This window comes from Fusibacter bizertensis, from assembly GCF_029914245.1.
Lineage (GTDB): Bacteria > Bacillota > Clostridia > Peptostreptococcales > Acidaminobacteraceae > Fusibacter_C > Fusibacter_C bizertensis.
Map to the genome: position 1 here is coordinate 1 of NZ_JARYZI010000010.1, position 115,343 is coordinate 115,343.

Sequence of the window (115,343 nt, forward strand, 5' to 3'; positions counted from 1 at the left end):
TGCTTTGTCAACACTTTTTTTAATTTCTTTTTTCATGTTAACCGCTCGCGTTAGGCGACTTGATAATAATACACTATATGACACCCTATCGTCAACCCTTTAATTCACCTTTTTTTGTTAACTAATTGTAATATTGATAATATCATATACTTTCTATTTATATGAGGTAATTTCTATTATATAATGTACTATATAAAATAACATTAAGCTTATTATTATGTCTATATTATTTTCTATTACTATTAAATAGTAATATCAATTTTTATTCTTATTAAGTTGAGGACGTAATGGATTTATAAGTTATATTGTAACTAGAATTTGGAGGATTTTTATGAAACGGGTATTTTCTGGGGTTCAGCCTACTGGCCAGATACATCTAGGTAATTATATTACAATGAAAAATTTTGTAAAACAACAAAACGATAAAGACTGTCTATACTGTGTTGTAGATATGCATTCCATCACTCTACCTCAAGATCCTGAAAAGCTTAAAAAAAGTACAATTGAATTGGCAGCTCTTTATATGGCGATTGGACTTGATCCTAAAAAAGTTACATTATTCATTCAGTCACAAGTTCCTGCACATGCAGAACTTGCGTGGATTTTAAACTGCTTCTCTTATATGGGCGAGCTCAGTAGAATGACTCAATTTAAAGATAAATCTGCTGGAAAAGACATCGTGACAACAGGTCTCTTCACTTATCCAGTTCTTATGGCTGCGGATATACTCTTATATGATACTAACTTTGTACCAGTAGGAAATGATCAGAAACAACATTTAGAGTTAGCTAGAGATATAGCTCAGAGGTTTAACAATCGATTTGGGGAAACTTTTGTAGTCCCTGAACCAATGATTGCTAAAGTTGAAGAAGGGGCTAGAATCATGGCTTTAGATGATCCAACTTTAAAGATGAGTAAAAGTAATCCTAACGAACATTCTAAAATTACTTTATTAGATTCACCTTCTCTAATTAAAAAATCAATTATGCGTGCCACTACAGATAGTGACATGTTGATTAAATATGACTTAACGAACAAACCTGGTGTAAGTAACTTACTCACCATATATTCTCAATTTTCAGGTTTAAGTATTGCAGAATTAGAGGCTAAATATGAAGGTCTAGGCTATGGTGCTTTAAAGAAAGACTTAGTTGTTGTTGTCAATGATGAAATACTTAAGGTACAAAATGAATTCAATAGAATTATTGATAGCGGCGAAGTTTATGAAGTTCTAAGAGAAGGTCGAGAGCGTGCTCAAGAAATTTCTAATTCAGTACTTAATCGTGTCAAAGATAAAGTTGGATTCATAACGTATTAAATGTATATATACCGAGTATTATAAAAAAGCCATAAATTCAATGTATAAGCAACATTGAATTTATGGCTTTAATTTGTACTAGCTTATTGTTTATCTTGAAGACAAAGCTTGTTTAGGTCTTCAATCAATTCGATAATTTCATCCTCGTGTTTTGGTTTACTAAAATAATAACCCTGAACATAATCAACTTTCATATTTTCACTTCTTTCAAGATATACCAAATCTTCAATACCTTCCGCAATAACACTAATATTAATTTTATGCGCAAAATCAACCACTGATTCAAGTAAGTTATAGACATGCTCATTAGACATTGAATCTTTCATAATTGCCTTGTCAATTTTTATGTTGTTAATTGGTAATCTAATTAAGTTTTTAAATGATGAATAACCAGTTCCAAAATCATCAAGAGATATACCTATCTTCTGATTTCTTAAATAAAAAAGCTTAGCTATAACATTTTCGTTCGATTCTAATGTAATACTTTCTGTTATTTCTAACAAAATGGACTCGTGAGCTAACTCATAGCGATCTATGATTGAAAGTACACGATTGACAAAATTGTCTTCCATTAATTGAATTACTGAAATATTCACAGACATAGTCATATTACAAGACAACTGTTTGTTTAAATTAGAGATAAATTGGCAAGCTTTTTCTAAAACGATAAGACCTATTTCATTGATTAAACCTGTCTTTTCTGTCAATGGTATAAACTGATCTGGCATTATAAACCCAAGTGCTTTTGAGTTCCATCTAATTAAGGCTTCAAAACCTTTAATATTCCTATTTTTAATACTCATTATTGGTTGATAGTAAACTTCAAACTCATCCAAATCAATCGCAGTACGCAAGTAATTTTCAAAATTCATCTCATTAATTGCATTTTGTTTAATGTTGTTATCAAAAAAATAATAACTCTTTTTAAGAACTCTTCTTGCATGATACATAGCAATATCAGCATTTTGTATCAGTTGTTCAATTTCACAACCATCTTTAGGGAAAATCGTTATTCCGATACTTGCAGTTATTTTAAGAATACTCGTATTAATAATAAATGGGGTTTCTACAGCTTTACATATTGTTGTAACACATTGTTTAATCTGATCTTTCTCATCAATTCCATCTAGTAAAATTATAAATTCATTTCCACTATACCTTGCAACTATTGATTTATCATAATTTTTAACTACATCTGAGAGTCTTTCAGAAAACTGCCTCAGAATTTCATCTCCAAAACTATGACCATGAATATCATTGATATACTTAAAATTATCTATATCAAGTAAAAGCAAAGCACCATTCATTCCACTTTCAAAATAATCTTTATAATTTTCTTCAAAATATGCGCGATTGTGCAATTTAGTTAATGTATCTCTATAAGCCATATTTTGTATTTTTAATTCATATTGCTTTCTTGAAGTGATATTTTGATGTGACCCAGACATACTTACAAAAACACCATTTTTATATTTTGATATTCCAACAGCTTCAATCCAAATGTATGTTCCAGACTTAGTTAAAATTCTATATTCAATTCTATAATTATCAATTTTTCCATCTTTATATAGTTTAAGTTTATTTTCTACTAATTGTCGTTCCTCAGGATGAATTAAGTTAAACCAAGATTTCAATGTTGACTTACTAATATCTATATCGAAATTATCATACCAAGATGGAGTTAGGTAATTGATAGAGCCATCTTTATCAATATCCCACAAGCCTTCCTCTGATGCTTCAAAAATTGACTTATACCGTTGCTCACTTTCTTCTATAAAGATTTTATTTTCATAGAGTAAATCATATTGCTCTTGAAGCGTTTCTTCAGAAGCATATAATTCTTCATACAAAGCTTGCATTTCTATATTTTTTTCATTTATGCTACTCATCATAGAGTTAAAACCATTCACTAATACAGCAACTTCAAAGTCATTTGATTCAGCTTCACATTGTAGATCGAAATTTCCATCTTCAACTTTTTCCATAGTTCCGACAATGGATAATATTGGATTAACAATTTTATCTGAGTACTTAACGGCAATCCTTTCAGCAAATACAACCACCATAATCGTAATAAATGTAATTAGGAAAAACATAAACAACATCGACTCTAAAATTTCTTTTTGACTAATTGCACCAATAATGACGATATCCATACCATCAATCTTTTGACTGATATAAAGATAATTTGAATCATGACTTTCTTTGTTTTCAAGTATTTGTGAAAATGACACAGAACTGATATTTGTCTCATCCCAATTTTTAGCAAGTAAATCAGCATCTTTCGAAGCCAAAATATTACCAGATCCACTCACTATTGTAATAAACCCATTATTTCCAATTTTTTCGCTTTTTACTATATTTGTAATTTCAGACAATAAAATATCCACACCAATAACCATATTGTCATTAACTCTTTTAGAAGCTGTAATTGTAAATTCACCAGTACCATGATCTACATATGGTTCAGTCCAGTTTATTTTTTCAGGTTCTTCTATCGAATTAACGTACCATGGTCTAATGCGTGGATCATAATCCTTTGCTACATATCGCTTAGGAAACAAAAAGAAATCTCCATTTGAGTTTCCAATAAACAAAGTGTTTGCACTACTAATGTTTTTAATGAAAATCTCTAGAGATTTATTAATTAAGGATTCATCTTTTATATTAATTTGCGAATTTAAAAAACTATCATATGATGATAGTGCATTTTCTGAATCTTTGAATGTGGTTTCCAATATTAAATTTGTTAAATTTATAACACCCGCAGCTTCATGACTATACTTTTCGCTTATTTGAGTGTAAGTGAAAATATAAAATAAAACGCCTGAAATTAATGCAAAGGAAATTATGATCCGTGTGATTAGTTTTCTAATTTTATTTTGTATGCCATTTTTTTCAAACATCAATTCACCAAATTAAATATCATTTAATTTTATTAACTCTTTTCGGAATTTCTTGATAATTTTTTTCTCCATTCTTGAAACTGTCATTTGAGACACATTTAATTCATCAGCAACTTGAATTTGAGTTTTATTTTCAAAAAATCGGTCATTAACAATTTTTATCTCAACTTCATTCAATTTTTTAAGGCACATATTAATAAAATCTCGATTTTCAATAATATCGAAATATTTATCATCTCTGCCTATAATGTCTTGAAGTTGGATATCTTTATCATCACCAGATGCATCATACGTTAAATCTAAAGATTTTGGTGTATAAACTTGAGACGCTTCCATTGCTTCAATAACCTCTTCTTCAGTTACATTAAGATATAGCGCAATGTCACTAACTTTTGGAATACGTTGTAAATCTTGCTGTAATTTCGCTTTAGCCAAGTTTATTTTTTTAGATAATTCCTGTATACGTCTAGGAACTCTTACTGCCCATCCTTTATCTCTGAAATATTTCTTGATTTCACCAATAATTGTTGGTGTAGCAAAACTCGAGAACTCAAAACCTCTATCAACATCAAATCTTTCAATCGCATAGATCAATCCAAGTGACGCAACTTGATAGATATCCTCATAATCAATACCCTTATTGATATACTTTTTTGCCAAAATTTCAGTAATATACATGTGACGCTTGATCAGTTCATTTCTAATGGCAATATCCCTATTATTTTTATATAGATTAAAAAGGTCTTTAGTACCAAGTGATAGAAATTCATTGTTTAAAGAACCTTCATCTTTTATGATTATTTGCTTTTTTTTCATGAACATCAGCCCCTAACCGAAGAAGAACATTTATTCAACGATCTTACTCATTATAATTTTTGTACCTTGACCTTCGCTTGTTTCAATCTCTACACTATCCATTAATGATTTTATTATAAAAAGACCTAGTCCACTCTCTTGTAATTCTTCAGCCTCAGGTTTTTTGTATTTTTCAATACTGAATCCTTTACCATGATCAATAACTTCAATCGTTAAATTATCGCTAAGCTTAATAAATTCAAGTTTATATGTTTCATCAGAACCAGAGTGTAAAATAGCATTGTTACATGCTTCGCCAACAGCCAATTTAATATCTTCAATTGTTTCGATATCAAACCCCATTTGATTGGCAACGAAAGATGCCGTCAACCGTGCAACACTTACGTATTCAGGTTTACTGGGCAATGACATATTAATTGATTCCCTCATTTCTTATTCCACCTTTACAATTAATTACGAATCGAAAAAATTCTATCTAGCCCAGTTAATGTAAATATTTTTAAAATACTAGGCTTTAGCTTTTCAAAATGAACCGTGTTATTATTGATTTTTACATTTTTATAGAAACTAATTAATACGCCTAATCCAGTACTGTCAATATATTCAAGATTTTCACATTTGAATACAAAATCCGATTGTCTTTTGTCATTTAGTTGAATCAATTCATCTTTAAGTGCAGCTTTAGAATTGATATCTACTTCGCCGATTAGTTCAACTTCCCAGCTTTTTTCTGACTCATTATAATTGGTATTTAATCTTAAAGACATTAAATAATCCCCCTTTTAATTGTTCCAAATAAAGATGAAACAGCTATACTTGAAAACATTATACACTAAAACTTGATAATAATTTATAAAATTTGGAAAATTGAATTGTCGATTTCTCAAGAATTCAATTTTCCAACTACAAATTAACTATGATAAAAATAGATTTAGTTGTCTTCAGAATCAGATTCATTAGAATCAATTTCTTCTAAATTTTTAATTTTTTCTAGATCTTCAACTTCTTCAATTTCTTCAACTTCTACTATTGCTTCTGAAGAAGTATTTTCAACCACTGTGATCTCATCATCTTCATCATCATGTTCTTCTAATTTTGCAAGTGATACCAATTTAGTATTTTCATCAACTCTCATTACCCTTACACCAGAAGTAATTCTTCCTGTAACTGAAATATCAGCTACCTTAATTCTGATCAACACACCACTGTCATTGATAATCATTAAATCATCAGAATCTTCTACTACCAGTGCACCAATTAAGTTTCCGGTTTTACTGTTGAGGTTATAAGTAATTATTCCTTTTCCACCTCTTGTTTGCTGTCTATATTCTTTAAGTAGCGTTCTCTTACCATAACCAAACTCAGATACAACCAATAACTTAGCATGATCTTTAACAACTTCCATATCTATAACATAATCTGCGCCAGTTAAGTTAATAGCTCTCACGCCGGTAGCAGTTCTTCCCATTGCTCTTACATCATTTTCATGGAATCTTATAGATTTACCTTTAGTTGTTATCACAATTAAGTCGTTATCACCTGTTGTTCTCTTAACTGAAATTAATTGATCATTTTCTTTAAGATTAATGGCAATCAAACCTGATTTTCTTGAAGTGTCAAATTGACTAACTGCTGTTTTCTTAATAACACCATATTTTGTACATAAAGTTAAATAACCTTCTTCAAAGTTTTTAACTGGTACAACAGCATTAACTTTTTCTTCACTTTCAAGTGGTAAAAGATTAATAATTGCTGTTCCTTTAGAAATTCTCGATCCATCAGGAATCATATATGCTTTTAAACGATATACCTTCCCAAAATTAGTAAAGAATAACAGATAATCGTGTGTAGAAGTTGTATAGATCTCTTTAACAAAATCTTCTTCTCTAGTTGAAAGACCTGTTTTACCTCTTCCACCTCTTTTTTGTGACACATACTCACCTGTTGAAACTCTTTTTATATAACCTGCATGTGTTAAAGTAATAATAACTTCATCTTCATCAATTAAGTCTTCATAGTCAATTTCATCAGGATTAATACTAATTTCTGTTCTTCTTTCATCACCATAAGCTTTTTTAATTCTGAGTAAATCTTCTTTGATTATATCTAAAAGTAGCTGTTCATTCGCTAAAAGTTCATTGAGATAATCGATAAGTTTTAATAGTTCACTGTACTCATTCTCAATTTTCTCTCTTTCAAGACCTTGTAATCTTCTAAGCCTCATATCAACAATTGCTTTAGCTTGAATTTCAGATAAATCAAATTTTTCAATCAACTTAAGTTCAGCATTACTGTAAGAACTTCTGATAATCCTTATAATCTCATCAATATTATCAATTGCAATTCTAAGTCCTTCCAAAATATGTGCTCTATCTTTGGCTTTTTTCAAATCATAAATAACACGTCTTCTCTCAACAACCTTTTGATGTTCAAGATAAGCATCTAACATTTCTTTGATGTTCATGACTTTTGGTTCACCATCATGTAAAGCTAACATAATGATACTATACGAAATTTGAAGTTGGCTATTTTTATAAAGTTGATTGATCATGATATTAGGATTAATATCTTTTCTAAGTTCTATAACGATACGTATACCATTTCTGTTACTTTCATCTCTTAAATCTGTAATACCTTCAATTCTCTTGTTTTTAACAAGTTCTGCAATTCCTTCAATCATTTTAGACTTATTGACTTGATATGGAATTTCAGTAATGATAATGCGACTTTTCCCATTTTTCATTTCTTCTATTTCAGATTTTGATCTTAGAATAACACGTCCACGACCTGTTCTATATGCTCTTTTTATCCCTTCAACGCCCATAATTTCAGCACCAGTTGGAAAATCTGGTCCCTTAACACATTCCATAATGTCATAAACATCAGACTCTGGATCATCAATCAATTTAATTACACCATCTATGATTTCACCTAAATTATGAGGTGGAATAGATGTTGCCATACCAACTGCGATACCGTTAGAGCCGTTGATGAGAAGATTTGGAAATCTACTTGGTAATACAACTGGTTCTTTTTCAGATTCATCAAAGTTAGGTGTAAAATCTACAGTCTCTTTGTCAATGTCTCTTAATAATTCTCCAGATAATCTTGCCATTCTTGCTTCAGTATAACGCATTGCTGCAGCGCCATCTCCATCGATAGAACCAAAGTTTCCATGACCATCAATAAGAGGATATCTCATGGAAAAATCTTGTGCAAATCTTACCAAAGCACCATAGATAGAAGAGTCCCCATGTGGATGGTATTTACCCATTACTTCACCGACAATACGTGCCGACTTTCTATGTTGCTTATCATGCGTAAAATTAAGCTCACTCATTGCATATAATATTCTTCTATGAACAGGCTTAAGTCCATCTCTAACATCAGGAAGCGCCCTTGATACGATTACACTCATCGCATAGTCCATATAAGATTTTTTCATTTCGTCCATAACATCAACTAATAAAATAGTTTGATTGCTATTTATCGTTTCATTGATATCATCTGAAGAATCTTCATATGATGTTTCAACTATTTCGTCATCAAAATCTTTTTGATCATCACTCAAAATTAATTCCTCCTAACCAATATCAATATTTTTAACATATTTTGCATTTTGTTCTATAAATAATCGTCTTGGCTCTACTTTTTCACCCATAAGCGTTGAAAATACAAGATCAGCTTCTATAGCATCATCTACAGTTACATTCATAATTGTTCTAACTGAAGGATCCATAGTGGTTGTCCAAAGTTGTTCAGCATTCATTTCACCAAGACCTTTGTATCTTTGAATAGTAATCCCTTGTCGACCAATATCGTTTAAAAGATTATTCATTTCTTTCTCAGAGTAGATATAATAAATACTCTTTCCCTTTTTAACTTTATAAAGAGGAGGTATAGCAACATATATATGACCTTGTTCTATTAAAGGTCTCATAAATCTAAAGAAGAATGTTAAGAGCAATGTTCTAATATGTGCACCATCTACGTCTGCATCGGTCATGATAAAAATCTTATCATAACGTAATTTTGTGATATCAAATTCATCACCAATTCCACATCCAAATGCAGTAATCATCGCTCTAATCTCTGTAGAACTAAAAATTCTAGCAAAATTCGCTTTCTCTGTATTGAGAATTTTTCCACGAAGAGGTAATATTGCTTGAATGTTTCTATCTCTACCTAATTTTGCTGAACCACCAGCGGAGTCCCCTTCGACAATGTATATTTCACATTTCGATGGATCTCTTTCTGAACAGTCTGCAAGTTTACCAGGTAAGGTTAGGCCATCTAGAGCACCTTTTCTTCTTGTAAGTTCTCTTGCTTTTCTTGCAGCTTCTCTTGCTTTTGCTGAAGTCAAACATTTATCTATAATTACTTTTGCTTGTAAAGGATTTTCTTCTAAATAACGTTCTAACATCTGAGATGCAGCTGATTCAACAACACCTCTAATTTCGCTATTGCCTAGTTTTGTTTTTGTTTGCCCTTCAAATTGTGGCTCTTCAAGTTTAACTGAAACAATTGCCGTCATACCTTCTCTAACATCTTCACCTGTTAGATTTTCATCTTTTTCTTTGATGATGCCTTTTTTTCTACCGTAATCATTGATCATACGCGTAACAGCAGCTCTAAAACCAATTAAGTGTGTTCCACCTTCATGCGTATTAATATTATTTGCAAAAGCAAATATATTTTCTGAATAACTATCGGTATATTGAAAAGCTATTTCAACGGTATTTGTTTCGTTAATTTGTTCTGTATAAACTACATCATCATGGATTGAATTTCTATTCACATTGAGGTATTCAACAAATTCTTTTATACCACCTTCATAAAAAAAGCGCACACTTTTCTTAGTCTCAGTACGATTATCTGTGATAATAATTTCTATTCCTTTATTGAGAAAAGCAAGCTCTCTTATGCGTGATTCTAAGAGTGTAAAATCGAATTCTAATGTCTCAAATATCAAATGATCTGCTTTAAAAGTTGTTTTTGTACCAGTGATACTATCATTATCTAAAGTTCCAATAACGTGAAGTGGATTTACAGTAAGTCCTCTTTCAAATCCTATTAGATGAATATGACCATCTCTTTTTACTTCAACTTCAAATTTTTCAGAAAGGGCATTTACAACTGATGCACCAACACCATGAAGACCACCGGATACTTTGTATCCTCCTCCACCAAACTTTCCGCCTGCGTGAAGAACTGTATGAATAACTTCAACTGCTGGTATCCCCATCTTATGATGCATATCAATTGGCATGCCTCTACCATCATCTTCAACGACAATGATATTGTCTGGTTCAATATTGACAGTGATTTTTTTGCAGTATCCAGCTAATGCTTCATCGATACTGTTATCGACTATTTCATATACCAGATGATGAAGCCCTCTAGCGCTTGTCGATCCAATGTACATACCTGGACGTTTTCTTACCGCTTCAAGACCTTCCAAGACTTGTATCTGATCAGCATTATATGCTTGATTTGACATTTCTAACCTCCTAATGGCTTAGAACATTTCCATTTTTTATTTTAATTATCTTAGACGCATTAATATAATCATCTAGTAGATTTTTAACATCTGTTGTCGTGATAATTGCTTGTACATTTTTAAGTGTATAAATCAAATCTTTTTGCCTATTAATATCCAGTTCACTCATAACATCATCAAGTAATAAAATTGGATACTCACCAACGTCATTTTTAATTATTTCAATTTCCGATAGTTTTAATGATAGTGCAGCAGTTCTTTGCTGACCTTGAGAACCAAAAGATTTTATACTTATGCCGTTAATAGAAATTTCCATATCATCACGATGTGGACCTACTGATGTAAACCCTCTTTTGATATCCATTTCTATGTTTTTATTAAGCATTAAAATTAAGTCACTCTTTATTGTATCATAATTTTCCAATTTCTTCACTGCTGTAATATATTGAATATTAAGTTGTTCTTTTTGATCCGTTACACCAGCATGAATTTTATTACTAATGACATTTAGGTCATCAATAAATTTTTTACGTCTTAAAATGATCTTGGCACCCTTATCAGCGAGTTGTTCATTCCAAATATCTATAGTTTCTTTTAGGTCTGGTTTATATATTAATCGCTTTAATAACTCATTTCTTTGCATCAAGATTTTATTGTACTCAATAATGTCAGAGCAATAGATATGACTAATATGGGATAACTCCCTATTAATAAATTTTCTTCTCTCCACAGGACTTTCTTTAATGAGCTTCAAATCATCTGGATAAAACAAAATTATATTTATAGTGCCAAGTAGTTCAGAAATTCTAGTGATGTTTACGCCATTGATCAAAAACTCCTTTTTTGACTTTTCATTTATTCTGAATTCAATTGTTTCAACACGACCATTATCCCTTTGCACTTCAATTTTTACATTTGCAAAGGGTTTATCAAAATTAACTAATTCACTATCTTTTGATGTTCTAAAAGATTTTCCAAAACCGGATACATAAACTGCTTCGAGCAAATTAGTTTTACCTTGTGCATTATCACCGATAATAATATTTAGATTCTTATCAAAATTAAGCTTTATATTTTCATAATTTCGATAGTTCTTCACCATAATGGATTTAATATACAATTTTGTATCAACCTTTTTTTATGATTTTAAGCTTGAATTTTTCAACATCGCCATCATCTGTAGGTAAATTAATCTCCACCATATCATCATGCGTTATTTTTTTACCACGCTGCGTACATACTTTGCCATTTACTAAAACGTATTCTTCTGCAATTATGAGTTTGGCAAATCCACCTGAATCAGCTATTTCAGCGAATTTTAACAATTGATCTAATTTTATATATTCAGACTCAATAAATACTTTTTTCATCTAATTATCCTCAGTTTCTATTTTGATATTCTACAAGGCAATACCAAATATATATAATTTTCGTTATCAGTAGGTCTGATAATACATGGACTTACATTATTAACAAATTCTAATCTAATATCTTCACTATCAACGATTTTAAGCGCATCAATCAGATACTTAGGATTAAAGCCAATTTCAAGGTCTTGACCCTCTAGTTTAATATGAACTTTCTCTATTGAACTTCCCATTTCAGAATTAGATGTAATTTTGATTATATCATCTTTAACTTCAAGTTTAATAGCAACATTTTTATTTTCTCTTGCCATTAGGAAGGATCTATCAATTGCAGTTAAAAACTGATCCGTTTCTGTAATTGCGATGGACTTATATTCACTCGGTAGAATTTGATTATAGTTTATAAACTCACCAGCAAGTAATCTTGAGTATACTTTAAGACCTGGAATTGTAAATAAAACCTGTTTTTCATCGAATGATATTCTTAGATCACCTTTGTTTTCACTTTGAGATAAAAGTTTATTGATTTCATTTAAAGTTCTACCAGGAACAACTGCTTTTTTGTTTAAATCTGTTTTTACAATTGCTTTCTTAATTGCCATTCTAAATCCGTCAATTGCAACCATATTAAATTTGCCATTTTCAATCTCAAGAAGAGCACCAGTTAAAATAGGTCTAGACTCATCTTGAGAAATTGCAAAACTTGTTTGTCTAATCATATTTGCAAATAGTTCTTTATCAATTAAAAATGAATTACTATCATCAATTACAGGTAGTTCTGGATATTCATTACCTGGTAATCCAACTATTTTAAAATTTGATTCTCCGCAAGTAATATCAACTACATGATTGTCACCAATTTCAAAAGTAATTTCTTCATTCGGTAATTTTCTAATTAATTCTGAGAATAATCTAGCGGGAATAACAATCGAACCTTCAGTTAAAGTTTCAGAAGTTATAGAAGTTTCAATACTTAAATTCAGGTCGTTACCAATAATTTTTAAAGTACCTTCTGTTGCTTCAAAATAAATACCAGAAAGTATAGGTAAAGTTGTTTTACTTGAAACGGCTTTAGAGACCATATTTATTGCAGCGGATAATTGATTTTGTTGGCATTTGAAATTCATACTGAAGCCTCCTTTTTTTTATGTGTTATATAAAACAAAAACATATAAACAATTATAGTAATAGTAGTAGGCGCTGTTGATTTGTGGAAAGGTAGGTGAAACCTTTGAAATCAAAGATAATTCTATTAAATTTATCTGTTGATTAAATGCGCCAGTTGATCCTAGTTATACACAGTTGATAACTTTAGGTTATTTCAGAAGTTATCAACAGATGCTTTTTACACATACTAACACTACTCGCCTTTTATTTCTTTAATAATGCCATCAATTTTATTTTTAAGATCATAATCAGATAGCATCTCAGTACTTATCTTTTCACAAGCATGAATAACTGTTGTATGATCGCGTCCACCAAACTCTTCACCAATCTTAGGAAGTGATAAATCTGTTAGTTCTCTTGCTATATACATTGCTATTTGTCTAGGATACGCAATTTGTCTTGTTCTTTTCTTAGATTCAAAATCTTCAATTTTCATATTGAAATATTCAGCAACAGTAGACTTAATGAAATCTACATCTATCTTTCTAGCTCTCGTTGTTGAGAATATATCTTTTAGTGCTTCATTAACTAGAGAAATATCAACTTCACGTTTTGTAAGTGTTGAATAAGCAACAACTCTATTTAGTGCACCTTCAAGTTCTCGAATATTAGATTTAATCTTAGAAGCTATAAATTCAAAGACTTCTCCAGGGATGTCAATTCGATCTCTTTCAGATTTCTTCTTTAATATAGCAATTCTAGTTTCATAATCAGGTGGTTGGATATCTGTGATAAGTCCCCACTCAAATCTTGATCGGAGTCGATCTTCTAATGTTGGAATCTCTTTAGGTGGTCGATCTGAAGATACAATGATCTGTTTGTTTTCTTCATATAATGCATTAAATGTATGGAAGAACTCTTCTTGTGTTCTCTCTTTTCCAGCAATAAACTGGATATCATCGACAAGTAAAACGTCTACGGTTCTATACTTATTTCTAAACTCTTCATTTTTATCATCTTTAATAGAGTTAATGAGTTCGTTTGTGAATTTTTCACTGGATACATAATATACTTTGGCATTTTTATTTTGAGATAAAATATAATGGCCAATCGCATGCATTAAGTGGGTTTTTCCAAGCCCAACGCCTCCGTATATAAAAAGTGGATTATAGGATTTTGCTGGTGACTCTGCAACTGCAAGAGATGCAGCATGAGCAAATCTATTACTATTGCCAACGACAAATTCATTGAAAACATATCTTGGGTTTAAATTTGTAGTTTCAAACAGTTCCGAATGGTCTTTTTCTTTAACTTTCTTGAGTTCAAGTGTATTCTCTTCAGGTATTATATATTTTATGATGAAATCCTGATTTGTAACGTATTTAATAGTATTGGTAATTAAATCGTTATATCTGTTTTCTAATATATTTCTGTTGAGATTACCAGAAGTTTGAAGAATAAGCGTATTTCCTTCAATGGCAATTGGAACGACATTCTCGATCCAGGTACTGAAGCTGAGTGGCATGAGCTCATTCTTCATGTTGATTCTTGCCTCTTCCCAAATTTCTAACAATCTGTTGTCCATGTGTTATCCTCCTAATAAAGCTTGTTTATCCACAAAATCTGGGATAAATTGTTGATAAAAATAATGTTGAAAATAAGATTAAAGTTGTATTTTAAAGTGAATGAATTTGTGGATAAAAAATGATTTTTTAGAGTTATCAACAGAAAACTGCCCATTTTATCAACACTATACACAGTGAAATTATCAAAAAGTCAAAAAAAAAATGACAAACAATCAACAAATTCTAGTTATCCACAATTTTGTTTCGCCAAAAATTTAATACTGTGAGTACAAATCATTTTAACAAATTTCAAGTTGTTTTTCAAACTTATCCACAAAAAACTTCAAATATAATTTTTGTGGATAAGTTTATAAGCATTAGAATTTTAATTTTTTTGTGGATTAAGCAAATAAATTATACACAATTCTGTTGATAGATTGTGCATAACTACTAGATGTTACTTTTAACCTTTTTTCCACAACTATATATAGTGTTATACAAACGTTTATAATGTAACAAATCTCTTTGTCCTTTAAACTTGACAGAGCAGGGGCTACACGTTATAATGTTTTAGCAGACTTATGAAAAAAAATATGTTTATATATATGTATATGTAACGTGAGTAAGGAGGTGTCTTAAATGAAAAGAACATATCAACCTAAGAAAAGACAAAGAAAAGTTGAGCATGGATTCCGTAAAAGAATGAAAACAAGTGCGGGTAGAAATGTAATCAAAGCAAGAAGAAGAAGAGGTAGAAAGAAATTATCTGCTTAATGGATTAAAAGACCGCAGTCAGTGGTCTTTTTTTGTAATTAATGCTGTGGAGGCACGATGACTTTTGAAAGCTTAAAAAAACCTTCAGAATTTTCTAAAGTCTATAAACGTGGAAAATCATTCGCTGATAAGAATATTGTTGTGTATTATATGCCAAATCACTTGAATATAACACGCATAGGTTTTTCAATTAGCAAAAAAGTAGGCAATAGCGTGGTTAGAAATCGCACTAGGCGATTAATTAGAGAATCATTTAGAACAACCTTTGAGGGATTTGATGGCTATGATTTGATCTTTGTGGCGAGAGTGAGATCAAACCAAGCTGATTATCACGAAATAAAGAGATCATTAAAGTATATCTTTAAAAGAATTAATATTTCGTGAATCAAGAAAGTGTACGCACAAGATGAAAACCATTTTAATTTTGATGATTAGATTTTACAGAAAATTTATTTCACCATTATTGGGTAGCAACTGTAGGTTCCATCCTACGTGTTCTCAATATTCTTTGGAGGCGATTGAAAAGTATGGTGCCCTAAAAGGCGTACGTTTAAGTGTTAAACGTATAGTAAAATGCCATCCATTTCATCCTGGTGGATATGACCCATTAGAATAGGTTTAGGAGGGTAATGAGTTGAATATTTTTGCACAAATTTTTGGATATTTACTTGGGTTAATCTATGGAGTAGTTAACGACTATGGAATCGCTATCATACTATTTACATTGATAACTAAGTCTTTATTGATGCCATTTACTATTAAACAGTTACGTTCGCAAAAAGCGATGGCTGCTATTCAACCTAAAATGAAAGAAATACAAGAAAAATATAAAGATAATAAAGAAAAGCAAAATCAAATGCTTGTTGAATTATATAAGGAACATAAGTACAATCCTTTAAGTGGATGTTTGCCATTGCTTATTCAATTTCCAATTATCATTGGACTTTTTACTGCGATGAGACAACCTGGTGAATACGTATTTGTAAATAATCCTGAATTGTTAGCTAAAGCTACTGAGCAAACTTTTTTATGGATTGGAAATCTTTCAGTACCGGATTTGATGAGTAATATTTTTTCATCTGGTCCAGTATGGTTTTTAGCATTACCTGGATTGATGCCTATTATTTCTTCAGCACTCACCTATTTCCAAATGTCGAGTATGAATTCTGCAACTGGTGGTACTGATGCGGTTAACAATCAAATGAAGATTATGCAAATTATTTTCCCAGTGATGATCTTATTCTGGGGTAAAACAATGTCTGCAGGTTTAATCCTTTATTGGACAGTAGGTAGTATATTCCAAATTGTTCAACAGTATATTATGAAACGACCAGCTAAGGGGGATGTTAATTAATGAAATTTGTTGAGAAGTCTGGGAAAAGTGTAGAAGAAGCGTTACGACTTGCTCTAATTGAACTTGAAGCGAGTAGAGAACAAGTTGATATTGAAGTATTGGAAGAAGGCGCAAAAGGCTTTTTAGGAATCGGAGCAAAAGATTCTCGTATAAGAGTTACAAAACGCAATAATGTAATAGATACTGCTAGAAATTTCTTGAGTAGTATTTTAAAAGAAATGAAAATAAACACTGAGTTAGAGTTTGAACAAGTTGGTGAAGTTCTTAATATCAATATGATTGGTGAAGATATGGCTATCTTAATTGGTAAAAGAGGACAAACACTTGATTCTTTACAATACTTAGTAAGTTTAGTAGTCAATAAAGAAAGAGATGAATATCTTCGAGTTGTTCTAGATACTGAGAATTATCGTGCTAAGCGTAAAGAAACTTTAGAATCATTAGCCGAAAAGCTTGCTTCAAAAGTTAAGAAATCTAGAAAAAATGTAATACTTGAACCTATGAATCCATATGAAAGAAGGATTATTCATTCTGCATTACAAAACAATCCAAATGTTAGTACAAAATCTGAGGGTGATGAACCTTACAGAAAAGTAGTTATCTATTTTGATTACAAAAAAAATAAAACTAACTAACTCTAATAACCCAGTTTTGTAACTGGGTTATATTTTAATTTATCAGGAGATTATTATGATAACAGATACTATTGTTGCTATATCTACTCCAATTGGCGAAGGTGCAATTGGTATAGTAAGAATGAGTGGACCAGACGCATTTGATATAGTGCATACCATCTTTAAATCAGCTACTTCAAAAAAAACGATAAACAGAGAACTCGTTTATGGTCACATCTATAGTAATGATCAAATTGTAGATGAAGTTATGGTTGCCAAAATGCAGAGTCCACACACTTATACAAAAGAAGATATTGTTGAAATCAATTGCCACGGCGGTATATTACCACTAAAAGAAATTCTTAGTTTATGTTTAAAAAATGGAGCTAGATTAGCTGAACGCGGTGAGTTTACTCAGAGAGCTTTTTTAAATGGTCGTATTGATTTAACTCAAGCAGAGTCTGTTATGGATTTGATTAGTGCAAAGACAAAAAAAGGTTTTGATCTTGCGATTAATCAATTAGAGGGTTTTTTATCTAACAAAATAAAATCTATTCGCAATCAATTGATAGTAACAATGGGTCAGATTGAAGTGAGTATTGATTATCCTGAAGAAGATATAGAAGAAATTACTTATAATGAAATTAGAAACCAGCTAGAAAGTGTATTAAATAGTATCGATGAATTATTAAAAAATGCGCAAAACGGAAAAATTATCAGAGACGGGTTAAAAACTGCTATAATTGGTAAACCTAATGTTGGTAAATCTAGTCTAATGAATGCATTACTTAAAGATTCACGTGCCATTGTTACTGAAATAGCAGGAACAACAAGAGATGTTATAGAAGAGTTTATGAATATTGGTGGCATACCAATAAAGTTAATAGATACTGCAGGTATAAGAGAAACAGAAGATCTTGTAGAAAAAATTGGCGTTGAGAGATCTAAAGGTGTTTTCAATGAAGCTGATTTAGTTATTTTTATGTTAAATGCTTCAGAGTTAATTTCAAAAGAAGATTTGTTATTGATGGAACTTGTCAAAGATAGGCATGCCATTGTGATTATTAATAAGACTGATTTAGAAATTAAATTAGATGAAAATCTAATTTCTGAACATTTAAAAGATAAAATCATAATAAAGACATCGCTAGAGTTGGAGCAAGGTATAGATTTAGTTGAACAAGCAATTCAACAAATGGTTTTTGGTAATAATATCGATATGAGTTCGACTGAAATGGTTAGTAATTCAAGGCATATATCATTACTTGAAAATTCGCGTGACAATATTTGTGATGCAATTGGTGCTATAAATAACAGGATGCCTTATGATTTTGTGGAAGTTGATATTAAAGAAGGTATCATTAATTTAGGGAAAATTACTGGTGAATCAGTTGAAAAAGATTTATTAACAAATATTTTTAGTAATTTTTGTCTTGGAAAATAAGGAGTAAAAAATGGTAAGAACATATGATGCAGGACATTATGATTGTATCGTTGTAGGTGCAGGTCATGCTGGATGTGAAGCAGCACTTGCAAGTGCTAGAATGGGTGTTAAAACGTTGATTCTTTCAATCAATCTTGATTCAATAGCTATGATGCCATGTAATCCTTCTATAGGTGGAACTGGAAAAGGTCATCTTGTTAAAGAAATAGATGCTCTTGGTGGTGAAATGGGACTTAATATTGATCGTTCTTTTTTACAAAGTAAAATGCTCAATAGTAGCAAAGGACCTGCAGTTCATTCTTTACGTGCTCAAGCAGATAAAAATCAGTACCATAAAGAAATGAAAAAAGTAATGGAAAACACTGATAATTTATATATTAAGCAAGCCGAAGTAAAAGAACTTGTAATTGAAGATGGATGTGCTTCAGGAGTAATTACGCAAACAGGCGCAAAATTCACTTCAAAAGTAGTTATTTTAGCTACAGGCACTTACTTAGGAAGCAAAATTTTCATTGGTGATGCTGTTATAAGTAGTGGACCAAATGGTTTATCAGCTTCTTATGATTTAGTGGATAGTCTCGTAAAAAATAATATGGAGCTTAGACGATTTAAGACTGGTACACCTGCTAGAATTGATGCGCGTACTCTTGATTATGATCAAATGCAAATTCAATGGGGCGATAAAGAATATGAAATGTTTTCATTTATGAATGATCATATTGAACTTGATGAATTACCTTGTTGGTTAACCTATACAAATAAGTCAACTCATGAAGTGATATTAAATAATCTTGATAAATCTGGACTTTTTACTGGTACTATTGAAGGCACTGGACCACGTTATTGTCCATCAATAGAAACTAAACTCATAAGATTTACTGATAAAGAAAGGCATCAACTTTTTATTGAACCTGAAGGTCGTGACACAAATGAAATGTACGTTCAAGGTATGTCAACAAGTATGTCTGAAGACGTTCAATTAGCTTTTATGCGTACAATTCCTGGTCTTGGAAGATGTGAAATTATGAGACCAGCTTACGCCATTGAATATGATTGTATTAATCCCCTTGACCTTAAATTGACGTTGGAATTTAAAGAGACTAATAATCTTTTTTCAGCTGGACAATTTAATGGTACTTCCGGATATGAAGAGGCTGCGGCTCAAGGTTTGATTGCAGGTATAAATGCAGCTCTTAAAGTTAAGGGGAAAGAACCTTTTATACTTGATCGATCAGAAGCATATATTGGTGTGTTAATTGATGATCTTGTGACTAAAGGAACAGATGAACCTTATAGAATGATGACTTCAAGATCAGAATATCGTCTTTTACTTAGACAGGATAACGCTGATCTTAGATTAACTGAAAAAAGTTATAATATTGGGTTAGTAACAGAGGAAAGATACGCTAGATTTAAAAATAAGATGGAACATATTGAACAGGAAATGAAAAGAGTTTCAACTGTTACTTTAAAAGCTGATTTACTCAATCCTATACTTAAGGATTTAGGTATACCAGAAGTAAGTCAAGGGATGAAAATGATCGATATGTTAAAAAGACCTGAAATTTATTATAATAATTTGGAATCTATTGATACAACTCGTCCTGAAAATCTTTCTACTGATGTAATTAAGCAAGTTGAAGTCACTTTAAAATATGAAGGCTATATTAAAAAGCAGCTACTTCAAGTAGAAAAATTTAAGGCATTGGAAGAGAAGGTTATTCCGAGTGATATTGATTTTTTTGTAATTGATAGTTTAAGACTTGAAGCTAGGCAAAAACTGGATGCGATTAGACCACTAAATATAGGACAAGCTTCTCGTATTTCAGGTGTTTCACCTGCTGATGTATCTGTTTTACTTGTTTATCTTGAACAATATAGAAGGCGGTCGAAAAAATGATGAATTACTTTGATGATTTAGGAATACAAGTTGATGACATAAAGAGCAGACAATTTGAAATTTTTTATAAATTATTAATTGAAGAAAATGAGAAATATAATTTAACGGCTATTACTGAGCGTAAGGATGTTTATATTAAACACTTTTTAGATTCAATACTAGTAGAAAAACTAGATTTTGAGTTTAATGGTAAAAAAGTAATTGATATTGGGACAGGTGCTGGTTTTCCCGCAATTCCGCTTAAAATTATGAATCCACAGATGAGAATAACTGGGCTTGATGCATTAAATAAGAGAATTGGATTTATAAAGATGGTTCAAAAGGAGTTGTCATTAAAAGACATTGAATTGATTCATGGTAGAGCTGAGGATTTTGGTCAAATGACTAAATACCGTGAGCAATATGATTTTGCAGTTTCAAGAGCGGTTGCGGAGTTAAGACTTTTACTTGAGCTTGTAATGCCTTTTGTCAATGTGGGAGGCTATTTTATAGCTTACAAAAGTTTAAAAACAAAGACAGAACTTGAGGATGCGACTCATGCATTAAATGAGATGAAATCTAAGTTGATCGATATTGTTGAATTCAAGTTACCCGAAGATTTCGGAACAAGAGACATGATGATTATTCAAAAAATGGGAAAAATTAACAATAAATACCCTAGAAAACCTGGGATTCCAAAAAAATCACCTTTATAACATATTTTTCTAGAACTCTGTTTAAACAGAGTTCTTTTTTTATATCTATTATTTTATAGTTGATTTGTAGTATAATAGAAATAGTAAGCTATCAAGGAGGATTTATGGGTAAATCAATGGCAATATTTAATCAAAAAGGTGGTGTTGGCAAGACTACTACTGCTGTTAATTTTTCAGCTGCACTTGCAGAAAAAGGAAAACGTGTTTTATTAGTCGATAATGATCCTCAAGGAAATTTATCAAGTGGTGTCGGTATTGTTAAATCAGAATTAGAAAATACAATTTATCAGGTATTAATTAATGAAGTAGATATTATAGATTGTATAATCCCCACTCAATTCGAAAACTTAGATATTGTACCTGGAAGTGTAGATTTGGCTGGTGCTGAAATTGAACTTATTGATTTTCCTAATAGAGAGTTTTTATTAAAATCACAGCTTGCCAAAGTTAAAGATAATTATGACTATATAATTATAGATTGCCCACCTTCACTTGGCCTTTTAACAATTAATGCTCTCGTTGCAGTAGATAGTGTAATTATTCCAATTCAATGTGAGTATTATGCACTTGAAGGCGTTAGCCAACTAGTAAATACTTTTAATCTTGTTAAGAAGAGTATTAATCCTGATCTTGTTATTCAAGGTGTACTTTTAAGTATGTTTGATGGTAGAACAAACTTATCTATACAAGTTGTTGATGAAGTAAAAAAACATTTTCGACATTTAGTTTATGCTACTATCGTACCTAGAAATATTCGACTAGCGGAAGCACCTAGTTTTGGATTACCAATAATACATTATGATCGAAAATCTAGAGGTGCTGAAGCATATCTTGATTTAGCCGATGAATTTTTAAGTTTAGAAGAGGAGTAAATGATGTCAGTTAAAAAGAGTGGTCTTGGAAGAGGACTTGGCGCATTAATTAATAACGAGTCGATGGAGGCTTTTGAAAATAAGGTTAACGATCATGGTGAATTGATTCATGAAATTGATATCAATTTGATTATGCCAAATAAAAACCAGCCTAGGAAAAATTTTGATCATGAAAAGATAATTTCACTTTCTGAGTCTATAGAAGATCATGGTCTTATGCAACCTATTGTACTTAAGAGTAAAGGTGGACTATATGAGATTATTGCTGGTGAAAGAAGATGGAGAGCTTGTAAGCATTTAGGACTTAAAAAGGTCCCATCGATTATTAAAGATGTTGATGAATCAACTATAGCACAGCTTGCTCTTATTGAAAATTTGCAACGTGAAGATCTTAATGCAATTGAAGAAGCTATGGCATATAGCCGTTTAATTGATGAATATCAGATAACTCAAGAGAAGATGAGTAAAATTGCTGGAAAATCACGTGTTTATATAACTAATACAATGCGGTTATTGAAACTTGATGATTATATTCAGGCTGCAATAGCAGAAAAAGTTATAACTAGTGGACATGGTCGTGCTTTATTGGGCCTTGATAATGAAAAAAAGAGACGTAAAGCTTATGATTTAGTTTTAGCGGATGAATTAAGTGTTAGGGCAACAGAGGAACTTATTAAAAATTATGATAAACATTTCAAATCGGTAGAAAGCAAAGCAAAACCTATTAGAGATGCTGAATTAGTATCTATTGAAGAAGATCTTTCTGTTTATGTAGGAACTAAAGTATCTATAAAAGAAAAAAATGGTAGGGGAAAAATTGTAATAGATTTTTATAATGAAGAAGATCTTTCACGAATATTAGACCTAATTAAATAGACTTATTAAAATATGTTTCACGTGAAACATATTTTTTTTATAGAAAATATAACTATTTCTTGTAGTGTAAAATTGTATATGCGTATTTAAATTGTATAAGTAAAGAAATGAGCGAAAAAATGGATCTTTAAAAAAAATGAATATAATGGTGAATAACGTTTCACGTGAAACAATAGAAAAAGTCAAAATACCTCCAAATTTGAGCTGTATTTAAAATTAAGAGGTTATAATAGTATTGTACAAGAGAATCAAGAAGTGTTTATAGAATTAAAGAGCAAAAAAAAAACTCTGAAAGGATTGATATCAAAGTGTTTGAAAATATAAAATAGTACAAGGTACAATGAAGAATCTATGATAGAATATAATAGAACAAAGATAAATCTAAAATGGAATTTGATATAAGAAATTCATTAAAATTATGCCATTAAGATAGTAAAATTAATTAAGAAACAAAGTAATCGAAGTAAATCAAATTTTTACTATGATAAGAATATTTCAATAATATAAGATTATAATAATTATAATAGGACATGATAATAGAGATAAATATATGAGTAGAGTAATTATATGCAATTAAAAAAACTACTTACAGTGCTAATTAGGGTACATATTATTAGTGGTTAAAAATGAATAGCATGTAAAGTCTTAGATATGAATATATAAATTGGGAGCACAAAATGATAATTGAAAATGAATTAGAGAAGATTAGAAATATAAGAAAACTAATATTTATTATTAATCCTGTTGCAGGAAATGGAAAAACAATTGAAATTTTACCTGAGATTAAATCGAAATTTGATAAACTAATTGATAAAATTATGTACAAAATTGTAGTGTCTAAATGTGAAGGTGATATTACTGAACTCGCATTAACTCACTATAGAGAGGGATACAGAGAATTTGTTGCTGTTGGTGGTGACGGAACGCTATCAGAGTTGATTAACGCATTTCAATTTCCAATTAAAGATATACCCAGCATAGGAATTATTCCAATGGGGACTGGAAATGACTTTGTTAAAAACACAGACAATAATAGTAATATTGAAAATATCCTTGAAACAATTGCAAAAGATAGTAAAATCCTTATTGACATAGGAAGGGTAAATAATTTCAATTTTATAAACAATTGTTCTTTTGGTATTGATGGACCAATTATTGAAGATACTAATAAATACAAAAATATTTTACCAGGCAAATCAGCATACTTAGTAAGTACTTTAAAAGCAGGGATGCAATTTAAAGCTAGTCATGTAGAAGTAGTTGCTGATCATCAAGTTTATAAAGGAAAGATGATTTTAATTGCAGTAGGAAATGGAAAGTACTTTGGAGGAGGAATGAAGATTTGTCCTGATGCAGAATTAGATGATGGTCTATTAGAATTATGTATGGTAACAAACGTCTCTAAGTTAAAGTTCATAAAAGAAATTTCGAAAATATATTCTGGTAGACTAAATGAGCTTAAAGAGGTAATATATGTAAAATCAAAAGAAATAGAAATAAAGGTATCAGATCATCAATACTGGATTAATGCTGATGGCAATTTAGTTGGAAAAACGCCAGCAATAATTAAGATAAATCCAAAATGCGTGTACTATTTCGCGTAAAATGGAAAAATATGTAATTAATATAGGGCCAAGATTCAATTTAAATTTGCTTTTAATATTATCTGCTTTTAGGCTTATAAAATTGAATTGAAGACAAATATGGAGATAATTTCAACTGATATATTGAAAAGGAAACTGAGAGGTAATTAATGATAGATATTTCTGTAAAGGAAGCTAAAAAGACATATGTTGAGACTGGAAGATTAAATAGAAATATTATTGATAAGGAAGTTGCAATTTCATGGTATAAATGTAAGCTACAAAACATGCAACCAAGTGATAAGTTTAAAATTTATAATGAAGATGTGAAAAATCCTTTTGATTCAAAATTTTTAAATTATGTTGATTCAATCGTGAGTGATCATTATCAATATGTAATAGCTAATAAGAGTTTGCAAGTTTGTGCTAAAAGAATAGAAGATCAGCAGCTTTCAAAAATTCAAAGTATAGATGATTTAACGATAGGAACAAATGGTGGGTATATTTCACAGAAAAATCATTCGATTCATCAAGTTTATTACGAAGAACATTATTTAGAGATATTGACCAAGTACTGTACTTGTGGAATTAATTTAGCTGATGAAACCAAAACATATGGAACTTTGATGCTTATTTCGTCAGTTAAAATAGATGAATATGAAACTTTTAAACTCAACGATCAGCTTGCAAAGTATTATAATAAAGAAGAATATGATGTTATTAATGATAGAAAGATTGAGAATACAAGTAATAAAGTCAACATAAATGATGTACTTGCTTTTCCTGAAAATTATTTAGAAGAGTTTGTAATAAAACTTGGTAAGATTACTAAAATGGGTATTCCAATTGTAATCAGGGGTGATAAAGGAACTGGAAAGACTACTTTAGCATCTTATTTATTGCTAAATACAAGTGGTTCAAAGTATACAGTCACACTATCAAACGCTAATAAAAGAATATGCTCACAACTAATTGAAAATGCATTGTTTCATAATGATACAGTCTTAATTGAGAATGTTGAATATATATCTGAAGATGCAATTCAGTTGTTAACAGTTTACACAGATAGTATTTTAAACAAAAAATCTCATGAAAAATACAGTAATTACAAATGTTTTGGGCTTATTCTGACAACTGTTAACACTAAACAATCAGACCGTGATATTCCGTTACAAAGTCGTTTGTTAAGTAAGTTGTTAGGTAAGTTTGCAATGTCTACTGTAAACTTAGTTAACAGTACTGTTTTTGCAAGTGATTATAGTGAAATAGTCGATAAGATTAGCAAGAGATATCCATATGAAATGACATCTAACTTTAGAAATCAAGTCAAAGTTGATTTAGAAACGAAAAACTTCAAAGATTCTATTACAAATATTGAAATTTCAATGAATAACGTAAAAAATATAGAGTCAAAAGCTTTAATATTTCATGTAAATGATTCAAAAGAGATTCCTAAAACACTGCAAGAAGTTGAGTTTGAACATATTGAAAAAGTATATCAAATGATGGAGAAGAATATAGCAGCAACTGCAGATGTACTGGAAATAGGTAGAACAACATTATACAGAAAGCTAGAAAAAATGAAAGTGTATCAAAATGAAACAAAATAATATTAATTGACCAATTTAAATACTGTTCATTATGAAACAAGAAATGAAACGTTTCATTCTGGTACACTTCTCCTAAGTACCAGAATGTAACAGCTCATTTTTTTTTATATAATAATCTGAGAATTATATGTACAAAGCTATATAAAAATAAGTTCACTATATATATTCAAAATTAAAAAAACATAAAAATAGCTAATAACAAGGGTTTTAAAGTGTAATTGTAAACATATACAATAAAGAAAAGAACTCAATAATCATACTGTAAAGTATACAGTTTTTATTTTAAAACATTGTAAATGCTAATTTTTGTCTATCAAAAATTCTAAAATCACTTTAATATAAAATAATAAAAATAACATTTGAATTATAAAAGTTTATTATGTAGAATTAATAATATAGTTCAAATCCAGTTATAATGCGTTTAAAGTAATTTACAGTTAATTTACTGTAAACAGTTAGGGGTGATATGGTGTATAAAGTAAGTGATGTTGCAGAACTTATTGGAGTAGAAAAAACAGAAATATTTGAAAAGATGATAACTCATAAGGCACTGCTTGATCCAAATATCTCCAAAGTAGATGGTGTTACTTATTTTGACGATCGGGGATTTGAAATATTAAAAACTTTGTTTTCAAAAGTGAATGATGAAACTGTTATTGAAAAAAGTGAAATTAAACCGATTAAATCTGTTTCTAAATTTGAAAAAGAAAGAGATATTTTATACGATAAAGTTGATATCTTGAAGAATGAACTATTTAACTTAGATTCAGAATTGGAACTAAAAGATGAAATGATCTTAAAATATCAAGATAAGCTAATTGAGGATATTGAACATATAAATCGATTACAGTATATGTTGATGAAGAAATATGAGAAAGCTGTGGAGTAATGCTATGTATCGAGTGATTGAAGTGGCAAGAATGCTTGGTGTCAGTAAAGTGACCATTTATAAGAAGGTCAATAAAAACAAAAAAATATTGAAAAACCATATTCACACACGTAGTAACATTACTTATATAGATGATGTTGGTGTGGATATTATTAAGGACACTATCGAGATTAATTCAAGTAATATCTATAGTGGTAGCAACGATGTCGATGAACTGAAAAAAGAGTACTTAGACGATATGTCAGAAACTATTGATTTTCTAAGTTCTCAAATACAGATTAAAAAGAAACAAATTCAAAAAAAAGATGAAATTATTGAGGCTTATAAAAGCATATTAAAAAGTAACAGAGGTAAGTTACAATATTTAGACAGCAAAATAAATCAAGTTAATTAGGAGGATTATACCGTGGTACCTAAAAAGTCAATTTTCGAAAGAATGGGATTAATTGAACACAGTCAAAAAGATGAAGATGAAGTAAATTTAGAAGATACATCTGATGAACTGAATTTAGATCATGTTCCTGAGCCAGAGTATGTACCTGATTTAACACACATGGATATGGAAAAGGCATCTCAAGATTTTCATGGAAATGAAAGTTTCACGAAAGACTTAAACATAGACACAAGTCATGATGGCGTTCAAAAAGTTAATGTTGAGGATATTCCTAAAAACATAAGTGACAAACTTGATTTAATTATTGGCGCATACGAAAAAAACAAAATGCTAACAATTGATGAAATCTACAGAAATGCTCATTTAGAATCAGAAGTAAAGAAGACAATATTTATGACTGACATCTATTTAAAAGCAATACCAGAGAATTTACCAATTGATATTAAACGTGAAACTGTACTTAATATAATGAACGTTTCAAATATAAGTTTAGATGAATTGTTAAATGATGCTTATAAGAGAATTGATTCATTAAATACAGTACTAGAAGAAACTGTAACAACTACACAAGATGTATTTAATAGAAATGAAGCAACTATTCGAGAGCTTGAGAAAAGAATTGAAGATTTACGTGAGATTAACAAGAATCGTAAAAAGTTCCAAGAAGATCAAAATACTATGATTGAGTATGAAATTCAAAAGATTATTAATCTTGTTGAGTTTGTTAAACCGAAGAAGTAAGTATGAGCGAATACAGACTCACCAACAGGGGAAAGTTTGTATTGGGACTATTCATACTCGCACTGGTCGTTGTCATAGTCTATTCAGGTAGTTACATTTTTAATTACTTAAATAAAGATGATTCTTTAGTAGTAATAGAGGAAACTACTTCTAGTGATGAGACAAATGAATTCACAAATACAAGCAATCAAGAAACCAATGAAACTACAGGAGCTAACGAAACTACAGAAGCTACAGAAATTGAAACTGCAGAAGCAACGGATTTAATCGAATCAACTGAATCAACTGAATCAACAGATTCTACAGATCCAACAACTGAAGATAAAAATAATTCGATTTATACTGTTAATGATTTAGAAGATTTAAAGTTGTTTAAAATTATATTTTATTTCAATGAAGATGATTCTGAGATATTATTAGATCAAGAAGATTTAGACTCCATTAAGTCAATGATTGGGCAGTATAAAGATGAAAAAATTGCTATTGTAGGTTATACCAATGGATACCCCAAATTTGAAAGTAATGATGAAGATTTCTCTTTAAGTCTAGAGAGAGCAAAGTTCATTAGAAATTCAATTTTGCAAATGGGTATTGATAAAAACCTTATAAATGTGTATAATTACGGTTCTGAGAGTCCATTATACTTAGATTTTGGCAATCAAGAAAAAAATAACCGAGTTGAGGTATATTTTGAGGACCATTATATTTTAGGGAGCAAGTCAAAATAACAAACAAGCACTCGTAGCTCAGTGGATAGAGCAATCGCCTCCTAAGCGATAGGTCGGACGTTCAAGTCGTCTCGGGTGCGCCAAAGCACCTATTAAACCCTACATGACTGTAGGGTTTTGTTTTATAAAGAGGTTAGAAATGAATTCAATGAGCAAAAAAAATATGAAGAACAGTAAAGCCAGTGATCTAATTGACGAGAAAGTGATGAAGTTTCATGAAAAAATGATGTCTGCAGCCATAGAAGAAGCAAAGAAAGCTGAGATAATGGGGGAAGTACCCATTGGAGCTGTCATAGTTAAAAACGGAATAATAATCGGTCGAGGACATAATAACAGAGAATCTAGTGAGTCTTCACTTGGACATGCTGAAATAAATGCCATACGGGAAGCTTGTTTGAAAATGGGGTCTTGGCGATTGACAGGGTGTGATATATATGTTACAATTGAACCCTGTCCGATGTGCGCTGGCGCAATCTATCAGTCGCGAATAAGGACAATTTTTTATGGGGCAAATGATTTTAAAGCTGGTGCTTGTGGCTCACTTTTTAACTTATTTGAACAAAAAGGACTAAACCATTATTGTAACCTTGTTCCTGGTATTCTTAAAGAAGAAGGAAGCGTAATTATAACTGAATTTTTTAGGAAAAAGCGATAAATGGAGAGATGTCCGAGTTGGCTAAGGGGCACGCCTGGAAAGCGTGTAAGGCTGTCATGGCCCCGCGGGTTCGAGTCCCGCTCTCTCCGCCAAACAAAGATATGCCGTGCTAGATGGGGTGTTAGCGGTTCCTTGTAACCTGCAATCCGCTGTAGCAGGGTCGATGCTCAGTCTGAGGGTACCTTTTGTAGAGTCTGCGCAGATTAAGTGATGTTGATAATTGGGTCTTACGCAATAGATACTTGTGAACCCCGTCAGGTCCGGAAGGAAGCAGCGGTAAGCTTGACCATCTATGTGCCGTAGGGTCGCCTAGTTTGAGTTAACTGATCTGTTAACGTCTGTAATATCTATTCGAAGCTGAGTGCACGGCGTAATTAAAAAATCATCTCCAGTTAAATGGCGATGATTTTTTATTTTTTGAATATAATGCAGTTTAATGTTTTCTTTCATTTTAGACGATTTTCTAATATAATTTAAGTTAAGTTGAATAAAACAAATCAAAGCGGTTCTAATTTATCAAAACAAATAATAAGTTAGGGAGGTAGAAAAATTGAAGCTTTCACAATTTGAAAAAAAAATACTAAAATCAATCCTTCTATTCTCCTTTTCATCCATAGTACTTTCAAACTTAGCACTTTATATTATTATATCCAATACAACACTAGCTATTAATTCACAACACATTAAAACAATCATTACTGTTGTGCTAGCTCTTTTTCTTTTGCTAGCAATTAGCTCATATTGGATGATGAAGATAATAAGAAGAGATAAGGCGTCAATGTATAGTCTGCTCGGCGTTGATTCGAGTGACGTTACAATCACTGAGTTTGACGAATTAAACAACATTTATCTAGAAAAGTTAAAAAGCATTAATCTCTTAAATCAAAAGTATAATGAACAAAAAGAGGCACTAAGAAAACTACATACTGCTGTGAGCCGTGCTCAATATAATTACAAAGAGATGAATAATGAACTAAACGCAAAAAAAAATGAGCTTGAGGGATTAAAAGAATTTTTTAAAAAGGCTTCTGAGAAGTTTGCATCAATGATTTGGATAACAGATTATCAAGGTAATATAATATACACCAACGACTTAACAAATAAAAATTTAGACGGCAAGAAAGAAGACCTATCTACAATATTTGATATTTTAGATATTAGTACTGTCCAGTTTGATCTGTTTAGAAAGAGAAATTTTCAAAGTATGCTTTTTCATTTTGTTGGCGGTAAAAAAGCAAATGGCAGGAACTTAAGGATATTTGATAAGGAGAGCATTAAATATATCCTGTTTTTATCAGCAACTTCAAATCAAGAATCGATTATGAATAGAACGTATCTGAAGAAAAGTAGAGATCTTCATTTTATTAATGAAATAAGTAAAATAATCAGTGGTCAGATCACGATAGATACAACACTTCAAGATGCTATTGAAAAAATTGCATTTTTAGGGAATTATAATTCTTGCAGTATTCGACTTATTAATGAAAGTGATGAACTTGAATTAAAAGCAGTAAGTGGTTACAGTAAGGAATTTGTAATGAGAAATCATGTTCCAGTAGCTAATTCGCATATAGGTTATGCATTTAATGAAAATAAAATCGTTATTCTAAATACACTTGAAGATATGTTGTTTGAAGATAGTCATATCAAGAATGTAATTTTGAACAACAGAAAAGTCGCATACATTCCACTTACAAACTATAATAAAAACTTAGGAGTTATGGCTATTGTAAGTGATTATAACTTTGATTCAGAGAGCATCATCTTATTAGAGTCAATTTCAATCAATGTCACAATAGCACTAGAAAAAATCCTCTTGTATGATCGTCTTAAATCAAATTATTTTAAAACAGTCGAAGCATTTGTAACAGCAACTGATATAAAATCTGAACGCTTTAATGGACATTCTAGGCGAGTTGCATTAATCTGTAAAATGATTGCCGAAAAATTGTATTTAAACTCTGGAGAAGTTGATGAAATATACATGGCTGGCTTACTACATGATGTTGGTAAATTGTCTTTTTCGGACAACTCTTTAGATTATTATTTTGACATTGATCAACACGGTAGTATTGGACGTAAAATGGTTGAACGAGTTGGACTAAAAAAAGATATATTAGATGGTATTGAATATCACCATCTGAATTTTGATTTATCAAATTCTAAAAATACGAATGTAAATGAGCAACCATATTATGCTCAGATAATTAGAATTGCGAATGATTTTGATTTGTATATGAACTATGATACAACGAATATAAACCTTCCCAATTTTATAGAAGATATGAAACCTTTAGTAGGGAGTGTATACTCATCTCAATTTATGAGAATTATGCAAGATATACTGGTGAATAATAAAGAAAAACTATATAAAATATATCAAAACGAGGTTATAGATGAAAAACAGTTACTATAATAAAATTAAATGGTTATTGTTGCTCTTTATATATTTACCAGTAGTAGTCTTTAGTATAGGTCTAATCGCCATACTAGCGTCAACTGAAGAATTATTTAAGCAATGGTTTTTTATAGTTCCTTTATTACTTATAGAAACGTTGATTGCATATTTGGTTTTTAGAAAAAAAGAGGGATTGTTTAAAGATGAAATTTTATCAATAGAGACACTTGACGTTTTGAAGTTAGAAGACGCCACGCTCATAGAAAAAATTGAGAGCCTAAGTCGAGCACAAGTTCAGTTAAACCAATTATTATTCAATATTGCTTCCCAACATCAAGTCGCAGTACATGATATAGGGTATTTTAACGATCTTACTTTTAGCGATGAAGAGAAAGTGAAAATACTAGAACATGAAATAAAGGTGCAAGAAAAAATAGATCATTCATTAATTGATTTAACTTCTCAATTCGTTTTACAATTGAATAAAGATGGAAAAGTAATGAAAATGAACCGAGCATTTTCAATGCGATTGGGTTATCAAGAATCTGAAATAATTGGTGTGGATATTAGTGAATTGCTTAAAAGAGAGCAAGATGAAGAAATGAACCCCATTGCAGGTAGTGTAGAAAATCAAATTGAATCTCAAAATATAATATGGATGGAAAAATTAAGAAGAGCAACAGATGAACCTCTGTTTATCAACATGAAAATGAAAGCAACGAACCCCTATGCAAGTGAACACATAAGCATGGTCTCTAACAAACTGGACGATGGTACTTTGCTTTGTATTGGTAAGCCTATTAATGACGAAATCGCTTTGCAAAGTAATATATTGCGTAAAAATAGGGAACTTGAGTATATTAACCAAATTAATGCCTCTCTTATTAGTAATTGGAATATTGAAGCGCTACTTGATAATATTATACAAAGAATTGATTATCTCTTTAACACAACAGTTGGTGGTATTTATGTCTTGGATAGTCAAAAGAAATGGAATTTAAATTCATTTGGATCTAAAGAATTGACAGAAAATGAGATACTTGAATTAAATTTAGATCGTTTTTTCACAAAAGAACTACTTAGTAAAGCAGATATTGAAGTAATTCCAGTTAAAGAAAAGCTTTTTAATTTTTTAATTTTAGCGCCTTTGGAAGTTGATAATGAAGTCATAGCAATACTAGTCCTTGCAATGGAACAAGAGATGAATAGCAATGATATAAGTATATTGAAAATGTTTAAGAATCAAGCATCAATGGTAATTCAAAGAGCCATAATCTATGATCAACTTAGAAAACAGTATTTTGGAACCATTGAAGCACTTGTCAATGTAATAGAAGCTAAAGATAAATATACAGAAGGTCATTCCCGACGTGTCTCTAGATTTTCGGTTGAAATTGCAAAAGAAATCGGCTATAGTAATGAAGAAGTTGAAAATATTGAAATCGCAGGATTGTTACACGATATTGGCAAAATTGGAATAGAACAAAACATACTTGCCAAACGAGGCAAGCTAACGGAAGAAGAGTATGAAGTTATTAAAGAACATCCATCGAAAGGTATACAGATTCTTGAAGCGATCAGTTTTGATGAAAAGATAAGAGAAGGAATACTCTATCATCATTTGAGATATGACTTGAAAGGTTATCCAAAAGCAGAACTGAAAGAATTACCGATTTATGCGTCAATAATTGGAATTGCAGATGCTTTTGATGCTATCACATCAGCAAGATCCTATTCACAGGCTAGAACCAAAGAAGAAGCCCTAAAAGAAGTAATTAAATACAAAGGCAGTCAATTTGAACCGAGAATGGTAGATGTTCTGCAAAAAATAATTGAAGAAAATCCACAAAAAATTCAAGATATTATCAATGATATCGAAGTTGTTCATTTAGATTTATAAGGAGACAATATGTCATATCAAGCACTATATAGACAATGGAGACCACAAGATTTTGATGAAATTATCGGACAAAATCATATAACAATTCCATTAAAGAATCAAATCATGTCAGATAGCTATGGACACGCCTATATATTTTCTGGTACACGCGGTACAGGAAAAACATCAACAGCAAAGATATTTGCCAGAGCTGTTAATTGTTTAAACAATACGGATGGAAACCCTTGTAATAAATGCTCTAACTGCTTAAGTATATTAGAAGATCAATTTATTGATGTCGTAGAAATGGATGCTGCATCTAATAATAGTGTTGATGACATAAGAGAGTTAAGAGAGCATATCAAATTTGCACCATCAAAAGGAAAATATAAAGTATATATTATTGATGAAGTTCACATGCTTTCACAAGGGGCATTTAATGCTTTACTTAAGACGCTAGAAGAACCGCCAGAATATGTCCTGTTTATATTGGCAACAACAGAACTTCACAAAATTCCTGCGACAATATTGTCAAGATGCCAAAGGTTTGATTTTAAAAGAGTGTCCTATGAAGAAATACTAAATAGACTTGAAAAAATTTGCCATAAGCTTGAGATTGAATATGAGATAGAAGCACTAAAATTAATTATACAGAAAAGTGATGGTGCTGTAAGAGATACTTTGAGTAGTTTAGATCAATGCTTAAGTATTTGTGAAAAAAAACTTACAGTAGCAGATGTAGTAGAGATTTTAGGCGTTGTTGAAAAAACACAGATTTTGACATTGGTACAGTTTCTTGAGACCAATCAAGCTTCTGAAGTGTTGTTAACCATTGACAACATATTAAAACAAGGCAAAGATCTAAATCAATTTGTAAGTGCTATGATAGAAGTGTATAGAGATATACTAATTTTAAGTATGGTAAAAGAAAATCATGCGCTGTTAATTGATGCCTCAACTGAGTATATTGAAAGCTTAAGAGATATATCTGTTAACTTAACATCTAAACATCTTTCAAGAGCACTTGATGAGTTGATTGAACTTTCAAAGGCTTTAAAGTACGCTCAAAATAAAAGAACTCTTTTTGAAGCTACTCTCATTAGATTGATGTACCCAGAAATAGAAACATCAATAGATAATTTGTTAGAGCGAATAGAGCGATTAGAAGCAAAATTAAGTCATGGTTTTACACCTAGTAAAGTAACTACACAGACTTCACAATCTATACAAAACAACATCAATCATCAATCGGTCGATCAAACACCAAGTTCTCAAACTAAGGAAAGCTCACCAATTGAAAGCTTTATTGAATTCACAGAAAGTGATATCAATCTAGGTGATATAGTCAATCAATGGGATAATTTTATTAATACAGCATCTTCAGAAAAAAAAGGTCTCATGCCAATGCTTCGAGGTGCATTTCCAGAGAATTTCAACGGTTCAAAATGTACTGTTAGTGTTTCACAAGAGAACAAGATGTTTTTATCAATACTCAACAATACAACTAATGTTGAATATCTAAGTAGTGTAATAAGTAAGCTCGTAAAAAAAATGATAACATTGGAATTTGAAGCTTCTGAAGTAAGTGAAGATTCTATCGATAAAGAGGAAAGAATTAAAAATTTCTTTAAGGATTTTAATAATGTCCTTGAAATAAAATAACAACATTATTAGAGGAGGCTAACTATGGCTAAAGGTAAAGGACCTATGATTCCTGGTAATATGAACAATATGATGAAACAAATTCAAAAAATGCAAAAAGACATGACAGAAGCTCAAGAAAAGCTAGAAACTGAGAATTTTGAGGCTACAGCTGGTGGTGGAGCGATTAAAGCTATTGTTAATGGCAAAAAGGAACTTGTGAGTATTGAGTTAAAACCTGAGATTGTTGATCCAGATGATATTGAGATGTTGCAAGATTTAATAATTGTTGCTGTTAACGAAGCGCTTAAAACAGCTGACGAAAAAATGAATAACACAATGAGCAAATATACAAACGGCATGAGCATGCCGGGATTATTCTAGGAGATAAACATGTCAAAATTTATACCTTCCATTAGTCGCTTGATTGACGAGTTTGCAAGGCTACCTGGAGTTGGGAAAAAAAGTGCACAAAGACTAGCATTTCATATTATCAATATGGATCAAAGTCAAGCTGTTGCATTTGCTGAAGCCATTCTTGATGTCAAGAGAAAGGTTAAGTATTGTGAGAAATGTTTTAACATTACTGATCAAGATATATGTGATATCTGTACTGATAATAAGAGAGATACACATCTTATCTGTGTGGTAGAGACACCAAGAGATTTAATAGCCATTGAAAATACCAAAGAGTTTCATGGTTATTATCATGTTCTTCATGGGGCTATATCACCAATGGAAGGTATCGGGCCTAACGACATCAAAATAAAAGAACTAATTATAAGGCTACAAAATGATGAAACTAGTGAAATCATCATTGCTACAAATCCATCTATAGAAGGTGAAGCGACAGCAATGTATATTTCCAAACTGTTAAAAGGCACTGATATCTCAGTTACAAGATTAGCACATGGCATACCAGTTGGTGGTGATCTTGAATATGCAGATGAAGTTACTTTAGCAAAAGCAATTGAAGGAAGAAGAACTTTGTAACTGAATAATTCATTAATTTTTAGCACTTGCTAATCAAAGGATTAGCAAGTGCTTTTTTTTATATTTCAAATAATTTATTTACAAAATATGGTAATTGTGTTATAGTATTTACATTATTTACCAAAGGAGTTTGCCTTGAAAGTTTTTATTTTTATTAATACAGAAGAGAATAACTTTACCGACTATATTGATATGGTAAGTGAATATATTTTATTTACTAATAAAGCTGAACTGGATCATCACTATAATGCCTGTGAATATCCGATATTGATTCTGCTGTCTCAACCTAGTATACAGGTCGAAACGATGATGAATAGCTTTAATTGGCATTTTATTCTAAGTCACAAAGGCATACGGAACAATAGTGATTGCTTAAGTATAGGTGCTTATTTTGAGACAATTGATGAGTTTTCCATTGTATTTGAACTAGCAACAAAGAAGCAGTGGCTGGCTATAAAGCAAGAGTATATTAAGACCTTAGGTAAACTCAGTGATGAAGATCTGGTATATCTTCATCGAATGACTGGAGAAGCAATTGATTTGAGTAAGGGATTTAAAAACATAAAAAAAGTATTGAACCCCCAAAAAAATCAGAGGATAGAAATGTCTGGTACATTAACTGTCGTTAATTCACCGGAAACTGCTTTAATGCTAGCTGATGAACTCTCTATACTATCAAAAGGCTCTGTAATAATGGTGGATGGAAATTTATTAATGCCATGCTTAGATGAGAAAATAGGAATTAAAAAAATTCAAACGAATATAAAAAGTCATATTACAGGGATAGATAATACGGGTTTAAACATAGCACTAGATACAATTGCCAAGGGATTAAACCTATCGGAATATATAGAATCTATTGTAGTAAAGAAAAACAAGAACTTGGACTTGCTACTGGGTAACTATAATTTATTTAACTATGAGCATTATGATGACCAAGCCTTAAAAAAACTATTGTTCAAGTTAACAGATTTATATCAATTTATAATTATTAGTGTGCCATTATTTCCATATGATGCCATGACGATGTTGTCAATTCATATAAGTGATATCAACATATTTGGTATAGAAAAGTCAATCACTGATACACGTTATTTATACCAATACTTAAATTTACTGAGTACAAAACAAGGTATTCCGATTTCTAAAAATCTTGTAGTTAGCAAAGTAGCTAACAAACGATCTGGAAATATCGGAGATTTAGTTTTAAAGGAAGTCTTTAAAGATTACTATGTAGGTAATCTCGCGCAAAAGAAAAAACAACTCGTGAAAAAAGTTGTAGAAAGGATACGATAGTGGGCGTAATTGAGAGTTTGATCGTACCTTATGAAGGTCAAAATAAGCATCTTCTAACATCTAGTTATAATGTATTGAATCATATGATTGATGACTTGTTATTAGATTATGCTGCTTTGATATCTGATGTTGAAGAAGGGAAAATTGATGCTAACCTTTTAAAAGTTGAAATTGAAAAACGCGTGGGGATTCAAAAGGGTATTTTTGATCCAGAAGAACTCAAACAGCTTATATTTGATACGATTTATGGTTATGGGATTTTACAACATTTAATCATTGATGAGACTATTTCTGATATTGATATCACAAGACATGATTTTGTTATGGTTAAGAGAAATGGTGTAATGGAAAAAACGACAATACAATTTGAAACAGAAGAGACTTTTGAACGTTTTTGCAAATTAATAGTGATCAGGCATGGAGGGCTTATCAATGAAGTTGATAACCACTGTAGAGTAAGTGATAAATCAAATTATCTGAGAATAAATGTGTGTATTCCACCAAGAAATGTTTATGGACCGTCATTAAACATTCGCAAGCATAAAGCCTTTGCATACAGTTATGACGAATTGCTGATGATGGGGATGCTTACACCACAGGCACTTGATGTCATAAAAGAAATCAACGCAACAAGAGGAAACTTAATAATATGTGGTAAGAGTGCAGCAGGAAAGACAACGTTATTACGTACCATTATTGAAAATGGGGATGAGTTGGAAAGAGTGTTGATATGTGAGTCAGATACTGAAATTTATCCACAGAAAAAAAACACTATTGTCCAGTACATAAAAAAAAGGGAATTGGGCGGAAAAATAATGACCCTCTCCGATCTTATAAAGGAAGGTTTGACAATGTCACTAGATACTTATTGTATTGGTGAAATTGTGGGAAATGAAGCTTGGGATTTTGTAAGAGCTGGGTATACTGATCACCGTATATTAGGAACATTACATGCTAGTGGAACAGAAGATGCGTTAGATCGGCTAATGATGTTAGTTGAAAGTGAAACACGAATATCAAACTTGAAATTAACAAAAATGATATCCAAAGCAGTACATTATGTAGTGTATATGAGGGCCTTTAAAGTTGTGGAAATCATGAAACTTATTGGTTGTGATATTGCGAATGAAAACTATCATTATGCATCACTTTATAATATCAAAGACGAGGTGTAGCAGATATGGTAATAGAATTTATGATTGTGGTTACAAATATAGGTAGCATGATTTTAATCAATTTTTTAGTGATGAATTATATAAAATCAAAGGAAATTACATCGTATTCAAAAACAATTCAGTCATTTATGAAATCTAAAAAAATACTTGATTTACTACAGCATAGATATGTAGAGCAGCTATTTATACGCGACTATATTCATATTAAAGAACTAGTAATATATTATACCTTTTTTGTAATTGGCGCGATATTAACGAGATGCTTATTTATGCCTTCAAACTTAATTTCCAATATATTAATTGCTGTGATTATCATATTGCCAATAGCGGTTCTAGAACAGATGAGAAGAAAAATGGACCGAAAAATTGATAAGGGAATTTTTCAATTGTTAACGCAAATAAATGCTAGGCTTATTAAATCAGAAGACATATTAAAAGCGATTTCAGAGACAGAAAAAACAATAAGTAATAAGCCCATACACCATCTAATTAGGCAATTTAACCAAGCTATAAAAATCGGATTACCACCTGAAAATGCTTTTGAAAAAGTACAGTTCCAGTGTTTAAATGAGTATTTCTGCTATCTTTTTACAAATATCAATATCGTGTATCAGCGAAGAGGTAATGTAAGTGAACTTATGAAAGCACTTGAAAATGAGTATACATCTATCCAAATAGAGATTAATAAGAGAAAAACTGAGCTAGAACATGATCGAAACATGATTGGTTTATCAATACTGATTGTTTTTGCAATCTCATATAAAATTACGAAGGACAATGATTATATCGTCGAATTTTATTTGCGACACACTGGGATAGGTATATTTTTTTCTCTTATGGTGTGTGTAGGTATCTTTTTTGCTGTAGTAGGTAGTTTTTCAAGATATTAGTATGTCAACAAAGTTTAGAAAGGAGTGAAAAAGTGATTTTACCATGATGAAATATATCATTATTTTTAACTTTCTGGGGTGTATCATGATGCTGCAGTTAAGTTTCATAACGACTACAAAGCATCAAATAAAACAAGATGACACTACCAAATCAATAGAAAAATTAAAAGACATACTAGTTGTGATTAAGCGACAAAAGCTAACGCAAACGACACTTGCTAAGAATTTTTATCGTATGTACAAGTACCTATATATACAAGCAGCTTCAGGGTCGAGAGCTGAAGACATGTTACGTAGTATGCATCTAGTAGTTTATGATAAAGAGCTTAAAAAAACACTACTCAAAATGTCGGCCATGATTTCTCAAAGTAACGATGTCCACAAATCTTTGTTATACCTAAGGTCGCAGTTTAAAAATGATGATGGAGATGTATTGATCAGTATCTTAGAGAGTATAGCAATTAGTGGATTATCAAAAGATGCATTTTTAAGGTTAGACCACATGTTGTTTCAAAAATACCTATCTCAACTTAGAAAAGATACGCAAAAAATTAAGCAGACCTATTTTATATCAGTCGTATTTTTTGTAATAGCCGCTTCAGGCGTTATTTTAGTACCACTTATGGATCAGATGTTGTTGTCAGCAAATATAATTTTTAAGTAGGGGGAATCGCTATGAAAAATTTGGATCAAATAAAAATCGAAAAGCTTCAAATTCGGGTAATAGAAAGCGCTTACATGATGAAGTTAAGAGCAAAGGAGATGAAGCCAAAAATTATCAGTGAAAAAGGGGAATTTGGAATAAGTTCTGTAATAGGTATTGCAATTGGATTGATTGTGGCAGCATTTATTTTAATTCCCGGAATTCAAACCTTTGCAAGTAAGATCATATCTGATATGCAGTTGTGGTGGACGAACTCCATTAGTACGCAGATTTTTCCAAATTAGTAGGGGGAGAAATGAATATAGATCAAATTGTCGTTATGGGAGTAGTGATTGTCATTGTTATGACAATTTTTGTTTCAATGGTGGAGCTTGTAATTCCAACGATTAAGAAACTAGAGTTTGATGCTACATGTAGAAATTATTTGCTATTAGCAGAAGCACAGAATGGTCTTGATAATACATCTGTTGATGCATTAAAAGAAAGGCTAAATGAGCTTGGTTTTAGTGATGTTATAGTGAATGCGCATCATCAAAATGTTGTTATGAGAGGGAACTTATATAGTGTTGATGTTGAGGGCATTTATCACCAACCCAAACTTTTAGGTCTGTTTAAAAGAGTGGAAGCTCAGATCACATTAAAATTTGAGCAAAGTTATTTGGCTAGAAAAATAATTATGTAAAAATAGAGAGGTTAATTTGTGGAAGTCTAATCTTTTGGCATTAAAAAGTGAAAAAGGAATAACTGAAATTGGAATTGTAATTACTAGTTTTTTTATTGTTATATTACTCGTTTTACCACTTAATTTGGTCATACAGGAATTGGCTTTGCTAAACAATGTAAGTAACAGTGTGCAAATAGCATCAGAACTAACGCTTATCGATATGGTTGAAGCAATAAATGTGGATGTTTTAAGTGAAGGAGAAATTTACTATGGTCAGCATACCATTAATACTGTTGATAAGCTGTTGAAGGATAAAATTAGTCTTACGACTGGTTTTGTAATTGAACCTATCAATATATCGTTTGAACTTTTAGCCGGACAAAGCCCCAATAAAATTAAGTTGAGTTTTGAGTATCTATATACTTCTATGATCTTGCTAAAAGGAAAATTAGAGAAAGAGATGGTTGTCACATTATTTTATGAATTACCACTTAATAGATAACTTAGGAAGGACTTTATGAAAAAAATTGGAATTGTTGTACTGTTACTGATATGTGGAGGGTTGCTAACATATTATGAATTTAATCTCATTAATGAACAGAAAATTAGTTATGTCACAAAAGTTGTTGCATTAAGACACGACTTGCCAGAAGGCGCGGAAATAACTGATCAAGATTTACAGATTGTCTCAATTCCGAATCAAATTTATAATAAGAATTATTTTTTGGATAAGAATGATGTCGTAGGGAATACTCTTGCAATTGAGTTATCAGAGTCAGCGCTTGTTAGTCGGCAAACGTTGCTTGAAAAAAGTTATTTTATACCTACTAAAGGCATGGCCATGACAAGTATAAGATTGACACCGGAGGAGATGCTCTGTTGGGAAGTGGAAATAGGTGAGAGCGTATGTGTACTTCATGTTAATCAAGACGGTGTTCTAAAGACCTTGGGTGAGGTCACAGTGAAAGGTATTTATGATCAAAATTTAGATCAAAAAAGCACTGTGCCAGCTTTCTTGCTCATCGAAGCTAGATTGGTTATTGTTGAATCTATTGTTTCTAGTAGAGGTAATGGTAGGTTAGAAATTATAAAAGTCACAAATGAATAAAGTCAATGGATTTGTAACGTGAATCTTTGGTATAATAATCTATATGAACCATGGAGGGTGATATGGACTATAGTAAACTGTCGAGAGAGTCATTGTTACATGAAATTGAACAGTTAAATAGGCAAAATGAGCGTATAAAGCTTAAAAATATCGGTTCGCAACTTGGCATTCATGACAGTTTAAACGATATAAAAGCACCTGTCTTTATAGTAAATTCCGATTACAATGTGATTTGGGCAAATCAATTTTCTGCGGATAATTATAATGAAATTTTGATAAAAAAATGTTATCAAATATTTTTTAACAATAGTGATGTCTGTATGGGGTGTCAAGTACAGAACTGCATCATTGATGGTAAACAAAATGATTTAATAGTTGCAAGGCAATATGCTGAAGGATTGAAAGAAATATCGGTTAAACTAATCCCTCTTATTAGAGATGAAAAAAACATAGGTGTTTTGGAAATTCAGTCAGAGAGTGAGAGTAATTCTCAAAAGCAAATTCATAGACTTGATCAACTTCAAAAACTAGAAAATATCAATGAAGAATTAGAGCGGAAGCAAGAGAATTTGGTGGGTTTAATAGAACATTTTTCTAAGTCGATGAGGGTACCATTAAGGTCTTTTATAGGCTACTTCCAAGCTTTTAGTCATACAAGTGAAGAGAATATCAAAAATGATTACTTAAGTATGTTAAAGCTTAATTCTGAGCTTTTATATGAGACGCTCAATAAACTGATGTTGATTACCAGGTATGATAAAGAAAGTTTTGTGAGCAAAAGAGAATCATTTAACGTGAGAAGGCTCTTTGAAGAAACACTAAATCAAATCGTACTTCCGCTTGATGAAAGTGGTAAGACTAACTTTAACCTTCAGTATACTGAGACACTTCCTGATGTTTTAATAGGAGATGCTTTTAGTCTTAGGCTACTAATCGCATATCTTTTAGAGTTTGCAGTCTATGTTTCAAAAAATGATTTAATAGAGATTAGAGTCTCTGATGTCACTCAAACGCATTCAAAAATGGTCTTAAAAATATCTATTCAATCTTTGTATAAAAATGAAGCCAATGCAAAGCAGATAAACCATTTTGATATTGATCTCAACACGGAATTTGAATCTATTTCAGAATATTCATTAGCATTGGGGCTAAAACTGGCCAAGGAGCTAGTTACTAATTTAAATGGATTGATAGATTTAAATGTAGGTCTAGATAGCTATTTATATATTGATGTCACTTTAAACTATGATAAAGTCATTCCCAAATATGAAGAAATTTCAAATGTTGAGAAAAATCACAGAAAGAAAGTGTTGATTGCCGATCTTGAAAAACCCTTTATGTCGCTTGATATTTTTAAAAACTACGATATTTATTTTGCACATGATGGAAATGAAGCGATTAAGCAATACTTTTTAGTTGAACCTGATTTGACAATTATCAATGTTTTGATAGAAGACTGTGATGGGTTTAAAGTCTATGATGAGATAGAACGACGTAGGAAAAAAATTTCACCCATTATAGCGATTTCTAACAAATTGATAGATAATGAACGCGAGTTTATGCGAGATTATGGATTTGACGAATATTACCCCAAACCATTAGATGATGAAAAACTTAAAGGAATTATTGAAAACTACTTTTAACTGATATGTATTCACTACTTAGGGCGCATTGCGCCCTTTTGTGATATAATGGAATATGATTCGAAAGATAATTAATGGATGGTGAATTATGAAATTTAGAGGTATAGCAACTGCTGTTTTTGGAATGGAAGCAATCGTTGGACAAGAATTGAAAGACCTAGGCTTTGAAAATGTAGTCATAGAAAATGGTAGAGTTCTTTTCGATGCAGATGAAATGGGCATTGCAAAAGCTAATTTATGGCTTAGAACTGCAGAGCGTGTGTTTATATTAGTTGGACAATTTAAGGCAACTAGCTTTGAGCAGTTGTTTGACAACGTTTACGGACTTCCATGGGAACAGTATATTCCTAAAGAAGCAGAATTTCCTGTCAATGCAAAGTCAGTTAAATCAAAACTATTTAGTTTATCAGATATACAAAGTATTAGTAAACGTGCTATCGTCAAAAGGTTGACGCGTGAATATAAGATCGAATGGTTTAAGGAAACAGCAGAGCGCTATAGTATCCATGTTGGTATATTAAAAGACGAAGTAACAGTAAGCATTGATACATCAGGAACTGGACTTCATAAACGTGGCTATAGAGAAAAAGGAAATGAAGCGCCACTAAAAGAAACACTTGCTGCTGGACTGCTATTAGTGAGTAAATGGCAGCCTAAGATTCATTTAATTGATCCATTTTGTGGTTCAGGTACTATTGCTATAGAAGCTGCTATGATTGCAAAAAATATCGCTCCTGGACTAAATAGAAGTTTTGATTTTGAAAAATGGAGCTGGTTTGATCAAGCAACTTGGAAAGAAGCACGTAAGTTAGCATATGAAAGCATCAAACACGATGTTGATATTCAGATAGAAGGATACGACATAGATCGAAGATCCATCGCGATAGCAAGAAGCAATGCAGAACTTGCTGGTGTTGATGAAATCGTTCACTTTCAAGTTAGAGACGTAAAAGATTTTAGTACAAAATATCAATACGGTTACTTGATCTGCAACCCTCCTTACGGTGAACGTCTAAACGAACTTGAAGAAGTGAAAAAACTCTATATGACAATGGGGAAAATTTTTGCACCATATAAAACGTGGTCTAAATATATCATTACTTCTTATGAGGATTTTGAAAAAGTATATGGTACTAAGTCAACGAAAAACAGAAAATTATATAATGGTAGAATAAAGACATATTTCTATTTGTTTTTTGGTGAGAAGCCGCCCAAATCACCCAGAAGAGAAGTTGAATAATAACATCAAGAGTGTTTGAGAACAAGTATAAGGTGAGGTAATGGTTACTATATGAAAAAAAGTCTTTCTTTGATTGTCTTACTGATCTGTATTCTTTTTGTGATGCAATTTGAGAGTATAGTATCAGAAGCGTCAAAACTTTTTAATGAAAACTACAAACTTAAAAATCAAATTTATTTTAATTTAAATAATGATTTTGAATACCGTGCTCAGATTTTTACGATTGATGATGCGTTTGTCATTGTGGGTCGTGCCAAGGTGCAATATATATCAAATGAAGGTGAGCTCATCTGGGAAAAGGATGTTTCATCTCAAAATGTAAGCGTTGCACCAGGTACTAATTTTTTTATCCTTGCAGAAAAAAAAGCTGGTGACATATTTGTAATCAATAAACAAGGTGAAATTATAGAGAAAAGGTTTGCACTTGGTGCGATAGAGTCGGTTAAAAGTTTTGATGATGGTTATGTAGGCGTTATAAAAGCAGACCATGAGTTTGTCTTACTTGATCAAAAGCTAAAGACAGTATGTAGCACAAAATTACCAAGTGGAATAATACTGGACTATGACCTTATGGCAAATAGGCAAAACATAGCATTTCTATTGCTTGATCTTAACCATACGGAGTTTAATTCGAAGTTGGTGATTACAACTTTCAATGGCAATATCGTCAGTGGTAGCAATATTGCTGAAGAAATCGGATATGGTATGACACTTTTAAAAGATAAGATAGTTGTACTAGTAGACAACGCACTTTTTTATTATGATTATAATGGGAAACGTATCCATGAAGTGAATATCGAGCAAACGATTAGTAGTTTTTTATTAAGTAACGATTCATATTTATACCTCAACAACCAAGGAAATAACAATATTACCATAGAAACACCACCTGAAAAGTTAATTTCACTTAACGCTCAAGGTGATATTTTAGAGGACTTCAAACCTGATCTTTTAAGTATATTGGGGATGAAGAAACTCGGAGATCAGTTGATGATTTTTAATAAAGATCAAGTACAGATTATTGGTAGTGCTGGTGAAGTTAAAGAAGTTTATAATGCTACCGATGAAATTAAAGCGATTCATGTTATTAACGATACAAGTTTTGCTATTGAATATATCAATCATTTGGATGTTTATACGCAGAAATAGCAGGAGGTTACATCATGAACTGGACAGATATTGCAGTAGTTGGAATAATACTTGGAAGTACATATTTTGGCTGGAGAAAAGGTTTTATCGTAGCGGCAATTGAATTTGTAAAATGGATAGCATCTATATTTATAGCAAGGGTTTTTTATGTTCAATTTACCGATACCTTAGTTGACATTTTTGGAGACCCTACAGCTAAAATATCAGAACATGTAAGCAATTACCTATATGAGATGTTAGGATACGATCCTTTAGTCTCAAAACCACTTGAGATGGCGCAGATGGACAGTGCACTTAGTTCATTAAAACTTCCACAAGATTTTGAAGGCAATATAAAATCAACTTTGATGGAAAATGTCGTCAATACTACAGGAGGCTTTATACAAGTCGCAACAGATCAGATGAGTAAGATGGTGCTGTATGGTTTAGGTTTTTTGTTACTGGTTTTACTGTTGATTATCATGTTCGGCTTTTTACAAGTGATTGGCAAATTCCTTTCGAAACTTCCAATCATTAAAGAATTAAACCATGGTGGAGGTTTACTTTTAGGATCAATAATTGGTGTTGTGAGCGTATATTTTATCATGGCGATGTTAGGATATCTTAAATCGTTTCAATGGGCAGGAGATACTTTAGCTATGATTGAAAAATCTCAATTTGCCATTTATTTTTACAAGTATAATATACTACAGTATATGTTTAATCATATGTTATTAAGGGGTCAATTTTAATAAAGGAGAAATCTAATGGAAGTGAAAATTGATGCAAGAGGACTTTTGTGTCCTAAACCTGTAATAGAAACAAAGAAAGCACTTGAGGGATTAAAAGAAGGCAATATTATTACCTTAGTCGATAATCAGGTTGCTAAAGATAATGTTTCGAAGTTAGCCAAAAGTTTAAATTTGCATTTTTGCGTAACTGAAGCAGATGGAAACTATGAAATCAGTATTTTTAAAGGTGCATATGCTCAGTCAGCTGAAGATATGGTTCAAAAACGACCTGACTTGGCGAACTTAGTAATTTTAGTTGGTAAAGATACCATGGGAGATGGTGAACGTGAGCTTGGAGAAGTCCTTATTAAGAGTTATTTTTATGCACTCTCGGAAGCTGAGCCTTATCCAAAAGCTATAATATTTATTAACTCAGGTATTCGTTTGACCACTATGAACTTACAGGTGATAGAATATCTTAAAAAACTTTCGGATATGGGAACTGAAATTTTGAGTTGTGGAACTTGTTTAGATTACTATGGGCTGAAAGATATGCTTCAAATTGGAGGCATATCAAACATGTATACTATAGTAGAACTTATGAATGAGGCAAACAATACAATTACGCTATGAAAGGTGTTTTATGGAAAAGACTTATATGATTATTGCATTTAGTTCAACCCATCAAGCGATACATTTTGAAAAGAAATTATTGCCCCAATTTGCGATAGAATTGATTCCTACACCAAGAGGAATTACAGCAAGCTGTGGCTTATCCCTTAAATTTGAAAGAGATGATCTCCAAAGTGTCTTAAAAGTACTTGAAGATGAAGAAAAAACAGGGCTTCAACTGTATCAATTTATTTCGGATGCACAGCAACAAAAAATCATCAAGATGGAATGGGAGGCTTAACATGCCACTTAAACTTGAAATTGGCGATAAGATAACGACTAAGAAACCACATCCATGTGGTAGTCATAGTTTCGAGATTATGAGAGTCGGGATGGATTTCGTCATAAAATGTGAAAAATGTGAAAAAGAAATTTGGATTCCACGTGTAAAAATCGAGAAACGTATTAAAGAGATTTACAGAAACGGAGAAAAGCTTCCAAAAGCTTGATTTTGAAACAAAATAAAAAAAGACTTGTCATGTTAAGTGACTAGTGATATACTTCTAATGTTGTAAGTGCGACAAATGTCGCTACTTCTCTGCCCTTATGTCAGGGCCATTATGTCCACAGGGAGGTGTAAAAGATGAGAAAATACGAAGCTATTTTTATTTTAAGACCATCGATTGAAGAAGAAAAAAGAGTAGAAGCGATTGAGAAATTCAAAGCAATCATATCTGCTGATGGCGAAATAGAAAAAGTAGAAGAATGGGGTAACAGAAAACTTGCTTATGAGATCGAAAAGATCAGAGAAGGTTACTATGTACTAGTGCATTTCAATGCAAACCCAACTCTTCCAAAAGAACTTGAAAGAAATTTCAGGATTTCTGATGACGTAATCCGTTATATCGTCGTTAATCTAGAGGACAAATAATTGAAGATGGGGGCTCATAATGAATAATGTAGTATTAATCGGACGTTTGGTAAGAGACCCAGAACTCAGATTTGTTCCTGGAAGCGGGATGGCAGTAGCCAATTTCACGATGGCGATCGATAAAGGATTGACACGAGAAAAAAAGCAGGAGTTTGAAAGCCAAGGTAAACCAACGGCAGATTTTATAAGAATTGTTGTTTGGGGTAAGCAGGCTGAAAACTGCTCTCAATATTTAGCAAAAGGTAAACTCGTTGCAATACAAGGTTCTATTCAAACTAGTAGCTATAAGTCGAACACAGGGGAAACTAGATACACAACCGAAGTGCTTGCAAATCGAGTTGAATTCCTCGAATGGGGAGAAAAGACACAATCATCTAGTGCTAAAAATGATGACTTTAGCTTTGGAGCGGGTAGCTTTGAAGATTTTCAGTCTATTGAAGACGACGATGATGTTCCATTCTAATAGAAGGAGGGAAAACTAATGATTAAGAGACGTAGAAAGAGAAAAGGTTGTTCTTTCTGTCAAGATAAAGTAGTAGCAATCGATTACAAAGATACAAAGAAACTACAAAAGTATCTTACTGAGAGAGGCAAAATTTTGCCTAGAAGAGTAACTGGTACTTGCGCGAAACACCAAAGAATGGTTACTAGCGCAGTTAAAAGAGCTAGAATTATTGCTCTTTTACCATTCGTAAATGACTAAAGAAATCGCTGTCCAGTAGGGCAGCGTTTTTATTTTTTTTGTAACAAGTGATTAAAAAAGCCTCCAAATGGTGTATAATCAATAGTGATGAGAAAATAAGTGGAGGTTGTCCCTTTGAATAAAACGAGACAAATTACAGAAGCAGGTTTATTTGCAGCACTATTAACAGTATTGATTATTGGAACATTTTATATCCCCGTTATTGGTAGTGTTACGGCACTATTTTTACCGGTCCCTATCATTGTCTTGACGATGAAAAACAAGCCGCTCTATGTGTTAATGGCAGCAATTGCTTCTATTATAATATCAGGACTGGTTGTCACCTTTATAAGCAGTATATCACTTGGTGGGATTGCATTAGTTGTAGGTCTGCCAATGGGGCTATCTATGAAGAAAAAAAACAGCAACTTGACAACTTTGTTGGTGGGTTCACTTGGTGCTGCAGCTAGCTTTATCGCTATTTTTACAGTGATGGAATGGTTGACAGGGATCACACTTTTAGGTATGGTCGAAGAGAGCTTTAAAATATCATTAGATTTACAAGCTGGGCTTAATTCTGCAGCAGATGGCTTAGGGATGAGTACAGCTGGTTCAATTGAAGAAGTGCAAAAGATGTTTGATCAAATGTTGTATCTCATGAAACTGATCATGCCAGCACTTGTTCTTATTATGTCCTTTTTCTACGGTGCTGTAAATCAAGCTTTTTCAGTTCAAGTGATGAAGCGTATGAAGATCGACCATGTTGCACTTGGTCAATTTGATGAGTTTAAATATCCAAAGCATTTGGCATATGGTGGCATGGGGATGATGGTGCTTGCATATCTGATTGGTTATCTAGGCTATGCGGATTCAGAACTTATAATTGCAAACTTCACCTACTTGTTTTTAATGGTGTTTGCTGTTCAGGGAATGTCTCTTATATATTACTACATGAAAAAACGTTCTGGTAAGGCTTTAGGCATTGCAGTGATCGTGATTTTATTATTACTTGGATTTATGCAGTACATCTCGTTCCTTGGTTTTTTTGATGTTATGATTGATCTTAGAAAGATCGACAAAAAACCAAAGGCTCAATGAGAAAACGCTTATTGACATAAAGGGGAATATTATGGGAAATAATAAAATGAACAATCCATTTAAAGAAACGTTAAATTTATATTTAATTGTTATCGCATTACTTGTCATTGCACTTGCTTACTACAACTCACTCTTTGGTATAGTAGGTTTTTTAGCTTTTCTGAGTTTAATTATATATAATTGGTTGTCTGATAGAAACAAATCAAGAAAATGGCGTAAATATGTAGAAGCCTTATCAACAAATATTGATAGTGCAGCGAGATATGCAGTTTTTAACCTGCCCGTCCCTTTAGTAGTAATCGATATTGATGGGAAAATCAATTGGTACAATTCAAAGTTTACAGATATGGTGGCAGAAAAAAGTGTTATAGGTAAAAGCATCACGACTTTGATTCCAGCTCTTGCGATTGAACAATTTAAAACTGGTGAGCAACAACAAGGTGTTAAAATAAGTGATAAAACTTATGATGTACACGCTAATATGGTTAATCTTGAAGATGATAACCCGCAGAACATGGTGATTATGTTATATTGGTTTGATACAACAGCTCATACAGAACTGAAAATGAAATATGATGAAGAAAAACCGATACTTGCACTTATAAACGTAGATAACTTTGAAGATGTAATGAATGAAACAAAAGAAGAAAAAATTCCATTTGTTACTTCTGAAATTGAGAAGCGTGTTAATCTTTGGGCGACGCGTATGAATGGTATGATCAAACGATATCAAAAAGACAAATATATCGTGATCTTCGAAGCGAAATATCTCGAAAATTTGGAAGCTAAACGATTTTCTATACTTGATGAGGTAAGGGAAATTGACGTAGGTAATAAAATACCTGTAACACTTAGTATCGGTATTGGCGTCAATGGTAATACACCTGCATTGCTTGAAGAAGACGCTTATGCAAGTCTTGAACTTGCCCTTGGACGCGGTGGTGACCAAGCAGTTCTTAGAAAGCGTAATACATTTGAATTTTATGGTGGCAAGACTAAAGCCGTTGAAAAACGCAACAGGGTAAAAGCTAGAGTTATCGCCCACGGTTTTCAGTCGTTAATTGATGAGAGTTCAAAAGTCATCGTTATGGGGCATAAATCTCCTGATATGGATTCTTTTGGTGCAGCTATTGGTATATATCGTGGTGTCATAAATAGAGGAAAAGAAGCAGCAATTGTCCTTAATGAAGTAACTGAGGCAATTCAGATGGTTTTTGAGACTTTTAAAGACAAAGAGATCTATCATTTTATCACATCAGCACAGGCCATTGAACTTGTAGATGAGAATACGATGGTGGTAGTCGTTGATACACATAAACCAAGCTTAACAGAATGTCCTGAAATTATCGATCAGACAGACCGTGTCGTTTTGATGGATCATCATAGAAGAAGCACAGAATTTATAGATAAAGCAGTACTTAAATACATGGAACCATATGCTTCAAGTACATCAGAACTTGTAACTGAGATTCTTCAATATATGGAAAATAAACCGAGAATCGAAAAAGAAGAAGCAGATGCACTTTTAGCGGGTATCACAGTAGATACCAAGAACTTTTCGCTTAAAACAGGTGTTAGAACCTTTGATGCTGCTGCGTATCTGAGAAGACAAGGTGCAGATACCATAAGAGTTAGGCAACTTTTCCAAGATGATTTGCAGACATTTATCGAAAAAGCATCAATCGTTGGCACAGCAGTAAGGCATAAAGAGACTATCGCAATCTCTACTTCTACGATACAAAGTGAAAGTATACAACTTATAGCAGCACAAGCGGCAGATGATCTTTTAGATATCAAGGGTATCAATGCATCCTTTGTAATCGCGCAAAAACCAGATGGTACTGTCTTTATATCAGGAAGATCCCTTGGAGATGTGAACGTACAAATCATACTCGAAACACTTGGTGGCGGCGGTCATCTAGAGGTGGCGGGTGCACAGTTTAAAGATACAGACATCGAACTAGTTAAAGAAAGACTAATACAAAGCATAGATCAATATTATGAGGAAGGGGCATCAAAATGAAAGTTATCTTATTAAAAGACATAAAAGGCACAGGAAAAAAAGGCGATATCATCAATGCAAGTGATGGTCATGCAAGAAATTACTTGATTCCTAGAGGACTTGCAAAAGAAGCAACAGATGGAAGCGTGAAAGAACTTGAGCACCAAAATGCTTCAAAACAAAAAAAAGAAGAAGAGCAACTTGCAGAGGCAAAAGCACTTGCTGCTCGTATCAGTACACTTGATGTTACATTTAAAACAAAAGCTGGTGAAGGTGGTCGTCTGTTTGGTTCAATTACCAATAAAGACATCGCTGATATGATTAAAACTAAACATAAGCTAGACATCGATAAGAAAAAAATTGCTATGGATCAACCAATAAGAACGCTAGGAACTACAAATGTTACTATTAAGGTATATCCAAAAGTATCAGCACAGATGAAAGTTCATGTTATAGAAGAGTAATTATTCTTAGGTCACAATTGTAGTTTATATAAATGTGACCTAATTTTAACTTTATTTTAGTAAATATAAATAAAACGTAAAGCAAATTTTGCTTAAAATAGGGTATCATTAAATTAGACAACAAGGAATGACATCAATAATAAGAAGATCGAGAGATCTTCTTATTTTGTAATTAGAATTATCAGAAAAATCAGACAAAAGGGGTGTCGCATGATCAATTTGGTAAAAAATGAAATTAGGAAAACATTAGTTGGAAAAGATAACGCAATAGAAAGTATAATGATCGCAATGCTTTCAGGAGGGCATGTACTTATAGAAGACTTGCCTGGACTTGGTAAAACTACACTAGCAAAAGCGTTTGCTGCTTCACTTGATTGTACGTATCGCAGGATTCAATTTACACCTGATTTAATGCCGTCAGATTTAATAGGTATTTCAATTTTCTCTAAAGAACAACAAAAATTTGTGTTTCATGAAGGCCCTATATTCACAAATGTTTTGCTGGCTGATGAGATTAATAGGACATCACCGAAAACACAATCAAGTTTACTTGAAGCGATGGAAGAGTCTCAAGTCACTGTTGATGGCAGAACACTTAAGCTTGAAGCGCCGTTTATTGTCATTGCAACTGAAAATCCAATTGAGCTTCAAGGTACATTCCCTTTACCAGAAGCCCAATTAGACAGGTTTATGATGCGTATCTCATTAGGGTATCCAACGACGGATGAAGAAGTTGAGATTCTGACTCTAAAAGAGAACCCCGCACTGATAAACGGTGTTATTACCAAAGATGCTTTAGCCGATGCTATTCGTGATATGGAAAAAATATATGTAGATCCTGCACTAAAAAGGTACATTGTTAAGTTGATGAAGGCCACAAGAGAACATCCCTCAGTTAAATTAGGCGCGAGCCCAAGAGCTTCTGTGCATCTTTTTAATGGCGCTCGTGCTAAGGCATACCTCTATGGACGTGACTTTGTTATAGCTTCAGATATAAGCAGTTTGTTTGAAACCGTTATTGGTCATAGGCTTATACTTAAAGGTGAAGCTCTACACAAGGGTACTGGCTTGAGGAATTTGCTTCAGGAAATTGTAGATACCGTAGAAGTACCAAAAGTCTCACGTTAGACGAGTCAACTAGAAGGAAGAACACTTTTATGAAGTTGGGGGGAATCGCACATGACCAAAGGCTTTAAAAGAACTCTTTCTGTACTGTTAGCCTTTTTACTTATCGTCGCAGTACTCTCAGGGGGGAAAACACTATACTATTTCTTATTTACAACAGGAATTATATGGATTGGTATGATACTGATGCTTAACCACAATGAACGCAATCTTTATATCTTGTATTACACAAGTGACAATACCGTTCAATCTGGTGATGCAATTAACATAGATTATAAAATTTCTAATACCAGTTTCGTACCTATATTACATGCAGTGATTGAGTTCAAACTAGACAAAAAAATGGATACAGAGTCTAGTTTAAAAGAAATCGCTTATTTTGGGAATTATCATAGGATTAACTTTTCCAAAGATATCGTTTGTAAATACAGAGGGTATTACAAAGTTGGTAAAGTAAAAGTTGAATTATATGATCCTCTTTTACTTGGAAAACGCGTAATTGATTTTAACAAAGAAATAGATATAACTGTGCAACCAAAGGTAGTTCCAATCAGACAAAAACTCCTGCAATCACAGGATTTTTATGGTACGTTAAAATCTAATCAACATACATTAGAAGATCGAACCAATATCATCAACATAAGACCTTATATTCCAGGAGATCAGCTTAAAAACATTCACTGGAAAGTAAGTGCTAAGAAGGATGCGCTTCAAACAAAGGAATTTGAACAAACCGTAAGTACAAAACTAATGGTATTACTTGACGGAAGTAAACCTATAAATTTGGATTTAGACCGTGAAGAAAAGATGGTTTCTTTTGTAGCATCATTAGTGAAGATGATATTAGATGACCAAATTGATATGAAGCTCATTGTAAATGATAATACAGCAACAGTTATTGATGGTGGAAAAGCATCAGATTTTTATATTTTTCTAGATCAATTAACAAATTTTGAGTGCTTAAGTGATGTTCCTTTTGAAGCATTTGTTCATAAGTTTCAGCAAAGTGAGAATACTCGAACGGATCAAGAGTTGATACTTGTGACGCAAGAGTTAGATAAAGCATGTATCGAATCTTTAAGTTTACTCACTCAAAAGATTAATGTTTTTACCTTTATGCCAAAGGATCAAGAAGAAAGAGCACTAATTTTTAAATATCAAACAAGAATGCTTCGTTTTCATTATATAGACCAAATTATGGACGTGACCTATGGACAATAAATCGAGGCTTACCAAATGGATGACAGGGTATTTTATATTTCTTTCACTGATGCTTACTGCGAATCACTTTATCAAACTTGCTGTAGATGTTCCGTTATTTGGACTAGTAACTTTGATCGTTTATTTTGGAATATTTGCCATCAAGCGCTATAGAAATACGAGTATAAAAGTGGTTGCAGTAATAATTGGGCTCATCTTACTGATATATGGTGCTGATTATGTACTCACGTCGTTATCACAGATGAAATCACAAGATTTAATAGTAGAGAATGAGTCGCAGACCCTTGACCAAGCCGAAGGCATCCGCGAACAAGTTAAGAGACACAACGTCACTATTATACAAAACTTACGTGACACACTTGATTATAAGAAAGTAGTAACATTTAGCAAGTGGCTTGTAACTGAGCGTATTGAGAAACAAATCATTAAGGAAGAAAAAATCACAATAAACAAACGATTTGAGTTTTATTTGTTAGCACTTATCTCTATACTGTTAACACTTTTATTAAGTCTTGTTTTTAGGTTTAAATGGTTTAAATTGGCGCTGCTAATTCCTATCCTGCTATTTGTATGGCTTTGGTATCAATTTATAGATCTGCCATGGATTTATAGTGCGCTCTATTTTGCAGGTGTAGTTGCATTTTTTATTATGGATCATCACGAAAAGCTCGTTGCTTCACATCCTGGGTTTAACACTGCATATTATCCAGCAAGTAAGTTGATGCTTACCAGCATCACAACAGGGATCGTCATCATAGCCATCGCTGGGATTATCACAGTTGTTTTTCCGATCAAACAAGTTAATTATCTAGTAGATTTGGTGACACCAAATTTATGGGGGGCTCGAAGTGGGTATTCTAGCTCAGGGCTTAAAATGTACTCGTTAAAAGAGACCGCTTTTCAAGGTGAATCGGAAATTCTTGGGGGACCAGTTGGTGAGATCAACACCGTGGATCCTATATTTTGGGTCAAGTTTGATCGTAAAATTGATAAAGCAGTTTATCTCAAAACAACAATTAAAGACAATTATGATGGTTTAAAATGGAACAATAATGGGATTACTTACAAATCAAATTTCAAATATTATCTAAGCGACGATAACAACGTTCAAATGTTAACGGCGGGTAACTTTGAAGGGATAAATGGTTCAATAAAAATCAACAAAAAACTTACTAAGACAGTGACACTTTTCACGCCAATGGGACTTTACAAAACGAGTTTAGGGAGTGATCGTGTGTATGTGTCGGCAGAAAATGAAGCTTTCTATAAAGCTGGGGCATTTGTAAAATACCTCAGTGAATATAATTTTAGTGCATCACAGCGAGATTTCTTCAAATCACCCGAAGTGGACTATTTACAACTTTCAAATCGCGTTGAGAAAAGAACAATCGACTTGGCGCTTCAAATTGGTGCGTTTGGAAAGTCTGATTATGAAAAAATGGTTATGTTGACACAATTTTTATCTCAAAATTACACTTACAGTCTTACACCACTTAGCAACAGAGAAAGGCGAGATTTTGTCTCTAGTTTTCTATTCGAAACTCAAAAAGGGTACTGTACTTATTTTGCATCAACACTTGCAGTAATGGCGAGAATAAACGGGATTCCATCCAGATATGTTGAGGGGTTTAGAGTGGACCCAAATGAAGTCGGTGATGGAAATGATTTTTCTAAAGTAACTGGACGAGACGCCCATGCATGGGCAGAAGTTTATATTGAAGGTTATGGATGGATGATCTTTGAAGCAACACCGATATATTCTGAAGGATCAAGCCTAGAGGAGACGCCAACACTTGATGAGCTTATAGGTGCGGAAGAAACCACAGAAGCATTAACCAATGAAGTCGGGGAATTTGTTACCACAAATGAACCGATAAACTTAGAAGACTTATTAGTTGAGGGCGATGGAGGAAGAGGCGATCTAGATACTGATATACCGTCAGAGACCATCACTACGAAATCCAATATTATGATATATATCTATAGTGGACTTGTGTTACTTGTCGTGATTATCGGTTTCCTATTAACACGATTGCCTATAAGGTATCTGAGAAATAATTATACACATGGATTTGCCATAAGGATAATTTATCTTCTCGCATACTTGATTGCTGAAACAAAAGATTATGCGTCTGCAGAACCGGAGTATGTGTTTACAAAAGCGGATTATGCGCCTTCTGAAAACAAACTTTGGCTTAAGATTTTGTACGCAAAAAGTGAGCGTATCAGTGATGAGAGTCTTAGAGAGGGAACCATTACAGCTATGCGTCATCTAAAAAGCGTTAAAGAGAATTATATCATGCGCCAAGGCCGAATAAAGTATCTGAAATTTAGATGGTTTAAAATCACGAAACTTATCCCATAATATTCATGCATTATAGACCATAGTGTATTGAGAAAAGGCATGATATAATTAAGAAAAAAGCAATTAGGAGCGCTTCAATGAACTTAAAGACCATGCCACATGATATAAACGCAGAGCAAAGTGTAATCGGATCTTTGCTTTTAGATAGTGATCTAATAGGTGACGTTTTAGATGTCATCTCACAAGATGAAGAATTTTACCACGAAGCCCATAAAGAGATCTTTAGAACGATAAAAAGACTGTTCTCAGATGGACAAACTGTGGATATGATCACAGTATCTGATGAACTAGGGAAAAATCAACTGCTAGAAGCAGTTGGTGGATTTGAATATCTAACTGAACTTTCTGATGTTGGTACGCTCATCTCAAATATCAGCAATCATGCGAAGATAGTACATGAAAAATATATGCTAAGACGCTTGATAAGATCATCCACAGATATCGTAGAAAAAGGATATGATTCTCATGATGTGGAGTTGCTTATAGAAGAAGCTGAATCAAGTATTTTTGAGATTTCTCAAAACCGTGACAAGAAAGGTTTCCAAGCCATTTCAGATGTTTTACAAGTGACTTATGAAAAAATCGTTCAACTTCACGAAGACCCAAATGCACTTACAGGAATCCCTACAGGATTCGATGCGCTAGATGAGATGACCAACGGTTTCCAGCGATCAGATATGATCCTTATCGCAGCACGTCCATCCATGGGTAAGACAGCATTTGCACTGAACTTATGCCAGTATGCTGCTGTAAAAGAAAAGAAAAGTGTCGCTATCTTTAGTCTTGAGATGGCGGCTGAACAACTCGTTCAGCGTCTTTTGAGTGCACAATCCCTTGTTTCTATAGGAGACATAAGAACGGGTCATATAGAAGACGATGACTGGTTCAAGCTAGCGAGAAGTAGTGCGCAGCTTGGAGAAGCGAAGATTTTTATCGATGATACGCCTGGAATAACAGTCGCTGAAATTAGGAGTAAATGTAGACGACTTAAGATGAATCAAGGTCTTGATATGATAATGATTGACTACTTACAGCTGATGTCTGGTGGTGGTAAATCTGAAAACAGACAACAAGAGATTTCGACGATATCTCGTTCTTTAAAAAGTATCGCAAGAGAGATGAATTGCCCTGTTATCGCGCTTTCTCAGCTTTCCCGTGCATCGGAACTTAGAGCTGATCATAGACCTATATTATCTGACCTTCGTGAATCCGGTGCAATCGAGCAGGATGCCGACTTAGTTATGTTTTTATACAGAGATGAATACTATAACCCAGATACAGTTGATGAAAAACTCAAAGGTATTGGTGAGGTAATCATCGCTAAACAAAGGAACGGTGAAACTGGAAAGGTATATCTTGCATGGTTAGGTAAGTATACAAAGTTTGCCAATACCTCCCAGGTAAGGTGATACAGGTGAAGTTAGAATTTAGAAAACTAAGACGTGATGACGCATACAAATTCATAAGGTGGGGAAAACACGAAGATCCGAGATTTTATCAATATAACTTCCCTTTTGATCACAAGGGTGAGTTTGATGCTTGGTATTTTTCCAAACAGAAGCTCATAAGAAAAAAGGTATATGGTCTTTTTTTAGCAGACTATCCCCTTGGTTTTATCACTTTAAAGCATATTAAATGGTTTCAAAGAAAAGCCGAACTTGGTATTGCCATTGATCCCAATTATATAAGCGAAGGCTTTGGCTCTGAACTACTGAGACAATATCTAAACTATGTGTTTGGTCATTATCCCATCGACACAATGTCGCTAAGAGTTGCACATTTTAACAAAAGAGCTCAGAAGAGTTATGAAAAAATAGGTTTTATTAAAATCAAAGAAATTTTTGAGCCTTTTGAAGAGCAAGGTTTTAAAGATGTCATCATGACAAAATATCCTGATCAGTTTTCGATGATAGATGGGACATTATATACAACTTTTTATGTGATGGAATTTCACAAAAATCAAATGATAAAAGTCAATTAATAAAATAAAGAATAGGCAGTATCTTGAGTGAGTAATCGTATTATTTTGAGATATATGCCTTTTTTTTTAAATAAATCTTTATTTAACAAAGAAAATGGACTATAATTGATTATAATGTATTTTTAATGTATTTTGTATTCATATACTTTGTTGATAAGAGCAGAAAACATGCAAAACAAGATAAAGTTAAAATAAGGAGTCAAAAATGACAACTGATACAGAAGTTGAGCACAACACGACCATAAAACTAAAGGCTAGGGCTAAAATTAATTTAACACTAGATGTGCTCTCGAGAAGAGAAAACGGCTATCATGACGTAGAGATGTTGATGCAACAGATAAACTTATACGACAACGTAACCGTTACTAAAAATAGCACAGGTGAGATTAACCTTACTTGTTCTGATCCTTTTTTACCTGTAGATGAAAAAAATATAGCTTATCAAGCTGTAAAAATCATGAAAGAATTATATCAACTTGAAGAAGGTTTTGATCTTCATATAGATAAGCAAATACCAGTCGCTGCTGGACTTGCGGGTGGTAGTACAGATGCTGCAGCTGTTATTATGGCGATAAATCAGCTTTGCAAATTAGACCTTCCTGTAGAGCGATTACAAGAAATTGGATTTAAACTGGGCGCGGATGTCCCATTCTGTTTCCTTGAAGGTTGCGCACTGGCAAAAGGTCTGGGTGAGATTTTAAAGCCCATTCGAGGTTTTGAACATGCGTGGATGGTTCTTGTAAAACCGAGTTTTGGCGTGTCCACAAAGGATGTCTATGGTGGACTAGATTTAGATGCGATCAAGCATCGTCCAGAAACATCTAAAATGATTAAAGCCTTGGAAGAACAAAATAAACACGTTATTTTATCAGGGTTATGTAATGTACTAGAGACCGTTACACTTAATTTATATCCTAAAGTATCTGAGATCAAAGAAAAATTAAATAGTTATGGTGCTGAAGGTGTTTTGATGAGTGGCAGCGGCCCATCAGTATTTGGTTTTTTTTCTAGTTATGAACGCGCAAAAAAAGCACATAAGAAATTGAAAAAGCAATATCCACAAAGTTATGTGGTATCAACCTATAATCTATAGTTTAGTAAAGTTGGAGGGACTATGAACGTTAATTTTGATAAGTTGGAAATAAGAAATTATAAACCACTAGGGGAAGTCGTGTTTGAATATTTGAGAAATGCGATATTAGCAGGCGAACTTAAACCTGGAGAGCGCTTAATGGAAGTTACCATAGCCGATCAGTTAGGTGTAAGTAGAACACCTGTGAGAGAAGCGATTCGCAAACTTGAAAAGGAAAGTTTTGTCATCATGATTCCTAGAAAAGGCGCTTATGTTGCCGATTTAACTAAAAAAGATATTATGGAAGTTCTAGAAATCCGTAAAGAACTTGAAGGTTTTGCAGCATATTTAGCTGCTGAACGTATGACCCTTTCTGAAAAAGAATCACTAGGTAAAATTGTTGAGCATTTTAATGAATCTCTTTTAGCAAACGACAAGAAAAGCATGATAGAAAGCGACAATGAGTTTCACTCTTTGATCTTTGAAGGTACAAAAAACCAAAGATTAATCAGTATAATTTACGATTTACACGATCAATTCCAAAGATTTAGACTTATATATTTTAATGAATTCAATAATTTCAAAGAGATTCAAGCATCACATAATAGAATCTTTGACGCAATTATTAGACAAGATGGAATAACAGCGCGTCAAGAATCTGAAAGCCATGTTGAAAGCATCAGATCTTTAGTGAACAAATGGATCGCAGACTAATGGAAAAGCAAACCTTAATGATCTCAGTTTACTCATCAATTAAAGATGCTATGGGCGAAATTAATGAGATGACTTTGTTTACTGAAGCAACCTATAGAAGAGATGCAAAAAAAGCTTATTTAATGTATAACGAGTCAGAAGTAAGTGGTATGGAAGGTACTAAAACCTTATTGACTTTGGAATCTGATAGGGTTTCCATCAGAAGATATAGTGAAAATTCAAGTTTACTGAAAATAGAACTTGGAAAATGGAATGAGAATATTTACAATACACCTTATGGCACATTCCTCATAAAAACAAATGGTGAACATATCACATGGGATGACAAAGATTTGTTGAGAATTGATTTACTATATTCACTTGAAGTTGAAGGAGAGGGGTCAGTTCCATCAGAGGTGACCATAAAGATTGAGCAAAAGAGAGGATAAGATGTCTTTAGATGATCGCAGCGAAAACAAGGGAAAAGCTTATCTAATTGATCAGGTGAGTCTGAAAAGACTGCTATTTCTTGCTGTGATTATTAGCGTACTTCCAGTTGTTTTAATCTTCGTAGGCAAGTTTACGCATATTTTGGAGTCGTATTTTATAATCTTAATGTATACTATTGCGATTTTCTTTTTTACCTATTTATTTTTTCAAAATTTTCAAAAGAAGTTGCTACAAGAGATGAAAGCGCTGGTAAAAAAAGAAGGTATTATTAGCGGTGAGTTGCTTCTAGTCAATACAGAAGAAAAACTAAAAAATGTTTTATCATTGGAATTTGAAAGATGCTTTGTAAAAAACATCGCTTCATCAGTCGTTTTCTTTGATATCGATAGTTTAGGTGAAATAAATAGTAAATATGGTTATAATACAGGTGACCAAATCATTATCGAAATTATCCTTTCGACAAAAAGGTATATATCTAACTCTCAAGTACTCAAAGATACTGGTGCAACACTTGCAAGAGTAAAAGGGGATACCTTTGCTTTAGTTATGCCCAATATTACAGAGAAAACGGCATTCAATGAAACTTACAATTTAAAGAAAATTATCGAAACGCTGAACTTAGGAATTAAAGAATCAATCACATGCAGATTTGCAGTTGTAACGTTTGATCAATGGATTTCTGAGGATAAATTTCTCGATCTTGCTTATGAAAAACTAAAATTAGCAAAAGACTATGGCAAAGGAGTAATTTTATAGCCATTTGATTGAAACATAAAGAAAAAACGCCCAAAATTAAGCGAAAGCCCAAAATTGGGCGTTTCTTTAGTAAATCCACCCACACATGATATGGAGGTTAAAAATGCATCCTATATTGACACTTGAACATGTGAAAATTATGCTAGAATATATCAGTGATGGTGTACAAATCGTTGATGGAAAGGGCAATTTAATCTATTGTAACCATAACTCGGCCTTACTTGATGATATCAACATAGAAGAATCTATAGGAAAACATATCACGGAGATCTATCCATCACTAAAGGAAGACGAGAGCACCCTTTTAAAAGTACTTACTACTCAACTACCTATACTCAATCGTGAGCAAACCTATCGCACTTATAAGGGGAAGAGTATCGCAACCATCAACAGTACATTACCAATCATCAATGATGGTGTCGTTGCAGGTGCAATAGAGATATCAAGAGATATCACAAGTTACAAAGAGCTTTCAGAAAAAGTAATCGACTTGCAATCTAAGGTAGCAGGTAAAAATTCTGAAGAGTTGGGCACCAATCGGATGCTTAAACATGGTTTTAGATTTGAGGACATTATAACAGCACATTCAGAATTTAATCGCGTGAAAGCCATTGCTATGAAGGCAGCAACAACGGATATAGCAGTCCTTATATACGGTGAAACAGGCACTGGAAAAGAACTTCTCACACAAGCGATTCACAACAATAGCAGACGTAAAAATAAACCCTTTATTGCACAAAATTGTGCTGCTTTGCCAGGATCTTTATTAGAAGGTATCTTATTTGGTACTGTAAAGGGTGGTTTTACTGGTGCAGTAGATCGACCTGGTCTTTTTGAACTTGCAGATACAGGCACTCTATTTTTAGATGAGATTAACTCTATGCCTCAAGAACTTCAAGCTAAGCTTTTAAGAGTTCTACAAGACGGTAAAATTAGAAGAATTGGTGATACAAAAGAACGACTAGTAGATGTGAGAATCGTTGCAGCAACAAATATAGAGCCAAATCTTGCCATAGATTTAGGGTTGATAAGAAGAGACCTATATTATAGACTAAATACTGTTACACTTTGGATCCCTAAGCTTTCAGATCGCAAAGAAGATATCCCATTGCTGACCAAGTACTTTATCAAAAAATACAATGGTTTACTCTATAGAGGGATCAAAGGTACAACACCTGAAGTCATGAAACTTTTTCTAAACTATCCGTGGGAAGGAAACGTAAGAGAACTAGAACATGTTATCGAAGGTGCAGTGAATTTTGTCGATGGAGATTTGATTTCTATAGAAGATTTGCCCTATAACCTTAAAAAATATTATGAAAAAAATAATGAAAAACCCAGTGATAAAACAGTTATTGATCCGGATGAAGGTTTAATTGCTTCACTTTACAAAGCAGAGATTGAGTTGATCCATCATGCAATGATTCAAAGCGAAGGAAACATTGCACTGGCAGCTAGGCTTTTAAAAATACCGAGGCAGACACTTCAGTACAAGTTGAAAAAATATAAAATTGAATAAAAACATAAATAGCAAGCAAAGAATCGCCCAATTTCCGGCGGTTTTTTCTTTTGTATCAAGTAAGTAATAATTGTTATATATAAATCCAAATAGGATAAAACGTTGCAAAATAATGATTTCGATAGGTTCTTTATTCATTTGAAGTGTTGTTAATATTTTGGCATAGAAATTGCACCTATAGATATACATGAGAATAAATTAGGGTAATTTTAAAAAAAGTTACATTTGGGAGGACTATTATGAAAAAAGGTTGTAAATTCGGTACGCACCGTGTTATTGAGCCAAAAGGCATCTTGCCACAACCCGCTCAAAAGATATCAAACGATATGGAGATATTCGATAATGAAATCTTGATAGACGTTCAAACTTTAAATATTGATTCAGCTTCTTTCACACAAATTAAAGAACAAGCAGGTGGTGATGAAGCTAAGATCAAAGAAATCATGCTTGATATCGTAGCAAAACAAGGTAAACATAAAAACCCAGTCACAGGATCGGGTGGTATGCTTATCGGTACAGTTGCTCAAATAGGCGATGCACTTGTAGGCAAAACTGACCTTAAAGTTGGCGATAAGATAGCAACTTTGGTTTCACTTTCACTCACACCACTTGTTATAGAAGAAATCTTGGAAATCAGAATCAATATTGATCAAGTAGATATAAAAGGAAAAGCAATATTGTTTGAAAGTGGTTTATATGCAAAAATTCCATCAGATATTCCAGAGAACTTAGCTTTATCAGTTTTAGACGTTGCAGGTGCACCAGCACAAACGGCTAAACTTGTAAAACCAGGTGATAAAGTACTCGTTATCGGTGGCGCAGGTAAATCAGGTATGCTTTGTCTATATGAAGCAAAAAAACGCGCAGGTGTTACAGGACAAGTTATCTGTCTACAGCACAATGATTCAGCAAAAGACCGTGTGATGAATGCAGGTCTTGCTGATAACTTCTTAGTAGCGGATGCAACTGATGCAGTAGAAGTGCTTAGAAAAGTAGAAGAACTTACAAATGGCGAAATGTGTGATCTTGTTATCAACTGTGTAAATGTTCCTAACACAGAGATGGCTTCAATCTTAGCAACAAAAGACGACGGTATGGTTTACTTCTTTAGTATGGCGACAAGCTTCACAAAAGCGGCACTAGGTGCTGAAGGCGTGGGCAAAGATGTAACCATGATCGTAGGAAACGGTTACACAAAAGGACATGCAGAAATTACATTACAGATCATGAGAGAAAGTGCAGTACTCAGAAAAATCTATGAAGAGCTTTACGCTTAGGAAGGGGTATTTATTATGAGACATTATACTGAAATCGAGATGTGGAAAAATGTTACACAGGCAGAGTGGGATTCTTGGGAGTGGCAAGTAAGAAACAGAATTACGACACTAGATCAACTTAACAAAGTTGTCAATCTTACAGACCAAGAACAAGATGGTGTACTTAAAACGCTAGAACTTTTGAGAATGGGTATCACACCATATTATGCAATGCTTATGGATGAAAATGATCCCAAATGTCCTGTTAGAATGCAAGCAGTACCAACAATTGCAGAAACTTTTCAATGTTCTGCTGATATGGACGATCCACTTCATGAAGATGGTGACTCACCAGCACCAGGTATCACACATAGATATCCAGACCGCGTATTATTCTTAATCACTGATATGTGTTCAATGTATTGCCGTCACTGTACAAGAAGAAGATTTGCTGGACACAACGACGGTGGCGTTCCAAGAGATCAAATCGATAAAGCAATTGAATATATCGCTAAAACACCAGTTATCAGAGATGTTCTTTTATCAGGCGGAGATGTTCTTTTAGTTTCAGATGATTTACTTGAGTACATCATCAAAAAACTGAGAGCGATTCCACACGTAGAAATCATCAGATTAGGCTCAAGAACACCAGTTGTTTGTCCGCAAAGGATTACACCAGAGCTTGTTGGCATGCTTAAAAAATACCATCCAATCTGGTTAAATACGCACTTCAATCACTCAAAAGAAATTACACCAGAAGCTAAAAAAGCATGTGCTTTGTTAGCAGATGCTGGTATCCCACTTGGTAACCAATCAGTCCTTTTAAAAGGCATCAACGACAGTGTGCATATCATGAGAGATTTAGTACATGATTTAGTAATGATGCGCGTTAGACCTTACTATATTTATCAATGTGACCTTTCTATGGGTATTGAGCACTTTAGAACACCAGTTTCTAAAGGGATCGAGATCATCGAAGGATTAAGAGGCCATACTTCTGGATACTGCGTACCTACATTTGTAGTTGATGCACCAGGTGGCGGTGGTAAAATACCTGTAATGCCTCAATATATGATCTCTCAATCACCAGATAGAGTTGTTCTTAGAAACTATGAGGGTGTGATCACAACTTATACGCAACCAAGTTCATATGAATTTGATAAAGAAGGCGCAGTAGAAACTGAGGCACAAAAAGACCATAAGATCTTTGGTGTTGGTGGTTTATTACAAGGCAACCGTGTCTCTATAGAACTTAAAGAACTTGAACGTGCTAAGAGAACACATCACGAAGAGTAGTTGATTAATTAAAACAGGAGGCCAGCATGGCATTGCTTGACTTATTTGAAAGTGAAAATAGGATTATTTCAATAGTTGGAATGGCAAAAAATGCTGGCAAGACTGTTACCATGAACCATCTGCTTGAAGAAATGGCTGAAAAAGCACTTTGTGTTGGCGTGACTTCTATCGGTCGAGATGGTGAAAGGCAAGATATCGTAACTAAAACGGATAAACCACTCATTTACCTCAGAAGAGGGACGCTAGTGGCAACCGCTGAGATACTTTTTAATTTATCAGAAGTAAAAATGGAAATTCTTGAAGTAACTGATTTTTTTACTGCAATGGGCAGAGTCATTATCGGGCGAACGCTTGGTGATGGCTTTGTACAAATAGGTGGACCAACAACGAACGCCTCAATCAGATCAGTTTCTGAAAAATTGTGCACTTATGGTGCGCGTTATGTGCTTGTAGATGGTGCGCTTGACCGGACATCATCAGCTTCACCTGCAATAACTGATGCTTGCTTGTTATCAACAGGTGCAGTTGTCAGTAGAGATATGAACAAAACCGTAGATCAAACAGTCTATAGAGCATCACTTTTTAGGCTTGATGCAGTGACGACACCTATATTAGTGGAAGCTTGGGATGTTGCGGAGTGTGAGCGAAGACCTGTTTTGGTTTCAAAAGAGGGTACTGTTAGAGTGTTAAGTGAAGTTACCACAGCACTTGGAGCTGGAAAACTTATCGCAGCAGAAATAGAAGATGGTATAACAGCAATAGTTATTCCGGGTGCTTTGGTATCTCAGACTATTCTGGATGTTATTCAAACCGTAAGAGATTTTGGGAATATCATATGGCTTGTTGGTGACGCGACGAAAATTTTCATTGAACACAAAGATTGGTTATATTTTATGAGAATTGGCGTGAACATCAAAGTGAGATATGATATTAAGCTTAAGGCCATAACGGTTAATCCATATGCACCTTCGGGTTATTTCTACGATTCACAGCTGTTTGTAAAGGCTTTACAAGATAGAATTTCAAACGTTCCAATCATTGATGTTATGAGGTGAAAATGAAGATGCCATATATCACTAAAAAAAACCTAGAAGATTTAGACATCCCATTTATATTTGAACGACTTCAGTTGTTTTCGCCGTACGGTGAAAAGCTTAAGAAGTGTTTAGCACCTTTTAAAAGACATCAAGTAGCCGAACTTGAGAAAAGTTATGATCAATTAGAAGCCGCTATTGGTTTGCTGATCAATAACAGATTAGAGCTTCTAGCTTTGAAAGGTCTTCTCAAAGAAGTGAAACTGTTGGACCATACTTTTGACCGAATTGCTGAAAATGAAGTTTTATCCATGACAGAATTGTTTGAAGTTAAGCAATTGGTGCGTGTTATGGAAAATATACGTGATGCGCAAAGTAAACTGTATTGGCAAAAGCGCATAGGTGCATTTAACCTTACAGAGGTATCTAATGTTACCAAGCTTTTAGATCCAGAACAATCTGGCGTTCAAGCGTTTCATATTTATAGTCAATACTCTGCAAAGCTTTATGAGATAAGAAAAGCAATAGATAGTGTTGATATAAAGATAAAACTTAAGCAAAAGGAACTCATTGAAGAATTGATCTTAGAAGGTTATCAAGTGTCCTCGCATGGGGAGTTAAAGGTTTTATCTAGAGATGTTGATCTGCTTTCAAAGATTAAAAGTGATCCTAGATTTTCATATAAATCTGATGTACCGATGTATACTATTTTTACTGTGAGAATAGAGACAACTTTAACCGCTGAAAAACAAAATTTGTTGCTTGAAGAGGAACAAGAAGAATATGAAGTGAGGAGTCAACTCACTTCTGCGCTTAAGGCGTATCTGGAGATCATAACCTCCAATACAGATGCAATTGCACAGATTGATGTGTTAATTGCAAAATCACAATTTTCAGTTGCATTCAATTGTGTCAGACCCATGATCTTAGAGATGGGTCAGGTCGAAATTGAAGAAGGAAGACACCTTAAAGTCGCCTATAGTTTGGGAAAAGTAGGTAAGCAATTTACACCAATAAACGTTTCCCTCAAGAAATCAGTTACGCTTATTACTGGCGCAAACATGGGTGGCAAAACGGTATCGCTCAAAATGATTGGTCAGGTAGTAAATTTGGCTCAGTATGGATTTTTCGTACCGTGTAAATCACTCAAAATGCCACTTTTTGATTTCGTCTTCGTTTCGGTTGGAGATTTTCAATCGATAGACATGGGTCTTAGCACATTTGGTGGTGAAATAGTGGAAATTGAAGAGGCCATAAAACGCAGTGATGAGTATGGACTTATATTGATAGATGAACTTGCAAGGGGTACCAACCCACTTGAGGGTTTTGCGATTTCAAAAGCCTTAATTGAATTTTTAAAAAATCAAATGTCAAAAGCGGTGATCACGACACACTTTGATGGCTTAACGGATGTAGAAGACACCGTTCACTATCAAGTTAAGGGGTTATCAGACGTAGACCTGACATTGATTAGAGATAAGATAGAAGCGGAAGGTGCGGCGCTTCTTCACGAATACATGGACTACCAACTGATGGAAGTAAGTAGCTATAAAGAAATTCCCAAGGAAGCCATAAGGATATCTGAACTTATGGGACTTGATACGCGAATCGTGGATCGTGCAAAAGAAATTTTAGGAGGATCAAATGACGAGTAAGTTAAATATGGATTTTGGCATCGTTGATAAAGCGCGAAAATCAGCAAGAATAATCGCTGAAGACACGCAAAAATTTATCGACCGTCACACTACAGTAGCAGTGGAGAGAACCATTGTTAGACTGTTAGGCATTGATGGGGTTGACGATATAGAAAGACCACTACCAAATGTCGTTGTTGACAACATAAAAAAAGGCGGCGGTCTTGCAGAAGGTGCAGCATTTTGGGTAGGAAATGCAATGGTTGCACTTGGTAAAACAGCACAAGAAGTTGCAGAAGGTATCTCAGCTGGAGAAGTAGATTTAGTTAACATACCAGTTCAAAGCATGGATAAGATTGAAGCTATCATCAACAAAGAAGCAGCGAAAACAGTAGAACGTATCCGTAAGAATCGTGCAGATAGAGATCGCTTTTTAACTGAAATTGGCGAAGGCCCAAAACCATATCTTTATGTGATCGTCGCAACAGGTAATATCTATGAAGACGTATTACAAGCACAAGCAGCAGCGAGACAAGGTGCAGATATTATCGCTGTTATAAGAACAACAGCTCAAAGTTTACTCGATTATGTACCATATGGTGCGACTACAGAGGGCTTTGGTGGGACTTATGCCACACAAGAGAACTTTAGAATCATGAGAAAAGCGCTTGATGAAGTAGGTGTTGAAGTTGGCAAATACATCAGACTCTGTAACTATTGCTCTGGACTTTGTATGCCAGAGATTGCTGCAATGGGAGCTATCGAGAGACTTGATGTTATGCTTAATGATGCACTTTATGGCATCTTGTTTAGAGACATCAACATGCAACGTACACTGGTTGACCAGTATTTTTCAAGAATCATCAATGGCTTTGCAGGTATTATCATCAACACTGGTGAGGATAATTACCTTACGACATCTGATGCAATAGAAGAAGCGCATACAGTACTAGCATCACAGTTCATCAACGAACAATTTGCTTTACTAGCAGGTTTACCAGAAGAACAAATGGGACTTGGTCATGCATTTGAGATGAATCCTGACACTGAAGATGGGTTTTTACTCGAACTTTCACAGGCGCAGATGACAAGAGAAATCTTCCCAAATGCCCCACTTAAATATATGCCTCCAACAAAATATATGACAGGTAATATCTTTAAAGGTCATATCCAAGATGCACTTTTCAATGTGGTGTCTATTATGACAAATCAAGGCCTACAACTCTTAGGTATGCCAACTGAAGCGATTCATACACCACTTTTACAAGATAGAGCACTTTCTATAGAAAATGCCAAGTACATTTTTAACAACATGCGTCATTTTGGTGATGAAATTGAATATAAAAAAGATGGTATCATTCAACTTCGTGCACAAGGTGTTTTAAAAGAAGCTGCTGATCTATTAGAAGAAATTCAAGAAATTGGCATCATGTCTACAATTGAGCAAGGAAAATTTGCCTCTGTCACTAGAAAAATGGATGGTGGTAAGGGTCTTGATGGCGTAACTCAAAAGGGTGAGCGCTACTTTAACCCATTTATTCCGATGATGTTGGGAGGTAAATAGGATGCAAGTAGAAAACGGTTTAGATTTAACGAAGGTAAAACCATATGGTGATACCATGAACGATGGTATGATGCAATTTTCTTTTACACTTCCAATTCCTCTTTGTGAAGAAAGTAAAGAAGCAGCAAAGCAATTGCTCATTAAGATGGGGATTGAAGAGCCACAAGTGGTATCTGCTCAAGATTTAGGTGTAGGCTATACGTTCTTTATCATGTATGGTAAAGCAGCACATACAGTTGACTATACACAAATTGAAGTTCCTAAAGTTGATTCTGATGTGATGGATAAGGCGGCAGTTGAAGCCTATATAGAAGAAAATTTTGATAGAGATATCGTTATCGTAGGTGCTTGTACCGGTACAGACGCACATACAGTTGGTATTGATGCGATCATGAACATGAAAGGTTATGATCACCACTATGGGCTAGAAAGATACCAAGGTGTAAAGGCGCATAATCTTGGCGCACAAGTTCCAAATGAAGAACTTGTAGCAAAAGCGATCGAACTCGGTGCAGATGCGATAATCGTTTCTCAGATTGTTACTCAAAAAGATGTCCATATCCCTAACATGACGCAACTGATTGAACTTTTAGAATCAGAAGGCATAAGAGATAAAGTTATCGTTTGTGCAGGTGGACCTAGGATTTCATATGAACTTGCAAAAGAACTTGGCTACGATGCTGGTTTTGGAACTGGTACATTTGCTGAAGATGTAGCTTCATATATAGTTCAGGCTTTAGTGGCACGCAATACAAAGTAAATTTTTAGTCCTGGTTGACAGCCGTTATATTTCATTCTTCCGCCAAGAAGTCCACGCTCGCTACGCTTGCTGTGGATTGGCTTCATAATGAAATATAACAGCTGCCAACTGGGATTTTTTCGTTTTACAGTGTGGTATGGTGTGGATGATACATATAACATGTGGATGAAATGGGGCATTTGCTTATTTATCCACAAAACAAATGCCCTGAGCTTTTAGCCCGGGGCATTTGAGTTTAATACATTCCATCTATATTAATTTGTGAGTTGATACTTTAAATTACTTTTGTTAAAGTTTATTTGCCAAATCTACGTTTCATGAATACACCAACAGCAGATAATAATCCACCAATACCATAGAATAATTCTCCTGGTAATTGACCTGTTTGAGGCAATGCATCAGCAAGAGGTGTTTCTTCTTCTGGTAGCATGATCTCTTCAGTAGTAGGCATTTCCATATCATCGTAGATGCTATCGAAGTTTACAACTGTAGCTTCGCCAAGTGGAACGGGTTCAGTTGTTATTTCTTCAGTAGTAGCTTCTGTAGTAGCAGGTACATTAACAAAAACAGTCTCTGTAACAGTGTTGGTAACAGTGTTAGTAACTACTTCTGGAACATAATATTTGTGAATTACAACAAAGTCATCTGACTCTTCAGTGATTGTTCCAGTAGCATTTGGACTAGAAACGCCAAATGAGTAACCAGAGATAGCAGGAGGTGCAAATGAATAATCTCCTAAATATACTTTAACATCAACATCATCGGCTTTAATTGAAACATCATTTTCGTCAAGATATTGAATAGTTGCTAGTACATATGGATCTTCTGCATAATTCACAGTGATTTCCATATCGCCTTCACCCATTGTAAATACATGGTCTGGATCAGTGATTGGTTCTTCTTCACCCATAACATAACTTACAAAGTGATAGTGGAGTGCTGGGTTAGGCGTAATAGTGAACTCATCACCAATGTAATACATGCCATCATAGTCCTCGCTAGGCATTGCATTTTCATCGAGTTCAGGCATTCCCCATTCAGTTTCCATAGGAATTAATGTTACGCCATACATATCAAGCATTCCAAATATAGCTGTTACATCAACATCGTTTTCAGGCATATCAAAAGTCATCATATCGCCATTGATAGCAGGTGAAACTTCTTGTGGATCAAAAGTCCAGTGATCAAAATAGTAGCCATGTTCAGGTATTGCAGTTAATTCAACAGGCATTTCATAAGGATAATCACCGGTTCCATCTATAGTACCTGATCCAGATGGATCAATAATACCATGAACGTTGTAGCTATCATTTTCAGCAAAATTTAAAACAACTTCTACATCTTCTTCAGGCATATTAAATGTGAGTACGGCATTTCCCATATCACTTCCATTCATAGTCCAGTTTACGAAGTGATAGCCAGGCTCTGGATCGGGATCAACAGTTATTAGGGTACCAACTGGTTTATAACCAGCACCTGTTCCCTCGTTAGAACCCATCTCAAAAGTATTTAGAGTATAATTGTAATCATAATTGGTCTCGAATACTGCTCTAAATGTTTTGTCTGAATAGATTATGAAAGAATCTGTTTGTGAGTATGAAGAATCAACCCAAGTCCAAAATGAATTATGTGGTCCAGGAGGATTTACTTCTTCCCATCTTTGCCATTTAACAAAAGTGTACATATTGTCGGATGAATCCATAGCACTTATATCCGCATGCCATTTCCAATCTCCCCAGCTCCAGTACACATTACTAGTAACACTAGCGTCACCTAATGGCCCGTCTTTAATGGATACTGTAACTGAAGGTTGTGGAGGCTTATGAAAATTAAAATCAAAATCCTCAGCAAACGCACTACCCATTGTACCTAAAATCAAAACCATTGTTAAAATCAACATCAAAAACATTTTACTAAATCTCATAAAAAAATCTCCTCTCTTTAGAAACTAAAGAAAGGTCGGTTGCACTATTCACTCCGCAGCCTTCAAGTGCCCATTTTCGAGAGCTGCTTCATCGCTTCCCCTCTTGCAAAAAAACCTAAATTACAACACGATACATTACCAGCCGCTTAAAGCACCCCCTCTCTAACTTTCATGCGCATAAAACCTAGTACATAAACTCAACTAAGTAGGATTTATGGCTGAGTATATAAGAAAAAAACACTCTAAAAACTAGTTAACAAAAATAAAGCTTTACATATTATGTTTACCAAAATTCTCAAAAAACAAACAAAAATTGCACTGTCATTCGTGACAAAACATTAGTTAATAAGTGTTAACCGTATAAAAAAAGGTTCATGAAGTGCGTGTTAATATTGTATAATGAGGTATACATGTATTATTAGTTATGTCATTATTTAAAACGATTCAAGCCAGTGATGATCTCAAAGAATCGTATGAACGATAGCGTATTTAAACACCACGGGAGGAATTATGAAGTCTTTCATCAAAAAACACAAGTACATTATTGCGACATTTATCATAGCTTTCCTTTTTATGATGATTGCATTTGCCGTGATTGGCCTTTATCCTTTTGGAAAAAGACAAATCATGGTGATCGACAGTTGGCATCAGTATTATCCATTTTTACAAGAGCTACATAGCAAACTACAAAGTGGCAGTTCTATCTTTTATTCGTGGGACATGGGGATGGGGTCAAATTTCTTGTTGGTAATGGCTTATTATGCATTCAGTCCGCTCTATGCACTGTCTATCATTTTCCCAAAGGAATATCTTAGAGAGTTCATGATGCTTGCTACAGCGCTTAAAATTGCCTTTGCAGGTGCCTTTTTTGCCATTTACCTAAAGCATATATTCAAACGTGAAGATTATACCATCACAGGATTTGGTTTATTGTATGCTTTTTGTGGATATGCCATGGGCTATTATTGGGATATCATGTGGTTAGATGCAGTCGCACTTTTCCCACTCATCATACTAGGCCTTAACCGAATAATAGAAGGTAAAGGGTTTAAACTATATGTGATTACCCTTGCAATAGCAATGATCAGTAACTTTTATATTGGTTATTTTATCTGTGAATTTATCTTGATATATTTCTTTATAGCCTATTTTACAAAGATTCACAAATTCAAGTTTAACCATTTTTTAAAACGATCTTTGGAAATAGCACTCTATTCTTTTATAGCTATTGGACTTGCGGCTATCGTACTGATTCCCACATATGATGGTTTGCTACTTTCTCAAGCAGTTAACGGGTCTAAACCCACATCCTTTAAAACATATTTTTCAACTTTAGAGATTTTGAACAATATGTTGCCTGGTACAAAACCAACAGTTAAAAGCGGGCTTCCCAATATTTTCAGTAGTTTTATAGCACTGTATATGGTAGCTGTATACTTTATATCTACAAAGATCAAGATAAAAGAAAAAGTGCTGTATCTAGGATTAATTGTCTTTTTCATCCTTAGCTTTAATATCAACTATCTAAATTATATCTGGCATGCGTTTCACTTTCCCAATGAGGTGCCATACAGGTTTGCATTTATGTTCTCGTTTGTAATCTTAACCATGGCTTATAAAGGATTTCAGTATTTTGAAGGCGTTACAATTAAACAAATAGGTTCAATTAGCGCAGCTTTTCTGATCTACTTGTTCGTTAACGAACGTATAGGAATGAATGCAACCGTACTCTATGTTAGTTTAGGTGCATTAGCACTTTATACTTTTCTCTTTATGTTTTACAAACATAAAAAAATACGTCAAAAAGCATATGTTATACTGTTTAGTATATTGATATTAAGTGAAGCATTGTTCTCTGCGATACTTGGAACAGCAACAACAGGTAGTTCTGGTAGAAGTAGTTATCCCTTCTTAGGAGATGATGTGAAAGCAGCAGTTGCTGATGTATATGAAAAAGACCCTGGATTCTATCGTCTGGATATGATAAAGCAATATTCAACGAACGATCCTGCACTTTATGGTTACCGAGGCATCTCAATGTTTTCATCAACAGTTAACTCAAACATCTCAAGTTATCTGAAAGGTCTTGGACTTGCCGCATCACCGGCGTCAAATAGATACATCTATGCTGCTTCTACACCTGTCGTAAACAGTTTGCTGAACCTTAAATATCTCATAGGCAGGGATAAGATGGGGACAGAAAACAATGCCGGTTATGAGGTGTTCTCACAAAAAGATCGAGTGACGATTTATGAAAACAAATACCCGTTAGAGATAGGATTTAGAGTAGATTACAGTGCGTATAATTGGAACAACAACATGGTAAATCCATTTGATGTTCAGGAAGATTTTCTTAGAACAGCTTTGGGGGGCGAGTATGATTTATTTGAAAACGTGCCTATAAGCAGTGAAAATTATGTGAACATGGAACGCACTCAACTTAGTAACGATATGCGGTATGCATATAAAAACGTAGATGCTTCACAAGTTGGAAATGCTGTGCTTTTTTTCAATGCACCAGAGACCAAGCAAATGTACCTTTTTATGTATGCCAATCGTTCATATAAAACGAAAGTTACAGTTAATGAGACAACCGTCGAATATGAAACAAGAAGAGGTATGACCATTGATTTGGGTGTGCTTGAAAAGGGAACAGAAATAAAGCTTGAATTTGAAGTACAAAAAGCAAATGATGGCTACTTTAACCTACAAGCAGTAACCTTTGATGAGGCACTTTGGCAAGATGCTTACGCGAAATTAGCTGATGAGCAACTTACCATCACTTCATTTTCAGATACTAAGATCAAAGGAAATATCAATGCACTTGATGATGGTTTTATCTACACCTCTATTCCATATGAACCAGGATGGACGGTAAAAGTTGATGGAGAGAAAGTGTTAATAGAAGCGCTCAAAAACGCTATGATCGTAGTTGATGTGGAAGCCGGTTATCACGAAATTGAATTTTCCTATGTACCAAATGGCTTGATTCATGGCTTAGTTATCAGTTTTATATCGTTGATAGGTTTTATCTTATTGATCCGATTCTCACCAAAAGAGCCAGAACTTGACATGCTGATGTCAGAAAATGTAGTTGAAGAAACGCCTATAGACACAGATGAACTTGATGATATCATCATATATAAGGGAACTAAAGATGCATGGACTCACGCAGGTGAACCTATAGAAAGTGTTGATTTAAGTGAAATTGAGAAGTTAAATCAAGAATCTAAATAGGGATAAAAAATAGAAAATGAAAAATAAAAGAAGAGAACATGGTCAATAGCATCCTTGTGACAGCTATTGATTGTGTTCTCTTTTATAATTTATAACTTTTTCTCGATAACATATCGAGGTCTTCTTTTAATTTCTTCATAAATACGTGAGATATAGACACCGATAATTCCCAGGGATAACATAATCATCGAACCCGTGATGAGAATCAATAAAATAACAGTAGAGAAACCGCTAATTGCATGACCAAAGAAGAAGTTGAATAGTGTTTGAACGCCCATAATTAGAGCGAAAATTAAAAATAGAATACCGCTAAAAATCGTGAGGTATAAAGGTTTACTTGTATAAGATAAAATTGCACTCATTGCTAAGAATACGAGTTTACCAAAGGAAAAATGACTTGCACCCTCTTTTCTCTCATCTACATCAAACTCAAAAGTAACCACATTAAATCCAACCCAACTTACAATCCCTCGAAAAAACAGATTTCTTTCATGAAATTCTCTTAGGTTATCAATTACTTGCCGATTCATGAGCTTAAAATCTGAAGAGTTATCCATTTCAAGGCCAGTGACGCTTTTTAAAATCTTGTAAAAACTTTTTGCGAAAAAACGATGTTTGAAGGATTCCTTTCCCCGCGTTGCTTTTACACCATCGATGATATCCGCTTGCTGCGTTTCCATAAGCTCAAGCATGGTTTTAATATACCGAGGAGGATGTTGTAAATCTGAATCCATGGTTAAATATAGATCTGCATCGATGGATTCAATGCCAGCACGTAGGGCAATTTCCTTACCAAAATTTCGAGCAAATTTTATCCCTGAAACATTTGAATGCTTATTTGATAGAGACTCAATAACCTCCCAAGTATTATCCTTAGAGCCATCATCGATAAAATGAAACTGGCACTTTATATGGTCTTCATCTAGAATTTTCTTAATTTCAGTAAAATTAGCGACTAAAGCTTTGCCTTCGTTATAAACAGGTATAATCAATGCTAGTTGCTTGTTCTCTAAAAAAGGAATCATGAGCACCTCACTTTTTATAAATGATATATTTGTAGATTAAGAAATTCCAACACACGATAAATCCTGCTTTAAGAAATGGTGAAATCAGTGCGCTAATTCCAATCACATCAGTTAAGAACTTCATCAAGAAAAGATTTGAAACAATTAAGTTGAAAAAAAATAAAAGGCCGTATTGCATCAGCTGTTTTTTGAGGTTACCAGTTGATTTAAATGACCATATTCGATTCACAAAAAACGAAAACCAGAAAACCAAAGCATATACAATCATGCTTGCAACGATATAGTATAGTCCTACCCATTTGTAGAGTATGACATAAAGCCCATATTCAATCCCAAAAGCGGTAAACCCAGTGATTAGGTATTTAATAAGCTGTGATGCGGTTTCTGATTTTAACAAAGAAGAAAGTTTATTCATAAACACCTCTAGTAATTATATCTACATTTATTATAGTATAACAAGACAAAAATAGAAACCTTCGCTGTGAGCTACTTCAGTATAAAACAAAGGGTATATCTAGACGATTACGTCTAGATATACCCCGGTACTTTTTTTAGTTAGTTATTATTTTCTTTTTTTAATATAAAGACCAAGTGCTGAAACTAAACCTCCGATTCCATAGAAAAGCTCAGGTGTAGCTTGACCAGTTTGTGGAAGTGCATCTGCAAGAGGTGTTGCTTCATCAAGTATAATTGCTTCATCAGTAGCTTCTTCAGTAGTCATGTTATCATAGATTGAATCAAAATTGAAGACATTAGCCTCGCCAAGTGCAACGCTTTCTTCTTCAATTATAACGCCATCACTATAGACATAATCAACAGTGACAGATCCATCTATAAAATTACCAGATGCATTTGCAGGTGTCTCGGTTAATTCATAACCTTCAATTGATCTTGAAGATGTCTGGTAGAGTGTACCTACTGTTCCTGTAAATGTGAAAGAAGAACCAATTGAGTTGCCTTCAGTATCAACAAAGTTTACAACGATAGAACCTTGAGGTCCCTGAGGTTCAGTTGGGGCTTGAGTAGTAGGTTGTGTGGTTTCACTAGAAGTCTCGCTTGAAGTTCCAGTAGTATCTTCAGTAGTATTTTCGCTTGTATCTGGAAGTAACTTGAAAATAGCAGTTTGCGATATTTCACTTGTTAATTCACCAACGGTAACTGTAAATGGATTTGCTATTGGAGGATCATTTGGTGCATTTAAACTTGTTCTCCATCCAACGAATTCATATCCAGGTTTCGCAACAGCAGTTAATTTAACCTCTGTACCAGGTGCAATATAAGTACTTGTATAATCATTTGATAAGTTAAGAGATTGATCCGACCATTCAAAAGTTATATATCCAGCAGCACTATTTTCTGTGATGCTACCACTACCACTATAAACTGGTGATGTCAATTCGTAGACGTTTCCAATTACTACTATTTGTGGTCTTGGATTACTGCCATCAAATCTAAAGTATGCTTTTGAATCAAAGACTTCGTTGCCATGTACATAGTTTGGTGTCCAAACCCATTGACCAGTAATGTTAGTCCATCTTGAGTCTTGAATTTCTGTTACTGGTGACCAACCTGAGATGGTCGTACTAGGAAGTTGCCAATCAGTTTCTGGAGTTGTAGTTACTAACCAATTACTTGCAGTTTTTGTTTCAACAGTAGGGATGTTGGTGTCATCAAATACGATTTGCATATTAAACCCATCGATAATTTGATGTTCATCCCAAGCTTCAACAGCTATTAGGTAATCATCGTAAAGTGCTACGCGGTATTCTTCTTTTTGTCGCCAGTTATTATCTGATCCTTCTACAACCCCATTTACATAAAGTATATATGCATCATCAGCTGTGATATATATCGTGGCATTGTCAGCATCGACAGCATAACTGTTAAACGGTACGCTAAATAAGATTAATGTAAAAATCATAAGTAAAGTTGATAATTTTTTAAAATTGGTTTTCATAAAATCACGCTCCTTATAGGTTTTATATAAAAAAAGTATAGTTGAGAATTATTGTCAATTTTATTATATCTTTTTGTTGTTACATCTGACGTACATCTGTGTGACATACGCGTGACATAGAAAAGGATCTCTTGCTCATCGAGCTAGAGACCCTTCGTAATCATATATTTTTTGAATTAAATTTTTATACTATTTGATTTTTCTTTTAAGGTAGATTCCAAGTGCAGATACGATACTACCAAATCCGTAGAATAGCTCAGGTGAAGCTTGTCCAGTTTGTGGAAGTGCATCAGCAAGAGGTGTTTCTTCATCAAGGATGATTTCATCAGTAGGAGCTTCGGTTGTTAATTCCATATTATCATAGATAGAATCGAAATTAACAGGTTCAGTAGCATCACCAAGTGGAGTTCCTTCATCATCGATAACCACTGCGCCATCTGAGTAAACATATGTTACAGTAACCACGCCATCTATGAAATTACCACTTGCATTTTCAGGTGTTTCTACTAACTCATAACCATCAATAGATCTAGCTGATGTTTGATAAAGCGTTCCAATAGAACCTGAGAAACTAAATGATGAAGCAAGAGTTGCACCTTCAGTATCTACAAAATTTACTGTTACATTACCCTGTGGGCCAGGAGCTTCAGTAGTAGGTTGAGTTACAGGTTGAGTTACAGGTTCAGTAGAAGCTTCGGTAGAAGCTTCAGTTGTAGCTTCAGTAGTAGCTTCAGTTGTAGCTTCAGTAGTAGCTTCAGTAGTAGCTTCAGTTGTAGCTTCAGTAGTAGCTTCGGTAGTAGCTTCAGTAGTAGCTTCGGTAGTAGCTTCAGTAGTAGCTTCGGTTGTAGCTTCAGTTGTAGCTTCAGTAGTAGCTTCAGTTGTAGCTTCAGTAGTAGCTTCAGTAGTAGCTTCTGTTGTTACTTCAACAGGTGTATAATGTGCTACTAATGTGATATTTTGAGTAACAGGTGTACTAAAATCATATTCACTACCATCTAACATCCAGTAGTCAAAAGTAAAATCATCTTTTACAGGTGGTGTATTTGGTAATGTTGCCAAATCATTTGCTTCAACTGTTTGGTTGCTTGGTACTGGTGTGCCACCTACAGTATCAAATTGAACTGTAAGATATACTTTCGATACAACAACTAATATAGGTTGCACATTATTACCAGTATTTGCGTAAAAGATTATTTTTGAATAATTTGGTGAGTTTGCATCTGGAAATTCTGAGTCAAGTTTACCTTCAAAATGAGCATTCCAGATAATATTTGATTGAGTAAGTGTGTTGCCTGAATTGTTGTTGTATGATCCGTTTACGATTTTCCAAATAAGCTGTTGCATAACTTTTGAATCATTAGTTAAATTGCTATTGATTAGATATGCAACTCGATTTGAAGCACTGTATTCGCTGAAGTTGACATTATATGTGGTACCAGGGGTTATAAATGTGTTTTTATCACCACAAAATGCTGGAAAAGAACCATTTGTATATGGAACTGGTAATCCTGTTACAGTTGCTTGATTTACATATGCTCCATTTGCACTTACTTTTAAAGTTCCAGTTGAGTCCACTGCATAAGTTATAGCAGGGATGCTAGCAGCTAGTAATATTGCTACAAGTGCTAAAGATAATATTCTACGTGTAGTTTTTTTCATAATAATTCTCCTTTGCCAAAAAAGTTGTTTGGCAGTCGAACGATCATAGTTCGTATCCTAGTAAATATGAACTTTAGACTTCAGACTTTGCGTCACCTACTTTCGTAGGTTTTGCCCTAGTAAATGTAATTGATATTAATTATTAAGTTGTTATTGGTATGTTATTGTAATCATTATACTATGCATCCGTTACATACAGAGAACATCTGTGTTACATCTGTGTGACACGAAAAAAAGCACTTCTCCGTTTTACCGAAAGAAGTGCTTTTAGTATGCTTATTTTATATAATATTATGCTATCAATTTAACCTATTTTATTTTTCGTTTTAAATAGATTCCTAAAGCAGATACAATACTACCTATTCCGTAGAAAAGTTCTGGAGAAGCTTGACCTGTTTGAGGAAGCGCATCAGCAAGTGGTGTTTCTTCATCAAGGATAATAGCTTCATCGCTAGCAGCTTCTGTAGTAGATTCCATGTTGTCATAGATGGCGTCAAAGTTAACAGGAGTAACTGCTTCACCAAGTGGTGTTTCTTCTTCAACAAGTGTTACGCCATTTGAATAAACATAATCAACTGTTAAAGAACCATCGATAAACGATCCGCTTGCATTTGCTGGAGATTCCACAAGTTCATAATCAGCGATTGATCTTGCTGAAGTTTGATAGAGTGTACCTACAGTACCAGTGAAACTCAATGAAGCTGCGAGTGGTGCACCTTCAGTATCTACGAAGTTTACTACAACAGTGCCTTGAGGACCTTGTGGTGCTGCTGGTGCCGGTGTTTGTGTATTTGGTTCAGTTGGTGCTGGAGGATTAGTTTGATCTTCAGTAGAATCCGCTTCCGTTGTATCTTCTTCAGCTAAAACTTCTCCGCTTGATGCTTTTGTAGTAGAAAATTCATTATTGTCTCCCCACAAAATTTTTGCAGTGACTGCATGTGGTAAATCAATATAGAAATAGAAAGGATTATCAAAGCGATCAGCTTCAGTATATTCCGCTCCAATCGTGTGAGTACCTGTAATTTCAGGGTGTCCAGCGACAGTGTACGTAAAAGTAATTGGTTGGCCATATTTGTTGATTACACGCCATTTTGTTTGAGTATCTGCTTTAGATGATTCTGTTGGCATAGATGTTAAAACTAGGCTATTTTTATCTGGATAAGGTAAAACTTCATTGTTTGATTGTTTAGTTTTGTTAAACTCATTATTATTACCCCAAGTGATAATCATTGTTGCTGGTGTTTTCGGTGCATAGAAATAGAAAGGATTATTAAATCGTTCAGCACTTGTGTGCTCTGCTGGTATAGTCATCGTACCAGTAAGGTCAGTACCATAAACTTTCCAAGTGAACTCAAGAGGGTAACCATAATCATTCACAACTCTCCATTTTGTTTGTCCAGCATTTTTTCCTTCAACTGGAACACCGGTTAATCCTAAACTGCTTGAAGTAATCTCTGGATATAACACGTCAGAAGTACTCGATTTTTGAGTTGTAAACTGATTACTCGATCCCCATGTAATTACTAAAGTAGCTTGATGAGGAGCATCAACATATACATAGTAAGGATTATCAAATCTAGCATCCATAGTATGTTCTTTAGCGACTGTACCGCTACCAGTTAAAGAAGTGCCATATACTTGCCATGTAAAATCTAAGTCTTCACCAAAGTTATTGACAATTCTCCATTTTGTTTGAGTATCTTTATTTTCTGGTTCAATTCCCATTGCTGTCAGTGTTAAACTAGAACCATCTGGAACTGGAACAGCTACGGTATTAAAAGAAGTGTTAGCTATGTTAGTAATAGTAGTTGAAACCATTGCTGAAGTGTAAGTTGTACCGAAAAGATTTAAGTTAACGCCTGATCTTTTTTCCCCAAAATACGAATAATAATAACAGTCATCCCAACGGACTCTAACTTTATTGTTGTTATCATCATTATAATAAAGAGTCAAATCAGCGTCTAAATAGACAACATACTCTTTTTCAACTGAACTAGTAATTGTCTCAGTTGCTGTTACATTGTAAGTTGTACCAGGGGATAACCCGCTGAGGACACCACTGTCGTATCCACCATCAGCAGGTGACCAAGTTACATCAATTGTCGAGCCAGATGTTTGGTTGATAATTGACAAATCAGCAGTCGTCTCAGTTACATTTGATGCTGTAACTGCTAGTGTGCTGTCGGCGATACTAATCACGGGCATGCTCATAATCAGTAACATAAGTATCATAGTAATTGAAAAGCTTTTTTTAATTTTACTTCTGTAATCCTTTTTCATAATAGTTCTCCTTTGCCAAATTATTTTACTTTGGCAGTCGGACGGTCTTGGTTATTAATCGTAAATGTAACAGCTGTCTAGTTAACAGCTATTTGTTACGATGATAAACTTTAGACTCCTGACTTTGCGTCGCCTATTTTCATAGGGTTTGCCCTTACTCTATACAAACGTTAGATTACGTTTATATGTCTCTCATCGTTCCATGTTCTCAGTGATTCCTTTGATTCGGATTGTAGTTCTACAGCGCCGTGAATCAGATTCATAAGTTCGAGTTCACTTCTAAAATGCATTTTTTTACCTGTATCTAACCATTCGATCACACCTTGCCAACTATGGTTCTCTTGGTGATGAATAGATATTAAAAAGTTGCTTCCGAAATTTTGTTTTTTCATGTCATCCTCCTTTTCGGAGATTCTATCTCTTGATAACAGTATAATATTTCGCTGTGACATCTAAAGAACATTAGCGTGACATATTGCGAACATCTGTGTGACATCTGTGTGACAAGATAAATAAAAAGCACACAGAAGCGTTAATAGCTACTGTGTGCAGATTTTAAAATTATAACTCTTTGAAAACATCAGCATGTAATTCTTTAATTTGATTAATTCTAATCGCTTCGTTATTAGGGAAAGCATCTAAGATGCGAGTAAGCACTTTTTTCATAAGATCCGAATCAACACCGGGAAGAAGTACCATGAATTGTGTATCATTCCACTGGCTAAAAGTATCTCCTTTTCTGAGCTTTTCCATCAAATGCTGTTTGAGGTGAGAAATTCTAAGGTCTTCTTGTGATTGAGAGTATCCTCTTATAGGAGAGGCGTTAATCACTCCGATGCTAAACGTATTGCCAGACCTTTGACTTCTTCGTCTTTCAAGTTCATAGATGGACTTAAACGTAGAAGGTTCACAATAAAAAGCGTTTTCGAGAACCAAATCATGTTCAAGTGCTTCAACCAAACCATCTTGTGTTTGGATAGGCGCGTGTGTTTGAAGTAAACGTTTATAGAGCATACGCATATCGCCAGAAGGTTTTAACCCCATCTCATGATAATAAAAACCGGTGATATACTCATAATGTTCAAGGGCTTGCTTTTGTTGACCTTTATGCATCAAAGCGTCCATTAAGTTCAGATGAAAAGCTTCTTCGTAGATGTCGATGTTGATGGCCTTCTGGCATAAATCGATGATGTCATCATAGCGTCGCTCAATTTGCAAAAGTTCAGTCGCAGAAACGACAGTTTTTAAGTATAAACGGCGATAATGGTTTCTTATAGCAAATACCCAGTGTTGATCAACACAGTCTGGTAGATAATCGCCATCATATAGATCAAGTGCACTAAGATAATCCCCCAGTGCCAATTGAGGAGAGTGGAGTCTTTTAGCATCTCCTTCTTTTATAAGTTGTTCAAAGTCTTCGATGTCGATTTCTATGTTGAGTTGATCGTTCCACTTATAATAACCGTTAGAAAAAAGAAGGGTTTTGACATGATCTTGCTCATTGTCTTCTAGAAGTGTTTGTCTGAGTCTGTGCATTTGTCTTCTCAGTGTACTTCTAGGATCGCTATAAGATTCAGAAACCCAAAGTTGATCCATTAAAGATTCTGGGGTAAACACACGGTCTCTGTGAGTCAACATGAACTTGTATAATTCCCATATTTTCTTTGAGCCAGCAGAAGATGAAACAAGTGACGAACCATCTTTTATGACATCGAATTTTCCAAGTGTTTGTATGCTGAAAATAGGGTTATGTTGTTCTACAGGTGAAGTCATCATGTAGAGCTCCTTTTAAGTAATTTAATCGAGAATACATTATTATATCATTTATTATACTGAAATTAAATGTATAAAGGCAAGTTATCGCTAATATCATCTATAGTATATTGATATAGATATATTACCATTTCTGATAGTTCCTTAAACAAAAAACAAATATTCTATACTTAACAGATTATTCACAAAGGGGTCATAACCTATACATAACTGAATTTTATAATGAGAACATGATAAGCGATATACAGATTGCTTACCACAATAAACCCCCAAAATATTTACCTAAATTGCAACAAAACCCCAATAATGAATTCCGAGTGGGCATCCCCCAAATTTACCCACTCGCGAAATTCCCCCCTTCTTAACTTTTAAAAAAGACTTTTATTCGAATGAATTTAAGTCTTTCTTTTTTTTTATTCTAAAATCATATCGATAAATACTTTTACAACTTCTGGATCATAAAGAATACCCGCTAGTTCCCTTAACTCAATAAGTGCTATTTCGATGGATTTTCCCTTTTTGTAGATGCGATCAGTAATCATGGCATCATAACTATCACAAACAGCTAAAATTCTAGCTTCAAGACAAATTTCTTCGCCCTTTAAACCAAATGGATAACCAGAACCGTTATAGCGCTCGTGATGTTGAATGATAATGTCAAAGACATCAGAGTTGAAATTTTCTAGGATCATCTCTTTAGAGTACTGAACATGTAACTTGATCTCTTCAAACTCTGAAGCACTGAGTTGATCAGGCTTATTTAAAATATCATCTGGAATTTTGACCTTACCCAAATCATGATAGTAAGCAGCCTTAGTAAAGTTGTTTAGCGCCTTAGACTTAAACCCGAACTTAAGAGCCATTCTTTTGACAAGTTCATAAACGCGTAAACTATGCTCACCAGTATAGTGATCTTTAAACTGGATCTCTTTAAGTAGCTTATCTACAACAGTATGATTGTCCTCAAGTGTTTTAAAAACATCATAATTGGTGGCGTGGACAAGCAGTACAGTGTCTTCTAGGGTTTTAATCGTTTGAATTTCTTCAGTGTTTTTACAGACGAAAAAATCGCCTTCTTTAACAATAGACTCATCTTCAAAGACGAAACAGGAACCTTTGATGATATAGTAGGTTTTATAGGCTTCCTTGGTCGGTAGTGGTTCAATATATAAAATACGGTCAGCTGACATATGAATCATAGAAACTTGCAGATGATCATCGTGGTATTTTTTTTCTATTTTAGAGCTTTTACTTTTGATTTCATAAGTTGATTCAGTTTCATTTGATCTCACAATTTTGAAATAAGTCATATTGTCACCTCGCTATAATATTACAACAACTTCATATTTCATTTAATTATACACAAACAGCAGTCAAAATAAAAGAGGGTTACATAATATAAGTTTCAGTAGTCGAAATATTACAATTTTAAGATAAAAAACAAGGAATTTATAAAGTAAATCCTAGTTTTAACCGATAATCTGATTGAGGTCTAGCCATATTAACATAAAGTGTTTTGGCATGTCATATGCTTGTAAGGTAGGCTTAACGAAAAAGCAATCATATATTTGATATAATAGAAGCATAAAAACTAAAATGGGAGCATTGTCTCTTTGTATAATTCTGAATCTAAAATCCTGTGAAGAAAGTTGTGAGGTGTAACATGAAGAAAAAGCTTGTTTTGATATTAACATTATTGACGATACTCAGTTCCATACCAATTAGCGGAATAGCATCATTTGCCTTAGTTGTAGGATCAACAAATGGTGAAGATGTCGTTGTGACGGACGTAAAATACGCCATCACTCACAACGTCTTTCAAATCAATAGTGGTTATATAGAGATACTAGGTGAAAACATGAAAGATGTAGAAGTTTTGTTCGAAAAATACGGACAGGGCTTTGTTAGTATGGGAACAAGAGTTATCAACTCATCAACTTTCGTCAAATTTAACCTCAACAGTTCGGAAACACAGTCTTTTATAGGAAGAGTTAGGATTGGTAATAGAACGATCAACTTAAACACAGGTACTTTTCCAAATATTCAAAGTTCAGACAAACAGACAGTTAACAAAGATGAATTTCCAAATAGCATCATCTTCACAGGTAACTATATGGATACTGTTAACACAGGCAATATCACAGGAACATATGGATCTGGACTTTCATCTGCATCACTTGGAACTGGTTCTTCTCCATCGACACTTACGCTTACTAATCCATCAAACCCAGGGGCGCTTGGATATCAAAACATTATCCTTCGAAAATCAGTTGTTGCAGATCCAAACATAGAGATAGAATATACCTATCAAAATGCATTTAGGATCATAGAGAACCTCAACCTAGATGATGTGAGGATGTTTCCAAATACAGGTGCTAAGGGCGATATCGCAACAGGCGTTAAAGGAGATGAAGTTTACTTTAGAGCCGATAACTTTTCAGATACTAGAAACTACCAAGTGTACTTTTTAAAAGCACTTGATGGTTCTGATAAATATACATCAGTAAATAAAGCTGAGTTTGTATCACTTGGATTAAATGTCAACGGCAATGAGGACGTACTTACGGTACGTGTTCCTAGTAGTGCAGATTTTGAAAGACGTAATTACTACGTGGTCATCACCGATGAACAAAACGGACAAGTTGTAGCAGAGCAAGTCGTAAAAAGAGCTGATGGCACATACGATGAATTTACAGTAATTCAAGCCGATTATAAACCCTCTATCGTCAGCATCTATCCTGAAAAAGGACCAGATACAGGTGGTAACGTAGAGGTAAAGGCACTTAATTTACTCACACTTAATATCCCTGACTTATCAACTACAGGTGCCTTCAAAGTACCTCCAACAGGAGAGACTAACGACGAGATACTTGTACTTAACTATGCAGATGGTATATACAAGAACGAAAACGTAACAATCGAGAGAAAAATCAACATGCAGATTGGTAAAAAAGTTAAGTTTCTAAGAGACACAAACGGAGAGTTTCAAATCATAAAAGCAGCAACAGACCAGGTGATGGTCATAACAGATAGCGTCACCGATGCTGAAACAAGTCCGTTTAAAGATGTCGTCGTTGAGATACAGACCATACTTGAAATAAAAGATGGTGTCAATGCGGGGAAACAATTTATCTTTAACCAGATCATTACCGTACCCAATGGTTTTGAATTTGAACCAAGTACCTTTACACCGGTAATAGATTCTATACTACCTGATATGATTCAGATAGAAGATACTGCAACAGCTTACTCAAAATTTAAAAACGAAACTTTGATTTCGATCAAAGGCGATAAATTTCTAGTAGACCGTTTTGTAGATGCATCAGGTACAGTGATCACTAGAAAGCCAACAGTACTTGTAAAGAAAAATGACAATAACACCTTTAACAATAGATATCAACTTGGATTTTTCCCGAACGAAGAATATACAAGTGGTGGCGTCACTGTAAGAGGGATTATCAAATACAAACTTAACGAAGATGATGCAGCTGAAATCGTACTCACATATGCAGATGGAAAACCTGTGCCACTTGATATGATCGTCCTCGACGATACAGGTAAATTAGTAGATGGTACATCTAACAACCAGATCGGAACAAAGATCTTGATAAGAGTACCAAACAGTGCACTTATAGCAGATGGTGGTATCAAACATATCCAGATCACCAACCCAACACGTAAATCTGCCGATTATGGTAAATCAAGTATCAAGTCAGATTTTGTTGAATTTGTAAAAACATCTGACATACCAGTAATTGAAAGTGTTAAGCCCAATATCATCACAGTAGATGGTGGCGAAGACATCGTTATTACGGGTTCAAACTTACAAAACGGTTTGAGACTTTTCTTAGATGGAGAAGAGATCACAACGTTTACAAGAGAACTAGATACAACAGGTAACAAAATCCTTGTAAAATTTAAAGCCCCACCAGGAAGAGAAGGCACAACTCAGATCCAGATTCTCAACCCAAGTGGTGGTTTATCAGTAAGTGACTTTACGTATGTAAAAACCTTTAATAAAGACCCAATCTTTACTAATTTTACACCGCCACTAGGCACTTATGGCACACTAGTCGTGGTCAATGGTGATAACTTCCTAAAACCAGACCCAACTGCCGTTACCGAAAGAGGTATAGATGCATACAGACTAATAGGAACACGCATCACACTAGATGGTAAAGAAGTTAACTCATATAAAAAAGATACAGCAGGTAACATCATATTTGATGTTTATGCTGCTCCAGCAGAAGAAATCTTGATAAAAACAGATGCTGGAAAAGCCGTATATTCAAAATTTTCAAGTAACGCATACGTTATTGATCAAGGGAGTGGGGCGATAGCTACACTTTCAAACGATGCAGATGGAAATCCTGCGATTGCTACATCAACTAACAAATACGCCATCAAATATGTTGGTGGAGCATATCAAGCTTATGATCAAGCAGGTGTGCTAGTTGGCGGTGCAGCGGTTACTTTTAATGCGGGCACAGGCGCTACAACAATAGCGATCAGTGGCGGACCAACATTTGTTGCGACCATGGACAACCATTTAATCCGCATAGGACTTAACGATGAAGGTGAAAAGCAAGTATTTTTATCCGATTATAATGATTCTATAACGCTTAAATCAGCAGATAGCGAAAGATTTACGCTTTCATATAACTTTGCTGGTAACCCAATCCTTACAAATGGACGAGACAAAACATATACGATACGTTATGAAGATGTAGATATGATCGTGGCAGAAGATTCTCTAGGCTTTACAAGACCTGTCACAGTTAATGCACAGGGGATTGACCTTGACGGCACACAGCTCGATATGATAACCCCTTACACCGTAAACTCAGTTTCCGGTAGAATAGAGGGTAACCTTTCAAGAGTGCTTTCAAAGAACCAAATACTATTTACAGTACCTTATCTATCAACTGGAAAAGGATACAAAGACGTTGTCGTAGTGAACCCGGATACAAAAAGTGCAAGTAAAACGGGAAATGATGGTTTCTATTATATATCTCAAGCAACATCAAATCCGATTATCACAGATATTCAACCGCCTAAAGGTTCAGTAGATGGTGGATACTATGTTACGATCTCCGGTAGTGAATTCGAAGATGATGTTAGAGTGTTTATCGATTCAGTAGAAGTACCAAAAGCAGACACTTATGTTGCGCTTGATGGTTCTTGGATCAAGATCAAGATGCCTAAATCGATCAAAGATTTAAACCAAGATTATGGCGTAGATGAATTGCCAGTACCAGTGGTTATCGTCAACCCAGATGGTGGAAATACAGGGAAAGATAAAGGTTTCACCTATATCATACCTTTGTCAGATCCGGTTATATCTAGAATCGTACCGACATCTGGTTCATCCAACGGTGGTGAGATCGTAGAAATCATAGGTTATGAGTTTAGATTCTATGAACCCTATGAGAACTTAGTAGGTGGCCCAAGTTATGATATAGGCGATACTTTCGTAGATCAGTTTAAGAATGGTGTATGGGACGACCTTTTATCTTCAGGTGTTGATCCAGCTGCTGTCACAGAACTCCCTGAACTGATGAATCCATATTATAGTATCTATTATGATTCAGTGATATTGCCAAAAGTTTACTTTGGTGAGAATGAGGCTAAGATTGTAGAGTATTCTAAAGGATTTATCAAAGTTATCACACCAGCTCACGCTGCTGGTGCGGTAGATGTATATGTCATTAACAACGATTCAGGTGTGAGTAATAAAGTAAAATACACCTATAACGCAACGACGCCAGTTATCACAAGCATCGTACCTAACTTTGGACGTAGACAAGGACAAGAACCAAAAGACATATATGGTTCAAAACTTTATAGGTCAGTAGTTTACGGTTACAAAGATGACGATGAAACAACGATACAACTTCTCGATGGTGTTCAGGCACTTGTGAGATTTGGAACAGTAGATAATAGAAGCATCGACAGAAATTCAGCAAACTCAGGGCTCATTAACAACCAGCGTACCACCGTAAACTTAGATGGTGGGCTTACGATGAGTTATTATGGAGATTTGGGTGAAGTTAAGATCACACTTACAGAAAACAACGTCATCTACTCAAGAACCTTTGACTATGATAACTCAGTGGTTTATGTCCCTATGGATATGCTACAGAACGCAGCAGGTGACTATTATGTACCAAATGGACTCAAAAATGTAGATGCTTCAATTTACTCCGGTAATGTTTATGAGTATGTGAAGTTAGAAATAGCAGATAGACGGGTGTTTGTAGAACGAGGGTATGCACCTAAAACAACTTATGATAATGATACCCATGTAAAGGTAACCACGCCATCTTATTTCACCATAGGGACAGTTCAGATGGCTTACTATAACTCTGATGGTGGAAAAACGACAAAGACGTTTACCTATACGAACCCTGCAAGTGAACCAAAGATCTTTAACGTTGAACCGCAAACCTTATCTTTTGACGAGATGAAATGGCTCGTTGAAACCTCTATGGACGGCGGTATAGATATTGAGATCGTGGGTACTGATTTTAGAAGTAACGTACAAGTTTATATAGGTGCGTATAAAGCAACCATAAAAGAACTTACAACAAAACAAATCAACGGCATCACATATGACCTTATCGTAGCTACGGTGCCAAAAGCCACGATAAATGATGTTGATAAAGAATATCCAATCATGATTCAAAATGAAGACAAGGGACTTGCTACGTCTGATAACTTGACAGACCTGATTGGACCGAACCACGGTGCAGAGACGCTGCCATTTTACTTTGTTTATAAGAAACCCTTATCAGGACCGAGGATTGATACTGTTTCACCCGTTAAAACATCGATTTATGGCGGCAATAAAGTCGTGATCACAGGTAGTGATTTTAGGGATGGCGCTTATGTAATCATAGGAACACGTGCAGGTATCCCGATCTATAACGGAGTGATCTCTGAACGAGGAACGATACTCACCTTTACAACACCGAATAATATGACGCTTGGTAAAAAGACCGTTCAAGTGTTAAATAACGACTATGGTATCGCTATTAAAAATGATGCGATCACAGTCGTATCCGCACCGACTTTATCACCAGTCATCACAGATGAAGATGGTAACCCAATAAATAGGATACACGTAACAGGTGGACAAGTCATTCAGCTTAAAGGAACAGGATTTGCAGAAGGTGCAAAAGTATACCTTGGTGGAGAGTGGTTAACAGCCACCGCGAAGGACAATATCCCAGAAGCAGATCAAGGTATCTATCGAGATGATACCATCCACTATGTGAAAGATGGAAACTTAGCAACGAAAGTAGAGTTTGTAGACAGTGAAACGCTGCTTGTTACCACACCGGTAGTTGACTTTGAAGGCGATATCTCTATCGTCGTAAAAAACGCTGATGGTGGTACAACAGATAACAGTGTGAAACTAGAGTACACCGTTCCGATCCCTCAAGACCCAGCGGGTTTAAAAGTATCGGTAGTGGACAACAGATACATCAAACTCTATGATTACGTATCTGACACCGCAAGTTATTTTGAAATCTATGTTTATATAGGAATGAAAACAAATGCGGAACTTACAAGTAACAACTATCGCGACTTTAAGTACCTAGGAATCACCAACATTGAACCCTACAAGATCACTACATTACCAGGACTTGATAACCTGAGTACTGCTGAGAGAGTGGTATTTGTCGTCAAAGCAGTGAACAAATTTGGTTCATCTGGATACTCTAACGTAGCAGCACTTACCTATGATAACGTGAAAGACATCAAAGAGTTAGGTCCAGAAGATCTAGATGGAGACTTGGGCGTACCAAGTGGCGAGGATTACAGTAGTATACAAAATGGTGGTGTGATCACGGTAAACTTAGCGACTAAGCTCAACACAGGGCTCTTAAACATCGACGTATCTGACAAGGTAACGGCAGGAACTTATATCAAACGCATCGTACTACCAGAAGCGCTTGTAAGAACAGGCTTAACAAGTATCACAGTTAACTATGGCACGAGTATGTATCGTTTTACACCAGTAGCGACAAACACAACTACATTTAAAAGTATAGCGGACCGTTATATCGCTTACACAAGAATTGTAGAAGACACAACGATGAATGCAAGTCGTGCTTACCTTACACCAAACATTAGAGGCAAGAAACAAGTTTCAAAAGTGCATAGTATCTCATTTGATGCAAGTTCAAACGAAAGCACGAAAGCATTTACGCAATTAACCGCTACAATGGATATGACGATATACTATACACCAACAGGGATGACCACATCTGATGAAGCGCAGATACAGCTTTATAAATACAATCAAAGTACAGGCACATATAGTATTGTAGTATCAACTGTTGATACGATCAACAACAGGGTTACTGCTAGAATCAAAGATGCAGGACATTATGTCCTGATGGGAAATCGCTAGGGAGGAGGACACATGAAAAAACTATTGGCATTATTATTAATCGTAAGCATGTTTTCATCAATGGTCGTCTTCGCAGCAGCACCATTTGATGTACCAGTACCTGAGTTTACAGCACTTAAGACAGATACTACAGGAGCGAATACCCTAACGGGAAGCATCAAAGGCAAAGACATCATCACAAACTCGTATTTTTCAGATATTAAAAACACCTATGGTCATGAAAGTATCGTTAGGATGGCAGCACTAGGTGTGATCAAGCAATATGGCGACAAGAAATACTATCCTTCCTCAAAAGCAACTGGCTATGACATAATCGGTATGCTTGTAAGGATGCGTGGTAACGAGGCTGCAGTGATGCAAAGAGTTTATAATCTAGCAGGTTCATCGACAACACCTGCTAGACTTAAAACGTTGATGGATCAAGAATACCTTGTAGAAGCTCAAACGCTAGGGATTGTAAACGCTACAGAGGTACTTAACTTAGGTCAACCGGCGACCAAAGAGACTTTGGCAGTTTGGACTGCTAGAGCTATAGGTTTAGCACCTATTTTCAACCAACAGACTGTTTTCACTTACTCAGACTGGGCAAGTGTAAATCCTATTTACAGATCTTTAATAGAAGATATGACGACTAACGGGATCATACCACTGAAAAATGACGGTACATTTGCACCAAAAGAAAATGTAACAAGAGGTGAACTTGCTGTCATCTTGGCAGCCGCACTTGAAACTCAATATGCTGCAAGAACCATTACCTCAGGTTTTGGACTTGTAATTGGTGTAAAACCAGAAACGATCTATAATAACGGCGATACTGTAAAGCGAAATACAATTACAGTTAAAAACACCGATGGTACTGTGACAAACTTAGTAAGTGAGACACACTCAAAAGGCAATCAGCAGTTTGATTATGTCACACACAAAAACGGGATTGTTTCAAACAACGGCAACTTAAAACTAGGAGATGAGATTGAATATGTGACACTTGCAGGTGCACTACAGTACGTTCAAGTCATTGATAACAATCTCATACTCGAAAAAATAGCAGCAAATAGTGAAGCAGATCTTTATACAACTTTCCACTATGGTACTTTGGTAGATATCAACTCCAAGACCCAGTATAAAAATGGTACTACCGTAGTAACTGAGATCTACCGAGTAGTAGACATCACAGGAGATGTGTTTGATATCTTAGTGGATGAAGACTTATATACAGGTCTTAGAGAAGACGTGATAACGTATAAAGAGAACGAAGTAGGTGGTGTTCACTTGTTAGAAATTGGCGACGTGATGGAATACCTTGTCAACGAAGACCGTGAGATTATCTATATCAAAGTTGCACCACTTGATAAAACAACACTTTCAGGAACAGTAAGAGAGATTACCCCTTTATCTGCTGATGGGCCTGCTACCATGACCATCTATGGTTATGATGATAAAGTCTATCAGTTGCCTCTGGCACCTTATGCTAATTTAAGGATCAACGATAGGGTAACTGACATCAACAACTTCGTCTATGGCATGCCTGTAGATGTGGAGATATCTAACGGCTATATCATCTTAGTCGAAGGTGAATCCTTTAGTGGTGAGCCCGGTTATATACCGAAGTACGGTAAGATGCGTATGGGGGATATCGTCACAGTTTATCAAAACACGTTCTCGGTTAAGTTAAACGATGGCACGACAGAATTTTATGACATAGACCAAACCACACAGTTTACCAAAGATGGTAATGTGGTGACTAAGGATGCTTTAAAATCAGGGATGGCAGTCAAAGTTTACTTTGATAACATTTCTACACTAGGTGCATCAAAAGTTGAGATCGAAGCACCAGAACTTCTCTTTGAGATCATCTACAAGGGTAAGATTAAAAACGTTAACGGTGCTAGAAAAGAAATTCAGATTATTGGATCTGATGGTGTATCCAAACCAGAGTACATCTCAAATAACGATTGGCTACCAGCTGAAAGTTATAGCATCAACCTCAAAACTGATGATAAAACAGAGTATTATGCTGGCAATCAAAAACTTACCATGACGGAACTTGAGCGTAATTATTCTGGCTATCAGTTATACGCAGTTGTAAAAAAAGTCTTTGGTCAGCCAACTGTTGTTAGACTCAGCGTCAAAACTGGTGGAGAGATGATGTACTCAAGTACAGTTAGAACTGTAGATCATACACTTGGTAGTTTTGATATCTCAACTAAAGAAAACTTTAACATCACAGATGGAACCATCGTGATCAAAGATGGACTTGTGGTGCCTTCTAGTCAACTTAAAGCGAGAGATACAGTCTTTGTTGTATCAGAAAGCCCAATGGGTGCATATGACAAAAACGCTATGGTTGTAAAAGTTGTGACACCTTATGACAACATCTTTGATAAGATCAGGATAGGTGCAGTTGAAACCGTCAACCCATCTAACATCACATTTAGAAACTATACGCAATATACCAACAATTTCTTAAATGCAGTTAATCCAAACGAAACAGGTTATTATAAATTCTACACAGATAGTAAAATCGTAGATATAACTGATCCTACAAAGATCAAAACTATAAAACCAGCTGATTTTTGGCATGATTCTTATGCAAGATCAGAGAATGTAGATACGACTTACAACAGCGCAACACCTGGATTACAATTTGAACGATATTATGCCTTTATGGTAGTCAACGAAGCTGATAGTGCAATTGTAGCGATGCACCTTAGACATAAAGGGCTATTGCCAGGACAAAACTTTGATGATACGCTCTATAAAGAGTCTGATATCGGAACTAAGTTAGAAGAGACTTTTACCGGAGCGGTTCTTTCAAGAGGAATTGTCACAAGTGATGATACAACATGGGATCGACTAGAAATTACAGACTCTCATGACTGGACAGACTATACAGGACAGTGGACAGCAAATAAATCAAACATCTTTGTTAAATACACAGATGCCATTGTGATCAAGAACAATAGAGTCATCGATGTAGAAGATATCCAGATGGGTGATTATATCTATGTGATGCGTATTAAAGAAAATGCACTCGTTATCTTTGTGCAATAATTTTAAGGAGCTATTATGAAAGGGAAATGGAAGGTAAGTGCCATCTTGATGGTGGCACTGTTGTGGATCAGTTCATATGCATATGTATCACATGCTCAAGTAGTATGGATGGATGGAGGATTAATAGGGGACTTGATGATCTCAGGAACACACGAGTATCAAGAGCTTTGCTTCATCACGGGTGAGCCGGTGATTCTTAAGGGCACTGTAAAGCTACCTACCATCCCTACAAATAGTGATAAGTATTCTCTAAAATATACTTTTTCACTGAGTAACACTGCAAAAGGAATTACGCTGACAAGAGATGTAACTTTCGATGTTACAAAGACCACGACCACAGGAATCAATCAAACTGCTTATGAGAAAAAACTTACTAAATATACTGAAACCATTACCACTTCAGCCGGAGAGTTCACCCTTGGAAAGTATACGTTTAACGATAGCAGGCTTGTAGACAACACACCTGCAGTTGATTACTTTTCAGGGAACATCATCTCTGAAAGAACTTACTATCTAGATGGAGATTATCTTGAAAATCAAGGTTATGTAACTTATATCATCGATGCTAAGCCTATCGTAGGTTATGAACACCTCTATGGTAACAATGAAACTTTAGTGGTAAAACAAGAAATTCAAAGTTATACACCAAACGCAAACTATGATCCAGCGGTGAGTGGCTCTAAGGAGTATGATGTTTGGACAGGTACAGTAGACGTAGGTATGTCTTCAAACAAGACTGTAAACTTTTTATATCAAGCAACAGATCCACAAAGTATCAGTTTTAGAGGCAATTACTTTCAAGTGACGAGCGAAGAAAATGTACTCACTTATAAATATTCATTGCCTATTGTTGCAAGTGGGAAAGTGGATACAGCGAGTACCAAGCGTAATACTGGTGAAGTTAACCTTAGTAAAGATGTCATATTAGAATCGAAGGCACTTGTAACCCCTAAGATTAGAGATATAGGTGGACACTGGGCTGAGAATGAAATCTTCCTTTTAACATCACTTCAAATTTTTGATGTTGAAAAAGAATACTTTGTACCTTCTGCAACAATCTCTCGTCTTGATTTTGGCAAGGCTATGGTTGTGGCGATAAATGGTGCTTTGCCTGAACCGACATCAACAGCGATCATCAAACGTAGAAGACCGGGTGTTGAAACGCCTTTCCTTGACGTGATGGTAACTGATCCAGATTATCACTATATCGAATTTATCAAAGAAAACGATATAATGGCAGGTAAAAATGGCTATTTTAAAGGAAGTGAACCGTTGACTCGTGCTGAGGCAATCACGATTATGATTAAGGCACTTGGTCTTCAGTACATGGCACCTGCACCACCTTATGATACGGTATTTACAGATAACAAGTCTATCCCAGAATGGTCAAAAGATTATATCTACATGGCAAATGAGATCGGACTTGTGACAGGCACCCCGGAAGGATACATCAATCCTAACAACTGGGTGACGAAAGACGAAGCAGCAGCTATGATCAATAATTTTATCAATCATTTGAAAGATTATATCACTTATGATTATCGGGAGAAGATATTGAATCGATAGGTTCATTTGTTTTCTTTTTTACAAGGGAAGCCCGTGCCATATATTTCTTTTTCCAGTTCCAGTCCTCGGATGAAAACATATCCTGCGGAAGAACTTCCAAAAGAACTATATGGCACGGGCTTCTATGTTGTGTTAAAAGAAAGTTTGGATTCACATGATTTTTTCCAGTTCCAGTCCTCGGATGTAGAACATATCCTGCGGAAGAACTTCCAAAAATGTCATATGTATGTGGACACGTTATGTATAAAGCCTATCCGTGTTATTTCTTGTGGAAGTTCTTCCGCAGCTTGCTGGGCAAGCGAGGACTGGAACTGGAGAAAGAAATAACACGGATGGGCTTTAACTTTATACCGTACCACTTTCTATATATTCGCAAAATATCTTAACCATGTCTGGATCAAATTGTGTACCTGAACAGCGTTTGATTTCTGACATTGCTGCTTTTATTGTGAGTGCTTTTCTATAAGGTCTATCATTGGTCATGGCATCATATGAATCAACTAGGGATAGGATGCGACATTCTAGTGGGATTTCTTTGCCTTTTAAGCCTAGTGGGTATCCTGTTCCATCCCATTTTTCATGGTGCTTGTAGATGAGATCGGAAATGGCTGTTAGTTCGGGCGATGCAGATGCGATACGTTGACCTATAGCTGTGTGTGTCTTCATGATCTCCCACTCATCAGGTGTAAGGGGTCCGGGTTTTTTAAGGATATTATCTGGTATCCCAACTTTTCCAAGGTCGTGGAACTTAGTGAGTAGCGTTAGTTGATCCATGCGGTGTTGTTCTAATCCAAAAGTGAGCCCTAGTTTTTTAGCCAGTTCACTCATGCGGTCAGTATGTCCTTCGGTGACATAGTCTTTAGCTTCAAGAGCCTTCATCAAAGTTTTGACCAGTGTACTTTTGCTGCTACCTTCTTTCAATAATTTATGGTTATATAGGTTGTGATCGGCGAACTGGTAAAGCTGCGCACCATTTATAGGCATACCGTTTGAATGAGAGATGCCAAAAGAGACAGAGACTTCATATGCAAGATTTTGGTTGATCAAGTCGAGTTTTAAGTTAAAAGCATCACATTTCGATTGGATCACTGATTTGCTTATGCCTTCATATATAACAGCGAACTCGTTGCCACCAATTCTACTGATGAGCACTGCGTCGTTAAAGTTCTCGTTGATCTTATCAGCAACTGTTTTGATGACGCGATCTCCTTCAAGATGCCCGATGGTATCGTTGATGTTTTTGAGTCCGTCAATATCAAATACGATAAGAGAGATGGATACTGAGTTCATATCTTCATATGCGAGCATAGCGTCTTCAAATTTTCTGCGATTGTAGAGGTTTGTACTGCTATCTCTTTCTGCCATATCACGAAGTTTTTCTTCTAGGACCGTGCGCTGTGTCATATCTCTTATGATAATCAACACTTCATTTAGCTCGGTAAGCTGAAAACGTGCTTCAAAATGCCGCTTTTGAACAGAAGAAACAACCGTAAAGTTGATAATCTCAGGTTTACGGTTTAAGATCACTTCATCAACGCCTTGCTTAAGTTTATCTGCAATAGCGGGCTCTCTTAAAAAAGACAACACTAAAGCAGCTTCTTCAGCTTTTGAAGTCGCAAAAGGAGTGAAGTGATGATTTGAATCGCTTACAAGCAGTATATCTGGGATTGCCATCATCAATGCTTGGTTGCGCGTCTTCATCTTTTCAAGTGTACTGATCTTATCCTGAAGTTCAGGATAGTAATTTTTTCTAATAGAACTTTCTCCAAGGCCGATGATGCCTTCGCGAGTAAGTGCTTTATCTTTTTTGGAATAAATGGACATACAGTTCTTCCACCTCGTCATAGGATAATTCTTTTGGGTTAGTGACCATACATGGATCAGTTAATGCGCTGGTAACCATAGATGCAATGGTATCTTTGTTAGGGAGAGGCATAGTAACAGCTTCAGGAATCCCTACGATCTCTCGTAAGTTTGAGATTGCCTCTACTAAATTTAACTTAACATGCTCGTCACTGAGCCCGGAAGTTTGTATCCCTATTGTCTCCGCGATTCGGCGATAGCGTAGTGGAGCAGCGTCAAAGTTTACAGCGATAAGTCTTTGTAACAAGATGCTATTGCATTCGCCGTGAGGTAGGTCAAGCACACCACCTAAACTATGTGCGAGTGCGTGGACCGCGCCTAGACTAGCGTTTGAAAAAGCAAATCCCGCATGCATTGAGCCTAATAGCATCTGATGCATGGTCTCAATTGTGCGATCCTCTTTGACGGCTAAAGGCAAAAACTCATAAACGAGCTTTATCGCGTTAAGTGCATGAATATCTGTAATTGATGAAGACGCGTTACTTACATATGCTTCAATCGCATGTGTAAGTGCATCCATACCAGTGCAAGCGGTTAAATATAGATCCATAGTCATCAGTGGAATAGGATCAATCAGCGCCAGATCGGGCACAACTTTTTTGCTGATAATTGCTTTTTTGATATGTTCATGTGAGTCGGTGATAATAGCAAACTGAGACACATCAGCAGAAGTTCCTGCAGTAGTAGGGATACATACAAGTGGAGGACCTGGTAACCTGATCTCATCCACACCTATATAATCTAGTATATGTCCACCGTTTGTTGAGACGATACTGATGCACTTGGCGCAGTCCATTGGACTACCTCCGCCTACTGCCAGCAAACTGTCACAGTCTTCGGCTAAAAAAAGTTCTGCACCAAGCATCGCTTCATAGTCTTTGGGGTTGCTTGATACATCTTCAAAGATCATATAATCTATGCCTTGAGCGGTTAATGAACCCAGTATCTGAGTAAACCAGTTTTGACCTACAACACCTTTATCAGTTACAATCATGGTCTTCTTAGCACTAAAATGTTTTAAGTATTGTGCTGCCAATTTCATCGCATCATAGCCGACGATCACTTCAGGAACCACGAATTTGCGTTGCTCTAAAGAAGAATTCATAAACTCACCTCATCTATCATAACGTTACTTATATTAGTTAACAAATTAAAACTATGGTAAAAAACAGTATGTTTATATTAGTACCCATCGTAAAAGGGAATTAACTGACGATAGATTAAAAATTCATTACAATAGTGAAATGAATATAAAAAAAACAGGGCAGAGACCATATGATCTCAACCCTGTTTATTGAGGCATCCTAAGTACATAAAAGTCATAGAATGCTTACGAATCATGTAATACTCATAAGTCATACAAAGCTTATAACTTGAATTTGTTGATAATTTGTTCTAGTTCTTTTGCAAGGATGTTGAGTCTTGCTGTTTGGTCGTTGATCTCAGTCATACCAGCGAGTTGTTCTTCAGTAGCAGCTGAAACTTCTTCAGTGCTTGCAGATGTCTCTTCAGTTGAAGCCGAGATACCAGTCATAGCATCGACGATGTATTCTTTGAGCATAAGCATCTGGTTAACTTCGGAGTCGATGTTACCAAGTTCAGCGTTTAATTCGTGTACGCCTTTTGCAATTGCGTCAAATTGAACTTGCGTTGAAGCTACCGATTCGTTTTGTTGTACAGAAACGTTTTTAAGTTCAGCCATAGTAGCAACAGAAAGTTCAGAGTGACTGTTGATCTCTCCGATGATGCTCTTGATTTCGCCAACTTGGTTAGCTGACTGCTCGGCAAGTTTACGAATCTCTTCTGCAACTACAGCAAATCCTCTACCTGCTTCTCCTGCTCTAGCTGCTTCTATAGAAGCGTTAAGTGCGAGTAAGTTAGTTTGTTCGGAGATTGCAGTGATTGCATCGGTAATTGTATGGATCTTTGCAGTGCTTTCAGATACTTTTGTGATGACATCGCTAATTTTTTCAGTAGCTGTGTTGGTATCATCTGTTGCGGTTAAAAGTTTTTTAACAGCATCAAGTCCTTTTTTACTTTGATCTTCAGCACTGTTAGCAAGTGATTCAACAGTTGCAGTAGAGTTTTTAACGCCATCTATGTTTCTTGAGAGTTCATTGACTTTAACAACTGCCTCTTCAGTAGTAGTCGCTTCTTCACTTACAGCTTTTGCAACTTCACCAATGGTTTGTGCCACTTCGTTAATCGCGTTGGTCGTTTGATCAGTAACCTCAACCAAAGAACTAGCTAGTTCGGTAACAGTGCTTGATGAAGATTGCATCGCTTCCACAAGACCTCTTACGTTGTGAAGCATGGTGTTATAGGCAGTTGCAAGTGTACCGATCTCATCAGTGTTCTTGATGTTGATTTCTTTTACATCAAGGTTGTTATTTGAAACTTCAAGTAGTGAAGCTGATATCGCTTTAATTGGTTTTGCAAAACTACCTGTAAAGAGTGTGATAATAAGTAGTCCAAAGACTAATGAAAGTGCAAGTACCACGATAATGACCATCAATATAGTGTTTGCGCCTTTGTTGAAGTCTTGTACATATGCACCAGCACTTACAACCCAGCCCCAATCAGCATCTAATTCTTGATAGGTAATTTTATCGCCTATACTCTCTGATCCAGGAAGTGTCCATGCATAAGTAACAAATCCACCGCCGCTTTGAGCAGCCTTTACTTGTGCTTGAACTAACTTGAAACCAGAACCGCTTTTATCTTCGGTTTCCCATACATTTGTCCCCTCAAGTGATGGGTGCATCACTTCAACCCCGTCAGTTGAATATGCTAAAAAGTATCCGTTTGGTCCCAAATCGATGTTTTTGCTAATTGGACGTTTGTTGTCTGCATCTTTAGGTCCAAGTAATAAAACCCTAATTTCTTCTTGTGCTTCTTCCGTAGATAGATCGCCTCTTGCGACTTCTATTTTCTTGGCATCGATCAGTTGCATAACTTGCTTAACGCCGTTTTTGAGGATGACCTCACCTTTCATAGAAAGTTGGTCTTTTGCGAAAAAGTAACTTGTCGCACCGACAGCAATAACTGGAATAACCAGTAGCAAGCTAGAAATGATGATCAGCTTTTTTCTAATTGATAGTTTCAAATTTTGTAGCCCCCTTTGTAAAAAAAATATAGATATTCATGTATAATTATACCACTCTCTATGGCTTTATAACACAAGAATTCACAGGATAATTATCAAAAAACAATAAAAATATATCATTTTTATATAGCGAAAATGCAATTTGTTTTTATGGATTATGCAAAACTTATATAGACCGGGAAAGGCATAATCATGTATAATAAGAAAAACAAAAAAATACAAAACAATAAGAGGTGAATTTGTGGCTTTTGCAAACAAAATTGAAGAAAGAGACTTACACAAGGAACAGAAAATCCTGATTCTTGCCGTTTTCCCCCTGATCTTCCTCATCTTTGGCGTATTATACGCCCTATCACAAGGAGCCAATCTGGCTCAGGGAATGACAAGTATCATCAAATCTCCGACAACACTGATCACAGACTTTATGGTGGTGGGTGGCATCGGTGCTGCTTTTGTGAATTCAGCGCTCATTGGTTTTTTTAATCTGTATCTACTTAAAAGATATAAGATGAGAATCAATGGCCTCTTAATTGCAGCATTCTTTACCGTTCTCGGTTTCTCCTTTTTTGGAAAGAACGTTCTTAACATACTACCAATCTATCTTGGTGGCTATCTGTACGCTCGCTATCAACAAATTCCTATGAAAAATGTCATTCTGGTCATCATGTTCAGTACAGCGCTTGCGCCTATCGTAAGCTTCATAACCTTTGGCGGCCTTTTTACAGAGGGCTTTAGTTATCTTATGGGACTTCTCACCGGTATCTCTATCGGTTTTATCATCGTACCCCTTTCATCACATATGATTCGTTTCCATGATGGTTACAACTTATATAACATCGGCTTTACAGCGGGAATCGTAGGAACAGTGATCACCAGTGCACTGAGAAGCTTCGATGTGGAAATCGCTTCAGTGAATTTAATCCATGATCAAAACAATCCTATGATTATAGGGTTACTTGTGGTTTTATTTGTGTACTTAATGGGTATTGGACTCTATACCAACAAAGATACTTTTAAGCTATATAAGACTATTTTTAAATACCGTGGTAGAACAATTACTGATTTTACATCTCTAGTGGGTTACGGTTTAACCTTTTTCAATATGGGCGTTTTAGGGATGGCAAGTTTAATTTTTGTGTTAGTCCTCGGAGGAGTAGTGAACGGTCCAGTGATGGCAGGAATCCTCACAATCGTTGGTTTTGCTGCTTTTGGTAAGCAACCTAAAAATTGTTTTCCTATCGTTTTAGGCGTTTTAATGGCTGGGATTTTCTTTGGATATGACTTTTCAAGTACAACTTTCATCATATCTGCACTTTTTTCAACGACCATCGCACCTATCGCAGGTGCATATGGCCCTATCATCGGCGTAATTGCTGGTATGTTACACTTGACTCTTGTTACAAATATAGGTATCATTCATGGAGGGATTAACCTATATAATAATGGCTTCTCAGGAGGCTTAGTTGCAGGGTTTATGCTCCCAATTATCGATGCGTTCAAAAGGGGGGAATCAAGATCATGAAGCACGAAGTCAAAAAGATCTGCAAAATTGTCGACGAATTGACAACTTTGTTTTTAAAAGAAGATACCAACGAGGTAGACTTTAAAATTATCACTCAGCCTGATAGAGCCATCGTCAAAATCGTGGATTATAATACGAAATATTCAGAAGAATTTATCGCTCATCTTAAAAAGACACTAAACAATCAAAGACAATCTGAGATTGAAGAGTATTACTGGCAATTAGCTGGTGAAACTGACGATGATGACGAACTTACGCTGATCAGCGTAATGATCGACTCAGCAACAGTTGAGAAAAGAGATGGGAACTTGTATATAGAACTTGTGAGGATCAATAAGTAAATTTGATTAGGGTTATATCATTATGTGGTATCATAATGGTGTAACTCTTTTTTTGATGGGGGAAGATGTGATGAAAACACTTATAGGAATCACCTTATCAAATATATATGTGCTGGCTTTGCTATTACTTTCAAGCTATCTTTATAAGACACAAAAGGCTTCCCGGGAGACCACAAGGAAACTCGTGCATATCGGGGCGAGTAACTGGTGGTTCATGGTGATGTGGTATGCGGATACAGCGCTAACTGCAGCGATCGTGCCGATGATGTTCGTCATCGTCAACTATTACATGCTTAAAAACCACCTTTTTAAGAGCATTGAACGAGAGGGAGAGCAGCAAGACCTAGGGCGGATTTTTTATGCGGTTTCCTTACTAGTGATTACAGTATGGACTTTCGGGATCGGTCGACCAGAGATTGGTGTGATAGGGGTTTTGATCATGGGGTATGCCGATGGTTTCGCTGCACTGGTAGGTATCCGATATGGCAAGCATAAGCTATACGGAAGCAAGTCGCTAGAAGGGTCACTAGTAGCGATCGTTTTGACAGTGGTGATCGTTGTTTTCTTCAATAATATATACGCGATTGGCTTAACAGCTGCTGAGATGGTACTCGTTGTATGCAGCGCTGTTTTTTTAGAATCTGTATCTTTAAAGGGTAGTGACAATTTAACTGTACCCATAGGGACGACGCTTATAATCTATTTTTTGATGTAGGAGAAAAGGATGAAACGTATAAAACATACCAAAAGAACAAACCCAGAACGTTTTCAAGGTCGACTTGATGGTAAAGATTATTTTGAAGGTTGGTACTACAAACAAGTTGATCAAACTGGAAGGCATACCATCGCTTTTATACCGGGGGTGAGTCTCGATAGTGAGGATACGCACTGCTTTATCCAAGTGATTGTATCACCAGAGGTTAAGACTTATTACTATAGGTTCCCTTTGTCAGCTTTTAAGGTAGAAGATGAGCCCTTTAAGATCACCATAGGTAATAATGTGTTTACACTTAGCGGTATGCAGATCTCACTGGGAGATGACTTTAATGGCAGTTACCAGTTTGGTGCGTTTAGTGATATAGATAAATCTCTCCTCTCACCAGATATTATGGGCTTTTTTTCATATATCCCTGGCATGGAGTGTAACCATGGTGTGATCAGTATGAACCACTCGATCAGTGGCCATATGCGCATACCCAGTGGAGAAAACATAGATTTTGAAGGTGGTAAAGGGTATATCGAAAAAGACTGGGGACGTTCTTTTCCCAAATCATATGTGTGGCTACAAGCGAACCAGTTTGAAGATTTTGATACGAGTTTTATGTGCAGCATCGCGACGATCCCCTTTGGCTTTCTCGCTTTTGATGGGTTAATCGCCAACTTAAAGTACAAAGGAAAAGAGTACCGGTTTGCGACTTACAATGGTGCAAAGGTACGGGGCTTTAAAGCAACGGAGACATCGGTGACTTTTAAGCTGATAAAGGGAAAAGTCATACTAAAAGTAACGGCAGTGGTAGAGGGGCACGGACAGTTAAAGGCGCCACTGCAAGGAGAGATGGTTCGGACCATAAAAGAGGGGTTAGGTGGAGAGGTGACACTTGCTTTATCAATTGATGGCGGTGAATGTGTAAACCTTAGCAGCTCATGTGCAGGAATCGAAATTGCTTTACAAGGTCGCCTTGCCAATGGCGACAGTTAGCAGTATAATATAAAGCAACGACAAAGGAGGGCGAACATGACAAAGGCGCGTACAGGTAAAAAAGACCCAAAGGTCTTATTGATGGAGAAAAAGTTAAGAAAACAAAGGCGTAGTAAGATGCTGAAGAGCGTCCTTGCAATTTTCTTAGCGCTTTTATTAGTAGGTATGGCACTCGCTCCAGTCTTTTCACAGACAGTGACAGTAGAACCTTATCGTGAAGGTGGACACATCTTGGTCTCGGATCAAGAGATAAAGATCACCGCTGCATCTGATACAGGCGCAGATGTAGGTTATCACGATTTTATAGATTTTATGATGGAAATGGTACAAAGTAGTTATTATAAAGATGTAGACAAACAAGATTTAATCGAAGGCGCATACAAAGGCATCTTTGGTGTTCTTGATCCATATAGCACTTATTTTACCCCTTCTGAATATGAAAGTTTTAACACCAGTATCGAAGGTGAGTTTAGCGGTATCGGCGCTTCTATAACAGAAGGAAAAAACGGTTATGTAGAAGTCGTTGCACCTATTAAAGATACACCTGCTGATAGAGCAGGCTTACAGCCGGGCGATATGATCACTGAGATCGACGGTGTAGATGCTGCAGGCTTTACCACTGAAAAAGCGGTTACGCTGATTCGTGGTGAAAAAGGAAAGGCAGTTAAACTTACCATTAAAAGACCAGGTCTTGAAGACCTTTTATACTTTAACATCGTGAGAGATACGATTATCGTCAAGTCAGTAAATTACGAGATGCTTGACGGTGGCGTAGGTTATATCCAGATCATTGAGTTTGGTAGCAAAACCAATGCCGAGTTTGATGCAGCCATGGCCTTTATGGCAAACAAGGATGTAAAACAACTTGTAGTGGATGTTAGAAACAATCCGGGTGGTTTACTAGACACTGCCATCCACGTAAGTGACTATTTTATCCCTGCTGGAAAACAGATCGTAAAGATAGACTATAAAGGAAGCAATGATAGAACTTACCGTGCAACGACGGCAAAAGCACCTATGGATGTAGCAGTTTTAGTCAATGGTGGTTCAGCGAGTGCTTCTGAGATCTTCTCGGGTAGTATCCAACAAACAGGTAGTGGTGTGGTAATCGGTACAAACTCTTTTGGTAAAGGTACAGTTCAAAACTTGATGCCTCTTACCAATGGTGGCGGAATCAAGCTGACTATAGCTGAATACCTACTTAACGGTGACTATCATGTACACGGAGTGGGTATCAAACCGGATATCGAAGTCAAAGCACCTGTGAGAATGACAGATGAACTTATGGCATCTCTTGCACCTGTTAACCCAAGAGCTGGCGCAATCTCACTTAATGTATACGGTGTACAACAAAGACTTGAACTACTTGGTTATGATATCGTAGCTGATGGTCAATACGGACCAGCGAGCAAAGCAATCGTTAAACAGTTCCAAGCACTTCATGGCTTAACGGCTTCTGGACTTTTAACGACTCAAACGATAGAAGAGATCACTAAGGCGCTTGTGTCTGATGAGGCGAAGAGTTATGATCCACAACTTGAGGCGGCGCTTGATTATTTTAAGAAGTAAGTTAATGTAGAATATATTAGATAGGGCGTCCATATTTAGTTTTTCCAATCCGAGTTTTCGCTTTACTCAAAAGGATTTCCAAAACTAAATATGGACGCCCTATCTTTGTACATAATGAGGTTACATTGGTTATACTTCTTAATATATCGCTGCGCCTTATAGGATTCTGAGTTTTCGTTTCACGGGGAAGGATTTCCAAAACTAAATGTTGATGCCCTATCTTTGTACATGTGAGGCTGCATTGATTTTACTTCATAATATATCGCTGCGCCTTATAATATACCGAGTTTTCGCTTTGCGGGGAAGGGATTCAAACCTAAATATGGATGCCCTATCTTTGTATATGTGAAGTTACATTGATTTTACTTCATAATATATCGCTGCGCCTTTTAGTTTTTTGAAAATTTTTTTTAGTATCCGGTAAATGTGCTGATATGTATGTGTGTACTTAAAGGGGGGAGGGTATATGGACGCTTATACTATAATGTTCATGGAACTTTTTTAGAAATGTTACGTCTTATACATATGTCCACTAAATAATTTGAAAACTTGAAAGCTTGTATTTTCAATGTGTTTCGACATCCGTTGCTTTTTGAGTGAATATTTTATTTTCAAAGTGGTATATAACCTTTGTCATGTTATTGTAATCATATGTAATGCTATGGTAACAGACTTAAGCCTAAATTTAGTATATAATTAGGCTGTAGTAGGCGATTCGTAGTTTTACAGTTCTATTACAATAAAAAACTTTGATTGACCATGCTTCTTAAGAGGTGATATAATCAGTAATAGGATTTTGCGATATCCCACGCGGGTTACGCGATTCTGAGGCAGAGCTTTCGCCTCAGAAGGGGGTTATTGATCAAAACTCTCTTCTGTAACAAGAAGCAAAAAAATTAAACCTAACTAAAAGGGAGGAATTCGCAATGAAAAGAGTATTATCTTTAGTATTAGCTTTAGTGCTTGTACTAGGTATGATCCCAACTTTCGCAGCTGACGCGACTGGAGCTCAAAATCTTTATGATAATGGCTTCATCACGGGTAAAGACGGCGCGACTGTTGACGCAAAGCTTGATGTTAATGCAAAATTAACAAGAGCTGAATTAGCAGCTTTAGTCGCTGAACTTAATGGCGCAAAAGAAGAGGCTGCTGCATTTGCACAACCTGCAGATTTCACAGATGCAGATACATTCCAAGATTGGGCTAAGCCTTTTATCGCTTACGCACAAGAAAATGGATGGATGAACGGCTTAGGCGATGGAACAATGTTTGGTCCTGATCAAGCAGTTCCAGCTAATCAATTAGTTGCTGTTCTTATGAACGCACTTGGTTATGATGTAACTTGGAATACAGTTCTTGCTGATGCTGCTGAACTAGGAATTATAGCAGAAGGTACAGAATTAACAAGAGGCGAAGCTTTCGAAGCTATGTGGACTGCTGTTTCTGCAGTAAACGTTAACGGCGAAGAAATGACTCTTGGCGTTAAACTTGGTAAACTTGAGCCAGAAGTTGTTGAACCAACTGAATTATTAGTGTCTGATGTTGTTGCTGATAACTTAAAAACATTAGTTATTAATTTCAATCAAGCAATTGACAAAGATACTGTAAAAGCTACAACTGTTAAAGTTGTTGAAGGTACTACTGATAGAGTTTCTGCTATGACAGTATCTGAAGACAAAATGTTTGTAACTGTTACATTAAACACAGTTGATCAATCTGATAGCTTAAAAGTTACTGTTGAAGGCGTTAAGAATGCTGCTGGCGAAGAAGTTGTTAAATATGAACAAACTATCGTTGTAAACGATACAACTGTTCCTACAATTTTAAGCGCAGTTGCTTTAAATCCTAAACAAATTAAAGTAACTTTCTCTGAGCCAGTTCAAGCTCCTACTGGATCAAGCCCAACATTATTTACTATGTTGAATGATATTAAAATTGATTCAAACTCAATTGTTGCTAAAGCAGCTGTTGACAATGTAGATAACACAGTTCTTTTCACTTTAAGCAATACTTTAACTGAAGGTAGTAAATCTATCGAAATTAAAGGTCTTAAAGATTATGCTAACTTTACTGCACCTACAGCAACATTGACTTTTGAAGTTGTAAAAGATGACAAAGCTCCTGTTGCAACTTCTGTAGAAGTTAAGAGCATGACTTCTGTTCTTGTTAAATTTGATGAGCCAGTTGAAGTAGCTGGAACATTTAAAGTTGATAACGGAACGGCATTCACTCCAGCTGCTGCTGATTGGAATGCTCAAAAAACTGAAGTTACTCTTAAAGGCTTAAGCCTTGGAATTTCTGCAATTGTAGAAGTTAAAGTTGAGTACAAAGGTCAAAAAGACATTATTGGTAACGAAGTGAAAGATTATACAACAATCACTACTCAAGTTGCTGATGATACTACACTTCCTACTGTTGAATTGACTACAGTTGGAGCTAATAACAAGTTAACATTGACTTTCTCTAAGCCAATGCAAACTGTTGGTAAACTTCAAATTTTAGACAAAGATGACAAAGTTGTACAAGAAACTACTGTTTTAGCTGCTGGATTTAAAGCTAATTCAGAAAGTAAAGTAATTGAGTGGACAGTTCTTGCAAGCAAGAATCCAGGCGATTATAAAGTTAAAATTACAGATATGAAAGATGCTACAGTAAGACAAAATGGTCTTGCTACTACTACTTTATCATTTACTTCACTTGATACATTAAAACCTGAAGTTTCTGATAAGTTCTTAGTTACAGCTGGAGTAGCTGCTTCAGGTGAAACTGCTGCTGATGCTGCTAAAAAAGATACAGTAAAAATCTTCTTTAGCGAAGCTATGGACAAAACTACAATTGAAAACTTAGCTAATTACCAAGTTAAAGTTGGAGCTGGTACTTTTGGTCCTCTTCAAGCAGATTCAAATGCAACTAAAATTGTTGCTGCTGCTGATTTAAAATCTGTTACTATCACTTACACTGGCGCTGCTACTGCAACTCTTGAATTCAAAGCTGTTGCTGTAAAAGACGCTGCTGGAAATATGATTACTGGTGCTATTTCAGGACCTATCCTTGTTCAAGGTTCTACATTCTTGAATGTTAATGGTAATGTATTAGTAAAAACAAATAATACAATTCAAGTTACTTTTAATAATGAAGTAGCTGCTGTTGATCCTTCAGTATTCGTAGTTTATGAAGGAACAGAAGCTGTAACTGGTATGTCAAGTGCAGTAATCAGTGCAACAGATTCTAAAGTTGTAACATTTACAACTGCAGTAAATCTTGATGCTGATGCTGAAAAATATACACTTATGGTTAATGCACCAACTGCAATCAAAAATATCTACAATAGCACATTAACAAAAACTGGTACAACTGCTTATGCAACTGCTGAAAAAGTTAATGTTATTGATATGATTGCACCAACACTTACAAAAGTAGAAAAAGGAACTGCTCCAAATAGTATTAAATTAACGTTTAGTGAGCCAATGAAAGCTGGAACTGAAGCAGCATTTAAGTCAAATATGTTAGTTAAAGATACTAATGGTGCTGTTGTTCTTGCTAATGCTAATACTAGCAACGTTGTTATTGCTTCAAATGTAGTTACTGTTACTTTTGCAGGTACTGATTTAGATGCTATCAAAGCTATCGGTACTAACGAAGATGCAGAAAAAACTATTAAAATTTCATTCCCAGTTGGTACAGGTATTTTAGATACTGCTGCAACAGGAATTAACATTTTACCTGTTTCTGATCAAGAAGTTAAAGTTTTAGTAGACACTACTGCTCCAACAATGGTTAGTGCTGCTGTAACTACTCCGAACACACATATCACGGTTACTTTTAGTGAAAGTGTTACTGGAACATTTGCAGCAAATGATGGTGGTTTTGTAGTAACTGCAACTGGAGAAGCTACAACATACGCTGTAACATCATGGGCAGCAGGAACTAATGCAAATCAAATCGTACTTACAGTAGCTACTTTTGCTGCTGAAATGGGTACTGGAAATGGTGGTATTACTGTAACTTATGCAACTGGCGGTAATGCAAGTACTGTTGATTTAGCAGGAAATGCATTAGCTACAAACGCTGTAGGTTTAGTTATTGCTGAATAATCATTAATTTAATCCACACTCCCAGGCAGTTTTCCGGAAGTTCAGTGAAATGAAGTCCTGAAACGAAGTGATATGAACAAGTGTAAGGATGGAAATATCTGTACTACCGAAAAATAGCCAGGCAACAAAAAGGGAAGTTGGAAGTTCAAAAGAAATAAAGCGTCAAGGTCTTAGGATCTTGGCGCTTTTTTGTGCCCTAAATTTATATTTAAGGTATAATTAAAAGACCTCACGAGTATTACGTTATTAAACGTTTATACACAGACAAATACAAAGTATTGTATTTTGCTTGATTAAAACGATATGTTATAATTATTAGAGAAAGACTTAAAAAAAATCAATACTGTTATTCTAGAATTATAGTAGCCTTTGTAACTTTAAAAAACTATTAACAGTTTTTCGAGTACAATAAAACTATAATATGAAAGAGGAATCATGGATAGGAAAATTAGAACTTTTAAAGAATATAAAAAAGAGAAGCTTACAGAGATGGAACGACATGAGCTTGAATTAAAAAGTGAACAGATTTGTAGCTTGATCGAGAAAATTGAAAATCAACATTCCCATACAGTTTCTTGCAAACTCAAATCAATGAAACCTTGAATCGAAATAACTTGTAAAAATAGTCAACTAACAAAACGGGAAGTTGGAGGTTAGATTATGCTCGTTTCAGTATTTGAGGTTAAACTGCTCAGCGATGATTAACCGCTTATTTCTTTTGTAAATAAAAATAGTCAAGGTACCCTTTATGAGTAAAGAGATAAGATGGCGACAAAGATTTGAAAACTTTGACAAAGCATTTCAACAGTTAACTTTTGCAATTAACTTATTTGACAGTTTGAGTATATTAGAGAAAGAAGGACTAATACAACGTTTCGAGTATACTTTTGAACTGGCTTGGAAAACAATTAAAGATTATTTAGAAGCGAATGATGTTAATGCTAAGTTTCCAAGAGAAGTCATTAAAGAAGGGTTTCATTTTGAAATTATCGATGATGGTGATGTTTGGATGGATATGCTCGAAAAACGCAATTTATTGGCGAATACTTATGATGAAGGGCGTTTTAATTTTGTCACATTAAAGATTAAGACTGAATACTATTCAGCAGTAGCTCAAGTATACAATTATTTTAAGGTGATATTATAATCACACTCACAGGCAGTTTTTCAGAAGTTCAGTGAAATGAAGTCCTGAAACGAAGTGATATGAACAAGAGTAGAGATGGAAATATCTGTACTACCGAAAAATAGCCAGGCAACAGAAAGGGAAGTTAGAAGTTTAAAACATATGAAGCGTCAAGGTCTTAGAATCTTGGCGCTTTTTGTGTTGACGATTTACCAATAAATGGATATAATAAAGTCAAAAGGAAATATATACCATATGGCAACACAAATCAAAACAATTGGTGTTAATGGCATAGAGGGTTACATTATTGATGTACAAGTCAAATTGATTAACGGTCTTTCGACGATGAACATTGTAGGTCTTGGTGATGTAGCTGTTAAAGAAGCGAGAGATCGAATTGAATCGGCTTTTGAACATTTGCATTTCAAATTCCCCAGAAAGAAAATAGTGATAAATCTTTCGCCCAGTGATATAAAAAAAAGTGGTACATCTTTTGATTTACCTATGCTCATAGGCCTTTTGATCGAATCAGCTGTTTTAAATGATGTTGGTATCAAAATTGAAGAGTTTATTTTTATAGGCGAGATAGGTTTGACTGGTGAATTACAGCATACTCGAGGGATACTTCCCATGTTAATTCATGCTAAAAACATAGGGATAAAGAACATTGTCTTGCCACTAAAAAGTTTAGAAGAAGCAAAACTGGTCAAAGGATTAAACTTATACGCATTTACACAAATAGACGATGTCGTCAATTGGCTTGAAAAACGACAATATCATAGACCAATTATAAGTGTCGAAGCGCGTCATTTGAAAATTCAAAACAACCTAGATTTTACAGATGTTAAAGGACAAGATTTAATTCTTGAATTTGTGGCAATTGCAGCTGCCGGAAACCATAATATACTCCTCGTTGGACCTCCGGGCTGTGGTAAATCAATGATTGCTAAGCGAATGCAGACGATTCTACCACCTATGACAGAACAAGAAAAACTTGAGAGTATGGCTATTCACAGTGTTTCAGGGACTTTAGACAAGGCAAATATAGTCGGACAACGCCCCTTTAGAGCACCACATTACAATGCATCTACAAGCGCAATAATTGGTGGCGGTGCCACTGCACTTCCAGGTGAAATTTCACTCGCACACAATGGTGTTTTGTTTTTAGATGAATTTCCTGAATTTGCACGTCAAACATTAGAAGCTCTGAGACAACCTTTAGAAGATCAAAAAGTTACCATTTCAAGAGTGAAGCAATCAAATACGTATCCGGCTCATTTCATATTAATAGCTGCAATGAATCCTTGTCCATGCGGTTATTATGGTCACACTTCATGTTCTTGCACTCCCTATGAAATTAAAAAATATAGAAACAGAATTTCTGGACCTATTTTTGATCGAATTGACATTCAAAAATTCTTAAGTCCCATAGATATGTGGGAGGCAAAATCAATGTCAA

Annotated in this window: 96 protein-coding genes, 2 tRNA genes, 1 other RNA gene and 3 riboswitches (1 of these 102 running past the window's edge); of the genes, 77 read left to right on the forward strand and 22 right to left on the reverse strand. The window is 34.7% G+C overall.

The genetic code is table 11. The features are described 5' to 3' along the window. Positions 1-331 precede the first annotated feature (331 nt). The gene (gene trpS / locus QE109_RS13465) at positions 332-1,318 is read left to right on the forward strand and encodes a tryptophan--tRNA ligase (RefSeq protein WP_281095061.1); all 987 of its coding nucleotides are present in this window, start codon (positions 332-334) and stop codon (positions 1,316-1,318) included. Between the two features lie 83 nt (positions 1,319-1,401). Here the strand turns inward: trpS and QE109_RS13470 are convergent, their stop codons facing one another. From QE109_RS13470 to dnaA, 10 genes are all read right to left on the reverse strand, one after another. Beyond that, on the reverse strand, positions 1,402-4,224 hold the full coding sequence (locus QE109_RS13470) for an EAL domain-containing protein (protein WP_281095062.1): 2,823 nt from the start codon (positions 4,222-4,224) through the stop codon (positions 1,402-1,404). A 12-nt stretch (positions 4,225-4,236) separates the two neighbouring features. After that, complete coding sequence (locus tag QE109_RS13475) at positions 4,237-5,040, reverse strand: SigB/SigF/SigG family RNA polymerase sigma factor (protein ID WP_281095063.1); 804 nt, start codon at positions 5,038-5,040, stop codon at positions 4,237-4,239. Positions 5,041-5,070: 30 nt separating this feature from the next. After that, complete coding sequence (locus tag QE109_RS13480) at positions 5,071-5,469, reverse strand: ATP-binding protein (protein ID WP_281095064.1); 399 nt, start codon at positions 5,467-5,469, stop codon at positions 5,071-5,073. A gap of 20 nt (positions 5,470-5,489) precedes the next feature. Beyond that, positions 5,490-5,807, reverse strand: coding sequence for an STAS domain-containing protein (locus QE109_RS13485; RefSeq protein ID WP_281095065.1), 318 nt, complete (start codon positions 5,805-5,807; stop codon positions 5,490-5,492). A gap of 164 nt (positions 5,808-5,971) precedes the next feature. Then, positions 5,972-8,530 (reverse strand): DNA gyrase subunit A, encoded by a 2,559-nt coding sequence (gene gyrA / locus QE109_RS13490; RefSeq protein WP_425365121.1) that lies wholly within the window; start codon positions 8,528-8,530, stop codon positions 5,972-5,974. Positions 8,531-8,623: 93 nt separating this feature from the next. Further along, positions 8,624-10,540: a DNA topoisomerase (ATP-hydrolyzing) subunit B gene (gene gyrB, locus QE109_RS13495; RefSeq protein WP_281095066.1), complete on the reverse strand. Its 1,917-nt coding sequence runs from the start codon at positions 10,538-10,540 to the stop codon at positions 8,624-8,626. A gap of 10 nt (positions 10,541-10,550) precedes the next feature. After that, the gene (gene recF, locus QE109_RS13500) at positions 10,551-11,660 is read right to left on the reverse strand and encodes a DNA replication/repair protein RecF (RefSeq protein WP_281095067.1); all 1,110 of its coding nucleotides are present in this window, start codon (positions 11,658-11,660) and stop codon (positions 10,551-10,553) included. Positions 11,661-11,667: 7 nt separating this feature from the next. Next, positions 11,668-11,910 (reverse strand): RNA-binding S4 domain-containing protein, encoded by a 243-nt coding sequence (locus QE109_RS13505; RefSeq protein WP_281095068.1) that lies wholly within the window; start codon positions 11,908-11,910, stop codon positions 11,668-11,670. A gap of 17 nt (positions 11,911-11,927) precedes the next feature. Further along, positions 11,928-13,034, reverse strand: a complete 1,107-nt coding sequence (dnaN, locus tag QE109_RS13510; protein WP_281095069.1) for a DNA polymerase III subunit beta — start codon at positions 13,032-13,034, stop codon at positions 11,928-11,930. 233 nt (positions 13,035-13,267) lie between these two features. Then, entirely contained in the window at positions 13,268-14,599 is a 1,332-nt protein-coding gene (dnaA, locus tag QE109_RS13515) for a chromosomal replication initiator protein DnaA (protein ID WP_281095070.1), read from the reverse strand. A 619-nt stretch (positions 14,600-15,218) separates the two neighbouring features. Between dnaA and rpmH the strand changes: the two genes are divergently transcribed. The 62 genes from rpmH to kamE all read left to right on the forward strand — a co-directional run bounded on the left by rpmH (position 15,219) and on the right by kamE (position 71,673). After that, positions 15,219-15,353: a 50S ribosomal protein L34 gene (gene rpmH, locus QE109_RS13520; RefSeq protein WP_281095071.1), complete on the forward strand. Its 135-nt coding sequence runs from the start codon at positions 15,219-15,221 to the stop codon at positions 15,351-15,353. A gap of 57 nt (positions 15,354-15,410) precedes the next feature. Continuing rightward, positions 15,411-15,737: a ribonuclease P protein component gene (rnpA, locus tag QE109_RS13525; RefSeq protein ID WP_281095072.1), complete on the forward strand. Its 327-nt coding sequence runs from the start codon at positions 15,411-15,413 to the stop codon at positions 15,735-15,737. Between the two features lie 22 nt (positions 15,738-15,759). After that, on the forward strand, positions 15,760-15,969 hold the full coding sequence (gene yidD / locus QE109_RS13530) for a membrane protein insertion efficiency factor YidD (protein ID WP_281095073.1): 210 nt from the start codon (positions 15,760-15,762) through the stop codon (positions 15,967-15,969). 18 nt (positions 15,970-15,987) lie between these two features. Further along, positions 15,988-16,707 carry a YidC/Oxa1 family membrane protein insertase gene (locus tag QE109_RS13535; RefSeq protein ID WP_281095074.1) on the forward strand — a complete coding sequence of 240 codons (720 nt, stop codon included), beginning with the start codon at positions 15,988-15,990 and terminating at the stop codon, positions 16,705-16,707. Beyond that, entirely contained in the window at positions 16,707-17,342 is a 636-nt protein-coding gene (gene jag / locus QE109_RS13540; protein WP_281095075.1) for an RNA-binding cell elongation regulator Jag/EloR, read from the forward strand. Before QE109_RS13535 ends, jag begins: the two co-directional genes overlap by 1 nt. Before the next feature lie 55 nt (positions 17,343-17,397). Next, complete coding sequence (gene mnmE / locus QE109_RS13545) at positions 17,398-18,765, forward strand: tRNA uridine-5-carboxymethylaminomethyl(34) synthesis GTPase MnmE (protein ID WP_342637152.1); 1,368 nt, start codon at positions 17,398-17,400, stop codon at positions 18,763-18,765. 10 nt (positions 18,766-18,775) lie between these two features. Then, positions 18,776-20,665, forward strand: coding sequence for a tRNA uridine-5-carboxymethylaminomethyl(34) synthesis enzyme MnmG (gene mnmG / locus QE109_RS13550; protein WP_281095076.1), 1,890 nt, complete (start codon positions 18,776-18,778; stop codon positions 20,663-20,665). Next, entirely contained in the window at positions 20,662-21,360 is a 699-nt protein-coding gene (rsmG, locus tag QE109_RS13555; RefSeq protein WP_281095077.1) for a 16S rRNA (guanine(527)-N(7))-methyltransferase RsmG, read from the forward strand. The genes mnmG and rsmG overlap by 4 nt, the downstream gene beginning before the upstream one ends. Positions 21,361-21,464: 104 nt before the next feature. Next, entirely contained in the window at positions 21,465-22,232 is a 768-nt protein-coding gene (locus tag QE109_RS13560; RefSeq protein WP_281095078.1) for a ParA family protein, read from the forward strand. 3 nt (positions 22,233-22,235) lie between these two features. Then, positions 22,236-23,108: a ParB/RepB/Spo0J family partition protein gene (locus QE109_RS13565; protein WP_281095079.1), complete on the forward strand. Its 873-nt coding sequence runs from the start codon at positions 22,236-22,238 to the stop codon at positions 23,106-23,108. A 677-nt stretch (positions 23,109-23,785) separates the two neighbouring features. Next, entirely contained in the window at positions 23,786-24,712 is a 927-nt protein-coding gene (locus QE109_RS13570) for a diacylglycerol/lipid kinase family protein (RefSeq protein WP_281095080.1), read from the forward strand. Between the two features lie 149 nt (positions 24,713-24,861). Then, on the forward strand, positions 24,862-26,301 hold the full coding sequence (locus QE109_RS13575) for a helix-turn-helix domain-containing protein (protein ID WP_281095081.1): 1,440 nt from the start codon (positions 24,862-24,864) through the stop codon (positions 26,299-26,301). Between the two features lie 469 nt (positions 26,302-26,770). Beyond that, a complete protein-coding gene (locus tag QE109_RS13580; RefSeq protein ID WP_281095082.1) occupies positions 26,771-27,190 on the forward strand; it encodes a hypothetical protein in 420 nt (139 codons plus the stop codon). 4 nt (positions 27,191-27,194) lie between these two features. After that, positions 27,195-27,584 (forward strand): helix-turn-helix transcriptional regulator, encoded by a 390-nt coding sequence (locus QE109_RS13585; RefSeq protein WP_281095083.1) that lies wholly within the window; start codon positions 27,195-27,197, stop codon positions 27,582-27,584. 12 nt (positions 27,585-27,596) lie between these two features. Continuing rightward, positions 27,597-28,325 (forward strand): hypothetical protein, encoded by a 729-nt coding sequence (locus tag QE109_RS13590; RefSeq protein WP_281095084.1) that lies wholly within the window; start codon positions 27,597-27,599, stop codon positions 28,323-28,325. Between the two features lie 2 nt (positions 28,326-28,327). Further along, complete coding sequence (locus QE109_RS13595; RefSeq protein ID WP_281095085.1) at positions 28,328-29,053, forward strand: OmpA family protein; 726 nt, start codon at positions 28,328-28,330, stop codon at positions 29,051-29,053. Between the two features lie 7 nt (positions 29,054-29,060). Continuing rightward, positions 29,061-29,136 (forward strand) — tRNA-Arg (locus QE109_RS13600). 56 nt (positions 29,137-29,192) lie between these two features. Continuing rightward, on the forward strand, positions 29,193-29,708 hold the full coding sequence (locus tag QE109_RS13605) for a nucleoside deaminase (protein WP_342637153.1): 516 nt from the start codon (positions 29,193-29,195) through the stop codon (positions 29,706-29,708). 2 nt (positions 29,709-29,710) lie between these two features. Further along, positions 29,711-29,800, forward strand: a tRNA-Ser gene (locus QE109_RS13610). Between the two features lie 12 nt (positions 29,801-29,812). Next, positions 29,813-30,077, forward strand: an RNA gene (ffs, locus tag QE109_RS13615) — signal recognition particle sRNA large type. A 376-nt stretch (positions 30,078-30,453) separates the two neighbouring features. Further along, the gene (locus QE109_RS13620; RefSeq protein ID WP_281095086.1) at positions 30,454-32,124 is read left to right on the forward strand and encodes an HD domain-containing protein; all 1,671 of its coding nucleotides are present in this window, start codon (positions 30,454-30,456) and stop codon (positions 32,122-32,124) included. Further along, positions 32,105-34,006, forward strand: coding sequence for an HD domain-containing phosphohydrolase (locus QE109_RS13625; protein ID WP_281095087.1), 1,902 nt, complete (start codon positions 32,105-32,107; stop codon positions 34,004-34,006). The genes QE109_RS13620 and QE109_RS13625 overlap by 20 nt, the downstream gene beginning before the upstream one ends. A 9-nt stretch (positions 34,007-34,015) precedes the next feature. Further along, positions 34,016-35,647, forward strand: a complete 1,632-nt coding sequence (gene dnaX, locus QE109_RS13630) for a DNA polymerase III subunit gamma/tau (RefSeq protein WP_281095088.1) — start codon at positions 34,016-34,018, stop codon at positions 35,645-35,647. 24 nt (positions 35,648-35,671) lie between these two features. Continuing rightward, the gene (locus QE109_RS13635; protein ID WP_281095089.1) at positions 35,672-36,010 is read left to right on the forward strand and encodes a YbaB/EbfC family nucleoid-associated protein; all 339 of its coding nucleotides are present in this window, start codon (positions 35,672-35,674) and stop codon (positions 36,008-36,010) included. A gap of 9 nt (positions 36,011-36,019) precedes the next feature. Beyond that, the gene (gene recR, locus QE109_RS13640) at positions 36,020-36,619 is read left to right on the forward strand and encodes a recombination mediator RecR (RefSeq protein WP_281095090.1); all 600 of its coding nucleotides are present in this window, start codon (positions 36,020-36,022) and stop codon (positions 36,617-36,619) included. Between the two features lie 135 nt (positions 36,620-36,754). Further along, positions 36,755-37,915, forward strand: coding sequence for a hypothetical protein (locus QE109_RS13645; protein WP_281095091.1), 1,161 nt, complete (start codon positions 36,755-36,757; stop codon positions 37,913-37,915). Beyond that, a complete protein-coding gene (locus QE109_RS13650; RefSeq protein ID WP_281095092.1) occupies positions 37,915-39,090 on the forward strand; it encodes an ATPase, T2SS/T4P/T4SS family in 1,176 nt (391 codons plus the stop codon). The genes QE109_RS13645 and QE109_RS13650 overlap by 1 nt, the downstream gene beginning before the upstream one ends. A 5-nt stretch (positions 39,091-39,095) precedes the next feature. Next, the gene (locus QE109_RS13655; protein ID WP_281095093.1) at positions 39,096-39,980 is read left to right on the forward strand and encodes a hypothetical protein; all 885 of its coding nucleotides are present in this window, start codon (positions 39,096-39,098) and stop codon (positions 39,978-39,980) included. Positions 39,981-40,065: 85 nt separating this feature from the next. Continuing rightward, positions 40,066-40,644: a hypothetical protein gene (locus QE109_RS13660; protein WP_281095094.1), complete on the forward strand. Its 579-nt coding sequence runs from the start codon at positions 40,066-40,068 to the stop codon at positions 40,642-40,644. An 11-nt stretch (positions 40,645-40,655) separates the two neighbouring features. After that, the gene (locus tag QE109_RS13665) at positions 40,656-40,928 is read left to right on the forward strand and encodes a hypothetical protein (protein ID WP_281095095.1); all 273 of its coding nucleotides are present in this window, start codon (positions 40,656-40,658) and stop codon (positions 40,926-40,928) included. Positions 40,929-40,939: 11 nt separating this feature from the next. Further along, positions 40,940-41,326, forward strand: coding sequence for a hypothetical protein (locus QE109_RS13670; RefSeq protein WP_281095096.1), 387 nt, complete (start codon positions 40,940-40,942; stop codon positions 41,324-41,326). Positions 41,327-41,342: 16 nt separating this feature from the next. Next, positions 41,343-41,810, forward strand: coding sequence for a hypothetical protein (locus QE109_RS13675; protein ID WP_281095097.1), 468 nt, complete (start codon positions 41,343-41,345; stop codon positions 41,808-41,810). Between the two features lie 15 nt (positions 41,811-41,825). Then, entirely contained in the window at positions 41,826-42,416 is a 591-nt protein-coding gene (locus QE109_RS13680) for an SAF domain-containing protein (protein WP_281095098.1), read from the forward strand. Positions 42,417-42,478: 62 nt separating this feature from the next. Beyond that, positions 42,479-44,059: a response regulator gene (locus QE109_RS13685; RefSeq protein WP_281095099.1), complete on the forward strand. Its 1,581-nt coding sequence runs from the start codon at positions 42,479-42,481 to the stop codon at positions 44,057-44,059. Between the two features lie 88 nt (positions 44,060-44,147). Beyond that, positions 44,148-45,299 carry a THUMP domain-containing class I SAM-dependent RNA methyltransferase gene (locus tag QE109_RS13690; RefSeq protein ID WP_342637155.1) on the forward strand — a complete coding sequence of 384 codons (1,152 nt, stop codon included), beginning with the start codon at positions 44,148-44,150 and terminating at the stop codon, positions 45,297-45,299. Between the two features lie 51 nt (positions 45,300-45,350). Further along, on the forward strand, positions 45,351-46,448 hold the full coding sequence (locus tag QE109_RS13695) for a DUF5711 family protein (RefSeq protein WP_281095100.1): 1,098 nt from the start codon (positions 45,351-45,353) through the stop codon (positions 46,446-46,448). Between the two features lie 14 nt (positions 46,449-46,462). Continuing rightward, the gene (locus QE109_RS13700; RefSeq protein ID WP_281095101.1) at positions 46,463-47,179 is read left to right on the forward strand and encodes a CvpA family protein; all 717 of its coding nucleotides are present in this window, start codon (positions 46,463-46,465) and stop codon (positions 47,177-47,179) included. Between the two features lie 15 nt (positions 47,180-47,194). Then, on the forward strand, positions 47,195-47,791 hold the full coding sequence (gene yedF, locus QE109_RS13705) for a sulfurtransferase-like selenium metabolism protein YedF (RefSeq protein ID WP_281095102.1): 597 nt from the start codon (positions 47,195-47,197) through the stop codon (positions 47,789-47,791). A 10-nt stretch (positions 47,792-47,801) separates the two neighbouring features. Then, positions 47,802-48,071 (forward strand): DUF3343 domain-containing protein, encoded by a 270-nt coding sequence (locus QE109_RS13710; RefSeq protein WP_281095103.1) that lies wholly within the window; start codon positions 47,802-47,804, stop codon positions 48,069-48,071. Between the two features lies 1 nt (position 48,072). Next, a complete protein-coding gene (locus tag QE109_RS13715; protein ID WP_281095104.1) occupies positions 48,073-48,279 on the forward strand; it encodes a DUF951 domain-containing protein in 207 nt (68 codons plus the stop codon). Positions 48,280-48,413: 134 nt separating this feature from the next. Beyond that, positions 48,414-48,701 carry a 30S ribosomal protein S6 gene (gene rpsF / locus QE109_RS13720; RefSeq protein WP_281095105.1) on the forward strand — a complete coding sequence of 96 codons (288 nt, stop codon included), beginning with the start codon at positions 48,414-48,416 and terminating at the stop codon, positions 48,699-48,701. Between the two features lie 19 nt (positions 48,702-48,720). Then, positions 48,721-49,164: a single-stranded DNA-binding protein gene (locus tag QE109_RS13725; protein ID WP_281095106.1), complete on the forward strand. Its 444-nt coding sequence runs from the start codon at positions 48,721-48,723 to the stop codon at positions 49,162-49,164. An 18-nt stretch (positions 49,165-49,182) separates the two neighbouring features. Beyond that, positions 49,183-49,404, forward strand: coding sequence for a 30S ribosomal protein S18 (rpsR, locus tag QE109_RS13730; RefSeq protein WP_281095107.1), 222 nt, complete (start codon positions 49,183-49,185; stop codon positions 49,402-49,404). A 114-nt stretch (positions 49,405-49,518) separates the two neighbouring features. Next, positions 49,519-50,481 (forward strand): YybS family protein, encoded by a 963-nt coding sequence (locus QE109_RS13735; RefSeq protein ID WP_281095108.1) that lies wholly within the window; start codon positions 49,519-49,521, stop codon positions 50,479-50,481. 31 nt (positions 50,482-50,512) lie between these two features. Then, positions 50,513-52,504 (forward strand): DHH family phosphoesterase, encoded by a 1,992-nt coding sequence (locus QE109_RS13740; RefSeq protein WP_281095109.1) that lies wholly within the window; start codon positions 50,513-50,515, stop codon positions 52,502-52,504. Next, positions 52,501-52,947 carry a 50S ribosomal protein L9 gene (rplI, locus tag QE109_RS13745; RefSeq protein WP_281095110.1) on the forward strand — a complete coding sequence of 149 codons (447 nt, stop codon included), beginning with the start codon at positions 52,501-52,503 and terminating at the stop codon, positions 52,945-52,947. Before QE109_RS13740 ends, rplI begins: the two co-directional genes overlap by 4 nt. A gap of 147 nt (positions 52,948-53,094) precedes the next feature. Further along, complete coding sequence (locus tag QE109_RS13750; protein ID WP_342637158.1) at positions 53,095-54,075, forward strand: AAA family ATPase; 981 nt, start codon at positions 53,095-53,097, stop codon at positions 54,073-54,075. A 51-nt stretch (positions 54,076-54,126) separates the two neighbouring features. Next, positions 54,127-55,293, forward strand: a complete 1,167-nt coding sequence (locus QE109_RS13755) for a DUF58 domain-containing protein (RefSeq protein WP_281095111.1) — start codon at positions 54,127-54,129, stop codon at positions 55,291-55,293. Next, a complete protein-coding gene (locus QE109_RS13760; RefSeq protein WP_281095112.1) occupies positions 55,283-57,658 on the forward strand; it encodes a transglutaminase-like domain-containing protein in 2,376 nt (791 codons plus the stop codon). Before QE109_RS13755 ends, QE109_RS13760 begins: the two co-directional genes overlap by 11 nt. Positions 57,659-57,735: 77 nt before the next feature. Further along, complete coding sequence (dnaB, locus tag QE109_RS13765) at positions 57,736-59,067, forward strand: replicative DNA helicase (protein ID WP_281095113.1); 1,332 nt, start codon at positions 57,736-57,738, stop codon at positions 59,065-59,067. A gap of 5 nt (positions 59,068-59,072) precedes the next feature. After that, the gene (locus QE109_RS13770; protein WP_281095114.1) at positions 59,073-59,639 is read left to right on the forward strand and encodes a GNAT family N-acetyltransferase; all 567 of its coding nucleotides are present in this window, start codon (positions 59,073-59,075) and stop codon (positions 59,637-59,639) included. 205 nt (positions 59,640-59,844) lie between these two features. Then, positions 59,845-60,732 carry a 4-(cytidine 5'-diphospho)-2-C-methyl-D-erythritol kinase gene (gene ispE / locus QE109_RS13775; protein ID WP_281095115.1) on the forward strand — a complete coding sequence of 296 codons (888 nt, stop codon included), beginning with the start codon at positions 59,845-59,847 and terminating at the stop codon, positions 60,730-60,732. Between the two features lie 21 nt (positions 60,733-60,753). Continuing rightward, on the forward strand, positions 60,754-61,425 hold the full coding sequence (locus QE109_RS13780) for a GntR family transcriptional regulator (protein ID WP_281095116.1): 672 nt from the start codon (positions 60,754-60,756) through the stop codon (positions 61,423-61,425). After that, positions 61,410-61,853, forward strand: a complete 444-nt coding sequence (locus tag QE109_RS13785) for a YwiB family protein (protein ID WP_281095117.1) — start codon at positions 61,410-61,412, stop codon at positions 61,851-61,853. The genes QE109_RS13780 and QE109_RS13785 overlap by 16 nt, the downstream gene beginning before the upstream one ends. Then, positions 61,834-62,610, forward strand: coding sequence for a diguanylate cyclase domain-containing protein (locus QE109_RS13790; RefSeq protein ID WP_281095118.1), 777 nt, complete (start codon positions 61,834-61,836; stop codon positions 62,608-62,610). The genes QE109_RS13785 and QE109_RS13790 overlap by 20 nt, the downstream gene beginning before the upstream one ends. Positions 62,611-62,713: 103 nt before the next feature. After that, entirely contained in the window at positions 62,714-64,129 is a 1,416-nt protein-coding gene (locus QE109_RS13795) for a sigma-54 interaction domain-containing protein (protein ID WP_281095119.1), read from the forward strand. A gap of 239 nt (positions 64,130-64,368) precedes the next feature. After that, positions 64,369-65,406 carry an L-erythro-3,5-diaminohexanoate dehydrogenase gene (gene kdd, locus QE109_RS13800; RefSeq protein WP_281095120.1) on the forward strand — a complete coding sequence of 346 codons (1,038 nt, stop codon included), beginning with the start codon at positions 64,369-64,371 and terminating at the stop codon, positions 65,404-65,406. Between the two features lie 15 nt (positions 65,407-65,421). Beyond that, the gene (gene kamA / locus QE109_RS13805; protein WP_281095121.1) at positions 65,422-66,681 is read left to right on the forward strand and encodes a lysine 2,3-aminomutase; all 1,260 of its coding nucleotides are present in this window, start codon (positions 65,422-65,424) and stop codon (positions 66,679-66,681) included. A 26-nt stretch (positions 66,682-66,707) separates the two neighbouring features. Next, the gene (gene kamB, locus QE109_RS13810; protein WP_281095122.1) at positions 66,708-67,736 is read left to right on the forward strand and encodes a lysine 5,6-aminomutase reactivase subunit KamB; all 1,029 of its coding nucleotides are present in this window, start codon (positions 66,708-66,710) and stop codon (positions 67,734-67,736) included. A 2-nt stretch (positions 67,737-67,738) separates the two neighbouring features. Beyond that, positions 67,739-69,370, forward strand: a complete 1,632-nt coding sequence (gene kamC / locus QE109_RS13815) for a lysine 5,6-aminomutase reactivase ATPase KamC (RefSeq protein ID WP_281095123.1) — start codon at positions 67,739-67,741, stop codon at positions 69,368-69,370. Further along, positions 69,360-70,913: a lysine 5,6-aminomutase subunit alpha gene (gene kamD / locus QE109_RS13820; RefSeq protein ID WP_281095124.1), complete on the forward strand. Its 1,554-nt coding sequence runs from the start codon at positions 69,360-69,362 to the stop codon at positions 70,911-70,913. Before kamC ends, kamD begins: the two co-directional genes overlap by 11 nt. A gap of 1 nt (position 70,914) precedes the next feature. Continuing rightward, the gene (kamE, locus tag QE109_RS13825; protein WP_281095125.1) at positions 70,915-71,673 is read left to right on the forward strand and encodes a lysine 5,6-aminomutase subunit beta; all 759 of its coding nucleotides are present in this window, start codon (positions 70,915-70,917) and stop codon (positions 71,671-71,673) included. Positions 71,674-71,968: 295 nt separating this feature from the next. Here the strand turns inward: kamE and QE109_RS13830 are convergent, their stop codons facing one another. Then, the gene (locus QE109_RS13830) at positions 71,969-73,597 is read right to left on the reverse strand and encodes an InlB B-repeat-containing protein (protein ID WP_281095126.1); all 1,629 of its coding nucleotides are present in this window, start codon (positions 73,595-73,597) and stop codon (positions 71,969-71,971) included. A 24-nt stretch (positions 73,598-73,621) separates the two neighbouring features. Further along, positions 73,622-73,705, reverse strand: a riboswitch (cyclic di-GMP riboswitch). Positions 73,706-74,107: 402 nt separating this feature from the next. On the opposite strand from QE109_RS13830, the gene QE109_RS13835 reads away from it, so the two are divergent. Beyond that, positions 74,108-76,834, forward strand: coding sequence for a YfhO family protein (locus tag QE109_RS13835; protein WP_281095127.1), 2,727 nt, complete (start codon positions 74,108-74,110; stop codon positions 76,832-76,834). Positions 76,835-76,923: 89 nt separating this feature from the next. Here the strand turns inward: QE109_RS13835 and QE109_RS13840 are convergent, their stop codons facing one another. From QE109_RS13840 to QE109_RS13875, 8 genes are all read right to left on the reverse strand, one after another. Further along, on the reverse strand, positions 76,924-77,859 hold the full coding sequence (locus QE109_RS13840) for a glycosyltransferase (RefSeq protein WP_281095128.1): 936 nt from the start codon (positions 77,857-77,859) through the stop codon (positions 76,924-76,926). 7 nt (positions 77,860-77,866) lie between these two features. Further along, complete coding sequence (locus QE109_RS13845) at positions 77,867-78,274, reverse strand: GtrA family protein (protein WP_281095129.1); 408 nt, start codon at positions 78,272-78,274, stop codon at positions 77,867-77,869. 147 nt (positions 78,275-78,421) lie between these two features. Continuing rightward, the gene (locus QE109_RS13850; RefSeq protein ID WP_281095130.1) at positions 78,422-79,816 is read right to left on the reverse strand and encodes a MucBP domain-containing protein; all 1,395 of its coding nucleotides are present in this window, start codon (positions 79,814-79,816) and stop codon (positions 78,422-78,424) included. A gap of 189 nt (positions 79,817-80,005) precedes the next feature. After that, the gene (locus QE109_RS13855; protein WP_281095131.1) at positions 80,006-81,475 is read right to left on the reverse strand and encodes a MucBP domain-containing protein; all 1,470 of its coding nucleotides are present in this window, start codon (positions 81,473-81,475) and stop codon (positions 80,006-80,008) included. A gap of 27 nt (positions 81,476-81,502) precedes the next feature. Beyond that, positions 81,503-81,601: riboswitch (cyclic di-GMP riboswitch) on the reverse strand. A 183-nt stretch (positions 81,602-81,784) separates the two neighbouring features. Next, positions 81,785-83,755, reverse strand: coding sequence for a MucBP domain-containing protein (locus QE109_RS13860; protein WP_281095132.1), 1,971 nt, complete (start codon positions 83,753-83,755; stop codon positions 81,785-81,787). 29 nt (positions 83,756-83,784) lie between these two features. Beyond that, positions 83,785-83,918: riboswitch (cyclic di-GMP riboswitch) on the reverse strand. 7 nt (positions 83,919-83,925) lie between these two features. Further along, on the reverse strand, positions 83,926-84,147 hold the full coding sequence (locus tag QE109_RS13865) for a hypothetical protein (protein ID WP_281095133.1): 222 nt from the start codon (positions 84,145-84,147) through the stop codon (positions 83,926-83,928). A 169-nt stretch (positions 84,148-84,316) separates the two neighbouring features. Further along, positions 84,317-85,531 (reverse strand): AfsR/SARP family transcriptional regulator, encoded by a 1,215-nt coding sequence (locus QE109_RS13870; protein WP_281095134.1) that lies wholly within the window; start codon positions 85,529-85,531, stop codon positions 84,317-84,319. A 410-nt stretch (positions 85,532-85,941) separates the two neighbouring features. Further along, positions 85,942-86,838, reverse strand: coding sequence for an HD-GYP domain-containing protein (locus QE109_RS13875; protein WP_281095135.1), 897 nt, complete (start codon positions 86,836-86,838; stop codon positions 85,942-85,944). Between the two features lie 353 nt (positions 86,839-87,191). Between QE109_RS13875 and QE109_RS13880 the strand changes: the two genes are divergently transcribed. Genes QE109_RS13880 through QE109_RS13890 form a run of 3 tightly spaced genes read left to right on the forward strand, consistent with a single transcriptional unit; the run spans position 87,192 to position 98,564 of the window. Next, a complete protein-coding gene (locus tag QE109_RS13880) occupies positions 87,192-93,947 on the forward strand; it encodes an IPT/TIG domain-containing protein (protein ID WP_281095136.1) in 6,756 nt (2,251 codons plus the stop codon). Between the two features lie 12 nt (positions 93,948-93,959). Further along, a complete protein-coding gene (locus tag QE109_RS13885; protein WP_281095137.1) occupies positions 93,960-96,998 on the forward strand; it encodes an S-layer homology domain-containing protein in 3,039 nt (1,012 codons plus the stop codon). A 15-nt stretch (positions 96,999-97,013) separates the two neighbouring features. Then, a complete protein-coding gene (locus tag QE109_RS13890; RefSeq protein WP_281095138.1) occupies positions 97,014-98,564 on the forward strand; it encodes an S-layer homology domain-containing protein in 1,551 nt (516 codons plus the stop codon). 345 nt (positions 98,565-98,909) lie between these two features. Here the strand turns inward: QE109_RS13890 and QE109_RS13895 are convergent, their stop codons facing one another. From QE109_RS13895 to QE109_RS13905, 3 genes are all read right to left on the reverse strand, one after another. Continuing rightward, positions 98,910-100,388: a sensor domain-containing diguanylate cyclase/phosphohydrolase gene (locus QE109_RS13895; protein ID WP_281095139.1), complete on the reverse strand. Its 1,479-nt coding sequence runs from the start codon at positions 100,386-100,388 to the stop codon at positions 98,910-98,912. After that, entirely contained in the window at positions 100,363-101,532 is a 1,170-nt protein-coding gene (locus QE109_RS13900) for an iron-containing alcohol dehydrogenase (RefSeq protein ID WP_281095140.1), read from the reverse strand. Before QE109_RS13900 ends, QE109_RS13895 begins: the two co-directional genes overlap by 26 nt. A gap of 261 nt (positions 101,533-101,793) precedes the next feature. Then, positions 101,794-103,533 (reverse strand): methyl-accepting chemotaxis protein, encoded by a 1,740-nt coding sequence (locus QE109_RS13905; protein WP_281095141.1) that lies wholly within the window; start codon positions 103,531-103,533, stop codon positions 101,794-101,796. Between the two features lie 241 nt (positions 103,534-103,774). Between QE109_RS13905 and QE109_RS13910 the strand changes: the two genes are divergently transcribed. The 10 genes from QE109_RS13910 to QE109_RS13955 all read left to right on the forward strand — a co-directional run. Next, complete coding sequence (locus QE109_RS13910) at positions 103,775-105,055, forward strand: DUF1576 domain-containing protein (RefSeq protein WP_281095142.1); 1,281 nt, start codon at positions 103,775-103,777, stop codon at positions 105,053-105,055. Next, a complete protein-coding gene (locus tag QE109_RS13915; protein ID WP_281095143.1) occupies positions 105,052-105,396 on the forward strand; it encodes a hypothetical protein in 345 nt (114 codons plus the stop codon). Before QE109_RS13910 ends, QE109_RS13915 begins: the two co-directional genes overlap by 4 nt. Before the next feature lie 70 nt (positions 105,397-105,466). Beyond that, positions 105,467-106,111, forward strand: coding sequence for a diacylglycerol/polyprenol kinase family protein (locus tag QE109_RS13920; RefSeq protein ID WP_281095144.1), 645 nt, complete (start codon positions 105,467-105,469; stop codon positions 106,109-106,111). A 9-nt stretch (positions 106,112-106,120) separates the two neighbouring features. After that, positions 106,121-107,095, forward strand: a complete 975-nt coding sequence (locus QE109_RS13925) for a tocopherol cyclase family protein (protein ID WP_281095145.1) — start codon at positions 106,121-106,123, stop codon at positions 107,093-107,095. Positions 107,096-107,131: 36 nt separating this feature from the next. Then, positions 107,132-108,664, forward strand: coding sequence for a S41 family peptidase (locus QE109_RS13930; RefSeq protein ID WP_281095146.1), 1,533 nt, complete (start codon positions 107,132-107,134; stop codon positions 108,662-108,664). Positions 108,665-109,590: 926 nt separating this feature from the next. Continuing rightward, positions 109,591-112,758: an S-layer homology domain-containing protein gene (locus QE109_RS13935; RefSeq protein ID WP_281095147.1), complete on the forward strand. Its 3,168-nt coding sequence runs from the start codon at positions 109,591-109,593 to the stop codon at positions 112,756-112,758. A gap of 435 nt (positions 112,759-113,193) precedes the next feature. Beyond that, positions 113,194-113,361 (forward strand): hypothetical protein, encoded by a 168-nt coding sequence (locus QE109_RS13940; RefSeq protein WP_281095148.1) that lies wholly within the window; start codon positions 113,194-113,196, stop codon positions 113,359-113,361. A gap of 145 nt (positions 113,362-113,506) precedes the next feature. Continuing rightward, on the forward strand, positions 113,507-113,905 hold the full coding sequence (locus tag QE109_RS13945) for an HI0074 family nucleotidyltransferase substrate-binding subunit (RefSeq protein WP_281095149.1): 399 nt from the start codon (positions 113,507-113,509) through the stop codon (positions 113,903-113,905). 75 nt (positions 113,906-113,980) lie between these two features. After that, entirely contained in the window at positions 113,981-114,103 is a 123-nt protein-coding gene (locus tag QE109_RS13950; RefSeq protein ID WP_281095150.1) for a hypothetical protein, read from the forward strand. After that, positions 114,104-115,343: the 5' portion of a YifB family Mg chelatase-like AAA ATPase gene (locus QE109_RS13955; protein ID WP_281095151.1), read on the forward strand. 317 nt of this gene lie beyond the right edge of the window; 1,240 of the gene's 1,557 nt are visible here — the first part of the coding sequence; it begins with the start codon at positions 114,104-114,106; its stop codon lies beyond the right edge, outside the window.

Bases quoted from the DNA above. Each gene is read 5' to 3' on its own strand.
- trpS (WP_281095061.1), top strand. From the start codon at position 332: ATGAAACGGGTATTTTCTGGGGTTCAGCCTACTGGCCAGATACATCTA.
- QE109_RS13470 (WP_281095062.1), bottom strand. From the start codon at position 4,224: ATGTTTGAAAAAAATGGCATACAAAATAAAATTAGAAAACTAATCACA.
- QE109_RS13475 (WP_281095063.1), bottom strand. From the start codon at position 5,040: ATGAAAAAAAAGCAAATAATCATAAAAGATGAAGGTTCTTTAAACAAT.
- QE109_RS13480 (WP_281095064.1), bottom strand. From the start codon at position 5,469: ATGAGGGAATCAATTAATATGTCATTGCCCAGTAAACCTGAATACGTA.
- QE109_RS13485 (WP_281095065.1), bottom strand. From the start codon at position 5,807: ATGTCTTTAAGATTAAATACCAATTATAATGAGTCAGAAAAAAGCTGG.
- gyrB (WP_281095066.1), bottom strand. From the start codon at position 10,540: ATGTCAAATCAAGCATATAATGCTGATCAGATACAAGTCTTGGAAGGT.
- QE109_RS13505 (WP_281095068.1), bottom strand. From the start codon at position 11,910: ATGAAAAAAGTATTTATTGAGTCTGAATATATAAAATTAGATCAATTG.
- dnaN (WP_281095069.1), bottom strand. From the start codon at position 13,034: ATGAATTTCAAATGCCAACAAAATCAATTATCCGCTGCAATAAATATG.
- dnaA (WP_281095070.1), bottom strand. From the start codon at position 14,599: ATGGACAACAGATTGTTAGAAATTTGGGAAGAGGCAAGAATCAACATG.
- rpmH (WP_281095071.1), top strand. From the start codon at position 15,219: ATGAAAAGAACATATCAACCTAAGAAAAGACAAAGAAAAGTTGAGCAT.
- rnpA (WP_281095072.1), top strand. From the start codon at position 15,411: ATGACTTTTGAAAGCTTAAAAAAACCTTCAGAATTTTCTAAAGTCTAT.
- yidD (WP_281095073.1), top strand. From the start codon at position 15,760: ATGAAAACCATTTTAATTTTGATGATTAGATTTTACAGAAAATTTATT.
- jag (WP_281095075.1), top strand. From the start codon at position 16,707: ATGAAATTTGTTGAGAAGTCTGGGAAAAGTGTAGAAGAAGCGTTACGA.
- mnmE (WP_342637152.1), top strand. From the start codon at position 17,398: ATGATAACAGATACTATTGTTGCTATATCTACTCCAATTGGCGAAGGT.
- mnmG (WP_281095076.1), top strand. From the start codon at position 18,776: ATGGTAAGAACATATGATGCAGGACATTATGATTGTATCGTTGTAGGT.
- rsmG (WP_281095077.1), top strand. From the start codon at position 20,662: ATGATGAATTACTTTGATGATTTAGGAATACAAGTTGATGACATAAAG.
- QE109_RS13560 (WP_281095078.1), top strand. From the start codon at position 21,465: ATGGGTAAATCAATGGCAATATTTAATCAAAAAGGTGGTGTTGGCAAG.
- QE109_RS13565 (WP_281095079.1), top strand. From the start codon at position 22,236: ATGTCAGTTAAAAAGAGTGGTCTTGGAAGAGGACTTGGCGCATTAATT.
- QE109_RS13570 (WP_281095080.1), top strand. From the start codon at position 23,786: ATGATAATTGAAAATGAATTAGAGAAGATTAGAAATATAAGAAAACTA.
- QE109_RS13575 (WP_281095081.1), top strand. From the start codon at position 24,862: ATGATAGATATTTCTGTAAAGGAAGCTAAAAAGACATATGTTGAGACT.
- QE109_RS13585 (WP_281095083.1), top strand. From the start codon at position 27,195: ATGTATCGAGTGATTGAAGTGGCAAGAATGCTTGGTGTCAGTAAAGTG.
- QE109_RS13595 (WP_281095085.1), top strand. From the start codon at position 28,328: ATGAGCGAATACAGACTCACCAACAGGGGAAAGTTTGTATTGGGACTA.
- QE109_RS13605 (WP_342637153.1), top strand. From the start codon at position 29,193: ATGAATTCAATGAGCAAAAAAAATATGAAGAACAGTAAAGCCAGTGAT.
- QE109_RS13620 (WP_281095086.1), top strand. From the start codon at position 30,454: ATGATGAAGATAATAAGAAGAGATAAGGCGTCAATGTATAGTCTGCTC.
- QE109_RS13625 (WP_281095087.1), top strand. From the start codon at position 32,105: ATGAAAAACAGTTACTATAATAAAATTAAATGGTTATTGTTGCTCTTT.
- dnaX (WP_281095088.1), top strand. From the start codon at position 34,016: ATGTCATATCAAGCACTATATAGACAATGGAGACCACAAGATTTTGAT.
- QE109_RS13635 (WP_281095089.1), top strand. From the start codon at position 35,672: ATGGCTAAAGGTAAAGGACCTATGATTCCTGGTAATATGAACAATATG.
- recR (WP_281095090.1), top strand. From the start codon at position 36,020: ATGTCAAAATTTATACCTTCCATTAGTCGCTTGATTGACGAGTTTGCA.
- QE109_RS13655 (WP_281095093.1), top strand. From the start codon at position 39,096: ATGGTAATAGAATTTATGATTGTGGTTACAAATATAGGTAGCATGATT.
- QE109_RS13660 (WP_281095094.1), top strand. From the start codon at position 40,066: ATGATGCTGCAGTTAAGTTTCATAACGACTACAAAGCATCAAATAAAA.
- QE109_RS13665 (WP_281095095.1), top strand. From the start codon at position 40,656: ATGAAAAATTTGGATCAAATAAAAATCGAAAAGCTTCAAATTCGGGTA.
- QE109_RS13670 (WP_281095096.1), top strand. From the start codon at position 40,940: ATGAATATAGATCAAATTGTCGTTATGGGAGTAGTGATTGTCATTGTT.
- QE109_RS13680 (WP_281095098.1), top strand. From the start codon at position 41,826: ATGAAAAAAATTGGAATTGTTGTACTGTTACTGATATGTGGAGGGTTG.
- QE109_RS13685 (WP_281095099.1), top strand. From the start codon at position 42,479: ATGGACTATAGTAAACTGTCGAGAGAGTCATTGTTACATGAAATTGAA.
- QE109_RS13690 (WP_342637155.1), top strand. From the start codon at position 44,148: ATGAAATTTAGAGGTATAGCAACTGCTGTTTTTGGAATGGAAGCAATC.
- QE109_RS13695 (WP_281095100.1), top strand. From the start codon at position 45,351: ATGAAAAAAAGTCTTTCTTTGATTGTCTTACTGATCTGTATTCTTTTT.
- QE109_RS13700 (WP_281095101.1), top strand. From the start codon at position 46,463: ATGAACTGGACAGATATTGCAGTAGTTGGAATAATACTTGGAAGTACA.
- yedF (WP_281095102.1), top strand. From the start codon at position 47,195: ATGGAAGTGAAAATTGATGCAAGAGGACTTTTGTGTCCTAAACCTGTA.
- QE109_RS13710 (WP_281095103.1), top strand. From the start codon at position 47,802: ATGGAAAAGACTTATATGATTATTGCATTTAGTTCAACCCATCAAGCG.
- QE109_RS13715 (WP_281095104.1), top strand. From the start codon at position 48,073: ATGCCACTTAAACTTGAAATTGGCGATAAGATAACGACTAAGAAACCA.
- rpsF (WP_281095105.1), top strand. From the start codon at position 48,414: ATGAGAAAATACGAAGCTATTTTTATTTTAAGACCATCGATTGAAGAA.
- QE109_RS13725 (WP_281095106.1), top strand. From the start codon at position 48,721: ATGAATAATGTAGTATTAATCGGACGTTTGGTAAGAGACCCAGAACTC.
- rpsR (WP_281095107.1), top strand. From the start codon at position 49,183: ATGATTAAGAGACGTAGAAAGAGAAAAGGTTGTTCTTTCTGTCAAGAT.
- QE109_RS13740 (WP_281095109.1), top strand. From the start codon at position 50,513: ATGGGAAATAATAAAATGAACAATCCATTTAAAGAAACGTTAAATTTA.
- rplI (WP_281095110.1), top strand. From the start codon at position 52,501: ATGAAAGTTATCTTATTAAAAGACATAAAAGGCACAGGAAAAAAAGGC.
- QE109_RS13755 (WP_281095111.1), top strand. From the start codon at position 54,127: ATGACCAAAGGCTTTAAAAGAACTCTTTCTGTACTGTTAGCCTTTTTA.
- QE109_RS13760 (WP_281095112.1), top strand. From the start codon at position 55,283: ATGGACAATAAATCGAGGCTTACCAAATGGATGACAGGGTATTTTATA.
- dnaB (WP_281095113.1), top strand. From the start codon at position 57,736: ATGAACTTAAAGACCATGCCACATGATATAAACGCAGAGCAAAGTGTA.
- ispE (WP_281095115.1), top strand. From the start codon at position 59,845: ATGACAACTGATACAGAAGTTGAGCACAACACGACCATAAAACTAAAG.
- QE109_RS13780 (WP_281095116.1), top strand. From the start codon at position 60,754: ATGAACGTTAATTTTGATAAGTTGGAAATAAGAAATTATAAACCACTA.
- QE109_RS13785 (WP_281095117.1), top strand. From the start codon at position 61,410: ATGGATCGCAGACTAATGGAAAAGCAAACCTTAATGATCTCAGTTTAC.
- QE109_RS13795 (WP_281095119.1), top strand. From the start codon at position 62,714: ATGCATCCTATATTGACACTTGAACATGTGAAAATTATGCTAGAATAT.
- kdd (WP_281095120.1), top strand. From the start codon at position 64,369: ATGAAAAAAGGTTGTAAATTCGGTACGCACCGTGTTATTGAGCCAAAA.
- kamA (WP_281095121.1), top strand. From the start codon at position 65,422: ATGAGACATTATACTGAAATCGAGATGTGGAAAAATGTTACACAGGCA.
- kamB (WP_281095122.1), top strand. From the start codon at position 66,708: ATGGCATTGCTTGACTTATTTGAAAGTGAAAATAGGATTATTTCAATA.
- kamC (WP_281095123.1), top strand. From the start codon at position 67,739: ATGAAGATGCCATATATCACTAAAAAAAACCTAGAAGATTTAGACATC.
- kamD (WP_281095124.1), top strand. From the start codon at position 69,360: ATGACGAGTAAGTTAAATATGGATTTTGGCATCGTTGATAAAGCGCGA.
- kamE (WP_281095125.1), top strand. From the start codon at position 70,915: ATGCAAGTAGAAAACGGTTTAGATTTAACGAAGGTAAAACCATATGGT.
- QE109_RS13830 (WP_281095126.1), bottom strand. From the start codon at position 73,597: ATGAGATTTAGTAAAATGTTTTTGATGTTGATTTTAACAATGGTTTTG.
- QE109_RS13835 (WP_281095127.1), top strand. From the start codon at position 74,108: ATGAAGTCTTTCATCAAAAAACACAAGTACATTATTGCGACATTTATC.
- QE109_RS13840 (WP_281095128.1), bottom strand. From the start codon at position 77,859: ATGATTCCTTTTTTAGAGAACAAGCAACTAGCATTGATTATACCTGTT.
- QE109_RS13845 (WP_281095129.1), bottom strand. From the start codon at position 78,274: ATGAATAAACTTTCTTCTTTGTTAAAATCAGAAACCGCATCACAGCTT.
- QE109_RS13850 (WP_281095130.1), bottom strand. From the start codon at position 79,816: ATGAAAACCAATTTTAAAAAATTATCAACTTTACTTATGATTTTTACA.
- QE109_RS13855 (WP_281095131.1), bottom strand. From the start codon at position 81,475: ATGAAAAAAACTACACGTAGAATATTATCTTTAGCACTTGTAGCAATA.
- QE109_RS13860 (WP_281095132.1), bottom strand. From the start codon at position 83,755: ATGAAAAAGGATTACAGAAGTAAAATTAAAAAAAGCTTTTCAATTACT.
- QE109_RS13865 (WP_281095133.1), bottom strand. From the start codon at position 84,147: ATGAAAAAACAAAATTTCGGAAGCAACTTTTTAATATCTATTCATCAC.
- QE109_RS13870 (WP_281095134.1), bottom strand. From the start codon at position 85,531: ATGATGACTTCACCTGTAGAACAACATAACCCTATTTTCAGCATACAA.
- QE109_RS13875 (WP_281095135.1), bottom strand. From the start codon at position 86,838: ATGACTTATTTCAAAATTGTGAGATCAAATGAAACTGAATCAACTTAT.
- QE109_RS13880 (WP_281095136.1), top strand. From the start codon at position 87,192: ATGAAGAAAAAGCTTGTTTTGATATTAACATTATTGACGATACTCAGT.
- QE109_RS13885 (WP_281095137.1), top strand. From the start codon at position 93,960: ATGAAAAAACTATTGGCATTATTATTAATCGTAAGCATGTTTTCATCA.
- QE109_RS13890 (WP_281095138.1), top strand. From the start codon at position 97,014: ATGAAAGGGAAATGGAAGGTAAGTGCCATCTTGATGGTGGCACTGTTG.
- QE109_RS13895 (WP_281095139.1), bottom strand. From the start codon at position 100,388: ATGTCCATTTATTCCAAAAAAGATAAAGCACTTACTCGCGAAGGCATC.
- QE109_RS13900 (WP_281095140.1), bottom strand. From the start codon at position 101,532: ATGAATTCTTCTTTAGAGCAACGCAAATTCGTGGTTCCTGAAGTGATC.
- QE109_RS13915 (WP_281095143.1), top strand. From the start codon at position 105,052: ATGAAGCACGAAGTCAAAAAGATCTGCAAAATTGTCGACGAATTGACA.
- QE109_RS13920 (WP_281095144.1), top strand. From the start codon at position 105,467: ATGAAAACACTTATAGGAATCACCTTATCAAATATATATGTGCTGGCT.
- QE109_RS13925 (WP_281095145.1), top strand. From the start codon at position 106,121: ATGAAACGTATAAAACATACCAAAAGAACAAACCCAGAACGTTTTCAA.
- QE109_RS13930 (WP_281095146.1), top strand. From the start codon at position 107,132: ATGACAAAGGCGCGTACAGGTAAAAAAGACCCAAAGGTCTTATTGATG.
- QE109_RS13935 (WP_281095147.1), top strand. From the start codon at position 109,591: ATGAAAAGAGTATTATCTTTAGTATTAGCTTTAGTGCTTGTACTAGGT.
- QE109_RS13940 (WP_281095148.1), top strand. From the start codon at position 113,194: ATGGATAGGAAAATTAGAACTTTTAAAGAATATAAAAAAGAGAAGCTT.
- QE109_RS13945 (WP_281095149.1), top strand. From the start codon at position 113,507: ATGAGTAAAGAGATAAGATGGCGACAAAGATTTGAAAACTTTGACAAA.
- QE109_RS13950 (WP_281095150.1), top strand. From the start codon at position 113,981: ATGGAAATATCTGTACTACCGAAAAATAGCCAGGCAACAGAAAGGGAA.